This window comes from Croceibacterium xixiisoli (genome assembly GCF_009827305.1).
GTDB lineage: Bacteria > Pseudomonadota > Alphaproteobacteria > Sphingomonadales > Sphingomonadaceae > Croceibacterium_C > Croceibacterium_C xixiisoli.
Genome location: NZ_WTYJ01000001.1, coordinates 1696880 through 1808750 on the forward strand (window position 1 = coordinate 1696880; position 111871 = coordinate 1808750).

Sequence of the window (111871 nt, forward strand, 5' to 3'; positions counted from 1 at the left end):
GCTTCGGGTTCCCTGGTGCGGCGGCTGTCAGTGCTGGGCGCCTCTTCGGCTGCCGCGTCTGCGTCGGCTTGCTCGCTCGCTTCAGCCGCCGCTTTGACGTTGTGGTTAACGGGCCCCAGGCCGCGCCGTTTCTCGCGTTCGGTCTGGTACCAATCCTCTTCGGCCAGCACGTCGGACGGGTCGCGTCCGCGCTCCAGGATCGTTTCGACGGTCGAGGTGCGCCCGGCTGCCGTATCGAGATTGTTGGCGTTCGCTTCCTTGAGCGGATCCACGCTGCCCCGGCCTGGGCCAATCCATTCGGCCATGCAGATCGCCGTCTTGTTGCGGTAGAAGTTGGCCGGCCCGCCGGGCACCTTCACGTCGCCGAGCGCGACCTCCATCTCCAGCCAGGCCGCGTAGATCGGCGTCAGGAACGCCTGTGTGAAATAGTGCCGGTCCTCGAGGAACGAGCGCCACAGCTCATTGAGCAGCGCGCGCGCCGATGAATAATTGATGCCCGCCCAGTCCTGCGAGATCTGCGGGTAGGACACGCCGAGCGAGCCTGCGACCTTCTGCAGAACGAACCGGGCGAAATCGGGGTAATTTGCATTGGGCCGCGTTGCCGGCGGCGTTTCGACGTCCTCACCCGGAAGCAGATGGGTGATCTGCGCGCCCTGGATTGCGACAGGGTTTTTCTCGCGCAATCCGAGATAGGCCGAAATCCACGGATCGGGATCACCGGCAATATCGTCGTTGGCCGGCGCCAGCGCCGCTTCGATATCTTCGGTGGTGCCAGGCGACTTGATGAAGATCGACAGCAGCGCGGATTTCAGCGCAGCTTCGACCTCGGCCCGGTCCACCCGGTCGAGCATCTTGGCCGGCACCATGACTTCGGCCAGCCGGCTGACCCCGCGATTCTGCTCGATGCGGCGCGGGTTGAAGATGTGGACCAGCTTCGCCCGACCCGTCTTCCCATAGGCCGGGATGAAATCGAACTCGTCACGGTCGGCCGTCGCGACATCGTCGGACGGATGGAAGCGCCGTACCCATGCGCCCGTGGCCGCGCCGTCGCGGTCGAAGGCGATCCCGTTCCGCAGGTCGGGGCCTTCGATTTTGCCGGGCGGTGTGCCGACCCGTTCGGGCTCGATCAGCAGCACGTTGGTCGTGTTGCGCAGCCCGCGCTTCGCATCGCGGATCTCGGCGATTGCCTCGCCGTCGCGCGCATAGGTCAGATAGGCGAGGCGAGCCATCGCCCCGAACGACAGGCGCTTGCGCGCGTCGCAGCGGCGTTCGATGTCATTGGCCCAGACCTTGAACCGTGCCTGCACATCGCCTGTCCAGCGCATGCGCCATTCGTAATCGCGACCGAGCAGTTCATAGATCGGCTGCGAGGACAGGCGGATATTGACGCCAACCACCGCTTCGACACGTCGATCGAGCCCGGCATTGATCCAGCCGTTGTTTTCATCGAGGCCGCGCGCACGGCCGGTGATCGCCTTCCATTCGCGCTCGAAGGCCGACCCGGCATGGCCAAGGCCTGGGTTCCAGCCGGAGAACTCGGACAGGTCCCGCCGGCCAGCGTCGCGCCTTCCAGTTTCGAAGCCCAGCAGCGCCGCTTGGCCGCGCGGGATCGTGCCATCCGCGCGGACGCGGATGCGAGGTTTCGCCATGGCTGCCATGTCAGTTCGACCAGCGCAGAGAGATCGCGCGGCGACGCGGGCGGCCGGCTTCCGCCTGGCTTGCCGCTTCATACTCGCGCTCGAGATCAGCGATCGCCGCGTTGATGTCGGCCAACGACAGCCCGGCGAGCTTCATCCGCGCGCCATCTTCCCAGATGTCTTCGACGCGCTCGCCCTTGACCAGCGCGCTGCGCGCAGCGCGATAGTCCACCAGGTCGGCGCCTATCTCCGTTGTGCTTCGCTGCGTCACCTGATCCCACTTCCTCGGCTGCCAAGCGCTGCCATGCGCTCCATGATTGAACGTGTTTCCTTCGGCCGAGCTGGCTGCTCAGCCGGGGCCGCTTGATCACCTCCCTCCGGTTGCTGGTGCAGATTGATCGGACGGGCCCAGGCGGGCGGCCGATCGGGGTTGTTCCAAAGGTCGCGACGGTCCGGCTTCAACATGATCCGCACCGCTTCCTCGTAACCGAACAGGTCGAGGCTTTCGTTCGGGCCCTGCCGTTCGAACTTCCCGTCGATCAGCGGCTCGTTGAAATATTCGTCGTAATATTCAGCATCGATGTCGGCGGCGAAATTGCATTGGCCTGGGCCGTCATCCGTGATGGCCAGCCGCTCGAGCGCCAGTTCCTTCAGCTTGTGCGCGCCGAGGGTCCATTCCTGCACGATCGGCGCGACCAGCTTGCCGTTTTCGTCCTCGCTGATCTGGCGGGGCCGAACGGGCACCTCGTCAGCCTTCGGGCTGGGCGAGCCCTGGATCAGCCGGACGCGCGCCCATGGCTGCGCCGGCTTGCCCCAATAGAGCTTGCGGCGCAGGCACCGACGGGCGAACTCCCGCCCTTTCCATGTGACATTGCCGTCGCTGACGTCGATCGCCACCGCGGCAACCGGCATCTCCCGGTCCGGATCTCCCTCCATCGGGAACTTCCGCAGAATCACTTCCTCGATCAGGATATCCCAATCGTCGATCCGATCGCGCGTGCGCAGGTTGCGCAGCCGGCCGTCGGGCCACCGGCGCTGCCGGATAGTCAGCCGGTCCAGCCACCAGGACCGCGATTCCAGATCCCAGGCGCGGAAGCTGATGTCGAACTTGCCCGCGCCGACATCGACAGCCGCCGTGATGAACTTTGCCGCAAGCGGGAAGACGCCACGGGGCAGGGCTGGCGCCTCTGCCGTCTGGCTGGCGCGCTGTTGCAGCTTGGCGCTGTCGACGCCTTCGATGCCGGCCTTGCCTTCGAAAATCTCGCCCAACTGCTTGGACATCAATTCCCGCAGCGCTTTGGTTTTGACCTTGCTGCCGCCGGAGCGCTCGTAATCGATCAGCGCCTTTTCCAGCCCGGCGGCCAGCTTGGCGGCGGGAGATGTCTTGATCATCAGCCCGTGCACCCAGAAGCCGCGCTCGGTATGTGGATCCGGCTCGCCTTCGATGCCGCGCACCGGGTCCAGAGTTTGGCCGCGATGCATCCACCAGTCGTTTAGACCGGCTTCATCCACCATGGCGAACCGCGCTTTGTCGTCGTGAATAGTGCCGCAGTGCGGGCATGACATGCCTGCGCTGCGGCTCGCCAAATCGACACGGGCGTCATCGCTCAGCCGTTCGTTCTTGGCGTAATCCAGTTTGAATTCCGGCACGCCAGGCCAGAATTTCGTTGCGTAAGCTGCCGCGAACATCCGGCATTCCGGAGCCGCGCAGCGCATGACGTAGATCCCGCGCGACGTGGTCACCCAGGCAGCCGCAGTGCCCGCTTTCCATCCCTTGTCAGGGTGGGACAGGATGATCCCTTTGCGCCGCCGCCCGATGTTCTTCTGCCGGCCTTCCAGCTGGGTTTTCGCCGATTCCGAAAACTTCGACCAACCGTCCGGCTCGTCCATCACGCCGAACACGAATTCGCGGTTGCGGAATGTGGAATCATTCGCCGGCAGGAACTCGATCAGCTGCCCCGACACGCGCTTGCGTTTGTCGTTGTTGTCCGATCGGCCGGTGCCGATTTTGGCCCGCAGGCGAGGGTGATCATCGAACAGCGGCTTGATGACGCCTTCGCAGTATTCGCCAACGGCCTTGTCCGATCCCAGGATCCAGCCGACCCGCCCCATGGGGCCGACGTCGATCATCTTGCCGAGGTAGTTCTCGGCTACGGTCGTGCCCCCCGAACGGGACGGCTTGACCATCACCACCAGCTCGACGCCTGGTTCGTCCAGCGCGTCAGACGGGCCGATATTGTACGGCGTCCGCATCCGATCGTAGGAGACTAGGGCGCCGCTGTCGGGCAGCCGGAACTTGCGATGCTGCTCTGCCCATTCGATCGTGCTGATCTGCTCCGGTGGCCGGAACAGCGCCAGCCCGTCGCCGAGCATCCTCAGCGGGTCGGCGAAGAACTGGCCCGAGCCCAAGGCGAACACCTCGCGGCTCAGCGCGCTTCGGTTAAGCAGACCCTCCACGCAAATCGCTCAGGCACTTCTCGCCAGCCTGCCCCATGTGCAGGATGAGCGAGTTGACGGCATTTTCGAAGCTCTCCGATATCTCCGGCGGCCATTGGCCGGTGGGGTCCTGTTCGCGGGCTGCCTGCAACCCCGCGCGCTGCATCGATGCGACCATCTTCGCGATGGCATCCTCGGCTACGGTGCGGTCGATCAGCTGCCCCTGGCGTTCTCGCTCTTCACGCAACCGGGTCTGCAGCCGAATGATCTTGTCGATTTCTTCGAGGCTCAGGTCCTCGTCGATGTCGTCGATGACAGAGCTGCCGATCGCCTGCCTGACGGCCCGGCGGCGCTGGATGCCCCGCTGCTGTTCGGCCGTGAAATGCTTGATCAGAAACTGGATCGAGGCGACCGGCTTGAACTGCCATTCGATGCCATTGCCGCCGCGGACGAAATGCTTGTCGGCCTCGAAGCCGGGAATGTCATTGCACCAGGTGCGCAGCGCTACCCATGACAGGCCGAGCAGTTCGGCCATCGGGTCGGCGGTAAGGACCGTGCCGCGCGGTAGTGTCTTGGCCTTGGCAAGCGATGCTTCCAAGGTCCGAACGCGCGCAGCAGGATTGGTCGCTTTGCGCGCCATTCAACTACCTGAAATCTGGAGAAATATCGCTCGGGCCAACTCTGGACCCACCACGACACGGTTGGAGAACTCGCAGAAAACTCTCCCCATGTCAACGCGCGTCGAGCTTGACGTCATAGTCGATGTCGTTGGTTTCGCAGAATACGGCAATCTTATCAGCTAGTTGCCGGAATATTCCTATCGCTCTGGCGTTGCGGCAGCGTGCGAAACGGGTGGCCAGACCGATCGCGACGTCTTCCAGCACGATGATCTCGAAGAATTTGATGTATTCGGCAGGCAGTTGGGCCTTCGCTTCCCGATACATCCGGCGCGCATTTGCCTCCCAGCTGGTGATCGGAATGTGACCCGCGAACCCGACTGATCGGCGATCGCTGCCGCCTGAGTTGTCTGAAAGCTGGGTCGATGAAAACCGGCCGACCAGACCGGCGATGTCGTGGCATTCACGGTACCAGATGCAAGCGCGCGCTTGGTCATCGCCCAACCGCCCAGCCCGCCACATGCGGATCACGATCGGCGTCACCACGCGGCGCACGGACCGAACCACGCGGACGGTGCCGTCCGGTTGCTTCGGGGTGAACGGCACCGTGTCTCCCTTCGCCATCCATTCGGGCGTCGGCTCGATCACCGTGTCGGCGAGGTTAGCGAACGATCCGGATGCGACCTGCTGCTCCGCTTCGCGACGCGCCACCTCCCGCGCCCGGTCGGCCTTGTCGCGCGCCAGCATATCGAAAACGCGCCTGCGCTCCCGATTGCGTTCGATCCTCAGCCTGTCTGCCCCGTCCGTCATCGATTACTTTCCACGTTTCACTTTGAGCGCCTTCTTGGCCAGGCCATCGAGCAGGGCCTGATCCGACCAGCCGGGCAGCCAGGATTTGTTGATCAGCACGACCTCGCCGCCGCTGGCCTCGTAGGCGGCGCGGGTCGCTTCCAGAGCCTTCGCGGGATCCGGGTCACGCATGGCGCCGGCGAATTTCGTCAGGGATGTGCGGCGCGTCACAGCATGCGCTCCGCTTCGAGCGTGCGACGGACCATGCGGGAGGATTCCGTTTCGCGGCGCTGGCGCATCCGGCGGGTGTTTTCGAGCGACCAGCTGTCGCGGACGATCATCATCAGCGCGCCGCTCGGCGTCACGACCCACGCCAGTCCGCGCTCCGATGCGGCAGGGCTGAGCGCTGCGTTGTACGCATCGCAGAGGTCGTGAACGTAATCGCGCGCCGTGCGGTGGATTGTGATCGTCCGACCGGTTCGGGTATCGACGACAACGCGGGTTTCGCCGGGCGCCATCGAGCGATGACCGAAGGTCGCGCCAGCCGAGACGCGTTCAGTGAGCGGGTTGGTCATATTGCCCCTCGATCAGCTTGAGAAAGCTCGATGGTTGCAGGAAAAAATCGAAGTTCGCGCCGCGCCAGGTGCCGTTGCCCTCGCGCAGAAATTTGCTGTTCCGGATGGCGTCGAGCGCTCGCACGAAGTCGTCGATGCCGTACTCGCGCATCCGGGCTTTCAGCTGCTTGCGGCGCTGGTCGCTGAGCTTCTCGACACGGGGCAGGCCGCAGTCGGCCGCGAGCTTGTTCCACGCCTCGACGACGTGCTCAGGTCGGAATTCAGGCTCGGCAGGGACGGGTGGGGCAGCATCCCCAAACAGGTTCTGGTCTTCCCCCGTCGGCGACCCGTCGTCGACAAAAGAACCTTCAGGTTCTTCTATATTACTAGAATCTCCCTGTCCCTCTCCCTGTCCCTCTCCCTGTCCCTCTCCCTGTCCCTTGGAGCCCATGTCACGCGGGACATTTTCGGGTGTCACGCGTGACAATTCCGTGACTGTCTCAGTGACACGCTCAGGACGACCAAGGGCCTCCCACTCGTCAAATGACGGAGAATTAACCTGTTTATCGGTGTTGCGCTGGTTGTGCTTGCGCACCGCCGCGCAGAACTTGGCGTGCCTTTGCCGCAGTTTGCCATTCCACGCGTCGAGAGCGGTTTCGACGACAACCGGATGATAAAAGCGATCGTCGCTGCACAAAACGAAGCCGCGCAGTGCGCCTTCCTTGTGTTTTGCCCATGTTCGCTTGTCCCGGCCAAGCCCGACCAGACGCATCAGAACCGTGTCGTTGTTCGGCAAACTGCCAGCCGGAATCTGGTGCCAGGATGCCGCCCAAAGCAGGACCGCGTACCAGCACGTCTCAGGCTCTTCCTCGGCCGCCAGATCGCTGTCACGCAGGCGTGCGACATGCAGCGGCATGAACGGGAAGTCCTGCAGGTCGACCTCTTCGGCAATCATGGGTGGGGGTCGGTTGGTGCCCACTGGCGTCAGCCTTCCTTCAGCACGCGTGACAGCCAGCACCCGGTCGGGCGTGCGATTGCCGCCTGGGCGCGTTGTGAAGGGGCCAGAGAGCGCTTGGCGGGCATAAGTGCCCTGGCGGGGGGATTGCTGGTCACTCGGCGCGCTGGCGGCGCGGCCTTGCCCCAGCTGGCTGCCAAGCGCTCCATGGCGGACGGCGCTGCGGACAGATCGATGCGGAATTGGGTCATTGATAGCCCTCGTAATCAGACGAGCGTTCGAGCTGTTTTCGGCAGGGGGCGATCCACCGCAGGCGAGTGGACCATTCGGCGCGCGGCCCGGTCAGCCAGATCAGCCAAGCATAGGCCGTTGCCGTCGAACCCTTGGGAGAGAGCCGGCCTTTGTGCATCACCACCCTTTCCGTGAACTGGAGCACGTAGGCTGGCGGGTTTTCCGAATAGAGCCGCTGGTGCCGGCCGACACCTTCCAGGAAGGCGGCGCGAACGATCATCGCCACGCCTTGCTTGCTTGTCGCAATGGCTCGTTCGATGAACTGCTCGGCCAGCTTGAACGGCGGGTTCGTGATCGTCCAATCGACAGCGTCTGGTGCTGGACCGAACAGGTAATCCTGCTGATCAAAGCCAGCGCCGTAATCGAACACGTCACTGGCTATGACACGCTGGAAATACTCGCTGAGCGGCTGCACCATGTGCCCGCGGTTGGCCGCCGGCTCTCTGCAGGTTCGCTGATCCAGCGGATCGCTTGGAGGACCGTTCTGCAAAAATTCGCACAGCGCGCGGGTTGCCCAAGGCGGGGTCGGGAAATCATCCAGACTATCATGCGGTTCTACACGGCGCTGCCGAACAGCGGTGGAAAGGTTGCCGGTCATGCAGCGATCTCCGTCGGGAACATGTCGCCCTGAGGCCGCGCAGCAGCTGCGGCAGCATTGAGCCAGAGCACTTCGGTGCGCGGGCGGGCGCCGTCGGCGAGAGCGGCGCGCTCGATACGCGTCCAACCTGCCAAGGCGGTGTCGTACATATCGCTGGGGTAACCACAGAGGATCACCATGCCTTCCAGCGTTTGAAGAAACTGCAACAGTTCGCGATGTTGATCGTCCGAAAGCTCGTGGCGATAGACGCCGCCGCTATCGGCCCGACGACAGGCGCGAGAGCGGGTTTCATGCAGGTACGGTGGATCGACGAAGTGGAGCGTCGCAGTGGAATCGTGCTGGGCCATGACAGCGACGGCCGGGCGGTTCTCGATGATCACGCCGGCCAGCCGGGCAATCGCGACCTCAAGCCCATCGGGCAGGTTCTTCCAATCGCCGGCAGGGGGGCCGCCAGAGCGATTGCTGTTGGCTCGAAACCCGGTGCGGTATTGGCCGCTGGCCCCGTCGCTCCCGTGACCCATGAAGCTGCGCACCATCAGTCGGCGGGCGCGCTCGACTGGATCGGCGCACATTTCGTAAGCGTCGTTGAATTCGTCTCGGGCAAAGGGCGTCAGGCGCAGAGCCCGCACCAACTTCTTAGCGTCCGCCGGATTTCGGAGCACCCGGAACAGGTTCACCAGTTCAGCGTCGAGATCGTTCCAGACCTCTGCCTTGGCGCGGTCCTTTCGAAACCCAACGGACCATGCGCCGCCGAACGGCTCGACATATACCCGATGCGGACCGAATTGGCTGATGATCCAGGGCGCCAGCAGCCATTTGCCGCCATGCCAGCGCAGGATCGGGCGATGAGGTGCGGGAGACAGCACGCCAGTCATGCCGCCTCCCCAGCGCACCAGAGCCCGCATTCGGCGTCATCCGGATCGGCGTCGAATGCCCCCATAAACATGTCGGGTTGGCGCCGAATGGCATCGCGAATTTCGGAATAGCTGCGGCCGAGGATCCAATGCCGCGCATCAGGTTCGGCTGTCGCTGCAACGCGCTCTTCCTGCTCAATCCACCAGTCAAGCGTGCCTGGAGCGTACCTTTCGACCTCGTAAAGTCTTACCGACTTCTGGAAACACCCATCGCAATTTCCCTCAAAATTGAGGAGCCCGAGGTCAAAGCCCTGCGCGTCCCAAAACGCGCGAACGTCACGCTTGGTAACCTTTGCATTATAGAGAGGAGTTGCGCTGTTCCACGCATCCTTCTTCGACTTTGTGCGCCGACGCGCTTCAGCAACTCTACCTTCTTCGTCATAACGTAGGCCGACCACGGACAAGTATCTTCCGGGGCCAAAGACCGACAGAGCAAACTTGCGACAGACGGCTTGCTTGAGGCTCATGGAGCACCATGGCCTAGCCACGTTCGGGAGGTATCCGCGAGTGCTTATCAACGCCGCGAAAGGTTCGCCTTTCCGGTGCGCACTATTGAACCCAACTTCCTCAAAGCCAATTTCTCCTCGGCGCCATTCAAGCCACCGCACCAGCACGCCCCAGCGAACAGAGCATTCGTGCACGAACCGCAGCGTTTCCTCGCGCTCCTTTCCAGTGTTGGCAAAGCAGACATGCACGTCATCCGGCAGCTGGCCGCCGTGCGCGTCGATGATCTGCTTGAGCATGTAGGCCGACGTGCGGCCGCCCGAGAACGAGATCAGCGCGGGCCCCTCGATCCGATAAGGGTTGGTCATGCCGCACCCCCAAGCATCGGGCGCAGCACTTCTTGGGCGCGCCATGGCGGTGTGATCTGCTCGTGGAAGCCGAGCGAGTAATCCAGGATGCCCAGCGCGTCGGCTTCGTCATCCTTGCGCGGAGAGAAGCCTAACTGCCGGCAGCGTTCGATCGTCAGCCGCTTCAGTTCATCACGTGCCGAGCCTTTGCCTTCGGCCTTGCGCTTGGCTCGGGCCTTGGCGTTCGCGTCCTTGACCAGATCGGTGCCGATGAAGTCCTTGCGCCACGTGGAAACATTGATCGCGGTAGCCTGGCATCGCATCGCGTTGGCGAAGCTTTCCACATGGGCGGCCAGACCGGATGCGAGCGAAAGCGCGCGGATGTTGGTCGCGCCGCTCAGGTTGGCAGGCAGGATCGCCTGCTCGAAATAGATCGAGGCGAACGGCATGACCTTCCACAGATCGGTCATCTGCTGATGCAGCTTGCAGAACACCTGCCCATCAGACGTGAACTCGCTGCCCAGCCGCCAGCTTCCGTAGCGCGCGGCTTCCCAGCCGGGTTTCCATACGGCCCAGCCGGTGTTCGATTTCGACAAATCGAGAGCGAGGATCGCCATTTCGTTTCACCCGTGAGAGCGGGCGGCACCACGCGGGCGCCGCCCTGCGTGATCAGTGTTCGGTGGTGCTGGGGCTGGGCGCGGACTTGACCGACGACACGCCCGGCTTGCGGCCGCGTTTCGGCGCCTCGCTCGCGGCGTCCGCTTCTGCCTGGGCAGCTTCGGTGCTGGGTCGGGTCTGTTGAGCGGCTAGCTCGCTCTCGTCCGCCTCGTCGAAGTCGTCGCCATCATCATCATCATCGGCATCTTCGCCGGCGAGATCTGTTTCCGTGCCATCGCTGGGCTGGGGCGGCGGATTGGTGGTGACCAGCGACATGCGCGCCCGCGCGCCGGAAGGAAGGGGCGACTGCCCGGCAGATCCATCAGCCAGCGAAACCAGATCGGTCGGCACGACCAGCTCCAGTTCCTTCATCCCTTCGGACAGGGCGATCAGCCAGTGGTCGCGCTTCGCGTCTTCCATGTCGTCGAGGGTGACGAGGAAATCGAGCACCTTGCGCGGGAAGTGCGCCTCGTCCTTGATCCGCTTGTGCGGGTCGGACAGGTCGCCCTTGATGGTCGCCATGTGCGCAAGCTTCGGCGCGACTTCTTCGCGGTAGATCCGGACGGCGAGCTTGGCGTCGGGGCGGGTGTATTCGCCACTGATGCCGGAGCCTTCTCCGTCTTCCTTTCGTGCTGCATTGGCCATGATAGGCTCCTTTCGGTGATGGGGTCGCGGAGGGGGATTAAGCTGGTGGGGAGTTGGGAGAGGGGACTCCCCTGTCAGGACCAGCCCCGGGAAACCTCGTGGCTCCATCCCCCCTTTTTCGCCGCCGCGCCGGCGCCTGATTTCGTGGATCGTCACTCGATCAGAGGGACGAGGAAGATGAGGGCTAGCGCGACTGCCATGGCGATCATCGCGATGGTCAGCCGGGCCGACGGTTCGTTATCAGTCGACGGCAGCAGGCCGATGCGGGCGAGATGCGAGCGGATCACAGCGCGTCCCCCAGCTTGGCCAGTTCGGTGATGGTCCGCTGCGCCTTCTGCCGGGTCGCTTCCTGGTCGCGGTGGCAATATTCGCCGTCCGCCAACCTGCTCGCCACGTCGCTGGCGAAATCAGCGGCGGCAGCTGCAGCGCTCAGGACATTGGCGTCAGCAGGCGCGTCACGGCTGATCAACTTCAAGCCGCAGGGGCGGATCAGTTCGTCGGCGAGGTGGCGGGGCAGTTCGCCCAGCAGCATCACGAGCGTGTGACCCGGCATGGTGGTGCCGTTGGCCCAGCGCGTCAGGTCGCGAGCTTCCTCGTCGATCTTCGCGGCCAGGCTGGCCTTCGTGCCATGCCCCTCGTGCTCATACCGGCGCAGCACGTTGCTGAGCCGATCGGCAAAATTCTGCTGCACTGCGTCAGTGGACGACATGATCTGGTTGCCTCTCCGGGGTATTGATTGCGGCATGAAAGGAGATCGAAACACAGGCTGCCCGGGTAGGGCCGGGCGTTACCGGGGTTACGCGGGCGATCACGCGGATCGCGGGACGGCGAACGGCTGTTGTCATGCTGCCGCCTGGGCAGCCTGGATCGCTGCGGGATCGAGATCGAAGAAGTCGTTGGCGGTGACGGCACCGCCGGTTTCCTCAACGATCTTGGGCATAATATCGCGGCCAGGGATGCGGTCGCCGTTGGCATACCGACGCACGGCCTCCGCTGTGCAGTCGATGCGCTTCGCGAAATCGGCGTTCCTCAGCCCTTGGTCGGACAGCCAATCCTTGAGGTTCATTCGGTGATCTCCTTGCAACACCATTATGGTGTCACAAGTGGTGTTCAGTCAACACCATTTCGGAGTATGGCGGTGTTACACCAGATTGGTGCAGTTTGGGCCGTGACCAGCGTGAACAATATTGAGCGCCTGCGACTTGATCGCGGATGGAGCCGCCCTCAGCTCGGGAAGAGGATGGGTACGTCCGGGCAGCAGATCGAGCGGCTCGAAAAAGGTCAGCGGACGCTCAAGCAAGAATGGATCGACAAGGCTGCAACGGCGCTTGGAGTGACGCCGTCAGACATCATAACCCCTCTTCCCGCTGGCTATGCATTGTCCGGGCAGACTGAAGTTTTGCCTGCTGATGATCCGAATGAAATTGTCCAGATCCAACGGCTCGACCTGTCGCTTTCGATGGGGCCTGGGACTGTCATCGACGATTACGTCGAAGCCGAACCTGTTTCGTTCGATCTCGCCTTTATCCGCCGCATAACTCGCTCACCGGCACACCGCCTAAAGCTGGTGACGGGCATCGGCGACAGTATGTACCCCACGCTGAATTGGGGCGATGCGATCTTGATCGACACCACGGATCGGGCCTTGGCCAAGCAGGATGGCATTTACTGGATCGACCTGTTTGGCGCGGCGGGATTGAAGCGTTTGCGGACCATCGCAGCCGGACGGGTGCTCGTTATTTCCGACAATCCGACGGTCGGCGACCAAGAGGTTGCCGCTGAAGACCTGCGCATTGAGGGACGCGCAATCTGGGTAGCACGCGGGCTGTAAGGACAGACTGCAGGCGCAGCTGCGATGCTTCCCTCGCTGTCCCTCATGGTTGTTGGTGCTGACTATCCGAACAAGAAGGGGCCGGGCCGGCGGTTCGAAATCGCCATGTGCCTGCCTGGCGAGCCGGTGTATTTGAAGCCAGAGCCGAAGAACCCCGCCGATCCATCCGCCGTCGCGGTTTACAGCTTTCGCGGAATCCAGATCGGATACCTGTCTGCCGAACGATGCGGTCGCATCGGTGCATTGATTCGGCAAGGCGTCGAGATCATCGCCATTTTTCAGGACCAAGCACCTTATGGTGCAATCATTCGCGCAGCATTCGAAGGCGCGAAGCCGGTGCTGCCGCCCCCGCCTACACCCCAACCGCATGTGAGCACGCATCGGCCGAAAACTGCTGTGCGCAACCCTCGGAAGCTTGCGGACGAAGCTGTGGATCCTGATCCCGATTTTTGGCCGGACGAGACATACCCAGACGAGTAACACCAATACGGTGTTGACAGCAACACCATAACGGTGTTGTATCGCCTCCATCACCCGATGGAGGCGAACATGCCAATCAACGTTCCCATGCACTGGCACCAGCTGCCGCAGGCGAAGGCGATTATCGCCCGCGTGCAGGACGGCGAGCTGCGCAAAACCACGCGGATCCGGCCCACCTGTGATCTCGAAGTATTCGTCGGCCTGACCGACCGCGCCGACCGCCATCTGAAGCGGCTCGAAGCTCTGCGGCGCACGGCGATCAACGCTGCCGTTGGCCACACCATGCAGGCCGCGCTGGACAAGAACGACCGCGCGATGGCCGTGGCGCACGCCGAAACAGATTGGGAAACGCCGACCGTCTTCGACGTGCTGACCGGCGTGTTCGCTCTGCGCCGCGCTGTCAGCGTGCGGAGGGCGGCATGATCTACGCAGTCGCTCAGCAAATTGCAGCCCGTTCAGACGATGAGCGCGTTTGGCCCGTCTTGACCATTGGTAAGCGGTACGAAGTGTTAATCGAGGACTGCAACTGCTTCGACATCATCGATGACGAGGGGCAGCAAATCCCTTGCTACTGGGTCGGATGCGCGTTCGCCCGATGGGTGAGGGAAGACGATCGCCGGGAGACGCCCGACCTGCGCGACCAATTCTCGATGGCCGCTTTGACCGGTTTGATGGCCGCCGAAGCGCCTGACGTGATCTACGAAAGCGAAGGGGTAGCGCGGCGGGCTTACCGCATCGCCGACGCCATGCTGGTCGCCCGAGCGGAAGGCGGTGCAGCATGACGCTCGCCGACCTCCGCTTCGTCCTGCTGCACCCGGTGTTCGTGCGCGAAGCAGCCCACTGCTTCGGCGTGGCCATCACCTTCGCGTCGTTGGCCGTTCTGGCCTGGGCGGTGGCGCCATGAGCCGCGCGCAGTTCTCATACGCCAGCGGCCGAGCGATCGACCGCGCCTTCACGGGCATCGACGTCAGCGAACCGACCGAGGGCTATTACCGCCATCGTCTCGTGTTCGGCGGCGTCCGGGGCGGGGTGCATATCTGGTACGGCCCGCCGCACGATCCGGACACCGGCGACGAAATGGACCGGTCCTGGCGATGGCAGGCCGAATTCGATGGCGATTACATCGAGCTCGACCGGGTCTGGCCTGATTGCGCCGGCGAACCGATCAGCGAGGCCGATTACCGCGCCTACTGCAACCGCAAGGCTTGGGCCCGGCAGAACGCGCCGAACAGCGCCTTCGCAAACCGTCGCCAGCGCCGCGACCCACTCTCCATCGACTGCCCGCTCCCCTTTTAATCGAAGGATTTTCCATGCCCGTAACAAAGCCAGTACCGGCCCGACCTGTGTTCGACGACGTCGCTCCGTGGCCGGGTGAGAACCCGCAGAGCGCCGCCCCGATCGGCCATAACAAACCTCCGCTGGAGGAGATCATTCCTGCCGAGTTCCGCGCCCTGCTGACGCGCGACAAGGCTGACTTTCTCGAGGTGTTGGAGCGCAACGTCGCCGCTGCGGATCGCGCGACGGCCACCGATGATGAAACCCTGGGCAAGTGCGCGGATCTCGTCGGCAACTTCCGCAAGATCATCAACCACATCAACGCCATCCATAAGGAGGCGAAAGAGCCGCATCTTCTGGCCGGCAGGCTGGTTGATGCCGAGAAGAATTCGCTGCTGGAATCGGTGAATGCGGCCAAGGCCAAGGTCGAGCAGATCGGCAATGCTTTCGTGGCGAAGCGCGAGGCAGAACGGAAAGCCGAACGCGACCGCATCGCGGCGGAGGAGCGCGCGGCCGCCGACCGGGCAGCTGAAGCGGAACGTCAGCGCGAAGAGGCAGAAGCCCGCGCGCGCGAAGCTGAGCAGAACGCCGCGAACAAGCGCGAGCTGAACAAGGCCCGCCGCCACGCTGACAAGGCCGCCGAACTGGCACAGCAGGAGCAGGAACGCGCCGCGCTGCTGGCCGTGGCCGCTCCGAATAATCAGCCGGTGCGCTCGGACACTGGATCGACCGTGTCCGGCAAGCAGGAATGGAAGAGCGAGGTCACGGATTACGCGGCCGCGTTCGATGCCGTGTCCGACAATCCGAAGGTCCGCGAGGCGATCGACAAAGCGGTCGCCGGCCTGGTGCGCGCCGGCAAGCGCGAGCTGCCTGGGTGCCGGATCTGGCCTGTCGCCAAAGCCAACTTCCGCTGACCCCCACCGCAAAGGAAATCAGATGAGCAACCAATCCACCGCTCTGGCCGAACGCAGGGCCATGCCGCCGATCGTAAAACTCAGCACGCAGTTGGAGCAGCGCGGCGAAGAATTCGCCAAGGCGCTGCCGTCCCACATCTCGGCCGAGAAGCTGCAGCGCACGGTGATCACCGCAGCGCAGAACAATCCCGAGTTGCTGACGGCCGATCGGCAATCGCTGATCACATCGTGCATGAAGGCGGCGCAGGATGGGCTGCTTCCCGACGGGCGCGAGGCGGCGCTGGTGATCTTCATCAACAGCAAGAAGAACGATCAGAACCAGTGGGAGAAGATCAAGACCGTCGCTTACATGCCGATGGTTTATGGCCTGCGGAAGAAGATCGTCCAGTCCGGCGAGATCGTCAGCCTGCAGACCGGTCTCGTCTATCGGGCCGAGATGGACGCGAACCTCTTCCTCTATGAAATCGGCATGGACCCGCCGATCCGGCACCGGCCCAAGCTGGATATGACCGCAGAGGAAAGCACCGACGACAACATCGTCGCGGCCTATTCGATTGCGCGCATGAAAGATGGTTCGTGGTCGGTTGAGGTGATGCGCCGCGTCGAAATCGACAAGGTCCGGCAGGCCAGCCAGACCGGCGCCACCCGCGACCGTTTCGGCAAGGAACGGCAGGCCAAGGGCCCGTGGGTTGATTGGTTCGGCGAGATGGCGCGCAAGACAGTGATGCGGCGCCATTCCAAGACGCTGCCGATGTCCGGCGACCTGTTCACCGATGTCGAAGGCCGTGAGCATGAGGCGGCGGTGAGCACGATGGCCGCGCTGGCGGTGGAGCCGGAAGCGCCGAAGTCCCTGCCTGCGAAGGAAGACCTGGGCGATTACCTGGACGACAGCATTCCAGCCTTCGACGGCAGCGACGATCAGCAGATCGATCCCGATACGGGAGAGGTTCAGACCGACAGCCGGGGCATGACCGACGTCGACGAGGAAACCGCGCGGCAGCTGGATGCTGGCGGTCCGGCTGCCGACAGCGAGGGCGAAGAGCAGGGCGAGGCCGCTCCGGACATGAGCCCGGCAGAGGCGTTCCTCGACAAGACGCGCTCCGGCATCGCAGCGGCGAAGAACGCCCGATACCTCAAAGCGGTCGAAGAGGACTGGCTGAAGAACGCAGCCGCCTATGACGATGAAATCGTCGCCGGCATCGACGCAGAGCTGACTGCGCGCCGAAAGACGCTGGCCGAAGGCGGGAAGGGCTGAACATGGACCGCCCCGGCGAAATGAAATCGTGGCGGGTGCCCAACCTGCGCGATGTGAACCCGGCGATCCGGCGCGGGCGGCTTCTTGCCGCTCGTGCCTATCGGCCCGGCACCGTGCCCCGGCACGCCATTCTTGGCGGCTATTGGGATCGCGGGTCTATCGTGCGCCAGCACATGGGCGGGGTGGTCTGATGTGTGGCACGACAACCCCGGCCGGCTGCCGGATATTGCCGTCGGCAAGCGAGTGCAGGTTGTGCTTCGCAACGGCCTCCGCCCTGCTGAGAGCTGGGCAGCGGACGGGCGGGCCGGCTGCCGCTGGCACCTCGACGGCTCGCCGTTCGACATCCTCCAATTTCAAATCGTCTGAGGTGGCACATGGCTGATCGGCCTATCATTTTCAGCGCGCCGATGGTGCGCGCTCTGCTCGACGGGCGGAAGACGCAGACGAGGCGGTTGATCAATCCGCAGCCGCCGGGGTGCGTCACCAGTGCTGGTGTGATCGCGCGAACGGGTCAGGGACAGACTGACGAATGGAGTTGGCTGTCAGGCGATCCGGCGGACATGGATAGCTGGGGGTTCGAAGGCGAGTTCAAGGCTCGCTATCGCCCCGGCGACCGGCTGTACGTTCGTGAGGCGTGGGCGCCGCTGTCGGCCTGCACGCACAATGATCCAGGCAGTCAGGCCGCAGCAGACAACGGCTTCTATAAGGCGGACGATAGCACCGTTGAAGGTGAGATCGATCGCTGGCGCCCGTCGATCCACATGCCACGCTCGGCTTCGCGCATGACGCTGCAGGTCTCCGAAGTGCGTGTGCAGCGGTTGCAGGACATCAGCGAGGAAGACGCGCTCGCCGAAGGGATCGGCCAATACGGCAGGTTCTTCGGCCTGCCCGATGCGGATTGGGATGCTGCTGAACTGACCGCGCAGGCGGCATTCCAACGTGTGTGGAGCAGCTTGCACACCGCCCCCGGCACGACCTGGGACGATAACCCGTGGATCGTCGTGGTCACGTTCGAGGTGATCAAGGGTAACATCGATGCGCTTCCCGCGCGTGAGGCGGAGGCAGCATGATGGACGGTTTGATCGTAGATAATTTCGCAGGCGGCGGCGGGGCATCGACCGGTATCGAAGCCGCGCTCGGTCGCGCCGTCGACATCGCCATCAATCACGATGAAGAAGCGATCCGGATGCACGAGGTCAACCACCCCGGCACCGTGCATATCCGCAACAACATCTGGCAGATCGATCCGCGCGAAGTGACCGGCGGGCGCAAGGTTTCGCTCGCCTGGTTCAGCCCCGACTGCAAGCATTTCAGCAAGGCGAAGGGCGGGAAGCCGCGCGAGAAGTCGATCCGCGATCTCGCCTGGGTCGTAGTTCTGTGGGCGCAGCGCGTGAAACCCGATCTGATCCTGCTGGAAAACGTCGAGGAGTTCCGAACCTGGGGCCCGCTGTGTGAACAAGGCTATCCGATCAAGGAACGCGCTGGCGAGACGTTTAAGAAGTGGTCGGACGAGCTGCGCAAGGCAGGATACAACATCCAGTGGAAGGAATTGCGGGCCTGCGACTATGGGGCGCCGACGATCCGGAAGCGGTTCTTCATGATCGCCCGGCGGGACGGTCTGCCTATCGTCTGGCCGGCACCCACCCACGGCAAACCGGATTCGCCCGATGTGCTGTCAGGCAAGCTGAAGCCGTGGCGGACGGCTGCCGAGATCATCGACTGGTCGATCCCGTGCCCTTCCATCTTCGAGCGGAAGAAGCCGCTGGCAGAGAAGACGCTGCGCCGCATCGCGCACGGCATCATGAAGTTCGTGGTGAATAATCCGGCGCCATTCATCGTGCCGCTGACCCACCATCAGGACGGCGCGCGCGGCGCGTCGACCGATCAGCCCATGGCGACCGTGACCGGCGCGAACCGGGGCGAGCATGCGATCGTGACGCCTTTCTTCGCTCGCACTGCGCATGGCGACGTGGATAGGAACGGCAAACGTCGCGGACAGGGCAGCCATGGACCGGAAGAACCGTATCCGACCGTGACGCAGAGCGGCGACAGCGCGCTCATCGTCCCTCACATCACCAAGTTCCGATCGGGCGCGGTCGGTCACGACATAGCGGAGCCGCTCCACACCGTGACGGCGAACAGCTTCGTGAAGCGACCGGGCGGCAGCGCGCCGCTGGGCGTCGTGGCGGCGGTACTGGAGCGTCAGTTCGGAAAAAGCGCAGGCGCAGACCCGCAAGAGCCAATGCCCACGATCACCGCTGGCGGCGGGGGCAAAACGGCAGCTGTGGCAGCCTTCCTGTCGCCCTTCTACGGTGAGAAGGCTGATGGCCGAGTGCGCAGCGCCAACGCTGCCGATCAACCGATCCGCACGCAGTCGACCGAAAACCGTTTCGGGGTCATTTGCGCGCATATTGAACAGGCGAACGGCGGGCCGAAGGACGTCAGCATGCGGGGCCGACGCGCTGACGATCCGCTATCGACCGTCACGGCGAGCGGAACTCATCAGCGCGTGGTTACGTCAAACCTGATCAAGCTGCGCGGCACCTGCCAGCATGGCCACCCCACCGATGAACCGCTGCATACCGTCAGCGCGGGCGGAACACACATGGCCGAGGTCAGAGCCTTCCTGATCAAATATTACGGCAACGAGCAGGACGGGCATGGACTTGATAGCCCGATCGGCACTGTAACCGTGCAAGATCGCTTCGGGCTGGTGACCGTGACGATCGCGGGCGAGGAATACGTCATCGTCGATATCGGCATGCGCATGCTTAGCCCGCGCGAGCTCTTCAACGCTCAGGGCTTCCCGCCCGATTACATCATCGACCGGGATGCCGAAGGGCGACCAATCACGAAGACCGCACAGGTTGCCAAATGCGGCAACAGCGTTTGCCCGCCGCTGTCGGAGGCGCTGGTGCGTGCGAACGTGCCCGGTGCCCGCGCAGCTAATCGGAGGGCGGCGTGATGAACCTAATGCATCGTGGTGAAGACAGACTGCGTCATGCGCCACATCTCCTTTTGCAGCATCATACCTCGCTCAGCATAATGAACAGACCGGTTAATCTCTCCGCTGTTCATAGAAGACAACCAGCGACGTTCTGTTTCCAGAAACAGATTATGAAGTCGCTTATCCCGAACGCAGAATTCATGATCGATGTATTGCATGTCTTGGATCCTTTCGAGAATCACATCTATCAAAACAGGCAGGTGCCGAGAAGACTATTGACCCACGCGTCAATAGGGGGTGCCAAATGAAGCCGGCAGACAAAGCCCGACGCACCATGCTGGCCATCGAGATCCCGCGCGATGAACTTGCGCTGCGGATCGCAGAGCAATGCTTCGCGATGACGGCACCCACCGGCACCGATCCTGCCAAGGCGTTGGACGACATGGATCGCATGGGCGGGCCCTTGCCGATGGGCGACAGCTTCCGCCGGGCCGCCGATGCCGCAGTCCAGTATTTTCACGAGCGCATCAACGCAGCGAGGCAACCATCATGATCCAGGTTAACGAAACCGCGGCCGCCTTCATGCGCGCCAACGAAGTCAGCCCCGTAAAAATGAAGCTGCGCCGCATCGGCGGCGACCGCTTTGTCCTGGCCGACGGCAGCACGCATAAGCTGACCTTTGAGGAACAGCGCATGCTGCCTACGGGATACCCGAAGTGGGTGGGCAAGCCTGCGGCTGATCAACTGGCCACCTCGCCGGACGATTGGCGCCAGCCGTACCGGTCGAGAGACGCCAGCGGCAACGACGCCGCCGCCGGCCGCGTCGCGTGGAACTGGATCGAGGATCTGGGCAAGCGGCTGCATGAGCAGGGCAGGGACGCCATGATCGAAACCGGGCGAGCATCCGCCGACGGGTTCACCATCCAGCTGTGGGAAGGAACGTCGCTGCTCGCGCTGGCGACCGTGTTCCGCGATCCAATGAACTTCTCGGTGCTGGTGCGCTGGGCGGCTGATGGGGTGGTGGGGGACGCCGCTGTCCATGAAATCGCAGTGGAGGAAATGCGCGCCGCGTGTATCGCTGCTGTCGAGGGCAAGCAGACATATGAGGCGTCTGATTTCCCCGTCTGCGACAGCATCATCCGCGCCATCAAGGCGATCCCGGCTGCCGGCCAGAAGGGAGGTGCAGAATGACTGCGCAGGACACCAATGAATTCATCGAGCGATACAAGCGCTGGCTGCAGAACACCGGATTTGATGGAGGTCCCGACAGCCCGCCGATGGTCGCGCTCGGATTGATCGAACGACAGGCCGCCGAGAACGACCGGTTGATGCATGTGATCGACCGCGACCGCTACATTGTCGCTGCGGTGATGACGGGCATTCAGGCAGCGATAAACGGGCGATATTGGCTGTCGGGAGGGCGCGGGCCCTATGAATATGACGATGACCGCTATCAGCAAGAATTTGGCGCGGCACTCAACGAGATAGAAGGGGCCATGCAGCCGCTTGGCGTCGTAGCCTTCGACAAGGCTGATTGCGCCACAGGCCCGGCCAAGGTCGAAGCCGCAAAACAGGCCGCGATCGCCTACCTCAAGCGGCCACAGAAGCGTCGCGAAATCATCGCCGCTGATCTGGGCATCCCCTGCCGCTGCACAGAGCCGCCGCTCGCCCGCCCGCTTCCTATCGTCCAGGCAGAGCCAGCTTGGACCTGCTTCCATTGCGGCGACACATTCACCGACCCCACGGCGGCGCGCCTACATTTCGGGCGCGATGAGCGATCAGAAGCTGCTTGCACGATCAAGGCAGGGGCGGAGCGCAGCTTGCTCAGGGCGCTGCGTAATGCCGAGCAACAGGCCGACGACGCCGTCCAGGCGATGCACGATGAAAGCACTGATGCGGCGCGAGCTTACCATCAGCAACGCTGTCGGCACGCTGATGCTCTGATTGCGGCGGAGGAATTGGGCTACGAGCGTGGCCTGGCAGATGGCAGCACAGCGTCGGAGGTGCTTTGCTCCGCTCTACGGCCATTTGCGGACGTTGCCGACCTGCTCAATCCGAACTGCGGCGATGCGTCGCCGATCGCGTTGTTGCCCTCATGCCCGGTTACGGCGGGCGATATCCGGCGCGCCGCTGCCGCGATGGCCGATCAAGGCAGCCATGATTGAACAGTCCCAGATCCTCGCCGCTATCGGAACCGAAGTCGTCCCGCTGTGGCGTTTCCAGAACCGACTGGACGATCTGCGCGCGATGTGGCGGCGCGGCCTGATCGAATGGGGCAAGCACCCCTCGACCGGGCTCGAAATGGTGCGCCTGACGCCCAAGGGGCGGCGATCCATCGGGCTGCCGCCGCCGGGCTTCCGCTTTGCGACCATGACGATTCCTGAGGTGGCCAACGATGACTGAACCGGTCGAGCACAAATGCGGCAACTGCGGGCTGTTCGAGCCGAACGTCAGCGATCTTCAGGGGCAGGTGTGTTGCGCAGATATTGCGCTGGATCTGCCAGATAGCTGGAACAATCGCACCGTGATGAACGCCTATCAAACGCGGGACTGCCCGATCTGGCGGCCTGTAGAGGCTCCATCCGATTTTCGGGCTGCGTTTCGTGCAGTGATGGAAGCGTCCGCTATGGAAACCCTGGCGCACCGGTTCCCTGCCAATACCTGCCCCAACAGCCGCCATGCCGCGCGCATTGCTGCAACTATGCTGGAAGAGCCCCTGCGCGGCCTGCTGACGTCTGCTGGGCAAGATCCGGAGCATATGGCGGAATCGATCGATGGTACTTTCCAATCGCTGTGGCAGGCGCGCGAAGATGCCAGGAGGGCAGGCCAATGACCCGCTTCGCCAAGGATACCAGCGTGTCGGTCGGCTCGAGCAAGGCGGAGATCGAGCGGATCGTCGAACGCTACGGTGCCGACCAGTTCATGTCGGGCTGGGGCGCAAACCAAGCCGTTATCGCCTTCGCCATGAACGGCCGGCAGATCCGCTTCGTGCTGGCGATGCCCGATCGTGCCGAGAAGCGCTTCACCCATCACAGCCGTGGCGCTCGTGCGCCCGATGCCGCGCTGAAGGAATGGGAACAGGCCTGCCGGCAGCGCTGGCGCGCGCTCGCGCTGGTGATCAAGGCCAAGCTCGAAGCCGTCGAGAGCGGCATCAGCGTTTTCGAAGATGAGTTCCTCGCCAACATTGTTTTGCCTGGCGGTCGAACGGTCGGCGACGAGATCCGGCCGTCGATCGAGCAAGCCTATCTCACCCGGGAAATGACCAATCTTCTGCCCGATTATTCGAAAGGAACGGAGCCGTGACGCCATGCGAATCGCTGGTCAAACTGGACCGCAAACTATCCCGCGCGCTCTTCAATGACGGCGGGATCAAGCTGACTGCCGAGGACCTCAATCTTCTGGCATCATTGGGGTGCGTGGCGAAAGTCGCGCAGGCAAAAGCAAAAGCGTTGGAGGAACAGGCGAAGTGTCGACAGTTAAGGGTGGTGTCTACCAGCGCGGGCCATTCTGGCTCGACCTCGTCCGGGGCGCCGACGGGAAGCCTGCAAGCGATCGATGGTACATCTGGTGGTACGACACCGGGACAGGACATCAGCGGCGGCGAAGCACGCGCACGGGAGATATTCGCTCGGCGTGCGACGAGCTAGATAAGCACTATCTCGCCAATCATCGACCCACGGACGAAGATCAGAGCGGCTACGGCGTCGCCCAAGCGATGACGGATTACTATCTCGAGCATGGCCAATCACTCCCGAGCGCCGAACCGATCCGTGCGCGTTTGCGGTTGTTCTCGCGCTTCATGGACATTGAGCAGGAGGCGAAGCGGATGCCGACGCCTTTGATGTTCGAACACATCGACGACAGCATGCTGAACCGTTTCCGCAAATGGGGCGAGGACGATCCCATTGTCGCGCGCAAGAAGGATGCGCACGGCAACTGGGTCGACGGGCAGAAGCGGAAGCGCGCCGCCTCCACCGTGGAGGAAAGCGTCATCCAGCTGAAGGCGGCGCTCAACTACGCCTTCAACAACCGCCGGGTTCGCTACGTGCCGCCGATCAAGCACAAGACCCGCGACCAGGTGTCTTCCGTCAGCACCTATCGTCTGTCGATCGATGCATTGGCCGAACTGCTCGATTACAGTTTCCGCGGGGCGGGGAGCTACAGCGCGCATGGCGAGCGGCTTCTCCCGTTCCGGCGGTACATCATTGCCGCCGTCTGCACGCTCGCCCGGCCAGACGCGATCTACGACATGAGCGTGCTGCCAAGTCGCGAACAATGGATGCGAGACGAGCGGCGCTTCGCGCTGAACCCAGCTGGGCGCATGCAAACGAAGAAGGTGCGGCCAGTGATGCCCGTGGTGGACCTGCTGCATTCCTGGCTTGCTGAAACGGACGATCGCATGATCTGCTCGGAGCGGGTTGTTCATGATCAGAACCAGCAGGTGGATATCATCGAGCAGGTCCGCGTCGCATCGGTGCGCAAGGCGTGGGACGGGGCACGGGAACAGCTCGGCATCCCCGCCGGCTTCGGGCCCAAGCTCATTCGGCATTCGATGGCCACCATCCTGGCGAATCGTCGGGTCGACTTGATCCAGCTGGAAATGGCGCTGGGGCATCGCGTGCTCAGCAAGACATCCAGCCGGTATGCGATCTTCGATCCCGATTACCTGGATACGATCAAAGGGGGGATCGAGGACGTGATTTCCGACCTCACCGCCAAGGCTGGGCCGGCAATTCACCCAAAACTCACCCAAAACGATTTGAACGTCTCGGTGCTGCGGGCATAAGAAAACCCCGATAAGCGCTTGGCTTACCGGGGTTTTTCTGTCCCGCGAATGGTGGGCGTAGCAAGGATTGAACTTGCGACCCCTACGATGTCAACATAGTGCTCTACCACTGAGCTATACGCCCACGTTTTCGCGGCAGGCGCGCCCACTAGCGCTGCCTGCATTGCATGGCAAGTACCTTAATCGGCCTTACATCGAAATTGTTGCCGCATCCTCAAACAGGCGCTCCACTTCCAGCACCAGCTCGCGCAGGTGGAACGGCTTGGACAGCACCTTGGCGCGCGGCGCTTCGCGGCTGGCGCGCAGGGTCACGGCGGCAAATCCGGTGATGAACATCACCCGCGTGGCCGGGCTGCATTCGGCGCAACGCTGGGCCAGCTCGATTCCATCCATTTCCGGCATCACGATATCGGACAGCAGCAGGTCGAAATGCTCGCTTTCCAGGAACGGCAGCGCCGCCGTGCCGCGATCCACGGCGACCACGTCATAGCCGGCATTGCCCAGCGACCGCTCCAGATAGGTGCGCATTGCATCGTCATCTTCGGCCAGCAGGATGCGGATCATGGGTGCCCTCGGTATCTTCGGTATGACCTTTACATAGGTGGATCGTGGCCAGGAAGCACATGCTATCTCGCAGGTGACCAGCTTTGACACAGGCTGCATTCGGCGGCAGCTTGCCGGCATGGCGGTTGTGGAAAATCCCTTCGACGAATCGAGCCGGAAAGTCCCGGGGGGCAGCATTCCCGGGCTTCCCGCCCATCCGGCCTTCACCCTGACCGATCCCGATCCGCTGCTGTTGCCGGTGGTGGTGGCCGTGCCCCATGCGGGCCGATCCTATCCCGCCGATCTTTCCGCGCAGATGCGCTATCCCGCCGCGGCCAGCCTGCGGCTCGAAGATCGGATGGTCGATAGCGTGGGGGAAGCCGTGGCGCGGGCGACCGGGTCTGTTCTGCTGGTGGCCCATGCGCCCCGGGCGATGATCGATCTCAACCGTGCGCCGGATGATATCGACTGGGAAATGATCACCGGCGGCAATCCCGCCGGTGCGCAGCGGCACGCGGCCGGGCGCCGGGCGCGCAATGGGCTGGGGCTGATCCCCCGGCGTCTGCCCGCCATGGGCGAAATCTGGCGTCGCCCGATGGCCCCGGCTGATCTGACCACCCGCATCGAACAGGTCCACAAACCCTATCACGGGGCCCTGTCCACCACGCTGGAACGGCTGCGCGACCTGTGGGGCGCTGCGCTGTTGATCGATCTCCATTCCATGCCCCCGCTCGGTGCGCAGCAGGGCGGGGACCGTGGCGCCGATGTCGTCGTGGGTGACCGGTTCGGGGCGGCCTGCGGCGGCTCCCTGGCGGCCGCGACCTGCGACTATCTGACCGCCTCGGGCTTGGCGGTGGCGCACAATCGTCCCTATGCGGGCGGCTATGTGCTCGATCGCCACGCGGCGCCGGCGCGCGGCATTCATGCGTTGCAGCTGGAACTGTGCCGCACCATCTATCTCGACGCCGATCTGCGCGAAACCGGGCCGGGGCTGGGCGGGGTGATCACGACGCTGACTGGGCTGGTCCGCTTCCTCGCGGCTGAACTCGCCGGCGATCAGCGCCTGCCGCAGGCCGCCGAATAGCGGTCAGCCAATAAAAAACCACCTCGTGCATGCGCACGAGGTGGCCAAGGTTCAGGGAGGAAGTACGCCTCAGCGTACTTATCCAACCAGGCCATGAGGGACGCCTGATCGAACAGAACCAATCTAAGCATCATCGCGGAATGTTCAAGGGGCTGTGTTGCGCCAAGGCCATATATTGGCGAAAAAACGCCAATCCGTGCGGCTGTCGCCATATTTTTCGCTTGGCCAGGGGTTGAGCGGTGCTCTGAATCAGACGGGCCGCCCTGCCGCATGAACGGCAGGACGGCCCGATAATGTCAGCCAAGCTGATCGTGGCTCAGTTGGGTGCGCCCTGCGCCGCCGCAGCGGCCGGGCCCTTGCCCTGGGCGGTCTGCTTGGCAAAGATGATCCGCATCAGATCCAGCGACAGCAGATGCGAGAAGATCAGCGCCAGCATGCCGCTTTCATTCCACTTGCGCAGCTGGTCGCCGCGCACTTCGCGCAGCTTTTCCTGATTGATCATCTGGAAACCGCGATAGATGAACGGCTGGGTGTTGCCATCGTTCTGCTGGATCGACACTTCGCCATCCATCAGCAGGCCGGCCTTGCTCAGCTCTTCCACGAAGCTCTGCGTGCGCAGGCCGGCTTCCTCGAAACGCTCGCAGAACTGCAGCAGTTCCCGCGTGTGTTCGCTCGCCTCGGTCCCTTCGAACAGCGGCTTGCCGTCCTCGAACTCGCCGACCAGATCGCTCGACGGGTCGAAGCACAGCGACAGATTCTCGTTTTCCGGGCTCAGCTTGGCGAGCAGGAAGGGGTAGCGGCGGATATAGGCGGGCACGTAGAAATCCTCGAGCGCCTTGCCGTCCGCGTCGAAGAACACGTTCACGCCTTCGTTCAGACCCAGCAGCGCCAGCGGCACCGGATTGTCGCCCATCGAAAACACGATCGGGAAATAGCGCTGCGCCTGCGTGAATTCGTCCACCGTCAGCGGCACGGCATGCTGCTGGCCCACCCAGGCTGCGCGATCGACATTGCGGGCCTTCCAGTCGCTGTGGTCGCGGCTGTTGAGCGGCATCAGATCCTTGTAGAACAGCGGCAAATTGTTGGCATTCGGCGCACTGGCCATGGTCACTCTCCGGATGGTATCTGTCTGGTTGAAACAAGAATCTTGAAGGGGCGGGCGGTCGCATGCGCCCGTTCACGCGCGGCTTTATAACCCGCGCCGATTATCCGCAAGGCGGCACCAGCTTGCCCGGATTGAGCAGGCCAAGCGGATCGAGCGCCGCCTTTACCGCGCGCATCATGTCCAGCTGCACCGGATGGCCCAGCCGCCCCAGCTCATCGCGCTTCAGCTGGCCGATGCCATGCTCGGCGCTGATCGATCCGCCCCATTGGGTGACAAGATCGTGCACGAAGCTGCTGATTTCCTTACCTTGCGATGCCTCCCACGGCGCCCGATCAGCGCCCTTGGGGGCCAGCACGTGGAAATGCACATTGCCATCGCCCAAATGGCCGAAGGCTATTGCAGTCGTGCCTTCATACCGCGCCTCGACCGCCGCCACCGCCTCGGTCACGAAATCCGCCATCGCCGCCACCGGCACCGAAATATCGTGCTGCATCGCCGGGCCCAGCGCCCGTTCCGCCGGGGAAATCTCGTCGCGGATGGTCCAGAACGCCTCGGCCTGCGCCTCATTGGCGGCAATCGTCGCGTCCTCCAGCAATCCGGCCTCGAACGCGCTCGTCAGCAATTCCTCCGCGCGCCCGGGCAGGGCCGCCGCCCCGGCATTGTCCGCCGCCAGCTCGATCAGCGCATGCCAGCGATGCCGCCCGTTCAGCGGCGCCCGCGCCGCCGGCAGCAGCGCCAGCACCGCGTCCAGGCTGTGCTCCGGCAAAACCTCGAAACCTTCCAAAATATCTTCGGCAAGATTTTGAACATGCAGCAGAAGCTTGCGGGCGTCGCGGATCGAATCGATCCCGGCCCACAACACCACCCGATCCGCCAGCGCCGGCTGCAGCCGCAGCGTCGCCGCGGTCACGATGCCCAGCGTCCCTTCCGATCCGATCATCAGCTGCTTCAGGTCAAACCCGCGATTGTCCTTCTTCAGCGGGGTCAGCGCGTCGAACACGCGGCCATCGGCCAGCACCGCCTCCAGCCCCAGCACCTGCGCCCGCATCGATCCATGGCGCAGCACCTGCGTGCCCCCGGCATTGGTCGCGATCAGCCCGCCGACCGTTGCCGAACCCTTGCCGCCCAGGGTCAGGGGGAAGCGCAAACCCTGCGCCGCCGCCGCATCATGCAGCGTCTGCAGCACCACGCCCGCCTCGCACACCGCCTCGCGCGGGGCCACATCGACCGACCGGATCGCGTTCATCCGCCGCAGCGACAGCAGCAGCGCCGTCCCGCTGCCATCGGGCGTCGCCCCGCCGGACATGCCGCTGTTGCCGCCCTGTGGCACCACCGGCACGCGATGGTGGCTGCACAATTGCATCAGCCCGGCCAGCTCGTTTGTATCCGCCGGCGATGCCATCGCGATCGCCGCGCCATGGAAGCGCCCGCGCCAGTCGGTCAGCCAGGGGGTGATCAGATCGGCATCGCGGGTCAGTCCACGCGGCCCGAGCAGGCTCTGCGCCGCCACCAGAAATTCGTCATTCACGCTCATGCCCCGTCTTTGCCAGCGCCGCCACAGGCTTGCAAAGGGCAATGGCAAGCGGGCGGGGGCAATCGGGCGGGGCCAGTCGGGCGGGGGCAGGCGCATTGCGGTGACGCTTTATGTCGGCCAAGTTAAGCCGCCATTCAATCACCGGGCTTAGGAACGGCGCAAGGGCCGCATCTCGCGGCAGGAGCAGGCCAGACCGCGTCAGATGTTCAGACTCGCCGCCATCCTTGTTTCCGGTGCCCTGGTGCTGCCCGCAGCCGCCGGGCCGGATGTGGCGCACGGCGCAGATGGCCGGGATATGCAAGTGCCGGAAACCGCCTTCATCGCCACTGCGCCCGAACCGCTGACGATTCTCGATGACGCGCGCCGCCTGCCCGAATTCAACCAGGTCCGCATCGAACAGCGCGTCATCATCCGCATTTCGCCCAGCAGCACCGAAACGCGCGAACGCATGATGGCCGATGTTCCCCGCCGCCCGATGCGCGAAAGCGTGCAGGAGGCGGACATGGGCCGCTGCGTCCGCATCGATTCCATCGCTGCCGCCCATCCCACGCAGGACAATCGCCTGCTGCTGTTCATGCATGATCGGCGGGTGCTCACCGCCGCGCTCGATCGGGCCTGCAGCGCGCGGGATTTCTATTCCGGCTTCTACGTCGAACGCAATCAGGATGGGCAGCTGTGCAGCGGCCGCGACCGGCTGCAATCCCGCTCTGGCGCCAGCTGCGAGGTGGAGGCGTTTCACCGCCTGATCGCCGTTCGCGACTGATCCCCTCCAATCGCGCTGATTTCTTGACTTTTACGCCTTTTGCGGCCTAGGGCGCAGCCTATGTGGCATGGCCGATGGGGCCATCCATCTCGTCGCGGTGTTTCCGCGCCCGATCCGGACCATGTTTAGCCTATGAAATTTGCCGATCTCGGCCTGTCAGACGAATTGCTGCAAGCGGTCGAGGCCGCTGGCTACACGGAACCGACTCCGATTCAGGCGCAGGCGATTCCGCAGATCCACATGATGAAGGATCTGATCGCCATCGCCCAGACGGGCACGGGCAAGACGGCCAGCTTCGTGCTGCCGATGATCGATGTGCTGGCCCATGGCCGCCGCCGCGCGCTGATGCCGCGCTCGCTGATCCTGGAACCCACGCGCGAACTCGCGGTCCAGGTGGCCGAGAATTTCGAGAAATACGGCGTCAATCACGATCTCAAGATGGCGCTGCTGATCGGCGGCGTGCAGATGGGGGATCAGGTCAAGGCGCTGAACGACGGTGTCGACGTGCTGATCGCCACCCCGGGCCGGCTGATGGATCTGTTCGAACGCGGCAAGGTCATGCTGTCCGGCTGCGATCTGCTGGTCATCGACGAAGCCGATCGCATGCTCGACATGGGCTTCATCCCCGATATCGAAACCATCTGTTCCAAGCTTCCGCCCAACCGGCAGACGCTGCTGTTTTCGGCCACCATGCCGCCGCCGATCAAGAAGCTGGCAGACCGCTTCCTGACCAATCCCAAATATATTGAGGTCGCCCGCCCGGCCAGCAACAACACCAACATCGCCCAGCACAAGGTGATGGTGCCCACCCGCAAGAAGCGGGAAGTGCTGCGCCATCTGCTGCGCACCGACGATGTGCAGACCGCGATCATCTTCGCCAACCGCAAGACGACGGTGCGCGAACTGAACAAGAGCCTGCAGAAACACGGCTTCGCCAGCGGAGAAATCCACGGCGATATGGACCAGACCGGCCGCCTGGCCGAACTCGCCCGGTTCAAGGGCGGGCAGATCAACATCCTGGTCGCCAGCGACGTCGCCGCGCGCGGGCTGGATGTGAAGGGCGTCAGCCACGTCTTCAACTTCGATACGCCGTGGCACCCGGATGATTACGTCCACCGCATCGGCCGCACCGGCCGCGCCGGGGCCAAGGGCCGCGCCTTCACCTTCGTCGCCCCCGAAGATGCCGAAGCGATCGCCAATGTCGAAAAGCTGACCGGCGGCCCCGTGCCGGTGTTCGCCCTGTCTGCCGATGACGTGGTGGAAGAATTCGCCCCCACCGCCCGCGAACCGCGTCGCGAAAGCCGCAAGCGGGACGAGGAAAAGCCGGCCAAGGAGAAGTCGGCGCGCAAATCCCGCGAAGACAAGCCCGATCGCCGCAGCGAAAAGGCGGACGACCGCAGCCAGCCGCGCGAAACCGCCACCGACCCCAAACGCTCCGAAGGCCGCTCCGAACCGCGTCAGGATCAGCGCCGCCATGAACAGCGGGAAGAGCCAAGCGAACCCGGTGTCTGGAACGGCCCGGTGCCCGGCTTCCTCAGCGTATCCGCGCTCTGAGATTGCGCCGCTGCCCCGGGCAGCGCGCTTGCTCCCGGCTGATCAGGCGCAGGGTTCCTCATCCTGCGCCGCCACCCGGCCGCATTCAGTGCCAAGACTCCATTTGACGATATAACATAACATGAACTATGCCGCCCCGGTCATCCAGGGGGGCACCGTATTCATGTCGACCATCCGCCGCGCAGCCATTCTGCTCGCCACCGCAGCCATCAGTGCCGCCATTCCCGCCATCGCCCACGCGCAGCAGGCGGAAGGGGAGGCTCCCCGGCCAGCCCGCCCGCGCGGCGAAATTCCAGACCGTGAGATCATCGTCACCGCCCGCTCGCTGGCGAGTGACAACACCAACTCACCGCTGCCGGTCCAGATCCTCGCGGGGGACGAGCTCGCGCATCGCCGGCAGGGCGGGCTGGGCGAAACCCTGGCCGGTCTCCCCGGCGTCCATCTCGACAGTTTCGGCGGCGGCGCCTCCCGCCCGGTCATCCGCGGGCAGACGGTGCCGCGGATCGAGATCCTGAGCGACGGCGCCAATCTGTTTGACGTGTCCTCGGTCTCGCCCGATCACGCCATCACCACCGATCCGCTGCTGCTTGACGCGATCGAGCTCCAGCGCGGCCCGGCGGCCGTCCGCTATGGCGGCAATGCCATGAACGGCGCGGTCAATCTGATCGACAGCAAGGTGCCCAAGGCCATTCCCGCCGGCGGTGTCTCCGGCGCGACCGAGCTGCGCTACGGCACCGGCGATCAGGAAAGAACCCTCGTCGGCCGCGTCACCGCCGGTGTCGGCCAATTCGCCGTCCATGCGGAGGGGGCCCACCGCACCGCCGGCAATTACAATGTCCCCAAAAGCTTCGGCACCGACGAATTGCGCGATTCCTTCGCGGACAACACCACCTACTCGCTCGGCGCCTCATGGATCCCGGACAAGGGCTACATCGGCGCCGCCTACACCCATATGGCCAGCGAATACGGCCTGCCCGGGCACTCGCACCAGAACGGCGTGTGCCACACCCATGGGCTGGATCTGCATTGTGAGGCGCATGACCAATTCGATGATCCCTTCGGCTCATCGGATGATCACACCGCCTTCATCCGCCTGCGCAGCGAACGCGCCGATCTGCGCGCCGATTATGACGATCTGCTCCAGGGCCTCAGCCATATCCGCCTGCGCGGCTCCTACACCGATTACCGGCATGACGAGATTGACGGCCCCGCGCTGTTCAGCCGCTACACCAACCAGGTGTGGGATGGCCGGCTGGAACTCACCCATCGGCCGCTGTTCGGCTTCACCGGCACGCTCGGCGTCCAATACACCCATGGCACCTTCAGCGGGATCAATGTCAGCGACGCGCATGTTCCGGTGGCGCCCAACCAGTTCGGTTACGTCCGCAGCACCCCGGATTACATCACCAGGAATATCGGTATATTCCTGAGCGAACGCCGCTCCTTCGGCAATCTCGATCTTGAAGTGGCCGCGCGGAAAGACTGGCGCCGGATCGACATACCCCTGCCACAGTGGCTCGAACCCTTCACCGATGACACGCGCGCAATTCTCGTCGTGCTGGACAATATGTATGGCGGACCCGGCGCCTACCAGCGGCAGATGGCGACGATCTTCAACCGCAACAATCCACCCTCCCGGCACAACCCGTTCTCCGCCTCCTTCGGCGCCATCTGGCGGATCGACGACACCTATTCCCTGGCGCTGTCGCTCGCCCGGACGGAGCGGCCGGCTGGCGTCCGCGAGCTCTACGCCTATGGCAACAATCTGGCGACCAACAGCTACGAGATCGGCCTCGCCAACACCCGGCGCCTTTCCTCCAGCCTGCCGCTCGGCCGCACCGATGTGATGGAAACCACCCAGTCGCTCGATCTCACGCTGCGCAAGACCGGCGGCCCGCTCGAATTCGAAATCGGCCTGTTCTACCAGGACATCGACGATTACATCTTCGCCCGGCTGATAGAGGCAGAGCTTGAATCCGGCCTGCAGCACAATCTGCTCGTCTACACCGCCGCCGACGCCCGCTTCGCCGGGGTCGATGGCCAGATCAGCTATAGCCTCACCCCCCAATCCCGCCTCACCCTGTTCGGCGACTATGTCGACACCAGGCTGAAGGATCAGAACGACAACCTCCCGCGCATCCCCCCGGGCCGGCTGGGCGCCCGCTACGAACACACCGCCGGCCCGCTGTCGGGCGATGTGGAATACACCCGCACCTTCGCGCAAAACACCATCGCCTCCTACGAAACCTGCACCCCCGGCTACAATCTGCTCAACGCGACACTCAGCTATCGAGTGAACATGGGCAACACCGGCCCGGCCGAAATCTACCTGCGCGCCACAAACCTGCTGAACGAACTGGCCTTCGTCCACACCTCTTTCGTCAAGAACCAATCCCCGATGCGCGGGCGCAGCGTGGCGGTTGGGATGCGGTATTCCTGGTAGGGTTTTGGAGGTCGGTAGGGGCGGGCTGTTTCCGCCGCCTCTGAGACATCGCAAACTGCTGGGCGTTCTGCTCCCGTGTCTGGTGCATGGCGCGCCAAGTCTTTGCCAATCACCGAAGATCGAACGCAGGAGGCGTTCGTTGAGCATTGCGCCCCCGGAACTCCAACCCTGCTCAAATATCCTCATAACCCTTGTTAATTTGCGATTTATTTATGCAACCGATCCGGCTGGCGTGGGTTCGGCGGGGGTAAGTTCGAATATTCGGACTTCCCGCTAAAAGCCCAACGCCCGCAGGAGAATTGCGATGGTCGCACCTCATGACGACGCGCCGATCACGACATCAAAACGAACTGAAAAGACCGCCCAGGCGGCAGAAAATATTGCCGATCCCAAAGGCAGCAGCCTGGTGGGGCGATCCGTCACCATCAATCGCCCGCGCCATGAACTTTATGTGCAATGGCGTGATTTCAGCCAGTTTCCCAACTTCATGGAAAATGTCGAGCGCGTCGAAATGATTGACGATGTGACGAGCCATTGGGCGGTGAAGGGGCCGGGTGGCAGCACCATCGAGTGGGATGCGATCATTACGCAAGATCAGCCCGACAGTCTGATCGCCTGGAGCTCCGCCGATGGCGCCGATGTGGCCAACAGCGGCCGTGTCGAATTCCATGATGCGGGTGAACGCGGCACGATCGTCACCGCAACGATCCTCTATGATCCGCCGGCTGGCATCCTCGGCAGACTGGTTGCCAAGCTGTTCCAGCGCGAACCCGCGATACAGACCCGCCGGGATCTGCGGCGGTTCAAGCAACTGATGGAAACGGGCGAGGTCGCGACCTCGGCCCGCACCACCAAGGAACTGGAAGAGGAGACAGCCTGATGCGCGCGCTCACCTGGCACGGCAAGCATGACGTCCGCGTCGACACCGTCGACGATCCCGAAATCCTCAACCCGCGCGATGCGATCATCAAGGTCACCTCCACCGCGATCTGCGGGTCGGATCTGCATCTGTATGACGGCTACATTCCCACCATGCAGGCCGGTGACATCCTGGGCCATGAATTCATGGGCGAAGTGGTTGAGACAGGACCGGGATCGACCCTGAAGAAGGGACAGCGGGTGGTCGTTCCTTTCACCATCGCCTGCGGCAGCTGCTACCATTGCGGGAAGAACCAATATTCCGCATGCGACAACAGCAATCCGGCCGACAATCAGGATATTGCTGATACCCTCTATGGGCAGCCGATGGCCGGGCTGTTCGGATACAGTCACATGACCGGGGGCTATTCCGGTGGTCAGGCCGAATATGTCCGGGTCCCGTTCAGCGATGTCGGCCCGATCGTCATTCCTGACGGCATTGAGGACGACAAGGTCCTGTTTCTGTCGGATATTCTCCCCACCGGCTGGCAGGCGGCCGAAAACGCAGAGATCGAACCTGGCGACACCGTGGCGGTCTGGGGCTGCGGGCCGGTAGGGTTGTTCTGCGTGCAATCGGCGTTCCTGATGGGCGCGGCACGCGTGATCGCGATCGACCACTTCCCCCGGCGGCTCGAAATGGCGGCCAAATTCGGCGCAGAGACGATCAATTACGAAGAAAGCCAGACTTACGAAGCCTTGATGGAGATGACTGGCGGCATCGGGCCGGACGCCTGCATCGATGCCGTCGGTCTGGAGGCGCATGGGCTGTTCGTCGACAATGTCTGGGATCAGATCAAGGCATCCACCTTCCTCGGCACCGATCGCGCCCATTCCATCCGTCAGGCCATCCTCGCCTGCCGCAAGGGCGGACGGGTATCGATGCCTGCGGTATATGGCGGATTTGTCGACAAATTCCCGCTCGGCGCCTTCATGCAGAAGGGGCTGACGCTCAAGACGGGCCAGACCCACGTGCAGCGTTATTTGCCTGGATTGCTGACGGCCATCCTGGAAGAAAAGATCGATACGACCTTCCTGATCAGCCATCGCCTGGGGCTGGAACAAGCCCCCGACGGATACAGGATGTTCCATGATCACCAGAATGACGTGACCAAGGTGGTCCTGAAACCGGGCTTCGACCGGGTGGCAGCATGAGGAGGTCCGCTCATGACCAGTAAATTCGCCATCATCACCGGGGCATCGACCGGCATCGGCGCCGAATTGGCCAGGATTGCCGCCAACGAGGGCTATGATCTGTTGCTCGTGGCCGACACACCCTTTGCCGACAATGCGACATCGCTGCCCAATGTATCACGCCTGGAAGCCGATCTCGCCACGATCGAAGGGGTGGATCTGCTGCTGGCAGCCGCCAACGGTCGCCCGGTCGATCTGCTCTGCGCCAATGCCGGTCACGGCCTTGGCGGGCCATTTCTGGAACAGCAAACCCAGGATTGGCTGCATGTGATCGACACCAATGTCACCGGCACTGTCTATCTGCTGCAAAAAATCCTTCAGGCCATGGCCGCCAGGGGGGAAGGGAAGGTGCTGGTCACCGGCTCCATCGCCGGCTGGGTGCCCGGCAGTTTTTCCGCCGTTTACAACGGGACAAAGGCCTTCATCGACAATTTCACGGCAGCGTTGCGCAATGAGCTGAAAGACCATCCAGGCATCACGATCACGACGCTGGAGCCGGGCCCGGTGGAAACCGAATTCTTCCACAGGGCCGGCATGGATGACACCAAGGTCGGCCAGGCAGAAAACAAGTCGGATCCCGCCGATGTTGCGCAGGATGGTTGGGATGCGCTGATGGCCGGCAAGGCCAGCATCATCTCCGGCTGGAAGAACAAGCTGCAGGTGGCTGCTGCCGGTGTGCTCCCCCAATCCGTGCCTGCCCAGCAGCACCGGCAGATGGCCCAGCCGGGCAGCGGAGACGACAAGCCATGATCGGCGACCCGGACCATCACCGACGGCCCCTGATCGCCGTCAACGATGTCCAGCATCTCGAAGATGGCGTGTTGGACAAGATTGCCCATCCGACCTTCCCCTGCGTCGGCGCCAAATCGGCGCTCGCCCGTGGAACCTTGAAGATCATGGCATGCCATTCGCTCGTGAGTGGGTGGGACGATGTGCGCATCCATCGCACGCTGCTGGATTGGGCCGCCGATTATCGGACGGATCCGAAGGGCTTGCGCAGCCTGGCCGTGGTCTTCGAAGGCCCGCTGACGCTGGATGAGGCGGACTTCGAAAAGGCGATGTGGGAACGCATTCAGTCTTTTTCCGACAAGGACCATTGGCTGGGCCAGCCCTTTGATCACCGGGTGAGCCCCGATCCCGAAGATCCCCATTTCTCCCTCAGCTTCGGCGGGGAGGCATTCTTTGTGGTCGGCCTGCACCCCAACGCATCCCGCCCAGCCAGACGCTTCCCGTCACCGACGCTGGTGTTCAATCTGCACGATCAGTTCGAACACTTGCGGGAAGAGGGGAAATACGAACGCATGCGGGAAAAAATCCTCGAACGCGATCGGGAGATCGCCGGGGACATCAACCCCATGCTGGCGCGTCACGGAGAGCTGAGCGAAGCCCGGCAATACAGCGGCCGGCAGGTTGCAGCCGATTGGCACTGCCCGTTCAGGGATCCCCGACGGAAAAGCACTCACGGAAGCGATTGAAGCCCGCCTTTGCCTTGGGCGGTGGCTCGCTGTGCCGGACAGGATTCCACCGTAGGAAGTCGGGCTTGGCCTGCGGCTGTTACCGGGAGGCCGAGGCGCGATAGCCGGAAGATTTGAGTATTGCGTCCCCGGAATTCCCGCGAAGATCAGATTCATCGTTCATGTCCCAGCAAAGACATAGCATGAGTGCCATGAATTACGCGATATCAGAGGCTAATGCTGTTTTCTGAGGAGCAAATACAGGGCTTCCGCCTTCCGCAAGCGCTGCCTTCACATCATCGACCGATCCAAATAGGAACTCGTCTAGCGCGATCGTACGGCCATGTTCAGTCTTTTGGATCCTCCCTATGTAAGCAAATCCACCGTCGGCACTTAACGCGGGCACGATCTCAGCTTCGACCACTCGTTTCAGCGCGGCCTGCTCATCAAAATCATTGACTAGGTTGAGCAATTCTCGCCCTGCATTGGTCAATCGTAGAACTCTAATTTTCAGCCTTTCTGTGCCTGCGGATGGAGGCAGTCGCCCAGCAGCCGCATAACTTGTGCCCCACATGATAAAGCGACCGTTGGGCTCAATTGTAATAGTTCTGACGACCTCGTCGGCGCTGTCGTGGAGAAGGCCAACCTCAATTAACCTTGAAAGCTGGAAAAACAATTCGCCTTCATTCCAAATTAGGCTGGGATCTTGGTAAAGAAAAGATTCTTCAAATGCGAGCTTACTTAACTTTTGGAACCATTCAGCGGAGATTGGGTCTATTTCGGCAATTATGCGCAGTGTTCGCACGGAATAGCGCCCAGGACGGCTAACTTCCCCCGCCAAAACGCGACCCCATAGCTGCTGCATCCGTTCTGAGGATGCGTCTTCCGCTAGACGTTCAAATAGGTTGAGCCAGTCATCTGCGATGATTTCCTCTTTTGGTTGAGGCTGCACATTATCTCTATCGGTGTCTCGAGACATCTCTTCGACGAACACTGAGGCAACAGCTTCACGATTGACTTGCTTTCTGTAGGCACCGCGCAACAAGCTTTCCATGGCTCGGTTTATTATTTCGGGTTCTCCGGAAGCTGTCTTCGCCACAGTCCCAGCAATGGCGTCATCAACCAGCATCAAAGCTGCCGTCTTCGATTCAATTTTCGCACGCTGCTGGTTCAACCATGCCACTGGCACATCAACGGCCGCTCCTATCAAACGGTCCAAAGCCTTGATGGAAGCTGGCACCAACGCAGCCGGAATTCCTGCCAAAGTGGCTGCTGCGACAGGGGAATTTGTTTCGGGTACGATATCGCTCATCGATTTTATCCGGTCTCTTTAAACACCAAGCCATTTCTGGTACTTGTGCATCACCTTCGGACCAAAGCAGACCTGTGCTGCCTGGATTTCACATCTATCGGTTTGCTCTCTCGATCATGACGACGATCTCTCTGATGCGTTTCTTCAAATCCAGCGGATCGAGCGTGACCCTGCCGCTCTCCACAACATGTCGTGCGACCTTCACCTTGTCGACATTAGTTTCAGCGCTCTTGGTGGCAATCTTGCTTGCAGCCTTTTTATCTGCCCTTCGCTTATAATGAAGCGCGTGATCGTATGGCCCGCCGCTCAAGGGTGCCTCGTAAGTATTACTATGAACCATTTTGACAGCATCTTGGAGAACGGAAAAATCGATGTAATTCTCGACCTCTCGTCCTTTGGTGACCCAAGCAATCCCACCATGTTTTGCGAAATCATTCACAAGGCGCCTTTTGGTGGCATTTATCCCGGTTCTCATATTCTGTTTATCACTATCGATCATTACTCCAAGATTGCGGTTTAGGGCACGTAGCTCGACAAATTCCGTTACTTCATCATCATCTCCAGAAAGGTGGCTCAGCAATCTGCCGCCATAAAACATAATCGAGTAATGGATACCCTCTATGAGATCGGGATTGGCGAGACTGATCCAGTGTTGCAGGTAGATGCGATCTGATGGCCCTTCGACCCAGATCACTGCGTTAGCCTGAATTATATCTGATGCGCGATGTCCAAGATCTGCACAGATTGCATACCGCTCTTGGTTTAATTTTGCGGCGCTCACACGAGTTAGTCCATTTTCTTGTGCGACATGGAAGATCGCTGCGCCTTCCGTGTCGATGAAAGCAGCCGAGTGCGTAGCAATAAAATACTGGTTTTCAGTATTTTCTTTCAAATATCGAATCAGCTTGCGTTGTAGAAGAGGATGGAGATGAATCTCGGGCTCTTCGATGCAAATGATCTCGTGATTGGTTAAGGTACAGAAGGAAGCGATCATCACAACTTCCTGGATGCCGGTGCCGAGAGATCGCAAAGGCAGTACACGGCCGTCCATATGCACTAGGACGTGAGCTTTCGAATTTGGTATTTCAATCTTTGCATCCAGACGGTCCGTGACGGACTTCAGGAAGTTGTTGATGCTATCGAAAACTTGCCGATCTTTGAGATGATCTAAGTCCGGGTTCTGGATCGACGCTAGGCGATCTATAAGGCCTGCACCGCTGAAGTCAGCAAACTCAGTACCAGTCGGACCAATTTCTCTGATAGCGGGGATCAGCTTGGTTTCTGGTAACTCACCGATTGGCATACACGCCGTTATTTTTTTTATTAAGTCGGGGATATACCGCTTTTTGACATCTTCCTGATAGACTTGGCTGGGGCGATGGTTCTGGTTACCCTCTGTCTGCATGAAAGCACATAGACGCATCCAGTCATTGTGTGGGAACAGCGCATATATAGCATCAACGTCAAAGCGCATTTTGACGTAGCGATCTTCGTAAGGGACCGACCCATCGATCCACAAAAATCCATATTCTTCTAAGTATCTAAACAGTTGTTCAACTACTATCTTTTTCCCGCTTTGCTCGATGTAAGGATGCCGGCTGTAAAATTTTTCTTGGACGCGCTTTGCGGTGAAGCCGATGCTCATGCCGATTTTCGCCCCAGATATGCCACCATGCGCTTCAAGCACATCTACGGCCCCGCCATTTTTTGCGTACTTGCTACGCTTATCGATGGGTAAGTAGGTGCTGATAAAGTTGAGAACGATGGACTTGCCGGAATTGTTTGCGCCGATGAAAAAATTGAAATCCTTGAAGTCAAACATGTGTTGCTCTTCACGAATTCCACGATAGTTCTCTAAAGCTAGTGCTTCTAAAAAAACTGGCATCGCGCGCTCGTCCTCATTGAATATTGGGCTAACGCCCTTGTTGGCTGTCTGCTTATGAAATCGGTAATAAGCCGGGAAAGATTGCCTCACCCGGCTCTTTTTTCTGCAGACGATGATCGGCTAATTAATTTCACATTTGTGCTTGTTTTGCTGCACGTCACGGTGCCCCCGACGCTTTAAACAAGCACTTCAAACTAACCCGTTCAATGGGTACTTGCGTCGGTATTTCGCTTTCTGCGCGCCAGCTTCTTGAGGCGACCGAGCAGCTGCCGGCCGGTCGCGTCGCTCGGATCCAGCACATCCACCGGCTCAGCGTCAGCCGCGGCGCCGGGGATCGTGGCGCGAACCATTTTATAGGCCGCGCGGTTGAACGCCCGGGCGTGATAGGCAAACCATCCCGCGCTGCCGACTGCATAGGCTACCGAAGCGGCGGCAATAGCCGGATGGGCTTTCACAACTTTTGGGCCCAGGGTGACCAATGCAAGGGTAGACGCGGCCAGATGACCCTGCTCGGCCTTCGCTGATTCCGAACTTGAGCTCGCGGCGCCCGGCATATTGAAGCCGACCGCAGCCTTGGCGATATTCAGGGCATTAGCAATGCCGTGGTGCAGATCATCAGCGATGACCGGCTGCAATTGCATCTTCTGGCTATCGGTCAAACCATACACCGCAGCGATCTCGGTCACGACATCCGCCAATCGCTCCTGCCCAAGTGTCAGCGCCTTGAAGGCTGTTGAACCGCTACGCTTGGCGATCAGCCAGGAAGCCTGCCGGTGAATTGCATCCAGTTCCTCAAGCGTCACTTATGTTTCCCCCTTGGTACATCCCCAGCTTTATTCGCAGCGGTTATGGTTGTGGACTGCCGCTTGAGCCTCACTTGCCAGCGCTCGACCGATTTGAAGCAGAGCGTCCCTGTTCTTCGGCGAGAGAGCCCTCAACACATCGACCCAATCAGTCTCCAGCTTCCGAGTATCCGATCTCTGCCGGAGTTCTGGGACACAATACTCAACCCATCTCGCCATCCCACTTTAGTTTGAGTTCCTCTATTAGATATCGTGTCCACCAATTTTCTGGAAGCGGCAAAAGGAGTGCGCGAACAATGGGTCAGGAAGTTCGCTTGCGAGATCAACAATGCGCACATGGCGGCTTTGCTCACATCGGCCAATCTGTCGTGTTTGGGCAGTTGCGTTGGTATCGATCCACCTTTTGTCCCCAGTGCAAACCTACCGAGGAAGACGGCGACGGCCTTCCGCCTGAGGAATTCCGCCGATTGTTGTTGAACGACGGCGGATATTGGGAAGTTCGTGCCCAAGCAGGAAGCCGGCCAGCGGTGGTGATCAGGATCGTAAAGAGCGTCCTCGGCCTATCGAATGCGGAGGCCTTTGCGCAGATGCGCCAATTCCCGACCGTTTTCCAAGGAACGCAAACAGAGGCGGAATGGGTGCAAGGCCATCTGGCTGCTGCATCGATTTCCGCGTCTGTGTTGGAAATGGGCGCCTGAGCAACACGCTGCAAAGCTGCAGCGGCGCTTCAACCTTTATCGAAATGCCGTCGGTGCAGCGCTGCAACAAACACCCAAACCCTAATCCGCCGGCTTCACAAAACTATCAATCACCCGCTTGCTGCCGCTGGTCTCGAAATCGATATCCAGCTTGTTGCCTTCCTGCGCGCTCACCGTGCCATAGCCGAATTTTTCGTGGAACACGCGCGATCCGATCGCCAGATCGTTGCGCGGCTTGGCGGCGAAGCTGGCGGCGCTGCGGCCGGGTTCCTTGATGCGGGCGGGCTTGGGGTCATATCCGCTGGTCAGCGCGCGTTGCCAGCCCGGGCCCCGGGCCTGGCTGCGGTCGGGGCGGGATGTGCTGACATGGGCGAAGGGGTCGTCCTGCTCGCTCCAATTGGCGCGCCACAGCGATGCCCCGCCGCTCAGCGTCGATTCGATGGCCACATGCCCGTCGGGCAATTCGCCGACGAAGCGGGATGGGATGGAACTGGTCCACTGGCCATAGATGCGCCGGTTGGCGGCATGCAGGATGGTGCAGCGCCGCCGGGCGCGGGTGATCGCGACATAGGCCAGCCGCCGCTCTTCCTCCAGGCTCGCCAGCCCGCCTTCGTCCAGCGCGCGCTGACTGGGGAACACGCCTTCTTCCCATCCGGGCAGGAACACATGATCGAATTCCAGCCCCTTGGCCGCATGCATCGTCATGATGGTCACTTTCTGCGCGTCATCGGCCGCATCATTGTCCATCACCAGGCTGACATGTTCCAGGAAATCGCCCAGCGTCTGGTAATCTTCCATCGCCCGCGCCAGCTCGATCAGATTGTCCGCCCGCGATGCGCTTTCCGCCGTGCGGTCCGCCTTCAGCATCGCGTCATAGCCGCTTTCTTCCAGCACCACGCGCAGCAGATCGGCCGGCGTCTTGCTCTCCGCCATCTCGCGCCAGCGCAGGAAACTTGCCATCAGTTGCCCGATAGTCGTGCGGCTGCGCGCGGGCAGTTCCTGGCTGTCGGCCAGATCCAGCGCTGCGGCGGCCAGCGGCATGTTCTGGCGCCGGGCATGCAGATGCATCATCTCCAGCGCCTTGGCCCCCAGGCCGCGCTTGGGCTGGTTGTGGATCCGCTCGAACGCCAGATCGTCGCTCGGCTGCGCGATCAGCCGCAGATAGGCCAGCGCGTCGCGGATTTCGGCCCGCTCGTAAAAGCGAAAACCGCCGACAATCTTGTAGTTGAGGCCGATTTGTATGAACCGGTCTTCGATCTCGCGGGTCTGATATTGCGCCCGCACCAAAATCGCCACCTGATCCAGCGGGGCGCCTTCGCGTTCCAGCCGCTCGATCTCGTCGCCCACGCGGCGCGCTTCCTCGGGCGCGTCCCACACCCCGATCACGCGCACCTTCTCGCCATCATTGCGCTCGGTCCACAGCGTCTTGCCCAACCGTTCGCTGTTGGCCGCGATCAGCCCGCTGGCGGCGGCCAGAATATCCGGGGTGGATCGGTAATTCTGTTCCAGCCGGATGATCGCCGCACCCGGAAAATCCTTTTCAAAGCGCAGGATATTGGCCACTTCTGCGCCGCGCCAGGAATAGATAGACTGATCGTCGTCACCCACCACGCAGATGTTCTTGCGCGCCTGCGCCAGCAGCCGCAGCCACAGATATTGCACGGCATTGGTGTCCTGATATTCGTCCACCATCACATATTTGAAACGCTGCTGATATTGCTCCAGCACGTCGCGCTCGCGCCGCAGAATGTTCAGCATATGCAGCAACAGATCGCCGAAATCACAGGCGTTCAGCGCCTTCATCCGTGCCTGATAGGCGGCATACATCGCCTGGCCCCGGCCATTGGCATAGGCCTCGTTTTCCCCGGCATCCAGATCATCGGGGTTCAGCCCGCGGTTCTTCCACCGGTCGATCAGCCCCGCCAGCTGCCGCGCGGGCCAGCGCTTTTCATCCAGCCCCTCGGCCTGGATCAGCTGCTTGAGCAGGCGCAGCTGATCATCGGTATCGATGATGGTGAAATTGCTTTCCAGCCCCACCAGCTCGGCATGGCGGCGCAGCATCCTGGCGCAGATCGAATGGAACGTGCCCAGCCACGGCATGCCTTCCACCGCATCGCCGATCAGCTGGCCCACGCGGTGGCGCATTTCCTTCGCCGCGCGATTGGTGAAGGTCACGCACAGGATCTCGCTGGGCCAGGCGCGGCGCGAACGGATCAGATGCGCCAGCCGCGCCGTCAGCGCGGCGGTCTTGCCCGTGCCCGCGCCGGCCAGCATCAGCACCGGCCCTTCGGTGGTCATCACCGCCTGGCGCTGCGGGTCGTTCAGGCCGTTCAGCCAGGCGGGGGCATCGTCCAGCGGGCTGGTGGCGGCAGAAAATTCATGGTCGGTCACCGCGAACAACTAGGGAACATGGTCCCCCGGCGCAAGGTTGAATGGTTCCGCCCTGCGCCATGCCGCCCCGCTGCGGGGATGCACGGGGTAGGGGGGTGGCGGAGCAAGTGAAGGAACAGGCCGGCGGCTCCCCGCTGCACACCCTGCTTGACATGGTCACACTTCGGTCGCAGCGGGCGGATCAGGGGAGGGACCACCATGGATATCACACCGCTGCGCGCGAATAGCCGGGTATTGGTGGCCGCACTGGTCGGCACATCGGTCGAATTTTACGATTTCTACGTCTATGCCACGGCGGCGGCGCTGGTGTTCGGGCCGCTGTTTTTCCCGGCCGAAAGCGATGCGGCGCAATTGCTCTTCAGCCTGATGAGCTTTGGCCTGGCCTTCCTCGCCCGGCCGTTCGGCGCCATCATCTTCGGCCATTATGGGGATCGGCTGGGGCGCAAATCCACGCTGGTGTTCTCCCTGTTGCTGATGGGCATTTCCACCCTGCTGATTGCCTTCCTGCCCACCTATCAGATGGTCGGCTGGGTCGCCCCGCTGCTGCTGTGCATCCTGCGTTTCGGTCAGGGTTTCGGGCTGGGCGGCGAATGGGGCGGGGCGGTGCTGCTCGCGGTGGAAAACGCGCCCAAGGGGTGGGAAGCCCGCTTCGGCGCCGCGCCGCAACTCGGCGCGCCGATCGGCTTCCTCGCCGCCAATGGCCTGTTCCTGCTGCTGGGGCTGTGGCTGGATGATGCCGCGTTTGACAGCTGGGGCTGGCGCGTGCCCTTCCTGCTCAGCGCCATCCTGGTCGGGCTGGGGCTCTGGGTGCGCCTCAACATCAGCGAAACGCGCGATTTTGCCGAGGCGAAGGACACGGAGGCGCCGGTCGCCATGCCCTTCACCCGCGTCGTCAGCCAGCATTGGGGTGCGCTGATCGCGGCCAGTGCCGGCGTGGTCGCCTGTTTCGCGATCTTCTATCTCTCCACCGCCTTTGCCCTGGGGCACATGACCACGGTGCGCGGCATCGATCGCGAACCGATGCTGGCGCTGCAGCTGGCGGCCAATCTGTTCCTGGCGCTGGGTATCGTGCTCTCGGCCATCTGGTCCGATCGGGTCAGTTCCCGCTTCGTCCTGGGCGCCGGCGCCGCGGCGACCGTGGTGCTGGGCCTGCTGTTCGGCCCGGCGCTGGCCGGCGGATCGCTGCTGGTCGTGTTCCTGACACTGGCCTTCGCCCTGCTGGTGATGGGGCTGGTCTATGGTCCGCTCGGCGCCTGGATGCCCACGCTGTTCCCGGTGCAGCTGCGCTACACCGGCACATCGATCGCGTTTAACGGCGGCGGCATCGTCGGCGGCGCGGTGGCCCCCGTCGCCGCCCAGATGCTCACCAACATGGGCGGCATTTCCCTGGTCGGCCTGTTCCTCAGCGCCGCCGGTCTGGTCACCTTGCTGGGGATTATGCTGGGTCGTCCGATTCCGGTGCCGTCTCAGTCTCGGTGGTAATGTCGTCCTCACCCTGCTCCGACTGTTCCGGCAACCGCAGCAGGGTGATCCGGGCGGAACCCACCTGCCGTTCGGCATCCACGATGAACCCGCGCGCCTCGGCCGGTTCACTCCGCGCGGTTTCCAGTGCGATCCACGTCGCCGGGCTGATCCAGCCCAGCCGCGTCAATCGCTCCAGCGCCACCGCCCCCGCGCCCGTGCCATAGGGCGGGTCGAGCAGCAATATATCCACCGGCGCCCGCGCCGGGCCCATCCGCAGCACGGAGCCGGATTGCACATCGGTGCGGCGCTGCGCCCCAAGTGTGGAGATATTGTGGAGAAGGATTTTCACCGCTGCGGCATCCTGCTCAACGAACAGGCAATGCTCCGCCCCGCGGGACAGCGCTTCCATCCCCAGCGCGCCCGATCCGGCAAACAGATCGGCCACGCGCAGCCCTTCGAAACTGCCCACCCGGCTGGTCAGCATCCCGAACAGCGTTTCCCGCGTGCGATCGGCGGTGGGGCGGGTTCCCTCCCCAGCGGGCGCGCGCAACTGGCGGCGGCGCCATTCCCCGGCGATGATACGCATCAGGCTTCCTTGTCGTTCGTGTCATTCTTGGCCGTCGTGTCACCGGCGCGGCTGCGCGGCGGGCGCAGGCTGTTGCGGAACCGGGCGACATCTTCGGGATGCACCTCCACTGCGGCCCCGCGCGGCAGATCTTCCAGCATGAACGGCCCATAATAGGTCCGCATCAGGCGGGAAACGGCCAGCCCCAGATGCTCCAGCACCCGGCGCACTTCGCGGTTCTTGCCTTCGGTCAGCGTCAGCTCGATCCACTGGTTGCGCCCGGTCCGCCGTTCCAGATTGGCGTCGATCCGGCCGTAATGCACGCCTTCGATGGTGATCCCGTGGATCAGCTCTTCCAGCTGCGCCTGGCTGATATCGCCGAAGGTCCGCGCGCGATAGGTGCGCGGCACCCCGGTGGCGGGCAGCTCCAGCAAACGCTTCAGCTCCCCGTCATTGGTCATCAGCAACAGCCCTTCGGTGTTGAGATCCAGCCGCCCGATCGGCATCAGCCGCGGCGCCCCCTGCGGCAGCGCATTGCGCAGCGCGGTATAGATCGTCGGCCGCCCGGCCGGATCGCGTTCCGCCGTCAGCAGGCCCGATGGCTTGTGGAACCGGAACAGCCGGGTCCGCTCGGGCGCGGCCACCGGCTGGCCATCCACGGTCACCCCGCGCAGGCTGGTCAGGATCGTCGCTGGCGTTTCCAGCACCACCCCATCCAGCGCGATCCGCCGGTCTTCGATCATGCGTTCGATTTCGCGGCGGCTGGCCACACCGGCCCGGGCCAGAAGCTTGGCAATCCGCTCTTGCTTGCCATCGATATGCGGCGCGGGCGGGGCGGGCGGCGGCGGCGCGGCTTCGGCGGGCTTCCCGCGCCCCGATGCGGCGGCTGCTCGCGCTGGGGCGGGGGCAGGGCGCGCTCCGGCGCGGGCGGGGCGTGCATTTTCGCTCTTGCCCGCATAGGGTTTGGACTGTGCAGGAACGGGCTTGTCCCTGCGCTCGGTCGGGGTTTTCTCCCACGGCGCACGGCTCGAACCGGCATTCTCCCCGCTCTTGCTCGCCGCCTTGGCGCGCGCCTTGTCTCCCCACAACGGCTTCCCGCCGCGTGGTTTGTCCGTTGATTTCGCTGAATTTCTTTCATCACCGAAGCCCGACTTGCGGTTCGACGGCTTTTTCGGCCCGGGGCGGCGGGGCGGGTTTTTGTCTGACATTGTGGCGCCATAGCCGCCCGCGCGGCTTACGCCAAACGGGAAGCAGCTTTAGGGATGCGGCTGCCGCGCCGAATTGTGGTCCCGATCACTATCGAATTCCCGCCATCCGGTCTGTTCCCGGATCAACAAAGTCCGGCAAATAACGCATTTCGTTCGAAAATTCAGCCCATCGTGCCATACGCGCTGGCGGTTGACCTTGTGTTTCCACAGGCGGCAAACTGGCGTCAGGATCATGACAGCGATTACCTCCGGGCCAGAACCGCCCTATGGCCGCGCCTGTAACACGATATGTAACGGAAATTATGACAATTCATTTCTCGCGATCGCCCGTTTCTCATCGCTGGCTGTGGCCCCTGCTCGCGACAGCCGCGATCGGGCTGTTGCCGCTGCAGGCCCAGGCTGCTCAGCCGCCGGTCGAATCGCGCGTCAAGCCATTGATTGCAATCGATGATCTGCAGTTCCGCGATCTGAACGGCAATGGTCAGCTCGATCCTTATGAGGATTGGCGTCTGCCCGTCGAAAGCCGCGTCGACGATCTGGTCCAGCGGATGAATCTGGCGGAAAAGGCCGGGCTGATGCTGATCGACACCGCCAATGCCGCCTGCAACGGCGCGGTGTCGGGCGAGGCGATCGATTATCTCTACCGCCAGAACATGCGGTTTTTCGTGTTCCGCAACGCCGTGGCCGGCACACCCAATTGCATAGAGGGCGATGGCTTCCGCCGGTCCTCTACCCTGACGCCCACCCAGGCGGCCCGGTTCACCAATGCGGCCCAGACAATCGCCGAAAGCTCGCGCCTCGGCATCCCGGTGCTGTTTAAATCCAATCCGCGCAATCACTTGGACGGCGCCACCCGTGTCGGCATCAGTGAGGCGGCGGGCTCCTTCAGCGCCTTCCCACGCGAACCTGGCCTTGCTGCAGCGGTCCTCGGCAGCGATGGCGATACCCGCCTGATCCATGATTTCGGGCAAGCCGTTGCCCGCGAATGGCACGCGATCGGCGTTCGCGGCATGTATGGCTATCAGGCCGATCTGGGTACCGAACCGCGCTGGAACCGCTACCCACAGCTGTTCAGCGAAGACGCCGGCCTGACCGCCGATATCATCACTGCGCTGGTCCAATCGATCCAGGGCGGGGCAGGTTATTCCCCGTCCGGTATCGAACTGACAATCAAGCATTTTCCTGGTGGCGGCCCGCAGGAACAGGGGCTCGATCCGCATTATTCCTTCGGCAAGAATCAGGTCTATCCGGCCGGCAAGTTCGGCTTCCACATCGAACCGTTCAAGGCGGCTATCGATGCCGGGGCGGGCGCCATCATGCCCTATTACGGCGTCCCGATTGACGTGACGTATCAGGGGGTTCGTTATGAACAGGTCGGCATGGCCTTCTCCAGCCAGATCGTCACCGATCTGCTGCGCGGCCAGTTGGGCTTTCGCGGTTATGTGAATTCCGACACCTCGATCATTGCAGACCGCGCCTGGGGCCTGGAAGCAAAAACCATCGCGGAACGTCTGGCGACCGCGATCAACAGCGGAAACGATATCCTCTCCGGTTTCAATCGCGCGCAGGACATCACCGACCTGGTCGCGTCAGGCGCGGTGACGGAAAGCCGGATCGGTGAATCCGCGCGCCGCCTGCTGAAGCCCTTGTTTCTTATGGGGCTTTTCGAAAAACCCTATGTCGATGAAAGCGCGGCAGACGCGGTTCTGGCCGATCCCGCGCACGAGCAACTCGCCGCCGATATTCAGCGCCGCTCGATCGTCCTGCTGCAGAACGAGGGCGCGCTGCTGCCGCTCAGCCCCACCCGTCGCGTGCTCTCCGTCAATGGCCCGGCCACCGCCTTGCGCGATCTGGGCTATCAGGTGGTCGAAGGCGGCCCCGACGCAGCGGCAGACGCAGATGTCGCGGTCATCCGCGTGCAGGTCGATACCTCCGGCACCAATGCCTATAAATCCGACGATCCGGCCATGGGCATGGACCCGACCCATCTGAACCCGCGCACCGGCAAGCCCTGGGGCGCAGAGGATCGCTGCGTAACCACCGGGCAGGGCCCCTGCACGGACGACACGCTGATGTTCGGCGGGGCGTTCCCGTGGGAAAGCGACAACATCTCCTTCACCACCATGGCGGCCTCGCAATCCTGGAAAATCACGCCCTCTCTCAATGAGATAAAATCCGTGATGAACCGCGTCGGGGCGGACAAGGTCGTGCTCGCGATCGAATTTCGCCAGCCCTATGTGCTCGATACGGAAAGCGGCCTGCCACAGGCGGGCGCGCTGCTGGCCACCTTCGGCGTCAGCGATGCGGCACTGGCCGATGTCCTCACCGGCAAGGTCGATGCTGTCGGCAAGATGCCCTTCGCTCTGGCGCGAACCATGGATGCCGTGATCGCCAACGATCCCGATGCCCCGGGTTATGCGGCCCAGGACACGCTGTTCCCCTACAATTGGGGCCTGTCGCTCGATCCAACCGCCAATCGCTAAAGTCTTTTGCAACGCGACCCGATCGCATTACGGTCGCGGCCAATCATTGAAGGACGGGAATGGGCATGACCGAGGTTGCAGCCAAGAAGCCAGGCTGGCGCGTGCTGCTGCGCGCTTTGGGGCAGCGCAAGACAGGCTTCATGCTGCTGTTCGGCTTTGCCGCCGGCCTGCCCTACGCGCTGCTGCTCGGCACGCTTTACGCCTGGCTTTCCGAAGCGCAGGTCGATCTGGAAACCATGGGCGTCTTCTCGCTCATTGGCCTGGCCTATGCGTTCAAATTCCTCTGGTCGCCGCTGCTCGACCGGGTCGATCTGCCGCTGTTGCGCCGCCTCGGCAAACGCAAGCAGTGGATCGTGACCGCGCAATTGCTGCTCGGCGCGATCCTGGTGCTGCTTTCGCTGCTCAATCCGGTCGACGCACTCGGCTGGTTTTCGCTGCTCGCGGGCATCGGCGCCTTTGCCAGCGCCACGCAGGATGTGGTGATCGACGCCTGGCGCGTGGATGTGGCGGACGAAAAGGCCACGATCGACATCCTCTCCACCGTTTATCAAATGGGCTATCGCGCGGCGGCGCTGGTGGGCGGGGCACTGGCCCTGATCCTGGCGGCGCGGATCGGCTGGCCGCAAGTCTATGCGATCATGGGCGCAATCCTGCTGGTGATCGGCTTCCTTGGCCTGTTCGCCCCAGATGCAAAGCGCAGCGCAGAGGCGGATGCGGCCGATCAGGGTGAGGTCAGCGAACTGCGTCTGCCGGGCGCGATTGCGCCGAAGGTGCGGCGCAACTGCCTGATTGCCGTGGGTGTATTGTGGGCCTGGGCGCTGATCGTGGTCGGCGTCTTCATGGTCCGATCGCTGGGCGCAGATCCGGAAACCCGGCCCGATTCGGCGGCCTTCATCGCCACCTTTGGCCCGCTAATCGTGATCGCCACAGTGATCGTGCCCACCGCAATCGCGGCCTGGCTGGTCCGGGTGGAGCGGCAGGGGCGCTATCTGCTGAGCGAAGCGCAGCCAGCCCAGAGCGGGTTCGATCGGGCGATCGACCATGGCTATCGCGCGCTGATCCTGCCGCTGATCGATTTCGTCGGGCGGCTGGGCTGGGCGGTGGTGGTCGTGTTCGCCCTGGTGCTGACCTATCGCATCACGGATTCGATCTGGGGCACATTTGCCTATCCCTTCTATCTGGGGGAGCTGAAATATTCGAATGACGAGGTGGCGATCGCGTCGAAATTCTTCGGTGTCGGTGCGACCATTCTGGGTCTGGCACTCGGCGGAGCGATGCTGACCCTGCTCGGCCGGATGCTGACCTTGACACTGGGCGCGCTGCTCGCGGCGCTGACCAATCTGCTCTATGCGGATCTGGCGCTGGGCGGGTTGCGGATCGGCGCCGCCAGCGATCTGATCGGTTTTACCACGCTGGTCGAAGGGCTCGGCGGAGATCAGCGGCTGGCCAATCTGATGCTGGTCATCGGCGGGGAGAACCTGGCCACCGGCATCGCCGGTGCGGCCTTCGTCGCCTACCTCTCCTCGATCGTCGCGCGGCGGTACAGCGCGGTGCAATATGCGCTGCTGTCATCGCTGACGATGCTGGTCGGCACGCTCGGGCGCGGGGCGCTGGGGCAGATGATCGAACAGCGCGGCTATTACGATGTCTTTGTGCTCACCACGCTGATGGGGTTGGTGGCGGTGGTGCTGTGCGGGGTCGAATGGTTCCGCATCCGCAATCAGGGCCGCAACGCCGGCCTGAACGAAGCAGCTCTGGCCGGGGCGTAAAGCCAATAGCGGCGACGGTCAGGCTTTGGTGCCGACCGTCGCCGTGCTGTTTTCAGCAAATCAATCCGGCACTTCGTTGTTGGCGGCCAGCACCTTGCCCGCCAGATAGAGCGATCCGGCGATCAGCACCGGGGCGCCATCATCGGGCAGGGCGCGCAGGGCGCTGGCGACATCGGGCGCCCATTGGGCGCGGCCAGCATAGGCGTCCGCACCATGGCTGTCGCTGCCGTCGATCGGCACGGCCGTGACGCTGGCGGTCTTGTCCTGCAAAGGGGCCAGAATCGCATCGGGATAGCGATTGGCCAGCATGCCGATGATGACATGCACCTTGTCGACGTTCGCAAAATGGCGCCCCAGGGCCAGGCCTGCATCGGCATTGTGCCCGCCGTCCAGCCAAACGTCGCGGCCCGGCGCATGGGCGGTCAACGGCCCATCTGCCAGCAATTGCATGCGGGCCGGCCAGCGCGCCGCTCGAATGCCTTCGGCCATCGCTTCGGGCGATACGGTCACGCTGTCCTGATGGCGCAGCATGGCGACGGCCAGCGCGGCATTGTCACCCTGATGGCGGCCGGGCAGCGCGGGCAACGGCAAGGCGAGTTCGCCCTGGTGGTCGCGATAGGCGATACCGCTGTCGCTGACATCGGCATGCCAAGCCTGGCCACGCATCTGCAGCGGAGCGCCGGCCAATGCGGCAATGCGGGCGATCTCCGCTTCCACATGAGAGGCGTAGTTCTGCGTCACCAGCGGCGATCCGGCGCGGGCGATCCCGGCCTTTTCAAAGGCGATCCGCACGATCGGTTCAGTCGGCACGCCTTCTTCGGGCACCAGCAGGAACGCCTCGTGATCGATGCCGAGCGTGGCAATGCCGCAGGCTGCCGGGCGATCCATCACATTGGTGGCATCGAACCGGCCGCCCAGGCCAACCTCGATCACGCAGGCATCGGCCGGCACGCGGGCAAAGGCGAGCAGCGTGGCGACGGTCGTCACCTCGAAGAAACTCGGTCCCATGTCCTCACCAATGTCGAGCACTTCGCGCAGCAGATCGGCCAGCATGCTGTCGGAAATCAGCTGCCCGGCCACCCGAATGCGTTCGTTGTAGCGCACCAGATGCGGCTTGGTGGCCGTGTGTACGGTCAGCCCCTGGGCTTCCAGCATGGCCCGCAGATAGGCACAGGTCGATCCCTTGCCGTTGGTACCGGCCACATGGAACACCGGCGGCAGATGCAGTTGCGGATTGCCGACACGGGCCAGCAGATCGCGAATGACATCAAGCCCCAGCCGCCCTTGCGGCAGGGTCAGCGCTGCCAGACGGTCAAGCTGAGCCTGCACCGCCGGATCTTCGGAAGCCGCAAAATCCTTCATTCTCAGGTCTTTCAGGGGCGGGTGTTCAGGCCGCTTTGGCAGGGGAGAGGTAATCGAGCACGCCGGCAAGCGTCTGCCGCAGTTCCTTGCGGTGGACGACCATGTCGACCATGCCATGCTTGTGCAGATATTCGGATCGCTGGAACCCTTCGGGCAGCTGTTCGCGAATGGTTTCCTGGATCACCCGCTGGCCGGCAAAGCCGATCAGCGCATCGGGTTCGGCGATATGGATATCGCCGAGCATGGCATAGCTGGCGGTAACGCCGCCCGTGGTCGGGTCGGTCAGCACCACGATATAGGGCAGGCCGGCTTCGCGCAGGCGACGCGTCATCACTGTCGCCTTGGGCATCTGCATCAGGCTGAGGATGCCTTCCTGCATGCGCGCACCGCCGGCAGCGGTGCAGACGATGAAGCCGCAGCGTTCCTTAAGCGCGCGGGCCGCGCCGTTGCAGAAGGCCTGGCCCACGGCCATGCCCATGGAACCGCCCATGAACATGAAATCCTGCACGCCGACCACGGCGCGGCGGCCCTCAATCGTGCCGAAGCCGGACTGAAAGGCATCGCGATGCGGATTGCTGGCACGCGCCTGCTTCAGCCGATCTGTATAACGCTTCGAATCGCGGAACTTGAGCGGATCTTCCTGCACCACCGGTTCGGACAGCAGCTCGAACCCGGAATCGAGAATCTGCCCCAGCCGTGCGTCGGCGCCGATGCGGCCGTGATAGTCGCACCGCGGACAAACGGAGAGATTCTCCTCATATTCCTTGGCGAACAGCATTTCGTGGCAACGCGGGCATTTGACCCAGAGATTGTCGGGGGTTTCGCGCTTGGCCACGAAGGGCAGCGAATTGCGGACACGGGTAAGCCAGCTCATGCGGCGACCTTTCGGGCATTGTGCACCGCGTCAGCAAGCGCGGTGGTGAGTTCGCGGATCAGGGCAGGGGCATCGGCCCCCTTGGTTCCGGCCAGTTCGACCAGCGCAGAACCGACGACCACCCCATCGGCCACGCGGGCGATGGCGGCCGCCTGTTCCGGCGTGCGCACGCCGAAACCAACCGCCACGGGCAGATCGGTCGCCCCCTTCAGCCGGGCGACGGCGTCCTCGATCGATCCCAGCGCCGCCTGCTGCATGCCGGTGATGCCGGCGACCGACACGTAATAAAGGAACCCGCGCGATCCTTCCAGGATGGTGCCGAGACGGGCGGCATCGCTGGTGGGGGTGGCCAGGCGGATCGGGGCAATCCCGGCATCGCGCAGGGCCGGGCCCAGCGCGGCATCTTCTTCGGGCGGAATATCGACGCAGATCACGCCGTCGATCCCGGCCTGTGCGCATGCATCGGCAAACCATTCGGGCCCACGAACCGTCATGGGATTGGCATAGCCCATCAACACCAGCGGAATATCGGCATGGCGGGCGCGGAAATCGGTGGCGATGCGCAGCACATCGGCCGTGCGCGTGCCGGCGCCCAGCGCCCGCAGATTGGCAGCCTGGATGGCGGGGCCATCGGCCATCGGATCGGTGAAGGGCATGCCCAGTTCGATGACATCGGCGCCACCGGCAACCAGCGCGTCCAGATTGGCGGCTGTGTCCCCGTCACCGGCGGTGATGAAGCAGACCAGGGCAGGGTGGCCCTTGGCGAAGGCAGCAGCAAGACGGCTCACAGATCGAATCCCAGCGCATCGGCAACGGTGAAGATGTCCTTGTCCCCCCGGCCGGAGACATTGACGACGAGGAGCTTGTCCTCATCCATGGAGGCGGTCAGATCGGGCAGCGCGGCCAGCGCGTGGGCGCTTTCCAATGCCGGAATGATGCCTTCCAGGCGGCAGCACAGCTGGAATGCCGTCAGCGCTTCCTGATCGGTGATCGGCACGTAATTGACCCGGCCGCTTTCATGCAACCAGCTGTGTTCCGGTCCGATGCCGGGGTAATCCAGGCCGGCGCTGATCGAATGGGCTTCGGTGATCTGGCCGTCTTCATCCTGTAGCAGATAGGTCTTGTTGCCATGCAGGATGCCCGGCGCTCCGCCACGCAGGCTGGCGGCATGCTGGCCGCTGTCAATGCCATGGCCGGCCGCTTCGATGCCGGTCATGGCGACGTCCGGATCATCCAGGAAGGGGTGGAACAGACCAATGGCATTGGACCCGCCGCCCACGGCGGCCACCAACATATCGGGCAGGCGCCCCTCTGCCTTGAGCATCTGCGCGCGGGTTTCGGTGCCGATCACGCTCTGGAAATCGCGCACCAGTTCCGGATAGGGGTGTGGACCGGCGGCCGTGCCGATGATGTAGAACGTGTCATGCACATTGGCGACCCAGTCGCGCATGGCTTCGTTCATTGCATCCTTGAGCGTTTCCGCGCCGGAGGTGACAGGCTGTACCTCGGCACCGAGCAGGCGCATGCGGAACACATTGGGCTTCTGCCGCTCAACGTCTTTGGCTCCCATGAAGATCACGCAGGGCAGGCCGAACCGGGCGGCGACGGTGGCGGTGGCCACACCATGCTGCCCCGCACCGGTTTCCGCTATGATGCGGGTCTTGCCCATGCGGATCGCCAGCAGGATCTGGCCGATGCAATTGTTGATCTTGTGCGCGCCGGTGTGATTGAGCTCTTCGCGCTTGAAATAGATCTTCGGCCCCTTGCCGGCCGGCGCCAGTTCGCGGAAATGCGCGGTTAGCCGCTCTGCATAATAGAGCGGGCTGGGGCGGCCGACGAAATGTTCCAGCAGATCATCGAATTCGGTGGCAAATGCCGGGTCGGCCTTGGCCGCGCGGTATTCGCGTTCCAGATCGAGGATCAGCGGCATCAGGGTCTCGGCGACATATCGCCCGCCGAACTGGCCGAAATGGCCCTGTTCATCGGGCAGGGTGCGGAGGCTGTTGGGGCGCTGTTGCGATGCGTTCATAATGGCTGTGCGATTGGCAGAGCGCGCGACGCAAGTCCACCATTTCACGCAATTGTGACCGCGCAGCTCTCTTGCCATGCTTTGCTGCACAGCTGCCACACCCGCTTTCTAAATCGCTGATTTGTTGTGTTGCATAGAGGCAACTATGGTGTGCCAATGTGCAACATCCTGCTTGCCTGGCTCTTGTCGGCAAAAATCTGGAACGCTAACTCTCGCTCGTTCCCAGAAGAAGGAACATTTGTTCTCAAGGAGTTACTTATGCGTAAGGTTCTTTTCCCGGTTCTGGCCTCGCTGGCAGCCCTCAGCGCCGCGACCCCTGCACTGGCAAACGAAGCCCGCGTTGAAGCCCGTGGCGGTATCATTTGGGGCTACGATGAATCCGAAGCGACCGCTGGCGTTGCTGCAGGCTATGATTTCGATCTCGGCAATGTCGCTTTTGCCGGCGTCGAAGTGTCGGGCGACAAAATCCTGACCGAAGGCACCAAGGTGAGCTTCGGCGTGAGCGGTCGCGTTGGCGGCAAGATCGGCGAAGACGGCAAGCTCTATGTCGCTGGCGGCTGGCAGAGCGAACCGGTCAGCCACACCACCGACCTGTGGTCGATCGGTGCCGGCTATCAGCACAACATCGGCCAGAAGCTGTACGGCAAGGTCGAATATCGCCACTACTTCGGCGACTACGACATCGATGCCGATTCCGTGATGGTCGGCCTGGGCGCGCGCTTCTGATAGCGGCTACCAGATTGCAGGGAATGGGGCGGTCCGGGAACGGGCCGCCCTTTTTCTTCGCGTCTACGGCCAATCTTTGGCTGTCAGGCCGCGTGAACGGCGCGGCAGAAGGCGCGAATCTTGTCCGGATCCTTTTCCCCCGGCGCGCTTTCCACGCCGGACGATGTGTCGACCAGACGGGTGCCGGTCTGGCGGATCGCATCCGCGACATTGTCGGCCGACAATCCGCCGGCCAGCCCCCAAGGGCCAGCCACGCGTTGAGCGGACAGCAACGACCAATCGAAGCTGAGACCCATCCCGCCGGGCAGTGCGCCCTTGGGTGTCTTGGCATCGAACAGCAGCAGATCCGCCAGCCCGCGATAGTCCGCGGCCTGTTCGACATCGGCAGCGGTTGCGATTGGCAGCGCTTTCCATACCGGCAGGCCGAAACGGGCCTTTACCTCTGCCAGCCGGGCAGGCGTTTCATGGCCATGCAGTTGGATTGCATCGATTGCTGCTGCAGCCAGTGTTTCGGCGATGACGGCATCGCTGGCATCGACGAACAACGCGACCCGCTGGATGCGACCGGCCGCCTGGGCGGAAAGCCGGGCTGCGTCAGCCAGCGGCAAAAAGCGGGGCGATGGCGGGTAGAAATTGAACCCGCAGTAATCCGCCCGCGCTTCGATGCAGGCGGTCAGCGCGGCTTCCGTCTTGATCCCGCAGATCTTGGTTTCAGTCTTCTGCATGTCTGAGCTTCTGGTAGCTGCTGCCGGCAATTAAAGCGTTGCTTCGATCTCTCGCGCGGCCTGCACCGGATCATCGGCCCGGCTGATCGGGCGACCGATCACCAGCACGCTGGCGCCGTCATCGCGCGCCTGGCGCGGGGTGACGACGCGCTTCTGATCGCCGACCGCGCTGCCGGCGGGGCGCAGGCCGGGCACTACGAAATAGCCCTTTTTCCACTGGCGGTGGACATCGCCCACTTCCTGTCCGGAACACACGATCCCGTCCAGTCCGGCCGCTTCTGCCAGTTCGGCCAGCCGCATCACCTGATCATGCGGGGTGCCCTGTACGCCGGTGCGGGCCAGATCGCGCTCGTCCAGGCTGGTCAGCATGGTGACGGCCACGACCTTGGTGTCGATTCCGGCTGCAGCCTTGGCATCTTCCATCATCGCCCGTCCGCCGCTGGCGTGGATCGTGACGATCGCCGGCTTCAGCACATTGATCGCCTGCATCGCGCCGGCAACCGTGTTGGGAATATCGTGCAGTTTCAGGTCCAGGAAAATCGGCAGCCCTACCTGCGCAATCTCGTGCACGCCGTGGTGCCCATGGGCGCAGAAGAATTCGAGACCCAGCTTGAGCCCGCCGACATGATCGCGGACTTTTTCCGCCATGGCCCTCGCCGCATCAAGCTGCGGCATATCAAGCGCGAGGAAGACGGGATTGCTCATGGGCGAAGGGGGCTTTCGGAAATCGGAGTCTCGGGTTCGGAGACAGGTGGGTGCGGTGTGGCAACGGGTTCATCAACCGGTGCCACGGGGGCAACCGGGGCCAGCGCGGCAGCAGCAGTGCGCGCGGCGTTTTCCAGCGATGCGATGCGGCGGTTCAGATGCCAGCGGGTGCCGCGATGCAGCAACCACATCGGGACCAGCCCCAGCAGGAAGGATGCCAGCACCAGAGCCGGGATCTTGGTTTCGAGAACCAGCCCCTGCCAGATGTTGACCTCCACCGGTTTCCAGTTGGCGAACGAAAACAGCAGCAGCGCGACGATCAGCACGATCGCGACGATTGTGCGGATGATTTGCATGGGTGCTTCCTTTCACTATCCCGGCGGGACGGATGCTAGGGCGATTGCAATGACTTGGGAAGAGCGGGCACTGACGCCCGTCCCGGATCGGAAAAGGCGGGCTGTAGAAGCCCGCCTTGTCAATCAGCCAAACACGCGGTCGAAGATATGGTCGACCTGTTTGAAATGGTAATCCAGGTTGAACTTGTCTTCCAGTTCCTCGGCCGACAGCGCCGCCGAGACTTCCGGATCGGCTTTCAGCAGTTCCAGCAACGACAGCGCGCCGTCGCTTTCCCACACCTTCATCGCATTGCGCTGAACCAGGCGATAGGAATCATCGCGGGTCAGGCCGGCCTGGGTCAGGGCCAGCAGCACGCGCTGCGAATGGACCAGCCCGCCCATGCGATCGAGATTCTTCTGCATGCGTTCGGGATAGATCAGCAGCTTGTCCACCACGCCGGTCAGGCGGGCGAGCGCGAAGTCGAGCGTGATCGTGGCATCGGGGCCGATGAAGCGTTCGACCGAGGAATGCGAGATATCGCGTTCATGCCACAGGGCGACATTTTCCATCGCCGGCAGCGCATAGGAACGGATCATGCGTGCCTGGCCGGTGAGGTTTTCGGTCAGGATCGGGTTGCGCTTGTGCGGCATCGCGCTCGAACCCTTCTGCCCGGGGGAGAAATATTCTTCCGCCTCCAGCACTTCGGTCCGCTGCAGATGGCGGATTTCGATCGCCAACCGTTCGATCGAACTGGCGATGACGGCCAGCGTGGCGAAATACATGGCGTGGCGATCACGCGGGATCACTTGGGTGGAAACGGGTTCCGATGCCAGGCCCAGCTTTTCCGCCACATATTCTTCGACCGAAGGATCGATATTGGCAAAGGTGCCGACCGCGCCGGAAATGGCGCAGGTGGCGATTTCCGCACGGGCGGCAACCAGCCGCTGGCGGCAGCGGGCGAATTCGGCATAGGCCTGCGCCAGCTTCACGCCAAAGGTGGTCGGTTCGGCATGGATGCCATGGCTGCGGCCGATGGTGGGGGTGTATTTGTGCTCTTCGGCGCGGCGCTTGAGCGCGGCCAGCAGTTCATCCAGATCGGTCAGCAGCAGATCGCTGGCACGGGCCAACTGCACCGCCAGCGTGGTATCCAGCACGTCGGAACTGGTCATGCCTTGATGCATGAAGCGCGCATCCGGACCAACCTGCTGGGCCACCCAGTCAAGGAAGGCAATCACGTCATGCTTGGTCACCGCCTCGATCGCATCGATCGCCGGCACATCGATCGCCGGATTGGTTGCCCACCAGTCCCACAGCGCCTTCGCGCCGCTTTCGGGCACAACGCCAAGTTCGCCCAGCTTCTGGGTCGCATGCGCTTCGATCTCGAACCAGATGCGATAGCGTTCCTCTGCGCTCCAGATGGCGGTCATGGCAGGGCGGGCATAGCGGGGGACCATCGAGCACTCCGTAGGGAAGGGTAGGCAGGATCGGCCTCTCTGGACCGATCGTCATCGCGGCGGGCTAGGCCGCGCCATCGCAATTGGCAAGACCCGGGGCCATTGCATTCGGCCGGGCGCCATGATCTATCACGCAGTTAAGCCGAATTCATGGCTGCAACAGGGGCTTGGGGATGAGATCGTTTGCCATTTTGATGGCCGGGACAGTTATGACTGCGGCCGTGCCGGCCTGGGCGGGAGAAGAGCCGCTGTATCAGCCGGCGCCAGCCTGGGTCGCCGAAGCAACGCTGCCTGAGGTCAAATCCGGCCCGCCGGTGCTGGTGCTGGATGATCAGCAGCGCATCGATCAGGGGCGGCTGTGGAGCTATACCGATCGCGCGATCCGGATCGACAACCCGCAGATGATGACCGCCTTGGGCACGCTGCAGGCCGGCTGGTTGCCGGACAAGGGCGATCTGATCGTCCATCGCGTGGCCATCCTGCGCGACGGGCAGCAGATCGATCTGCTGGAGGGCGGTTCGCGGTTCGAAGTCCTGCGAAGAGAGCGGCGCCTCGAACAGCGCATGCTCGATGGTGCCTTCACCGCCACCATGTCGATACCCGGGATGCGGGTCGGTGACGTGCTGCGTGTCAGCTATTCGGTCACCAAATCCGATCAGGTTCTCGACGAGGAGGTTCAAACCATGTCGCCTCTGCTGGGCGATCCGTTCCAGGCAAAGTTCGCCCGGGTCCGCTATTCCTGGCCCGGCGATGCGACGGTGCAATGGCGCGCAGGCCAGGGGGCCGAGGTCCGGGAATTCAAACTGGATGACAGCTTCAGCGCGGTGGAGGTGATGCTGCCCTTGCCGAAGGCGCCGGACATGCCGGATGACGCCCCTGTGCGATACAGAATGCCAGCACTGCTGCAGGCTGGCACATTTGCTGATTGGGCCGAAGTCAGCCGGGTGATGGCCCCGCACTATGGCACCGAAGGCGCGATCGCGCCCGGATCGCCCGTCGCGGCCGAAGTGAGGAAGATCGAACAGGCGCACCAGGGCAAGATTGAAAGAGCCGTGGCGGCCTTGCGGCTGGTGCAGGATGAGATCGCCTATCTCATGAACGGGCTGAACGGCGGCAACTACAAGCCGCAGGCCCCCGCCGAAACCTGGGAATTCCGCTATGGCGACTGCAAGGCCAAGAGCCTGCTGCTGCTGGCGATGCTGCGGGAACTGGGAATAGAAGCGGAAGCCGTGCTGGTCGCCAGCCAGACAGGCGATGGCGTGCCGGGTATGCTGCCGATGGCTGGCGTATTCGATCACGTGATTGTGCGGGCGACAATCGATGGCACCGATTACTGGCTGGATGGCACCACATCGGGCGCCAGCATGGCCACCGTGATGGTTGTCCCACCGTTCCACCACGCCCTGCCGCTCCGCATGGATGGGGCCGACCTGATGCCGCTGGCACCGCGTCCGCAGCAGGCGCTGGATGTGGATAGCAGGGTGACGCTGGATCAGCGCGCGGGTCTCGATGTGCCGCAGCTGTTCGAAGGTGAATGGACGGTTGCAGGGGGCGTTGCCGGAATTCTGCGCGGGTTGATCGGGCAGGGGACGGAAGAGCAATTGCGCGATGTTGCCCGCGCTTTCGTGGCCGAGCAGATGGGCGATGTTCAGGTTTTCGATACCGCCATCACCTTTGATCCGGATACCAACACGGCCCGCGTTCAGGCGAAGGGACTGATGACCTCCGCCTGGAAGTGGGAACGGGGTCGGGGCAAGCGCGGCTTCGACCTGCCGACGGCAGGTTTCACGTTCCAGCCGGATCGCACCCGCGCTGCCTGGCGGGACATTCCAGTGGCCATTGATGGCCCCTATTCCGCCCGCGCGGCTGTTACGGCGCTGCTGCCGGATGGATCCGATGCCTATCGGATTGAAGGCAAAAGCGCGATCGACGAAACGATCGCCTCCATACAATTGCATCGCAATGCCACGCTGGATCGGAACACCCTGACCATTGTCGATTCGACACGTTGGCCGGGCGGAGAAATATCGCCGGATGTGGCGCGGACCGAACGCAGCAAGGCAACCCGGTTTGGATCGACGGAACTCAACCTGGTGGCACCGGCAACGGTCCCCCGCAGGTCCGACCTGGCGAACATGACAGACCGCCGGCGCTATGCCCCGATCGAGGCCGCTTACCAGACGTTGATTGAGGCTGATCCGGAAGACACCGATGCCATTCGCAACCGTCTGACCTTCCGTCTGGGCACCTATGACCGCCTGGGCGCGCTGGAAGATATCAACGCCATCATCGAACGCGAACCATCCGCAGAACATTATCTCCAGCGATCCTATATCCATGCGCAGCTGGCCCGGATGGATGAAGCCCTGTCCGATGCAGAGGCAGCTTGGGAACTGGCGCCGAATATCGCCGCAACCGGGCAGAGGGCTGAGCTTTTGCGCTATTTCGATCGTGCGGAGGAATCGATCGGCCTGTTGCAGGAACAGGGCGGAAATGCCGATGAACAGCGCACATTGTCCTTGCAGATCGGCGATCTTGAGGCGCAGTTGGGCCGCAAGGAAGAAGGGCTGGCGCGGATCGATGAAATGTTGACCCAGCGCCCCGGCGATCCGGACCTGATGAATGCCAAATGCTGGTATCAGGCGATCTGGAATTACCGCACGGAAGATATGCTGGAAACCTGCACCCAGGCTGTGGAATCCGCAAACTGGTCACCTGCGGCGCTTGATAGCCGGGCCATGGCCTATCACCGGCTCGGCCGTAACGCCGATGCGCTGAAGGATCTGGAGGCTGCACTGGCGGCCAATCCCGATCTTTCCGCAGCGCTGCTGATGCGGGGCGTGGTCAAGCGCGAACTTGGCGATCAGAGCGGCAGGGACGACATCCGCAAAGCTCTGTTCATGTCGCCTGCGATCGAGCGGGCCTACAAGCTTTACGGAATCAAACTCAACTGATCGTCAGATCAATCCACGGGCGCGGAGGGAAACATGCCCTTCGCGCCCGATGATCACATGGTCGTGCACGGTCACTCCAAACAGCTGGCCCGCCTCCACGATGCGGGCCGTGATCTGGATGTCGGCGCGGCTGGGCTCCGGGTTGCCGCTGGGGTGGTTGTGAACCAGGATCATCGCTGTGGCACCGATGTCCAGCGCGCGGCGAATGACCTCTCGCGGGTGGATTGCCGCTTCGTCCACTGTGCCGTCGCCAACGTGATGATCCAGCATCAGCCGGTTCTGGGAGTTGAGATAGAGCACCCGCACCCGCTCCACCGTCAGATGGGCCATATCGATGGTGAGGTAATCGAGCAGCGCCTGCCAGCTGCCCAGCACTGGCTGCTGCTGCACCTCGCTGCGGGCCATGCGGCGGGCAATCAGCGCGGCGATTTTGAGCGTACCGACACCCACGTCGCCCAAGCCCTTGACCTGTTTCAGCTGGGCCGGGTCGGCATTCAGCACCGCGGCCAGCGATCCGAATCGCTGCAGCAACGCCTTGGCCAGCGGTTTGGTGTTGCCGCGTGCTGATGCGCCGAACAGCAGATATTCCAGCACCTCATAATCGGCCAGCGCCTCGGCCCCGCCTTCCAGCAGACGCTGACGCAGGCGTGCGCGGTGGCCGATGCCCGAATGCGCGCCCGTTTCTCCCTCTGCTTGCTCGGCCAAACCAACCCCTCCGAATTGTTCCTGCATTGCCTTTGGCCCGCCTTCCGCGCAAGTGTGCCTGCAATGGCGGATGAAGCCCAGGATATACCCGCTGCCGGCAAGGCAAGGCTCGGCGTCGGTTGCTGGGCCTTTTTCGTCGTGCTCGCGCTCATGCTGGCGGCCGGGCTCGCCGGCTGGCTGAACCGCGAACGGATTGCGGGCAATTTCATTTCCGATGCGCTGGCCGATGCCGGGCTGCAGGCAAGCTATACGGTGGAGGAAATCGGCCCGGAACGGCAGGTGCTCACCAATATCGTGATCGGTCGGCCTGACCGGCCGGATCTGACGATCGAGCGACTGGAAGTCGGCATTACCCCGCGCTTCGGCATTCCCGATGTGGAAAAAGTGCGGGTGGTGCGGCCCCGGCTGTTCGGCACCTATGTGAAAGGCAAGCTGAGTTTCGGCGCGCTGGACCCGCTGATCTTTACCGATAGCGAGGATCCCTTTGCGCTGCCCGATCTGATCGTCGCTGTCGAAGATGGCCGCGGGCTGATGGAAACTGACCATGGGCCAATCGGCTTCCGGATTCAGGGCGATGGCAATCTGCGCAATGGCTTCACCTCCGAAATCGCCGCCACCGCCCCGCGTCTGGCGCTGGGCAGTTGCTCGGCCATTGGGGTGACGCTCTACGGCGAGCTGTCGATCCGCCATGAAAAGCCGCGCTTTGCCGGCCCGTTGCGCAGCGATCAGGCAGCCTGCGCCTCGGCGGGGATCCAACTAGGCAAGGGCGCAACACAGCTGACGCTGGTGGCCGACAAAGATCTGGCCGGGGTTGAGGGCAGCGCCAATCTGCAGCTGGCCTCCCTGTCCGCAAATGCAGGCGGGGCTCAGACCATCAGTGGCGATGCGCATTTTACCTGGCGGGAAGCAGCCCTGACCGCGCGCTATGATCTGGGCGGGGTGAGTATTCGCACGCCGCATGGCCGGCTGGCTTCCCTGACGGGGGAGGGCACCATCAGGGCCCGCCGTCAGTTCGAACGGATCGAATGGGAAGGCTCGATTGCCGGGGAGGGGCTGCAGACATCGCCTGATTTCGACCGCGCCATGGCGCAGCTGGCCGACGCTGGAGCCGACACGCTGGTCGCCCCGCTGGTGCAGCAATTGCGCACGCAGATCGCGCGGCAGATCGACAATGGACGAATCACCGCCGGGTTCACGGCGCGGCGAACCGGGCCCCGCATGTCCGTCGTGCTGCCAAGCGTGGCCGTGGTCGGCGGGCAGGGCGGCGCGCTGCTGGGCCTGTCGCGCGTGCAACTCTCTCTCAATGACGCGGGCGCGTTGCGCCTGTCCGGCAATCTTGCCACCGGGGGCGAAAATCTTCCACGCATCGTGGGCTATGCCGAACAGGGCGAAGGCGGCGATATCATGATGCGCCTGTCGATGGCGCCCTATTCCGCGGGTGATGCCAGACTGGCGATGCCCGAACTGCTGGTGCGGCAGGGCCCCAATGGCATGGTGGGCTTCTCTGGCCGGGTGGAAGCCAGCGGCCCCTTGCCCGGCGGCTACGCGCGAATGCTCCAGTTGCCGCTGTCCGGCAATTGGTCGAAGGCCGGCGGGCTGGCGCTGTGGCGTGAATGCACGACCGTCCGGTTCGATGGGTTGCAGATCGCCCAGCTCTCGCTCGAACGACGCAGCCTGCAATTGTGCCCGCAAGGTGGCCGCCCGATCCTGGCCTATGGCTCGCGCGGAATGCAACTGGCGGCAGGCGCCCCTTCGCTCGATCTGCGCGGAAGATTGGGCGAAACGCCCATTGCCCTGCGCACGGGTGCGGTCGGCTTCGCCTGGCCCGGCGCCATGACGGCGCGCCAGGTCGACGTGGCGCTGGGCCCTGTCGATGCCCCCACAAGCTTCGTGATAGAGGATTTGCGGGCTCAGCTGGGCAAGGATATCGGCGGGCGTTTTGCGGGTGCTGAGGTTCGCCTGGCCGCCGTTCCGCTCGATCTGCTCGGGGCGGGCGGCAGCTGGCGTTATGCCGACGGGCGGCTGTCACTGACCGAAGGCGTATTTCGCGTGGAAGACCGGGCAGAAACCGATCGGTTCGAGCCTGTCATCGCCCGCGATGCCGTGCTGGAACTGGCCGACAACCGCATTACCGCCCAGGCGCTGCTGCGCGAACCGCGCGGCGATACGCCGCTGGCCCGGCTCGATATCGCGCACAATCTGGCCGACACCACCGGGCATGCCGATATCCGCATGGATGGGCTGACCTTCACGCCCGGGCTGCAACCCCTCCATCTGACACCTCTGGCGCGCGGTGTCGTTGCCAATGTGCGCGGCACGGTGGACGGCCGGGGGCGGATCGACTGGAACCCTGCTGCGATCACCAGTTCGGGCCAGTTCCACACCAACAGCCTGGATCTTGCCGCTGCCTTCGGCGGGGTGAAGGGGATCGAGGGAACCATTCACTTCACCGATCTGCTGGGCATGACCACCGCCCCGGCGCAGGAGGTGAGGATCGCCTCGGTCAATCCGGGCATAGAGGTCAATGACGGCACGCTGCGTTACAGCCTGCGCGGGGGCGAGGTGCTGACGATCGAACATGGCCAATGGCCGTTCATGGGCGGCACGCTCGTCATGAAACCGGTCACCCTACGCTTCGGCGCGGCAGAGGTACGGCGCTATGTGTTCGATATCGAAGGGCTGGAAGCTGCCCGCTTCGTCGAACATATGCAGATGGGCAATATCGGCGCCACCGGCGTGTTCGACGGGACGATCCCGGTGGTGTTCGATGCGGCCGGCAATGGCAGCCTGCAGGGCGGTCTCCTGATCTCGCGCGCGCCGGGTGGCAATGTGTCCTATGTCGGCGAGCTGACCTATAAAGACCTTTCGGCGATGGCCAATTTCGCCTTCGATACGCTCCGCTCTCTCGATTACCGGCAGATGAGCATTGCGATGGATGGATCATTGTCAGGTGAAATCGTCACCCGCGTCCGGTTCGATGGCGTCCGGCAGGGGCAGGGGACGCGGCAGAATTTCATCACCCGACGGATCGCCAATCTGCCGATCCGCTTTGACGTCAACATCCGCGCGCCGTTCTATTCGCTGATGACCTCGATCAAGGCGCTCTACGATCCCGCCGCAATCCGCGACCCGCGCGAAGTCGGCCTGCTTGATTCGAGCGGCAACCGTACTCCCGCGTCGTTGGGCAGGTCGCCAATCGGCTCGGCCGGTCGCACCAATACACCCATTCAGCACTCCGAAAGCGAGAATGAGCAATGACAGATCGGAAATTGGCCGGTCCTGCCGGCACGGCGGGCGATCACCGCAGATCGCGCTGGTGGCGGGCAGGAACGGCGGTGATGCTGATGGCGGGCGCAATCCCGGCGGCCGGGTGCATATCGGTGAATGCCCCTGACAAGCCGATCGTGATCGAGCTCAACATCAACATCACGCAGGAAGTGATCTATCGCCTGGCAGCCGATGCCGGCAACACGATTGAGGAAAACTCCGACATCTTCTGATGTGGGAATTTTCGATGGAGAAGGTTGGTATGAGGCAGGTTTTCCGTCGTTCCGTGATGGCCGCAGGACTGGTCGCGATTGCTGTCGCCGGTCTTTCCACACCGGTCATGGCCCAGCGCGATCCCGCTTATGAAGCCGCACGCCGGTCCGGCCAGATCGGCGAACGCATGGATGGCTATCTCGGCGTGGTCGGCGGCGGCGATGCCGCATTGCGCAAGATTGTGGATGATCTGAATATCAAGCGCCGCGCGGTCTATGCCGAAAAGGCCCAGGCGGCGAGCGCCACACTGGAAGAATATGCCTTCACGGCGGGCTGCCTGGCGATTGCGCGCACTTCGGCGGGGGAAAAATATCAGGCGCCCGATGGCAGCTGGCAGACGCGTACGGCGTCGGCGCCGCAGCGGGATTCGCGCTGCCCCTGATCAATTGAGGGCCCAGTTCATTACCGGTATTATGCCACCGGAATGATATGCTTTGTCGACTGGCCTCTCCGGCCAGTTGACTCGCATATGCCCCCCGTCTAGGGGGCAGGCGCCTTCGGGGGCATAGTCGTTCCACTGTCTGAAACTCCCCTGCAAATGGAGCGTGGCATGAACGACGATGAACCCACACGGGAACCAATTGCTGAGGATGCGCGGATCAATGCGCTCGAGACGCGGCTGAAAGCCGCTCAGGAGCGTGAAGATGAGCGTAACCGGCCGCAAATCAAGGGAGCCGATGCGAGTTATCGCACCGGCAATCGGGTGTTGGCGGATCTCCTCGGTGGTGTTCTGGGTGGCTTGGTAATCGGCTGGGTGATTGATCGCTTCGCCGGGACCGCGCCATGGGGCCTGATCGTGATGCTGTTCATGGGAATAGCAGTAGCCTTCAGAAATGTTTTTCGGATGGCGAACAAGCGCCCTGATTGAGCCCCACTGAGATGGGGCCCGGGGCGTGGACGTTTTTATCCAGCGGGCAAGGGACGGTTAGATCAGTGGCAGCCGAGCAGGCCAAAGTTGAGCCGATGCAGCAGTTTACCATCGAACCCCTGTTTGGTTCGGCGGGTTGGGAACTGGCTGGCTACAATATCGCATTCACCAACAGCGCGCTGTGGATGGCGCTGGCTACTCTTGCACTGGGCGTCTTCGTCGCCGGTGGCATGAAGGGCCAGCTGGTCCCGGGTCGCTGGCAGGTCGCCGTCGAAGGCTTCACCGGCTTCATCGATAACCTGCTGGAAGCCAATGTGGGCAAGGCCGGGCGCAAGTATGTGCCTTATATCTTCTCGCTGTTCATGTTCATCCTGTTCGCCAACATCCTCGGCCTGATGCCGCTGGGCGTGGTCGGGGTGCACCCTTTCACCTTCACCAGCCACTTCACCGTAACCGGTGTTCTGGCGATCATGTCGTTCTCGATCGTTCTGATCGTCGGCTTCCTGCGTCACGGCCTGCACTTCTTCTCGCTGTTCGTTCCGCATGGCACGCCCTGGCCGATGATCCCGATCATCGCCCCGATCGAACTGATCTCCTTCCTCGTGCGTCCCTTCAGCCTCGGCCTGCGTCTGTTCGTGGCCATGATGGCTGGGCACGTTCTGCTGGAAGTGCTGTCGAGCTTCGTCATCAGCGGCATCAACGCTGGCCCGGGCTATGGCGTGTTCATCGCCATTCCCAGCCTGGTCTTGATGGTCGGTATCTGCGCGCTGGAAATTCTGGTCGCTGGTATTCAGGCCTATGTCTTCGCGCTGCTGACGTCGCTGTACATCAACGACGCTGAAAACCTTCACTGATTACAACACAAAATTTTCCCAAAGGAGTTTTTAAAATGGACGCAGAAGCCGCAAAGCTGCTCGGTGCCGGTCTCGCCGCTATTGGTGCCGGTCTGGCCTCGATCGGTGTGGGCAACGTGTTTGCCAAGTTCCTCGAAGGCGCTCTCCGCAATCCGGGTGCCGCTGACAGCCAGCAGGGCCGTCTGTTCATCGGTTTCGCCGGTGCCGAACTTCTCGGCCTGCTGGCGTTCGTTATCGCCGCTCTGCTGATCTTCCAGTAAGCGCATAGCTGTCCCGCCGGGTTCGTCCGGCGGGGCGCTGGCGATTAAACGACCGGGACGTACGAATGCCCCAGATAGAACAACTTGCCGAAACCTATTCCAGCCAGATCTTCTGGCTGCTGATCTTTTTCGGCCTCGTTTTCTTCGTGATCGGTCGCGGCATGGTGCCCAAGGTGATGAACACCGTGGCCCTGCGCGACACCCAGATCGCCGGCGATCTCGCCGCAGCCCAGGCTGCCCGGGATCAGGCGAACGAACAGGAAGAAGCCTGGCGCATTCGCGAGAATGAAAACCGCGCCAGGGCGCAGGGCATTGTTGCCCAGGCCAAGGCCGTGTCTGCAACCGATCATGAGGCGCGGCTTGCGCAGGCGCAGACTGGCGTCGACGCCAGGCTGGCCGAAGCTGAAACGCGGATCGCCGCTTCCCGTTCGGAAGCGCTGGCCGAAGTGGAAGCCGTTGCCGTTGATGCCGCGCAGGATATCGTCAGGCGTATCGCCAATGCCGATGTCACGACCGACAGTGCGCAGGCTGCCGTCAAGAAAGCCCTGAGCCATGTCTAACGCGCCCGAAGCGCCGCAATTCACCACGGATCTGCAGGATCCCTACGTCACCACGACGGAAGACCGCAGCCACGAAGAAGGCGGACATCACGGACCGACTGCATTGGGTCTGCAACCCTTCCAGTGGGTTTCGGTCTCGATGCTGCTGCTGATCCTGATCGCCGTGTTTGTCGGCAAGGTGCACAAGATCATCGGTGGCGGGCTGGACGGCAAGATCGCCACCATCCGCACGCAGCTGGACGAAGCGAAGCAGCTGCGTGCAGAGGCCGAAGCGCTGCGCAATGAATATGCGGCGAAGATCGCGAATGCCGAAAAAGATGCCGAAGCGATGCTCGTCACCGCCCAGCATGAAGCGGATGCGATCGTTGCCAAGGCAGCACGCGACACCGAAGAAGTGATCGCGCGCCGTCAGCGCATGGCAGAAGACAAGATCGCCGCTGCTGAACGCAGCGTGGTCGAAGAACTGCGCAACCGCGCTGCCACGGCAGCGGCCAGCGCAGCGCGTGATCTGATAGCCGAACGGCATGATGCGAATGCAGATCGCAAGCTGGTGGACGATGTGATCGCCGCCATCTGATCGATCACTTCCGATCAATGAAAAGCCCCCGCGTTCCACAAGGATCGCGGGGGCTTTTCTTTTGCGCTCTGCCTGATTGTAGCGATCAGAAGCTGTCCTTCGCTGCGCGCAAGGTGGCGAAGGTGTCGATCGGATTTCCTTTGCCCCAGCGGGCCTGGAGCGCAGGATCATCGGCCCGCAGAAACGGATTGGTCGCCAGTTCCCGGGCAAGCGGGAAGGGGACGGTGGGGCGGTCCTGCTCGCGCAAGGCGGTGATTTCGGTGACATAGGCCTGCAGCTCGGCGTTGTCCGGATCAGCATGCAGCGCGAACCGCGCGTTGGATGCGGTGTATTCATGCGCGCAATAGACGGTTGTCTGCGGTGGCAGCGCCTTCAGTCGTGAAAGGCTGGACCAGAACTGCGGCGGTGTCCCTTCGAACATCCGTCCGCATCCCAGCGCAAACAGCGAATCGCCCACGAATGCCATGCCCGCGTCGGGCAGGTGGAACGCGACATGGCCCATGGTGTGCCCGCCCACATCGATGACATCACCCTGCCATGTGCCGATCGTTACCTGATCGCCATGCGCCACCGTGCAATCGACGGCGTCGATCTTTGGCGCATCGATGGCAGAGGCGGTGATGCGGCAGTTGGTCGCCGCCTTGATCGCAGCGTTCCCGCCGGCGTGATCCTTGTGCCAATGGGTGTTCCAGATCTGGGTGATGGTCCAGCCGCGTGCGGCGGCCTCTTGCAGATAGGCATCGGCATCGGGCGTATCGATGCAGACGGTTTCGCCGCTGGCAGGATCATGCAGCAGGAAACCGTAATTGTCGGACAGGCAGGGAAACTGATGCAGTTGCAGCACGGGATTATTCCAGAGGTAGATTGATCTGCCAGCTGACACCGAAACGGTCGGCAATCCAGGTGAACAGCTGGCTGAAACCATAATTGTCAATCGGCATCATCACCTGTCCGCCATCGCCAAGTAGCTCGGCAAGGCGGCGCAGCTGCGCTTCATCATCGCAATCGATGAAGATCGAACTGGCTGGGGTAAAGGTGAAGTCATGCATGGGCGGACTGTCATATAGCCGCCACTCGCTGCCGCCGATACCGATCCGGGCAGAGGCGATCTGCCCTTCTTGCGGGCCCGAGGGGTAGCGCGCCAGCTCGAGAATTTCGAGTTCGGGGATGGCTGCAGACCACAGTTCCAGCGCGGGACCAGCGTCCCCCTGAAACATCAGAAACGGTGTTGCCTTCATCGGCGGGCTCCTTGCACGCAGTGCAGCCTAGAGGAGAGAGCCGGCCAAAGCAAAAGCCCGCCCGCTCGTGAGAGCGGACGGGCCTTGCAATCCAGACACTGAGGTCTGGAAGTTCGGTATTAGTCCTGACGCTTCAGGGCTTCGCCGAGGATGTCGCCCAGCGATGCACCCGAATCCGACGAACCGTACTGTTCGACAGCCTGCTTCTCTTCGGCGATCTGACGCGCCTTGACGGAAAAGTTCGGCTTCTTCGAACGGTCGAAACCGGTGACCATCGCGTCCAGCTTCTGGCCGGTCTGGAAACGGTCGGGGCGCTGTTCGTCACGGTCACGGCCGAGGTCCGAACGCTTGATGAACCCGGTTGCACCGTCTTCGCCAGCCTGCACTTCCAGGCCGCCATCGCGCACTTCGAGCACGGTCACGGTGACAACGTCGCCGCGCTTCAGGCTGCTGCCCGATGCCACGCCGCCAGCTGCCGGTGCGCCCTTTTCGAGCTGCTTCATGCCCAGGCTGATGCGTTCCTTCTCGATGTCGACATCCAGAACGACCGCATTGACCATTTCACCCTTTCGGTGAAGTGCCAGTGCGTCTTCGCCCGAAATGCCCCATGCGATGTCGGACATGTGAACCATGCCGTCCACGTCGCCCGGCAGGCCGATGAACAGGCCGAATTCGGTCGCGTTCTTGACTTCGCCTTCGACGGTCGAACCGACCGGGTGCGTTTCGGCGAATTCTTCCCACGGATTGCGCTGTGCCTGCTTGAGGCCGAGGCTGATGCGGCGCTTGTCCGAATCGACTTCCAGAACAACCACTTCCACTTCCTGCGAGGTGGAAACGATCTTGCCCGGGTGGACGTTCTTCTTGGTCCAGCTCATTTCGGAAACATGGACCAGGCCTTCGATGCCGGCTTCCAGTTCCACGAAGGCGCCGTATTCGGTGATGTTGGTCACCTGGCCGGAAACCTTCATGCCGATCGGGTACTTGGCGGCAACGCCATCCCACGGATCGCTTTCCAGCTGCTTCATGCCCAGGCTGATGCGCTGCGTGTCGGCATTGATGCGGATGATCTGCACGGTGACGGTGTCGCCGATGTTGATCACTTCGCTCGGGTGGTTGACGCGCTTGTAGCTCATGTCAGTGACATGCAGCAGGCCGTCGATGCCGCCCAGATCCACGAACGCACCGTAATCGGTGATGTTCTTCACAACGCCTTCGATCACCTGGCCTTCGGCCAGCTTGTCGATCAGCTCGCTGCGCTGTTCGGCGCGGGTTTCTTCCAGCACGGCGCGACGCGACACGACGATATTGCCGCGGCGACGGTCCATCTTCAGGATCTGGAAGGGCTGCGGCATGTCCATCAGCGGGCCGACGTCACGCACCGGGCGGATATCGACCTGCGAACCGGGCAGGAAGGCCACGGCGCCGTCGAGATCGACGGTGAAGCCACCCTTCACGCGGCCGAAGATGCGGCCTTCGACGCGCTTGCCTTCGCCGAATTCGCTTTCCAGCTTGTCCCATGCGGCTTCGCGACGGGCGCGGTCGCGGCTCAGCATGGCTTCGCCGTCGGCGTTTTCGACGCGGTCCACGAACACTTCGACTTCGGAGCCGATGGTCAGGCCATGGTCGTCTTCACCACGGGCGAATTCCTTCAGCGCAACGCGGCCTTCGGACTTCAGGCCGACGTCGATGATCGCCATGCCGTTTTCGATGTTGGTGACGGTGCCCTTGACAACGCGGCCTTCGAAGCCGCCCTCGGCGCCGCCGAGCTGTTCATCAAGGAGTTTCGCGAAATCATCGCGAGAGGGATTGGCGTTGGATGCCATCGCTGTTTAATTCCTGTTTCACGTTTTTCCGGCCAGGCGGTTGGATCCGCCGGTCTTGAATGGCCGAACTGCCTGCGCGGCCCCATGCCGACACAAGCATTCTCAGGGGCAATATCCGGGAACACGGCGCTAATGCCCTTTGAGGCGGACAACCGCCGGGGCAGATCCGGTCATACCGGGAAGGGTGCCGTCGACCCGGGAATTACCCCGTCGAACGGCCGGCGCTCTATGCGAAAATACGCTCTGAGGCAAGGGAAAGCGGAGCAGCCTCGCGGTGCGCTCTCCGGGCCTGCTCCAGGCGAGGGAATTCGCGCGTCAGGATGAATGCTGCGGGCTTTCATGGCGCTGCCGAACAGCGGCAATGGCCGCGGCAATCGCCTCTTCCCGGTTGAGCAGGGATGTGTCGATGGTCACCGAATCTCTCGCTGCCACCAGGGGGGCCTGGGCGCGCTGGGTGTCGCGTTCGTCGCGGCGACGCAGATCATCGGCGATGGATTCGCGCGATACGTCTTCCCCCCGGCCGATCATTTCCTTCCACCGGCGTTCCGCCCGTGCCTCCACGCTGGCGATGACGAACAGCTTGGCCGGCGCTTCCGGCACGATCACCGTGCCGATGTCGCGCCCGTCCAGCACGGCGCCGCCGGCTTGCAGGGCGAAATTGCGCTGCCTTTCGAACAGGGCGCGGCGAACATCGGGATGAACCGAAACCCTGCTGGCAAGCCCGCCGCTGGCTTCGCTGCGCAGTTCGGGATCATCCAGCAATCCTTCGGCGAAGGCGCAGGCCGCCAGGGCATCGGCGGCATTGTCAGGGTCGCCGCCGTTCAACATCACCTGCCGGCCCACCGCGCGATAGAGCAGGCCAGTGTCGAGATGGGGCAGGCCGAAATGCGCGGCCAGGGCCTTGGCAATGGTGCCCTTGCCCGATGCGGTCGGGCCATCGACGGCAATGATCATGAATTGTCCCCTGAATGGGCGGCGGCTTTGGCCGCCCGCCTTTGCAATGTCGCGCGCGTCAGCCCGAAAATGGCGATGGCGGCCCAGAATGCTTCCAGCACCAGCGATGCCGGGTTCGTATGCACCAGCAAGGATACCGTCAGCAGCGCGGCGCCAAGCAGATTGGTGCCGTGCTGGATGAACGGATCAGGCTGGGCGCGGAATGTCTGATAGCCATAGGCGCCGATGATGCAGGCCATGCCGGCAAAACCCACCATGGTTGCCCAATCGAGCCACGCGGGCATGATTATTGCGCGCCAACGGCGAGCAGCGCCTCGAATGTCGGGAAGCTGGTCGCGATCGGCCTCGTGTCATCCACCGCCACGCCTGCGCCGCTGGCCAGGCCAGCGATCGCCATGCTCATGGCGATGCGGTGGTCCAGATGGGTGATGACGCCGGTCGATGCGCCGTCGTCAGCGGTGCCGGGCAGGGGCGATCCGCCGGTGCCGTCGATCACCAGCCCGTCTTCGCGTTCTTCCACGCGCGCGCCGGCAAGCCGCAAGGCGTCGGCCATGGCGGTCAGGCGATCCGATTCCTTGACCCGCAACTCATCCAGCCCGCTGGTGATGGTGCGCCCTTGCGCCAGGGCGGCGGCCACGAACAGCACCGGGAATTCATCGATCATGCTCGGGGCAATCGCCGGATCGACCTCTATCCCGTGCAGGGCGGAATGGCGGACACGCAGATCGGCAACCGGCTCTCCGCCCACTTCGCGGCGGTCCAGTTCCTCGATCTGCCCGCCCATCTGCCGCAGCACGTCGAACAATCCGGCGCGGGTCGGGTTCAGGCCGACATTCTCGATGATCAGGTCACTGCCTGGAACGATCAGTGCCGCGACGGCGAAGAAGGCGGCAGAGGATGGGTCGCCCGGTACGGTGATGGTCTGGGGCTGAAGTTCGGCTTCGCCGCGCAGATGGATCACGCGCGCGCCGTCCTCGCCTTCCTCCACCCACAGATCGGCGCCGAAGCCGCGCAGCATGCGTTCGGTGTGGTCGCGCGTGGGAACCGGTTCGATGACCGTGGTGATGCCGGGGGTGTTGAGCCCGGCAAGCAGGATGGCGCTCTTCACCTGGGCGCTGGCGACCGGGAGGCGATAGGTGATGGGCACGGCGGTGCCCGTTCCCCGTTCCATCAGCGGCAATGTGCCACCGGGGCTGGTCGTGAATTGCGCGCCCATCAGGCCCAGGGGCTCGGTTACCCGTCCCATCGGCCGCTTCGACAGGCTGGCATCGCCGATGAAGTTCACGGTGATCGGGTGGCTCGCCACCAGCCCCATCAGCAGGCGGGTGGAGGTGCCGCTGTTGCCCATGTCGACGGCGGTCTGCGGCTGCAGCAGCGCACCGACGCCGACGCCGGAAATCCGCCATTCGCCATTGTCCTGCCGGGTGATCGTTGCCCCCATGGCGCGCAGCGCGGCCGCAGTGGCCAGCACGTCTTCGCCTTCCAGCAATCCGGTCACCCGCGTTTCCCCTACCGCCAGCGCGCCGAACATCAGCGAACGGTGGCTGATGGATTTGTCGCCCGGAACGCGGATGCGGCCGGTCAGCGGCCGACCGGGCAGGAACCGGCGCGGGGTGGGAGCGGTGGCAGGATTGGCAGACACGGCAGGTTCTTTCCGGTATATGAGCAGGGTCTTGCCCCGATTGGGGTTGGCGGCGCGCCGGTCGTCATGGGGCAGGGGGCGCTTTTGACAGCGCCCAAGGGCTGTGGCAAGGCGCCCACCGCGCTTGATTCCGGCTTGCGCCGTATCCATCAAGTTTCGTTACAGGATTTACGCCCGCGCAAACGGCGCGGGCAGACGAGGATATTTACGATGGTCAAGGCTGAATGGGGCTCGAAGCGCAGCTGCCCCAAATGCGGTGAACGCTTCTACGACCTGGGCAAGGAAGATCCGGTAACCTGCATCGAATGCGGGAACGAATGGGTTCCTGAGCCCGTGCTCAAGTCCAAGCAGCCGATCCCCTATGAGGAAGCGGTCAAGGACAAGAAGGTTGAAGATCAGGATTCCGATCTGGCCGATGACGATCTGGAAGATATCGACGATGGCGAGGATTCGCCTGACAATGATGTCGACCTGGGCGGCGACGATGATCTGGGCGTGTCCGGTTCGTCTGACGGTGACGAAGAAGACAGCTAAAAAAATGAAAATGCCTCTTGCGTCGATGCCGTCCTCTCAATAGAGGGCGGCCTCCCGCAAGGGTGGTGCTTCTTCCCAGGAAGCGCCGGATGAAATGACGGGGCCTTAGCTCAGCTGGGAGAGCGCCTGCATGGCATGCAGGAGGTCAGCGGTTCGATCCCGCTAGGCTCCACCATTTTCTTATCATCCGACTGTATTTGGGTTTCTGCCTCAATCCTGTTTGGGATTGGGTGCTTTCGACACCAGATGAAATGACGGGGCCTTAGCTCAGCTGGGAGAGCGCCTGCATGGCATGCAGGAGGTCAGCGGTTCGATCCCGCTAGGCTCCACCATTTTCCAACTTTCATGATGATGACGCGTTGCCTCGGCGCGGCGCGGATGTGTGCGCTGTGATCGCCATGGCCCACTGCCTGCGCAGGCAGAGCTTTACTCCACGGTCGGTTTCTGACAAAGGGCGCGTTCTTGCATGGGCAGGATCCTTCGGGATTCGTTCTGTGTGCTGATGATCGGGGCGATTGTCCCTCTCATTGTTATGCTGCACCGTTGTTGTGATTGGTGCTGCTGTTTTTGCCCCGCTGGCCGACGAGTTTTCGTCCGCCGGCGTTTTTCGCGTATTTCGCGATTGAGGAGTGACGCGAGGCCATGTTCGACACGCTGTCCGATCGCCTTACCGGGGTGTTTGATCGCCTGCGCGGCCGTGGCGCGCTGAACGAACAGGATGTTCGCGAAGCCATGCGCGAAGTGCGTGTGGCTCTGCTTGAAGCCGACGTGGCGCTGCCTGTCGCGCGCAGTTTCATCGACAAGGTAACCGAAAAGGCCGTTGGTCAGCAGGTGCTGAAATCGGTCACCCCGGGTCAGCAGGTCGTCAAGATCGTCAATGACGAACTCGTCGCCATGCTGGGCGGGGATGAGGTTGCGCCACTCGATCTCGATGCCCGCCCACCCGTCGTGGTGATGATGGTCGGCCTGCAGGGTTCGGGCAAGACCACCAGCACTGCCAAGATTGCCCGCCTGCTGAAGGAAAAGCAGGGCAAGAAGCCGTTGATGGCCTCGCTCGACGTCAATCGTCCGGCGGCGCAGGAACAGCTGAAGGTTCTGGGCGAACAGACGGGCGTAGCGACCCTGCCGATCATCGTCGGTCAGCAGCCGGTGGATATTGCCCGGCGCGCAATCGAGGCGGCCAAGCTGCAGGCGGTGGATGTGCTGCTGCTCGATACGGCGGGCCGCCTGCATGTCGATGAAGCATTGATGGCCGAAATGAAGGCTGTCGCATCGGTCACCACCCCGACCGAAGTGCTGCTGGTGGTCGATTCGCTGACCGGCCAGGATGCGGTCAATGTGGCGCAGAGCTTCTCTGACGAAGTGCCGCTGACCGGTGTCGTGCTGACCCGTATGGATGGCGATGCCCGCGGCGGCGCGGCCCTGTCCATGCGCGCCGTCACTGGCAAGCCGATCAAGTTTGCCGGCACCGGGGAAAAGCTCGATGCGATCGAGGCCTTCCATCCGGGTCGCGTGGCCAGCCGCATTCTCGGCATGGGCGACATCGTCGGCCTGGTCGAAAAGGCGGCTGCCGCTGTCGAGAAGGAAGAGGCCGATCGACTTGCCGAGCGCATGCTCAAGGGCAAGTTCGACATGAACGATCTGCGCAGCCAGCTGCGCCAGATGCAGCAGATGGGCGGGCTGGGCATGCTGGCCGGGCTGATGCCGGGCATGAAGAAGGCCAAACAGGCGATGGCCAGCAGCGGCATGGATGACAAGGTGCTCGTGCATCTCGATGCGATCATCGGCTCGATGACGCCGCGCGAACGCGAAAATCCGGATTTGCTGAACGCCAAGCGCAAGAAGCGGGTGGCGGCCGGTTCCGGCACCAGCGTTCAGGAAGTGAACAAGCTGCTCAAGATGCATCAGGAAATGGGGCGCGCCATGAAGCAGATCCGCAAGATGGGCGGATTGAAGGGGCTTGGCGCCCTGTTCGGCAAGGGTGGCCTGGGTGCTGCCATGCCGGGCCTTGGTGGCCCTGGCGGAGCGGGCGGGATGCCCGGCCTGCCGGGCGGCCAATTGCCGCCGGATATGCAGAATTTTCTCAAGAACAAATGATTTCAGTGAATTGACTTGGAAAGGTAAGTTTTAATGGCAACTTCTATTCGTCTTTCGCGCGGTGGCGCCAAGAAGCGTCCGTACTATCGCATCGTTGTGGCTGACAGCCGCAGCCCGCGCGACGGCAAGTATCTGGAACAGATCGGCACCTACAACCCGCTGCTCGCCAAGGATGACGCCAACCGCGTTCGCCTGAACGAAGACCGCGCCCGTTACTGGGTGGGTGTTGGCGCCCAGCCGACCGACCGCGTTGCCCGTTTCCTCGACGCTGCCGGTGTCAAGGAACGCGCTGCCCGCAACAACCCGAAGCAGGCTGAGCCGGGCGAAAAGGCCAAGGAACGCGCTGAAGAACGCGCTGCCAAGCTGGCCGAAGCCGAAGAAGCAGCCAAGGCTGCTGCCGAAGCACCTGCCGCTGAAGAAACCGCTGCAGAATCGACCGAAGAAGCTCCGGCTGCAGAACAGACCGAAGGCTGATTGGCCGATGGCTTGCCTGATCGATGTCAGGCGGGCCAGACAGGGTTGACAGACGGAAGGCGCAACCCCTGTGGTTGCGCCTTCCTTGTTTTTGCGCTGCATAGGCGCCGGATATGAACATGACTGAAAAACAGGTGACGCTCGCCGCCATTGCCGGCGCCCATGGCATAAGCGGGGAAGTGCGTCTGAAGCTCTTTGGCGAAGGGCTGGCAGAACTCAAACGGCACAAGAGCTTCAACGGCGGGGCGCTGACGCTCAAATCGGTGAAGAGCGACAACAAGGGGGGCGCGATTGCCCGCTTTGTCGAAATCACCGATCGCACGGCGGCGGAAAAACTGCGCAGCACGCTGCTGACGATCCCCCGTTCCGCACTGCCCGCCTTGGGTGATGGCGAATATTATCATGCCGATCTGGTCGGTCTGCCTGCCGTGTCGGACACCGGGGAACAACTGGGCACCGTGGTTGCGGTGGAAAATTTCGGGGCCGGCGATATCCTCGAAATCGAACGCGCGGATGGCAAGCGCTTCATGGTGCCGATGCGGGAAGAGGCTGTCCCCTCCTGGAACGAGCAACAGGCGACGATCAGCGCCGATTTTGTTGAGTAAGGCATGGATGTCACGGTCAGGTTCCGCCGCAGCCGATGATCCCGTCTGGCAGGTGCTGCGCGACTATCGGATTGGCCCGCCCGACGCATCACTGACCTTCGATCAGCGCTTGGCACGCGAAAACGGCTGGAACGCCGGTTTCGCGAACCGGGTAATCGCGGAATATTACCGCTTCTGCTTGCTTGCGATACGATCCGGCCATGCCGTGACCCCGTCGGATGCGGTCGATCAGGCCTGGCATCTGCATCTGACCTACAGCCGCGATTATTGGGAACGCTTCTGCCCTGACGTCCTCGGCGCAAAGCTGCATCATGGTCCCACGGCGGGCGGTTCGGATGAACAGACCCGCTATTACGATCAATATGCCGCGACGCTGCGCAGCTATGAACAGGTCTTTGGCGAAAATCCCCCCGAAGACATTTGGCCTGCCGCCGCGCAACGCTTCGGAAAAGATGCGCGTGCCATTCGTGTACACCCGCATGAATTCATCTTCCTTCCCCGAAAACTTGCGATTATCAGTGCCGTACTGGCCCTGCTAGTAATGGTGTTTCTTGGGGGAATCGCCGGTGAATGGATTGAATCCGTTTGAATGGACTGGGCCTGCCTTTCTTGTTCTGTACGTTGTCGCTCTGATCATCGCCTTCGGCGGCAGCGTGCTGCTGTCGCGTTGGCTGCGGCAGGATGGGCATCGCGGCGCCGCGATCAATGATGATGACATGGCCGTGCTGACCGGCGGCCGCGACCGGCTGGCGCAGACCATCACGGCCCGGCTCTATGCCTGTGGCGCAGTCCGCATCGATAGATCGGGCATTCACCTGCCGCTTGACTGGGGGCGGCATGGCAGCGCGGTTCCCAACCGCGCCGCGCTCCATCGCGATGAGCAGGATTTTGCCACCTGGCCCGATCTGCTTCGTGCAACCGTCCCATTTGCCGAACGGGTGGAACGGCGGCTGGCCGATAGCGGCCTTATGATGAACAAGGCCGATGCCCAGGGCTTCGCGCTGCAGGCGGCATTCCCCCTGATGCTGCTGATCATTTGCGCGATCCTGCGCTATGCGGAAGGCGTCCAATGGGATCGGCCCACCGGTTTTTTGGTGATTTTCGTGGTGACGACGATCGTCATCGCGATCGTCAGGGTCACAGGCTACGATCAGCGCACCAGGGCCGGCCGGGATGTTGCCATGGATGCTCAGCAACGCGGTGCGCGGTTGAAGCGGGCGCCCAATCACGACGAACTCAGCACCGCTGTGTCCCTGTTCGGCATGGCCGTGCTGGTCGGCACGCCTTTCAGCATGCTCAATGATTTTCGTTCTGCGGGCAATTCGGGCGATGGCAGCGGCGCCACCAATACCGATGCCGATGGCGATGGCTGCGGCAGTTCGGGCTGCGGGGGGTGCGGCGGCGGATAGCGGCAGGGCTTGGGGCCAGCGCGGAAAGGTGTAGAGGGGGCCTGAATTTCGGAGCCTGACTGCATGACTTTCGCCGCCACCGTGCTGACCCTTTATCCAGACATGTTCCCCGGTCCGCTTGGCCAGTCGCTTGCCGGCCGTGCGCTCCAGCGCGGTGACTGGGCGTTGAATGCGGTGCAACTGCGCGATTTTGCGCAGGACAAGCACCGCACCGTGGATGACACGCCGGCCGGGGGCGGCGCCGGCATGGTGCTCAAGGCAGATGTGCTCGCTGCCGGCATCGACCACGCGCTGGCGCTGCAGCCGGCTTGCCCCGTGCTGGCCATGACCCCGCGCGGGAAGCCGATCACCCAGGCCCGCATCCGGCAATTGGCGGAAGGCCCAGGGGTGACTCTTCTATGCGGTCGGTTCGAAGGTTTCGACGAACGCATTTTCGCTGGCCGCCCGGTCGAACAGGTCAGCCTGACCGACATTATTCTGTCGGGCGGAGAGACGGCGGCCTTGGCGATTCTCGATGCTTGCATTCGCCTGCTTCCCGGCGTAATGGGCGCGGCTTCCAGCGGTACCGAAGAATCCTTCGAAGAAGGGTTGCTCGAATATCCGCACTATACCCGACCTGTCGAATGGGAAGGGCGCACGATCCCTGAAGTGCTGCGATCGGGGGATCATGCGAAGATAGCCGCCTGGCGTAAAAGCCGGTCGGTGGAAGACACACGGTTACGCAGGCCGGACCTTTGGGAACGCTATTGTGGCGTTCGGGACCAGTCTGCCTCTGGCGCGCGGCATGAAGATAGGGATACGGATCGATGAACCTGATCCAGCAGATCGAAGCCGAAAACATCGGCAAACTGACCGAAGGCAAGGACCTTCCGGATTTCCGCCCGGGTGACACGCTGCGCGTCGGCGTGCGCGTTGTTGAAGGCGAACGGACCCGCGTGCAGAACTACGAAGGCGTCTGCATCGCCCGTTCGAACCGCGGCATGGGCAGCAACTTCACTGTCCGCAAGATCAGCTTTGGTGAAGGCGTGGAACGTGTGTTCCCGCTCTATTCGCCGAACATCGACAGCATCACCGTGGTTCGCCGTGGTGTCGTGCGTCGTGCGAAGCTCTATTACCTGCGCGGCCGCACTGGCAAGCGCGCTCGTATCGCCGAACGTCGCGATACGCAGAGCAAGTAATTCACCTGCGCCGGGCGGGGTATTCCTCGCCTGCCAGATCGAATTCGATGAAGGGGGTGGCTCGTTGAGTCGCCCCCTTTTTCGTGTCCCGAACGTTGCTCTCGCGAAAAGAGAGGAACCTGACCATGCGAATGACAATCTGTGCCGGTGTGCTTGCCCTTATGACGACGGCCTGTTCTGCGGAAACGCCCGATCAGCCCCAGTCCGATCCCGCTAGCCCTGCCGCATCTGCCCAACCGGGAGAGCCAGCCACCCCCGCCAGTCCAATCGCGGCCAGAACTTCGCAATTCTCCAAAACCACCGACTGCCGGGTCATCGAATCCACCTCCGAAGAAGGTGGATATTTCAAACACGCCTGCAACGGTCCGGCGGGCCACAGCCTGACCGTGACGGAAAGCGACCTGCGGCAGAATGTGGAGGTCAATTTCCCCGACGGTGCCACCGCCAATCTCAAGCTGTCGTCCGCGACCCAGCGCAGCGGCTTCAACAAGGTGGGGGAAACGGTCGAATGGCGCGGCACGGGAGAAGGCGCTGCCTGGAAGCCTGACGCCCTGGTGCTGCGCTATCTGGTGCAGGATCAGCCCGAAGCGACGACCGACACGCCCTATCTGCTGGTCGTAAGGCTGGACGGCACGAAAAGCTGCATCACCCATGAAGTCGCGCCGGGCGCAAGCCAGAGCGATCAGGCGCGTGCACTGGCCGATGATCCCACGGTCGGGCAATGCCTGTCGTAATTGGCCTGCAGGGGCAGAACTGGACGATCTGCCCCTGATGTTTCACAAGGCCCGCCTGGCTATCGGGTGATGTTGATGAAATTGTTGTCTCTGGCTGCTGCCGTCAGCCTCGTGGCGCTGGCCGCCCATGCACAGCCCTTGTTGGCACAGCAGCAGGACAATCAGGAGCAGATGATGACGGGTACGCAGCAGGGGGATCTGACATTTCAGCAGGTGTTCGGCAGCCCCAGCCTCAACGGCCCGGCCCCGCGTGGGGTGCAGCTTTCCCCCGATGGCCGCTGGCTGACCCTGCTGCGCAATCGGGAGGATGATCGCGAGCGCTATGATCTGTGGGGCTATGACCGGCAGAGCAGCCAATGGCGCATGCTGGTGGACAGCACGGCGATCGGCCCGGTGCGCGACCTGTCCGAAGCGGAAAAGATGCAGCGGGAACGGCTGCGGATCGGCAGCCTGAAGGGCATTGTCACCTATGAATGGGCCGCCGATGGCCAATCCATCCTCGTGCCGATCGACGGCGATCTGTTTCTCGCCGGCCTGGATGGCGGCATCAGCCGGCTGACCAACACCGAAGAGGGCGAGCTCAACCCTGCGCTCAGTCCCTCCGGCAATTACGTCTCCTTCGTGCGCGACCGTCGGCTGTGGGTCGGGACATTGGGCGCGGAGGCGGTGCCGGTCACTCCGCAAGAGGGCGAACTCGTCACCTGGGGGGAGGCGGAGTTTGTCGCCCAGGAAGAAATGGATCGCCACACCGGCTATTGGTGGGCCCCGGGCGACCGGCGCATCGCCATCGCCCGCGTGGACGAAACCCCCGTCGGCATCGTCACCCGCGCCGCCATCGGCGCCGAAGGCACGCGCACCTATCAGCAGCGCTATCCCGCCGCCGGCACGCCCAACGCCGATGTGCAATTGTTCATCAGCGATCCCGATGGGAAGCACCGCGTGCAGGTTGATCTGGGATCGGACCGCGATGTCTATCTCGCCCGCGTCGATTGGGCGCCCGATGGTTCGGCGCTCTATGTCCAGCGGCAGGATCGCGCCCAGACCCGGATCGACATGCTCAAGGTCGATCCTGCCACCGGTCGCAGCAGCGTGCTGTTCACTGAACGCGCGCGGGATGGGCACTGGATCAATCTGTCTAACGATTATCGCTTCCTGAAAGACGGCAGCCTGATCTGGTGGTCCGAACGCGATGGCTTCGGCCATCTCTGGCGCTTCGCCGATGGTGGCTGGACCCAGCTGACCCGGGGCGACTGGATGGTCACGAGCCTGGCGGGCGTGGATCAGGATCAGGGGCGGGTCTATTTCACCGCCACCAGGGATGATGTCCTGGCGCAGCAGATCTACGCCCTGAATCTGGCCGACCCCACGCGGATCGAGCGCCTGAGCGAAACCGACTACGTCAACAGCGCGAAGATGGATCGCAGCGGCAAGGCGCTGGTCGTTACCCGTCATGGCGATCTGCAGCCGCCACAGAGCTATCTGGCAGACGGGCAGGGCCAGCGTATCGAATGGATCATGGAAAACGCGCTCGACGCCGCGCATCCCTATGCCCCCCATCTCGCCAGCCACAGGGCCCCGAGCTTCGGCACCATCGCTGCGGAAGACGGCACGCCGCTGCACTGGATGATGATCACGCCGGAACTGCAGCCGGGCAAGACATATCCGGTGTTTTTCGGCCATTACGGCGGGCCGGGGAACCAGTATGTCACGCGCGGCTGGCAAGGCGCGCAGCTGCAGGCGATCGTTGATCGCGGCTATATCTATTTCGAAATCGACAATCGCGGCAGCGCCAATCGCGGGGTCGAATTCGAACGCGCGATCTATCGCGCGATGGGCGGCGTGGAAGTCGCCGATCAGCGCAGCGGCGCCGAATATCTCAAGACGCTGCCCTATGTCGATGCCGGCAAGATTGCCACCTATGGCTGGTCCTATGGCGGCTATCTGACGTTGAAGATGCTGGAGGCTGATCCCGGTCTCTACGCCGCCGGCATCGTCGGCGCGCCGGTGGCGAAATGGGAACTCTACGATACGCACTACACCGAACGCTTCATGGGCACGCCGCAGGGCGATGCCGCAGCCTATGCCCGCTCGGATGCGATTGCCGATGCGGTCAAGATCACCGATCCGATGCTGCTGATCCATGGCATGGCGGATGACAATGTGGTGTTCGAAAACGCCACCGCCATTGCCGCCACCATGCAGCATGCGGCGGTGCCGTTCGAAATGATGCTCTACCCCGGCCAGACGCACAGCGTGGGCGGCCCGGTGATCAGCGTGCATCTGTGGGAATCGATCTTCCGCTTTCTCGAACGCAATGGCGTGGCGCCGGCGGAATAACGCCCATCGGATTGATCACGGCAAAATCGCTTGCGGTGCCCCGCGCAAGGGGGCAACGCCCGCGTACATCATAGTGGAGCGTAGGAATGGGTTACCGGGTTGCGGTTGTCGGTGCGACGGGAAATGTCGGGCGCGAAATGCTGGCCATTCTGGCGGAACGGGAATTCCCGATGGACGAGGTGGCGGCGGTTGCCAGCTCGCGTTCGACCGGGATGGAGATCGAGATCGGCGACACCGGCCGCATGGTGAAGTGCAAGAATCTCGAACATTTCGATTTTACCGGCTGGGATATCGCCCTGTTCGCCGCCGGATCGGGCCCCACCAAGGAATATGCGCCCAAGGCGGCCGCTGCCGGTTGCGTGGTGATCGACAATTCCTCGCTATACCGCATGGATCCGGATGTGCCGCTGATCGTGCCGGAAGTGAACCCGGAGGCGATCGATGGGTACAAGGCACGCAATATCATCGCCAATCCCAATTGCTCGACCGCGCAGCTGGTCGTCGCGCTCAAACCGCTGCATGATGCCGCGAAGATCAAGCGTGTCGTGGTCAGCACCTATCAATCGGTGTCCGGCGCGGGCAAGGCCGGCATGGATGAACTGTTCGAACAGAGCCGTGGCATCTTCGTCGGTGATCCGGTGGAGGCGCGCAAATTCACCAAGCAGATCGCCTTCAACGTGATCCCCCATATCGATGTCTTCCTGGACGATGGATCGACCAAGGAAGAATGGAAGATGGTGGTCGAAACCAAGAAGATCCTCGATCCCAAGATCAAGCTGAGCGCGACCTGCGTGCGCGTGCCGGTGTTCGTCGGCCATTCGGAAGCGGTGAACATCGAATTCGAAAACGAGATCAGCGCCGAACAGGCGCAAGACATCCTACGCGAAGCGCCCGGCATCATGCTGGTCGATAAGCGGGAAGATGGCGGCTATGTCACCCCGATAGAGGCGGCCGGCGATGGCGCCACCTATGTCAGCCGCGTGCGCGAAGATCCCACCGTCGACAATGGGCTGACGCTGTGGTGCGTGTCGGACAATCTGCGCAAGGGCGCCGCGCTCAATGCCGTGCAGATCGCCGAACTGCTCGGCCGCCGTCACCTGAAGAAAGGCTGATCTGGAGGGATGGGCGGGGCGGCAGGGACGCCCCGCTTATCCCATCAGCGAAAGGATTTGCTGCCCTGCCAGGATCAGGAACAGCGCCGCCGATCCTGTCAGTGTGATATTCGCCAGCCAGCCATTGCGGCAATCCGCCGGCACCCGCGACGAATTCAGCAACAGCAGCAGCGTGATCGCCAGAAAGGGCATGAACAGCGCCCCGAAGGCGCCATAGATCACCGCCAGCATGAACGGCTGCTGCGCAAACAGCAGCAGCATCGGCGGGAAGGTCAGCCACAGCATATAGGCGCGGAACGCCGGGCTGCGCTCGATATCGTCCGGCACCGTCTGGCCCCGCGCCTGATAATACCAGTCGGCAAAGAACAGGCTCATCCCATGCCACACGCCCAGGATCGAGGAAAAGGCCGTGGCGGCAAACCCGACCAGGAACAGCGTGGCGATAACTGGACCAAAGCGCACCTCCAGTACATCTGACAGGTCGATCAACCCCCGGTCACCTGCCTGCAGCGCGATGCCGCTGGCATGCAGCAATTCCGCGCCCACGATCAGCATGGCGATCACGAAAATCCCGGTGACGGTATAGGCGACCGTGTTGTCGAGCCGCATCAGCGGCAACCAACCCGGTCCCTGCCAGCCCTTGACCTGGCACCAATAGCCATAGGCAGCGGTGGTCACGGTTCCGCCGACGCCCCCGATCAGCCCCATGGTATAGAGCAGCGATCCCTCGGGCATGATGAAGGTCAGGCCGGACAGCAGCCCGGGCAGGCTGGGCGCCACCAATATGGCCAGCCCCACCATGATCACGAACATGGTCCCGACCAACAGCTTCATCACGGTTTCGAACAGGGCGTAGCGGTTGAACCAGACGAACATCAGCCCCGCCAGGCCAGACAAGACCGCCCAACCCCAGAGCGGCAATGCCGGAAACATGGCTGCCAGCGGCAGCGCCGTCGCGCTCATGGCGGTGGCGCCATAGATGAAGCCCCAGATCACCACATAAATGCCGAAATACCAGCTGGTCCATCGGCCCAACGATCGCCAGCCGGCCAGAATGGTCGAGCCGGTGGCCAGATGATACCGCGCCGATCCTTCGGACAGGGCGATCTTCACCACGCAGCCCACGATCGCCGCCCACAGCAGCGCATAACCGAAGCGTGACCCGGCGATCAGCGTCGCCACCAGATCGCCCGCGCCAACGCCCGTGGCGGCAACCACCAGCCCCGGCCCGATATGACGCCATTTGCCGCTTGGCGCGGTGCCTGCCTTTTCTCCCATGGCAGCAAGCTGCACGGCTGGGCGCCTGTCGGCAAGCACTGGCTTCATATCGGAAGGTTTCGGGATCGCTCCATGCCGCCGGGCATTGCCCGGTAAAGGACCAATCGAGGAGAGGCAGAATGCAGACCATCCAGGGCGGATGCCAATGCCGCGCGGTGCGCTATCGGGCGGAGGTCGATCCGCAGAAGGCTTATGCCTGTCATTGTTCCATGTGTCGCCATGCCACCGGCGGTGCCTGGGTAGCCTATGTCGGTGTGCGCAAGGATGCCGTCCATTGGCTGGGCGAACAACCGCAGTGGTATGTCTCCTCCCCCATTGCGCACCGTCCTTTCTGCGCCCGTTGCGGCACGCCACTGGGTTTTGCTTTTCGCGAAGGGGATACGATGGATCTGACCCTGGGCAGTTTCGACGACCCGGCGGCGTTTCGCCCAACGGAAAACTATGCCACGGAAAGCATGCTGGATGGCTGGGTAGATCTCACCGGATTGCCGGGCCAGCGCAGCACGGACAATGATGATGTCGTCCGCCGCTGGCATGCGGCCGGGCTGGAGGTTCCCGAATGATCAGCACCCATCGCGTCGAAAGTTTTGATGGAACCAGCCTGGCCGTGCATCGGCTGGGCACTGGCCGGCCGGTGTTGTTGCTCCATGGGCTGTTTTCCAGCGCGGAGGTGAACTGGATCAAATATGGCCATGCGCAAACGCTGGCCAATGCCGGCTTTAGCGCAATCATGCCCGATCTGCGCGTTCACGGCCAAAGCGAAAAGCCGCAGGATCCGGCATCCTACCCCTCCGATGTGCTGGTGCGCGATGTGCGTGCCGTGGTCGATGCGCTCGGTCTCGATGATTTCGATCTGGTCGGCTTCTCGCTCGGCGCGCGCACGGCGGCGCGGGCGGTGCTCGATGGCTTGGTCCCGCGCCGGCTGGTCCTGGCGGGCATGGGGCTGGAAGGGCTGGCCGGCTGGGCCGATCGCGCCGCCTTTTTCATTGATGCGATCGATCGGTTTTCGGAAATAAAGCATGGCGATCCGGCATTTTATGCTGTGCAGTTCATGAAGCAGATGAAGATTGATCGCGTGGCGGCGCGCTTGCTGCTGCATTCGGTGGACGATACCCGCACCGAAGAACTGGCGCAGATCACCATGCCCACGCTGGTTCTGTGTGGTGACAAGGATCGTGACAATGGTTCACCGCAGGCACTGGTGGATGCCCTGCCGGATGCGCGATTGGCCACCATCCCGGGCACCCACATGGGTTGCGTGGTGGAACCGGCCTTGGGGCAGGAGATTGCCCGCTTCCTGACAGACTGATTCTACCGACTTGATTCAACGCCCCTGCAGGTCCAAACCGGTCGCATCAGAAACCATAATGATTTGTCTCAGGGATTTCGCAACATGAAGTCGCTCGCCTCCGTCGCACTCTTTGCGCTCGCCGCTGGTTTGGGAGCACCCGCCATGGCCCAGCAATCCACGCCAACCGCTGCCACGCCTGCATCGGCCGCTGCAGCCTTCCCGATGACTCCGCAGGGGGCAGCCGACTTCATCGCTGCTGCGGAAAAGGACTTCGCCGATTTCAGTGTCGAGGCGGCGCGCGTTTCCTGGATCAATTCGACCTATATCACCGAAGATACCGATGCGGTGATGGCTGTCTACGGCGCACGCGCGACCGAGAAATCGGTCCAATATGCGCTCGACGCGGCCCGCTATGCCCAGGTGCAGGGGCTGGATCCGGAGGTTGAGCGCAAGCTGACCATGCTGCGGACCGGTATCGTGCTGCCGGCGCCGACCACGCCCGGCGCCGCAGCGGAGCTGTCGACCATCTCCACCAATCTGCAATCGGATTACGGCAAGGGGCGCGGCACGCTGAACGGCCAGCCCGTCAATGGGTCGGACATAGAGGCTGAAATGGCAGTGCTGACGCACACGCCGGCCGAATTTGCCGAAATGTGGACCAGCTGGCACGACAATGTCGGCGCGCCGATGAAGGATGACTATGCCCGCATGGTCACCATCGCCAATGAAGGCGCGCGCGAACTCGGCTTTGCCGATGCCGGCGCTATGTGGCGTTCCAATTACGACATGGATGCCGATGAATTCGCCGGCATGACGGAAAAGCTGTGGCAGGAATTGCAGCCGCTTTACCTGTCGCTCCACACCTATGTCCGTTCGCGCCTGAACGAGAAATATGGTGAGAGTGTTCAGCCTGCTGCAGGCCCGATCCGCGCCGATCTGCTGGGCAATATGTGGGCCCAGCAATGGGGCAATATCTATCCGCTGGTCGCGCCGCAGGGCGCCGGCGACATCGGCTATGATCTGACCGCGCTGATCGAAGCCAAGGGTATGAGCGAGATCGACATGGTCCGCGCAGGGGAGGGGTTCTTCTCCTCGCTCGGTTTCGAACCGCTACCGGAAACCTTCTGGCAGCGCAGTCAGTTCGTGAAGCCGGCTGATCGCGAGGTGATCTGCCATGCCAGCGCCTGGGACATCGACAATCTGGATGATCTGCGGATCAAGATGTGCATCAAGAAGAATGCCGATGATTTCGTGACCATTCATCACGAGCTGGGCCATAATTATTATCAGCGCGCCTATAACGGCCAGGATTTCCTGCATCTCAACGGCGCCAATGACGGCTTTCACGAAGCCATTGGCGACATGATCGCGCTCTCGATCACGCCCGAATATCTGGTGCAGATCGGCATGCTCGATCGGGCGGCGGTCCCTGGCCCGGAAAAGGATATCGGGTTGCTGTTGCAACAGGCGCTGGACAAGGTGGCCTTCCTGCCCTTCGGCCTGCTGGTCGACAAATGGCGCTGGGGTGTGTTCGACGGCACGATCACGCCGGACAATTACAACCAGGCCTGGGTCGATCTGAAGCGCGAGTATCAGGGCATCACCCCGCCGGTCGATCGTCCGGCTGATGCTTTCGATCCCGGCGCAAAATACCACATCCCCGGCAATACGCCCTACATGCGCTATTTCCTGGCCGGCATCCTGCAGTTCCAGTTCTACAAGGCCGCCTGCGATCAGGCGGGCTGGACCGGGCCGCTGCACCGCTGCAGCTTCTATGATAACAAGGAAGTTGGCGAACGGCTGAATGCCATGCTGGAAATGGGCGCCAGCAAGCCATGGCCCGATGCGCTCGAAGCCTTCACCGGATCACGTGAAATCAGCGGCGCGGCGCTGGTCGAATACTTCGCCCCGTTAAAGCAATGGCTGGATCAGCAGAACGCAGGTAAGCCAAGCGGCTGGTAACACGTGCGATTCCCTCGTGCGGACCTGCGCATTATTGGGGGCCACGCATGCGTTACTTGGCAGTTCTTGCGGCAGCCGGCCTTGCGCTGGCTGCCGTTCCGACCTTGGCGCAATCCAAATCCAACGCAGTCACTGCCACCGCGAAAGATCCGGCAGGCATTGTGCGCCTGTTGCAGCAGGCAGGCCATACCGCCAGTCTGACCACGGATGATTGGGGCGATCCCAAAATAGAGATGCAGCTGGCGGGACGGAGCGGGGCGATCCTGTTCTATGATTGCGATGAAACCACCCACGACAAATGCCGATCAATCCAGTTTTCTGTCGGCTTCGACCGGGCGAAGCCAATGCCGTTCAGCATGTTGAACGATCTGGTCCGGTCACAGCGTTTCATGGCCATGTATCTGGATGATGAGGGGGATCCCTTCATGCAATGGGATATCATCATGGATGAAGGCATTCCCTCTGCTGTGTTTCTAACGGCCGTGAAGGATTTCGAAGGCCGGGTTGAATATGCCGCAAATGTCATTTTTGCCGAAGAGCGGGGCCAGTAATTGCCGAAGCCCATATCGGCGGGGCAGGGCGCCCTGTCCAATTGGCTTATCAGCGGAACGGAGGTTCGTTGAAGGCGCGCAGCTTGCGGCTGTGCAGCCTGGGCCCTTCGGCGCGCAGCAATTCGCAGGCGCGGATGCCGGTCTGCAGATGTCCGGCAATCGCCTGCTCATAAAAATGATTGGCTTGGCCGGGCAGCTTGATTTCGCCATGCAGCGGCTTGTCGGACACGCAGAGCAGCGTGCCATAGGGCACCCGGAAACGGTAGCCCTGCGCCGCCACAGTGGCACTTTCCATCTCGATCCCCACCGCACGGCTTTGCGACAACCGCCGGGCCATGTGGGTGAAGCGTAGCTCCCAATTGCGATCGTCGGTGGTCACGACCGTGCCGGTGCGCATCCGCTGCTTCAGATCGGTGCCCTGCGCGCCGCTGATTTCCTCCGCCGCCTGCGCCAGCGCCAGCTGCACCTCGGCAATGGCGGGCAGGGGGATTTCGGGCGGCAGCACGCTGTCCAGCACGTGATCATCGCGCAGATAGGCATGGGCGAGCACGAAATCGCCGATCTTCTGGCTCGGCCGCAGGCCGCCGCAATGGCCGATCATCAGCCAGGCTTCGGGGCGCAGCACCGCCAGATGATCGGTGATGGTCTTGGCGTTGGAAGGGCCGACGCCGATATTGACCAGGGTGATCCCCAGATTGGCGCCTGCCATCAAATGATAGGCGGGCATCTGATACCGCCGCCAGGTGGTTTCGGACAGCAGCGCGCGGGCATTGCCGGTCGGTCGATCAATCATCAGCCCGCCGGCGCCGGCCAATGCGGTATAGGTACCTTGGCCGATCTGCTCCCCGGCCCAATCGACGAATTCATCGATATAGCGATGGTAATTGGTCAGCAGCACGAAGCGTTGGAAATGGCCCGGGGCGGTGCCGGTATAATGCGCCAGCCGGGCGAGGGAGAAATCGGTCCGCAACCCATCGAACAGCGACAGGGGGAAACCGGTCGATCCGCCGCCCATGTCGATACTGTCGGCCACCTCGTCGCCGATCAGCGCCAGTTCGGTGGTGGGGAAATGACGCGCCAGCTCCGCCGGCTGCACATTGGCCATGGCGCTGCCCAGCTGACCGTCCAGCACATAGGGGAATGGTATTTCCTGCCGCGATGGGCCGGTGGTGATCTCGACCGTATGATCATTCAGGATCAGATCGAGCTGTTCCTGCAGATAGCTGCCGAACAAATCCGGCCGCGTTATCGTCGTGGTGTAGGTGCCGGGCTCTTCCAACCGGCCAAATGCCCGCTGCCGGTCGCCCCCGCCGCGTTCCCCGTGATAATGAATCTGCAGCCGGGGATAGGCATAGCTCCCATCCTGCCGCCGTTCCGTCGGCGGAACGGTGCCATGTTCGGCAAAGGCGACGATATCGTCGCGCAGCCGCCCCACGGCGGCGGTGTAGATATGCTGCAGCTCGGCGATGATCGTGCGTGAGTCCATTAGCCAAGGCTAGCCCATTGCACCGGCGGCGCAATCATCATCCGGCCAGGGCAGCGCCGGATCGCGGGCACAAAAAAAGGGCGCGATCCTTGCGGAACGCGCCCTCTTGTTCAGCTTGAAGAAGCGCCTCAGGCGGCGTCTTCGTCTTCGCCCAGCAGCTCGGCGGGGATTTCGCCCGGCTCGAGGTTGGGGTCATAAGCTTCGGTGAAGCCTTCGCCTTCGGCGCGGTCTTCGTCGTTCAGCTGTGCAATGACGTCGACGCCCTTGCTCTGCAGTTCGGCTTCGTCATCCGAACGGGCGACATTCGCCTTCACGGTGATACGAACTTCCGGGTGCAGCGCGATGGTCACGTCGAACACGCCCAAGGTCTTGATCGGGCTGCCCAGGATGACCTGGCGCTTGTCGACCTTGTGGCCCTTGGCTTCCAGAGCGACGGCGATGTCACGCACGCTCACCGAACCATACAGCTGGCCGGAGTTGGAAGACGAACGGATCAGCACGATTTCCGTACCGGCGATCACTTCGCCAGCGGTTTCGGCATCGCTGCGGCGGGTTGCGTTTTCAGCTTCCAGACGTTCGCGATTGGCTTCGAAAACCTTGCGGTTCGCATCATTGGCGCGCAGCGCCTTCTTCTGCGGCAGCAGGAAATTGCGTGCGTAACCGTCCTTGACGGTAACGACGTCGCCGATGGCACCGAGCTTTTCGATGCGTTCGAGCAGGATGATATCCATCTGTCCGCGCTCCTTACTTCACGATGTAGGGCAGCAGGCCCAGGTGGCGGGCGCGCTTGATCGCCTTGGCCAGTTCACGCTGCTTCTTGGCAGAAACGGCGGTGATGCGGCTCGGCACGATCTTGCCACGTTCGGACATGAAGCCCTGCAGCAGGCGCACGTCCTTGTAATCGATGATGGGGGCATCCTTGGCCGAAAACGGGCAGGACTTGCGACGACGGAAGAAGGGGCGTGCCATCAGTTGCGCTCCTCACGGTCACGGCGCTTGCGGTCGCGCTCGTTCTTACGCATCATCACAGAGGGACCTTCCTCATGCTCTTCGACGGCGATCGTCAGCCAGCGGATGACGTCTTCGTTGATCCGGTTCTGGCGTTCCAGCTCTGCCACCGCGGCGCCCGGGCCTTCGATGTTGAGCATGACGAAATGCGCCTTGCGGTTACGGTCGATCTTGTATGCGAGGCTCTTGAGGCCCCAGGTCTCGGTCTTGGTGACCTTGCCTTCGTTCGCTTCCACGATTTCCGTGATGGCGGCGGCAAGCGCATCAACCTGAGCCTGGCTCAGATCCTGGCGCGCGAGAAAGACATGCTCATAACGAGCCATGCTTCGCTTCCTTCCACTATGCCGATCGTTGGCGTTCCCACCCGTATGGCAGGGGCCCCTCCGGCTTTCTTCGAAAATCCCGCAGGCCGGTTGCCGCGCGGGAAGCGGGCCACATAGCGCAAACCGTGCCGATTGCAAGGCAACATCGCCGCGCTGCGCATCCGGTTGCAATGGGCCTTTCCCTGCCGGCCGGCGGCACGCTATCGCTGGCGGCGTTAATCAACCGTGGGAGGGAAACTATATGACTGCAGCCTTTGGATGGAAAGCAGGACTGACCGGATGCTTGCTCGCAGCGCTCGGCGCATCAGGCACGGCGGTGGCACAGAGCCAGCCGTCGCCGTCAGCGACCACCGCCCCGACGCTGGAATTCGTGTTGGAAGAGATCGTCACGCTGGGCGAATCCATTGCGCCTGGAACCACCTCGCGCGGTGTGCGCAACATCATCCCCATCACCGGCGGCACCTTTACTGGCCCGGGCCAGGCGGGAGAAGGGATGAAGGGGGAGATCATGCCCGGCGGCTGGGACTGGCAACTGACCCGCGCCGATGGCTGCCGCGAAGTGGTGGCCGACTATTTCCTCAAGACTGACGATGGAGTGGTCATCAATGTCCGCAACACCGGGTCGATCTGTCCGCCCAACGCCGATGGCACCCCTAATCCGGTTCGCACCCATCCGGTGTTCGAAGCACCGCAGGGCAAATATGATTGGCTTAATCGCACGACATTTGTCGGCACGCTGGAAGGCACGACCACCGCTACCGGGCGCGGCGTGCATATCCGCTTCTTCCGGGTGCGTTGAGAATTGGGGCCGCAGTGCGGCCCCAATGACCCTTGCTGGTAAGCGCGCGGCTCAACTCAGGCGGGCGAGCAGATCCTGCGCGAAGCTGGTCAGCGTATCATCGCGGGCGCCCATGATTGCGATCCTGTCACCAGGGCGGGCAATGCTGACGATGTAATCTCCGCAGGCGGCCCGATCGGCAATGTAGCTGGCGCGGCCGCCGCGCTGTTCGATCAGTTGCACGATCCGCTCGCTGCCTTCGCTGCGATCGACCGTGCCGCCGAAATAGACCGGATCGCACAGCAGGGTCACATCGTCCGGCCCCAGCTCCTCAGCAAACACTTGCGCCAGTTCATGGCCCATCTGCCGCAGCGGACCATAACCATGCGGCTGGAAGAAGGCGATCACGCGCCCCTCATGTCCCTTCAGCGTGCGCAGCGTGGCGCGGCATTTTTCCGGATTGTGCCCGAAATCGTCGATTACCGTAATGCCCGCCGGGCTGGTGCCGATGATATCGAAACGCCGGCCAATGCCCTTGAAGCTGGACAGGGCGATGGCCGCGTCATGCACATTGACCCCGCCTGCCACGGCGGCGGCGATGGCGGCCAGCGCGTTGGACAGATTGTGCCGGCCAGGCATGCCCAACCGCAAAGGGTGGGCAACATCCTGTCGCCGGTCGACCACCAGTGCATATTCGCCGGTCGGTTCGGATGCGATGCTGTCCGGCTCGATTCCGATCGTGGCGCGCCGATTGTCGATCCCGAAGGTGATCAGTCCGGGGATACCTTCGCCCAGCGACAGCGCCTCGGTATCGTCGGCATTGACCACGGCCCGACGCCCGGCGAGCAGGAAGTTGCGGAACAGCACCCGCAGCTGTTCCATGCTCATATGGTCCAGGCTGACATTCAGCAGCAGCGATACAGCGGGGCGATAGAGCGCGATCGAACCGTCGCTTTCATCCACTTCGGACACGAAGCTGCGACCATGGCCGATGCGTGCGCTCGCGAAGGGAAATTCAGGCGTGACGAAATTCTTCATCACCGCGCCATTCATGATCGTGGGGTCGCCGCCGATCTGATGCATGATCCAGCCGAGCATGCCCGTGACCGTGGATTTGCCGCTCGTCCCGCCCACGGCCATGCCTTGCGGCGCAGAATTGAACAGGCGTGCCAGCAATTCGGCCCGTGTCATCCGCGTGCAACCCAGTTCTTTGGCGCGGATGATTTCCGGCACCGTATCCTCGATCGCTGCCGAGGCGACCAGCACCTGTTCTGCCGAAGTGATTCCGCTGCCGTCCTGTGGGAACAGGGTGAAGCCCTGCTGCGCCAGCCAGGCGAATTTTTCCGGCGTCCGGCCCTGGTCATGGCTGCGGTCGGAACCGGAAACCTTGGCGCCGCGCGCCTTCAGAATTGTGGCAAGCGGCAACATGCCGGACCCACCGATGCCAGAAAAGAACCAGGGGTGGGCGGTGAGGGCGGCAGCAGGTGTCGTCATGCCGCTGTTCCTAGGTTGCTGCGCGCTCCGACTCAACAATTCCGTTGATGAAAAGCGCGCATTTGGGCCAGTTTGCATCGGCAAAAAGCGGCCTGCTCTCCTTCGCGGTCCGGGTGATTATCTGTATGGAGGGGGGATGACCCGCATCGCCATCTGCGCACCCGCCACCCCGATCAGCCGGGAAATTGCCAGCCAGGCCCTGCGGCTGGTGGACGAATTCCCCGGTCTCTCGCTTGATTTCCATGAACAATGCTTTGCTCAGAATGGGCATTTTGCCGGCCCCGATGCCTTGCGACTGTCGGCCCTGCTGGAATGCGCCAACGATCCCGCTTTCGATGCCGTCTGGCTCGCCAAGGGCGGCTATGGCGCCAATCGCATCGCCCTGCCGGCGATCGAGGCCATGACCGACGCCGCGCGGGACAAGATCTATCTCGGCTATTCCGATGGTGGCTATCTGCTCGGCGCGCTCTATCGCCATGGTATCGGTCGGCCGGTGCATGGCCCGATGGTGGTTGATCTGCGCCGGCAGGGCGGGGTTGATGCGATCCGTCGTGCGCTGGCCTATTTTGCCGGCGATGTTGCTGGGCTCGAACCCTCGCTCGATGACCGGCCGACCGTCGCCTTCAACCTGATGACCCTGGCCATGCTGTGCGGCACCCCGCTGATGCCCGATTTGACCGGACATGTTGTGATGGTGGAGGAGGTGTCGGAACATCTCTATGCCGTCGATCGGCTGATGTTCCACGTCACATCGCAATTGGGTAATATCGCCGGCCTGCGCCTCGGTCGGGTTAGTGCGGTGCCGGAAAATGACCGGCCATTTGGCGCCGATCCGGAACAGATTGCCCGCTATTGGTGCGATCGGGCGGCTATACCCTTTCTCGGCGCAGCAGATATCGGGCATGACAGTGCCAACAGGATCGTGCCCTTCGGCCTTGCCGGATCGCGCGAGCTTCCATAGGCGCGTCGCCCGATAAAGGAGTTTGAGCGATGACCGCATTCGTATTTCCCGGCCAGGGCAGCCAGAAGATCGGCATGGGCGCAGATCTGGCCGAAGCCAGCGCCGCCGCGCGCGAGGTTTTCGAAGAAGTCGATGAGGCGCTGGGCCAGAAGCTGTCGCAGATCATGCGCGAAGGGCCCGAAGCCGATCTGACGCTGACCGAAAATGCCCAGCCAGCGATCATGGCCAATGCCATCGCGGTTCAGCGCGTGCTGGAAAAGGATTTCGGCGTCTCGATCATCGACAAGGGTGATTGCGTCGCCGGCCATTCGCTGGGCGAATATACCGCGCTTTGCGCTGTCGGTGCTTTCTCTCTGGCCGACACCGCCCGCCTGCTGCGCCAGCGCGGCCAGGCCATGCAGGCCGCCGTGCCGGTCGGCGTGGGCGCCATGTGCGCGCTGCTGGGCGCAGACATCGCCAAGGCAACCGCCCTGGCAGAAGCGGCTGCAGAAGGCGAAGTCTGCGAAGTCGCCAATGACAATGATCCGGGCCAGGTCGTCCTGTCCGGCCATCGCGGCGCGATCGAACGCGCCGTGGCATTGGTGAAGGAACACGGCATCAAGCGCGGCGTGCTGCTGCCGGTCTCCGCCCCGTTCCACTGTTCGCTGATGGCGCCGGCCGCCGATGTCATGGCCGACGCGCTGGGCAAGATCCCGCCGCAGACCCTGCGCCTGCCGCTCTACGCCAATGTCACCGCCTCGTTGATCAGCGATCCGGCGGCAGAGCGTGACCTGCTGGTGCAGCAGATCACCGGCCGCGTCCGCTGGCGCGAAAGCGTCATCGCCATGAAGGACGCCGGCATCGAACGCTACGTCGAACTCGGCGGCAAGGTGCTGGGCCCGATGATCGGCCGGACCGTGACCGATGTGGAAGTCATCAGCGCCATCACCATGGCCGACATCGAAGCGCTGGCCAAAACCCTTTGAGTGCGCGCCGTTTCGCGCAAAACTCCGGATCGGGAGAATTTAGAAATGTTTGATCTTTCGGGCATGACCGCGCTGGTAACCGGCGCGTCGGGCGGTATCGGTTCCTCCATTGCGCGCTCGCTCGCGCGGCAGGGGGCGCGGCTCGCTCTGTCGGGCTCCAACTCGGCGAAGCTGCGCGCTTTCCGTGATGAACTGAACGCCGAATTCGGCCATGATCACGTGGAAATCACCTGCAATCTGTCCGATACCACCCAGGTGGAAGAACTGATCCCGGCGACGCTCGATACGCTTGGCAAGATCGATATCCTGGTCAACAATGCCGGCATCACGCGGGACAATCTGGCGATGCGGATGAAGGATGATGAATGGTCGCAGGTGATCGCGATCAATCTGGAATCGACCTTCCGCATCATGCGCGCGGCGGCCAAGCCGATGATGAAGGCCCGCTTCGGCCGGATCATCACCATCACCAGCGTCGTGGGCGCCACCGGCAATCCGGGCCAGGTCAATTATGCAGCGGCCAAGGCCGGGCTGGTCGGCATGACCAAATCCTATGCGCAGGAAGTCGCGAGCCGCGGCATCACCGCCAATTGCGTGGCACCCGGCTTCATCCGCACCGCCATGACGGAGGTCTTGCCCGACGCGCAGAAGGAAGCGCTCAATGCGCGCATCCCGATGGGGCGGATGGGCGAAGGGGATGATATCGGCGCCGCCGTGGCCTTCCTTGCATCACGCGAATCCGCCTATATCACCGGGCAGACGCTGCATGTGAACGGCGGAATGGCAATGATGTCCTGATTCCATCAGGACCGGTCTGGGGGAATTGAGGATGGCGCATGTTGTTCTGTTGGGAGATTCCACCTTCGACAACGGCGCCTATGTTTCCAACGGGCCCGATGTAACGGCGCAGTTGCGGCAATATATCGGGCCTGATGACCGGGTCAGCCTGCTGGCGGTGGACGGCAGCATGGTCGATGACGCCCACAACCAGCTCGACCGCCTGCCGCTGGGCGCCACCCATATCGTCATCTCGGTGGGCGGTAACGACGCGCTCGATCATCTCCCCCGGCTGGAAGATGCCGTTGGCACCATCGCCGATGGCCTGCTGCAGATCGGCGCCCTGGCCGCTGCCTTCGGTTCCCGCCATCGCGCCATGCTGCGACAGGCGCGGAGCAAGGGGCTGCCCGTTGCGGTGGGGACGATCTATGACGGCAATCTCAAGCCGCCCCAGGGGCTTGTCGCCCCGCATGCGGCGGCGCTGTTCAACGATGCGATCACCCGCAACGCCTTCATCACCGGGGCTGATCTCATCGATCTGCGGCTGATCTGCACCGTGCCGGCCGATTACGCCAATCCGATCGAGCCTTCGGTGCAGGGCGGGGGCAAGATCGCCCGCGCCATTGCTGACTGGCTGGAAGAAGAACGGCGTGAAAACGGGCCCAGCCGCGTTTTCGTCTGATGCGCTGATCGGCTCGATACGGCGGCCCTGATACAATTTATCCCCAAAGAATCGGCGCTGTTTGGCTTTCGTTCTTGCCGATGGACCTGCCTGCGCTAAGGATATTGTGACATTTTCCGGCGCTTGCAGGCGATTCCGGCCCATTCCGGGAAGGGCCGGTCCCTGCGAAGGAAGGCGCCCAAAGGGGTTTGTGCTCTGATGAAGGCCACCATTGAACGCGCCAAGCTGCTGCGTTGTCTGTCTCACGTCCAGTCGGTGGTTGAACGCCGCAACACCATTCCGATCCTGTCGAACGTCCTGATTGAGGCCGCCGGTGATGGTCTGGTGCGCGTCATGGCGACCGATCTGGATCTGCAGGTGGTGGAAAGCCTGGACGCGGTATCGGTCGATGGTGCGGGCGCCATCACCGTTTCGGCCCATCTGCTGTTCGACATCGCGCGCAAGCTGCCCGATGGCAGCCAGGTCAGCCTGGAAGCGGCCGACAACCGCATGACGGTCAAGGCCGGCCGCAGCCGCTTCTCGCTGCCGACCCTCCCGCGTGATGATTTCCCGGTCATCGTGGAAGGCGATCTGCCGACCAGCTTCGAATTGCCGGCCAAGGTGCTGGCCGAACTGATCGACCGCACCCGCTTTGCGATCTCGACCGAAGAAACCCGCTATTACCTCAACGGCATTTTCCTGCATGTCGCTGACGAAGACACGCCGGTGCTCAAGGCCGCCGCGACCGATGGCCACCGCCTGGCTCGCTTCACGATCGACCGCCCCGATGGCGCGGCCGGCATGCCCGATGTGATCGTCCCGCGCAAAGCCGTGGCTGAACTGCGCAAGCTCCTGGAAGAAGCCGGGGACAGCAATGTCCTGATCGATCTGTCGGCCAGCAAGGTCCGTTTCACCCTGGGCGGTGAAGGCGGCATGGTGCTGACCAGCAAGCTGATCGACGGTACTTTCCCGGATTACAGCCGCGTCATCCCGACCGGCAACGACAAGCTGCTCAAGCTTGATCCGCGCAGCTTCTTTCAGGGCGTCGATCGCGTGGCGACCATCGCCACGGAAAAGACCCGCGCGGTCAAGATCGGTCTGGAAACGGACAAGGTCGTGCTGTCGGTCACCTCGCCCGACAATGGCACCGCTGCCGAAGAAGTGCCGGCCAGCTATTCTTCCGAACCGCTCGAAATCGGTTTCAACGCCAATTACCTCAAGGATATCCTGGGGCAGATCGACGGTGACACGGTCGAACTGCACCTTGCCGATGCCGGCGCCCCGACGCTGATCCGTCAGGATGACAGCAGCCCGGCGCTTTACGTGCTCATGCCGATGCGGGTCTGATCATGCGCGGGTATCTGGTCGGCGCGGTGTTGTCACTTGCGATCGTTCAGCCTGCCCAGGCCCAGGCCGTCGATTCGAACAGCGATCTGCGCTGCGCCGTCTGGGCGACGATTACCTCCAGCCTGTTGGAAGATCCCTCTGGCCGGGCGACGATGAGCTTCGCCATCGGCTGGTTCGCCGGTCATTATGAAGCGGCCACCGGCAAGTCACTCGAACAGGGAATGACCCCGGCCTACGTCAACAGCATCGGCGACATGCAGGTGTTGCATGCCGAATGCCTGCCGCGCGCCGATGAGCTGTGGGAACGGTTCACCGCTCTGGGCACGTCCTTGCAGGCAGCTGGCGAGTAACATCTTTCGCATCATGATCGGCATATTGGCCAGGCCGGGTTTGCCGGCTGGCCAATATGCCGATTACATCGGGCTCAGTTGCGGGCCTTGATCATGTCCATGACATCCACGAATTTTTCCCGCGGCGCGCCCGTGCGGGCGGCGTGTTCTTCCGCCTCCTCGATCTTTTTCCAGTCGCGGAAAGTCACCACATCAAGCCCGCGCGCCTGCGCCAGCACATCGAAGCCTGCGCGACCCCGACGATCGGCAGCACCGATCACGCCCGCATCGATATCCTCGACCAGGCGATCGATGATGGCATAGCCATCCGGGCGATTGGTGCCGATGGTTCCCGATGGTCCTCTCCGCGCCCAGCCGACGCAATAGATGCCCGGCGCCACCCGCCCGTCGACATTGGCGAAATGTCCTGCCGCCTCGTCGAACGGAACGCCCGCAATGGGCACGCTGCGATAGCCGATACAGCTGATGAGCAGGTCCGCAGGAATTCGGAACACATCGCCGGTGCCAACCGCCAGATCGTCCACTGTCTGCGTGCGTTCCAGTTCGATTGCCTCAATGCCATCTTCGCCGATCAGGGCGGTGGAAATCGCATTGAACACGAATTCCACCTTCACCGGCTTGCTCGCATCGCCATCGCCTGTTTCGGCGAAGGCGCGCAGATGCGCCAGCGACTTGCGGTGGGCTGGGTCCAGCGCATGATCCGTGTCCGCCGGCGGCAGATCGTCGGCATGGACCACGGGCGTGGCGCGCTGCAGATGGCCCAGTTCACCCAGTTCCTTGGGTGTCATCATGATCTGGTGCGGTCCACGCCGGCCGATGATCACAATGCGTTCCAGCTTTGACTGCCGCAGCCGATCCAGTGCATGGCTGACGATATCGCTGCCGGCGAATTCCTCCGGTGCCTTGGCCAATATGCGGGCAACATCCAGCGCCACATTGCCCATGCCGATGATCACGGCGGTCTTCCCTGACAGATCGGGCGCAAGCTCGGCGAACTGCGGGTGACCATTGTACCACCCGACGAAGGCGGCACTGCCGAACACATTGGCCAGTTCATGCCCGGGAATATCCAGCGGGCGATCGGACGGCGCGCCAGTGGCGAGAATCACCGCATCATACAGATCCTGCAGCTCGGGAATCGAGACATCGCTGCCGATCGAGACATTGCCGACGAAGCGGACGTTGTCGGACAAGGCCACATCCTCGTAACGATGCGTTACATCCTTGATGGGCTGGTGATCTGGCGCGACACCGGACCGGATCAGGCCATAGGGGCTGGGCAGACGATCGAAGATATCGATCTGGACATCGCTGCCGAACGCTTTTTGCGCGGCTTCTGCGGTGTAATAGCCTGCAGGCCCTGATCCGATGATTGCCACATGCCGCATGTCTGAACATCCTCTCGCTGTTGGCTTTCGTTTTCAACGCAGTCTACGCCGTCTTCGTTCCCCCGCAAGGGGCACGCGAAACTTGTAAAATCGCAAATACTTAACTGATTTTTCAAAAATCGCCGGGCATGGGGGGCGGATGTCCCCGGTGAACAATTCCACTGAAACCGCACAGGAGGTCACGCCGCGCGCCACAGCGCCGGCTGGTGCCGATCCTGCCGGTCAGTCACCGGTTCCGCCGATCCCGCCTGCGCTCGATCGACGCAAGGATGTGCGGCGCAAATCCAGGCCTTTGCCGCGCACGCCGATCTTCAACCGGGTGGAGGAATCGCGTCGCTGGATCCCGCGCAGCTGGTCCTATGTCGTGCTTTGCATGATTGCCGTGGCCACCTTCCCGATTGCGATCACGGGGGTGGTGCCGCCGCTCGATGTGCTGATGGCACTGATGGTTTCGGTCGCCCTGGCATCATCGATTCGCTGGGTTCATGACCGTATTCTGGGTGGCAGCGAGAAGCTGCGCGCGGCCGGCGTAGCGCTGGTCGTTGTCGTGCCGATGTATCTGTTCGGCATGGGCATTACCCGCTGGGCGATTTCGGGCGGTATACCCTGGGATGCCGCTCTGGCTGCGCTGCTGACGGTGGGTTGTCTCGCTTCGGCCTATCTGCGGCGGCATCCGGGCGTGATCTTTGCCTCTCAACTGGCCTTGTGGCTGTCGGCCGTGCTGACGACGGCATCGGTACCGGCGATGTTTGCCCTGGCCGTCGCTGCGATCCAGGCCATTCTCGTCAGCCGCGAACAGCTGAGCGAACAGCGCATGCTGGAAGAGCAACTGCAGGCGCGTGAACGGATGCAGACGCGCGCGCGCGATATTCTGGCTGATTATGAGGAAACGCGGCAGGGGTGGTTCTGGGAAACCGATCGCCGGTCGCAACTGACCTATATCTCCGCGCCCGCCGCCAAGACGCTCGGCTCCACGCCGGACAAGCTGATCGGCAGTCCGCTGGCCGGCCTGTTCGACCTTGCGCATACCGGGCAGGAGGGGGAACGCACGCTGATGTTCCACCTGTCCGTGCGCTCCGCCTTTCAGGAACTGCCGGTCCGCGCGGCGGTCGATGGGGAAGAGCGCTGGTGGTCGGTCAGCGGCCGCCCGGTCTATGACGATTTCGACAATTTCGTCGGCTTCCGCGGCTCCGGCACCGATCTGACGGAAAAGAAGCGCAGCCAGGAACATGCCTCGCGTCTGGCCCATTATGATTCGCTGACCGGGCTCGCCAATCGTTTCCAGATGTCTCAGACGCTGGAAAAGATCCTGACCGCCCGGCAGGATCATCATCGTGCCTGTTCGGTGATGCTGCTCGATCTCGACCGCTTCAAGCAGGTCAATGATACGATGGGCCATCCAGCGGGTGACGCCTTGCTCAAGCAGGTGGCGCAGCGGCTCAAGCGCTCGGTTGGCAAGATGGGCCAGGTCGGTCGGCTTGGCGGCGATGAGTTCGAGGTCATATTGCCGGGCCGGGTGAAGCGCACCGCTTTGGTCGATCTGGCGCAGGACATCATCCATTCGCTCTCGCAACCCTATTCGATCGATGGCCAGCGGGTCATCATCGGCGCCTCGGTCGGCATCGCCATTTCGCCGGAAGACGGCAGCACCAGCGACGAATTGATCCGGAACGTCGATCTTGCGCTCTATGCGGCCAAGGATGGTGGTCGCGGGCGCTATCACTTCTATGCAGAGGATCTCCACGCCGAAGCGGAGGAGAAGGCGCAGCTGGAACAGGATCTGCGCGATGCGGTCGTGCATCGGCAGTTTGAACTCTATTACCAGCCCTTCGTGTCGATGCAGTCGGAAACGATCTGCGGCTTTGAGGCGTTGTTGCGTTGGTTTCACCCGGAAAAGGGCTGGATTCCGCCGTCCCGCTTCGTGGCCATTGCCGAAGAAAGCGGGCTGATCGACGAAATTGGCGAATGGGCGCTGCGCACGGCCTGCCAGGATCTGGCGCGCTGGCCCGAAGATGTGCGCGTGGCCGTCAACGTATCGGCCAGGCAGTTTGCCAATCCACAACTGCCCAGCGTGGTCTCCAGCGCGATCAGGCGGGCGGGCGTCGATCCCGGGCGGGTGGAACTGGAAATCACCGAAAGCGTGTTTCTGTCCGATGATGAGGGTACCGACGCCATGTTCGCCGCGCTCAAGCGGGTCGGTGTCCGGCTGGCACTCGATGATTTCGGCACCGGATATTCCTCGCTCGGCTATCTGAAGAAGGCGCCGTTCGACAAGATCAAGATCGATCAGAGCTTCGTGCGCGGCGCGACGGAGGCCGACAGCCGCAACGGCGCCATCATCGCTTCCATCACCAGCCTGGCCCACTCGCTGGGCATGGATACCACGGCGGAGGGGGTGGAAACCCTGGATGAACTCGACCTGGTCCGCATGCACGGTTGCAGCCATGTGCAGGGCTTCATCTATGAACGGCCCATCCGCGCGGAAGATGCCACCCAGCGTCTGCTGACCGGGCTGACGGCCGTGGCGCAGGGGCCGCGTTCGACGCGCGCACCGCGCCAGACCATGCTGCGCAAGGTCGTGCTCGATCACCAGGGCACCTTCTACAATGGCACCATCCGCAATATCTCGCTGACCGGGGCCCAGATCGAAGGATTGTGGAACGTGCCGGTGGGCACGATCTTTCAGCTGCATGTCTCGGATGGGGTCGTCGTTACGGCCACTGCGCGTTGGAGCGAGGAAGACCGGCTGGGCGTCGAATTCGCCGCACCGCTCAAACATGATCAAAGCGGCCGCATTTCTGCCGTTCAGGGCAGGGCGCCCCAGCCCGTCGCCGCATCGGGAGGGGCCCGATGAAGGGGCTGCTCAAGGGGCTGGGCGTGCGCAGCGCGGCAACGCCGGCGGCTGACGCGCCGACCGGGTCGGGCAATCCGGTCGATCGGCTCGCCATGCTGGATCTGATGGAAGAGGGCGATCTCGCCTGGTTCTGGGCCACCGACGCGGCCGGCACGCTGGTTTATCTCTCCCCCAATGCGCAGCACAAGCTGCCGGCCGGCGCTTCTGTTGTCGGGCAGCCTTTCCTCGCCATGGTCGATGATCTGCAGGATGCCATCCGCGACCACACGCCAAGGTCGTTGAATTTCCTGTTCAATGCCCACAGCCGCTTTTCCGATCGGCCGGTGGGGATCATGACCGCGCGGGGCAAGGCATTCTGGGCCCTGTCGGGCAGGCCGCTGACCGACGAAGACGGCAATTTTCAGGGCTATCGGGGCAGCGCCCGCGATATCACCGGCAGCTATCAGGAACAGCATGATTCCTCGCGCATGGCGGTGGTCGACGCGCTGACGGGCCTGGCCAACCGCAATCGCATGAACTTGCGCCTGGCGTCGATGCTGGCCAGCTTCCGGGCGGCACGCCGCAGTTGCGCCCTGCTCACGCTCAATCTCGATCGGTTCAAACAGGTGAACGAGGCGAAGGGCATGCTGGGCGGCGATGATCTCTTGCGCCAGGCTGCCCAGCGGCTGCAGCGTATCGTGCCCGACAGCGCCGAAATCGGCCGTCTGGGGGCTGACGAATTCCAGATCCTGCTGCCCGATTGTGACGATCGCGGCACGTTGGGCGATCTGGCGCTGCGCATCATCCAGATGCTGTCGCAGCCTTATACGCTGAATGATGGGCGGGCCGTGGTCGGCGTATCGATGGGCGTTTCCATCGCCCCCTATGACGGGGTGGAGGCGGAAGATCTGGTCAAGAGCGCGTCTCTCGCGCTCGATGCGGTCAAGAGCTCGGGCAGGGGCCAGTATCGCTTTTATTCCAATGATCTGAAGGATGCCGTACAGCAGGAACGCCAGATAGAGGACGATCTGCGCGAAGCGCTGGCCGGCAACCAGCTGGCCATGCATTATCAACCGATCGTCGGGGCGAAAGACAACAAGGTCGTCTGCTTCGAAGCGCTGATGCGCTGGGATCACCCGGTGCGCGGCATGATCAGCCCGGCGAAGTTCATCCCCATCGCCGAAAAAAGCGATCTGATCGGGCCTTTGGGCGAATGGGCCCTGCGCCGTGCCTGTCAGGATGCAGCCAAATGGCCCGGCAGGATTCGCGTCGCCGTCAATGTGTCTGCCGCCCAGTTCACATCCGAAGCCATGCCGGAAATGGTCAGCAGCGCGCTCGCCGACAGCGGTCTCGATCCGCATCTGCTGGAACTCGAGATGACCGAGAGCGTGTTCATGGGCAATCTCTCCGCTGTCGAGGATGTGATTGCGAAATTGCGGCAAATCGGCGTGCGGCTGGCGCTCGATGATTTCGGCACCGGCTATTCTTCGCTCGGCTCGCTGCGGCAGATCACCTTCGACAAGATCAAGATCGATCGCGGCTTCGTGCGCGGTTGCACCGAACCCGGCTCCGTCAACGCCGCCATCATCAGCGCCGTCGTCAGGCTGGCCCAAGCGCTCGACATGGATACCACCGTCGAAGGGGTGGAGGCCATGGACGAACTCGAGGTCGTACGCGATCTGGGCGTCAAGACGGTGCAGGGCTTCATCTATTCGCGCGCGGTTTCGCAGGCCGATGTCCTTTCGAAACTGGCGGTCGGGGATTTTGAATATCACCCGGTGGGGCCGGCGAAATATCGGGCGGAACGGCGCACGCTTTTCCGCAAGGTCGGCGTGGTGCATGAAAACCATCGCTATCAGGCGGTGCTGCGCAACCTGTCCCGCTCGGGCGCCCTCATCGAAGGTCTGCTGGACGTGCCGGTGGGGACCGATCTGGTGCTGGATCTGGGCGATGGCCAGCTGGTCGTGGCGACAGTCCGCCGATCGCATGGCGCCAGCCAGGGGCTTGAATTCGAAACCCATCTGATCAGCGACGGGGCGGATGGTCTGTGCACCCGCCATCGCGCCTCACCCTATCTGATAGCCGCCGCCGGTCTGCCTTTGCAGGCGCTGCCGGCAGGCTATCAGCATCGCCCGGAACAACGGCCCGGCTATGCCACCATCCCGCGTTTCATGCAGGTGGATATGCTTCCGGCATCGATCCGTGCCGCATAACTATGGTCAGATGCTGACAGAGGCAGAAGCTGGCGCTAAGGGCGGCGGATGACCGACCTGGCACGCATCCGCAATTTCAGCATTATCGCCCATATCGACCACGGCAAGTCCACGCTTGCAGACCGGCTGATTCAGTTCACCGGCGGCCTGACCGACCGCGAAATGAGCGATCAGGTGCTCGACAATATGGATATCGAGCGGGAACGCGGGATCACCATCAAGGCACAGACCGTGCGCCTGTCCTACAAGGCGAAGGATGGCCAGACCTACGAACTCAATCTGATGGATACGCCGGGTCACGTCGACTTCGCCTATGAAGTCAGCCGCAGCCTGGCCGCCTGCGAGGGCGCTTTGCTGGTGGTCGATGCCGCGCAGGGCGTCGAAGCGCAAACGCTGGCCAATGTCTACCAGTCGATCGAGCATGATCATGAAATCGTGCCGGTCATCAACAAGATCGATCTGCCCGCCGCCGAGCCGGAAAAGGTACGGGCAGAGATTGAGGACATCATCGGTATCGATGCCTCGGAAGCCGTGCTCGCCAGCGCCAAATCCGGCATTGGCATCGAAGACATTCTCGAAGCGGTGGTGGCCAAGATTCCTCCGCCCAATGGCGACCGTGATGCACCGCTCAAGGCGATGCTGGTCGACAGCTGGTACGACCCTTATCTCGGCGTGGTCATTCTGGTCCGCGTGATCGATGGCGTGATCCGCAAGGGATTGAACGTCAAGTTCATGCAGGGCGGCACCGACCATCTGGTTGACCGCGTTGGCTGCTTCACCCCGAAGCGGACAGACTTGCCTGAAATCGGCCCCGGCGAAATCGGCTTCATCACCGCACAGATCAAGGAAGTCGAACAGGCCCGCGTCGGTGATACGATCACCACGGTCAAGGGCGGCGCGACAGAGGCGCTGGTCGGCTACAAGGAAGTACAGCCGGTCGTGTTCTGCGGCATGTTCCCGGTCGATGCCGCCGATTTTGAAAAGCTGCGCGAAAGCATTGCCAAGCTGCGGCTCAACGACGCCTCCTTCTCGTTCGAAATGGAATCCAGCGCGGCGCTCGGCTTCGGTTTCCGCTGCGGCTTCCTCGGGCTGCTGCACCTGGAAATCATCCAGGAACGGCTCAGCCGCGAATATGATCTCGATCTGATCACCACTGCACCGTCAGTGGTTTACCGCATCCAGCTGGGCAAATCGCGCAATGATGACGCTCGCGAAATCATGCTGCACAATCCGGCCGATTATCCCGATCCCAGCCGCATCGAACTGATTGAGGAACCCTGGATCAAGGCGGTCATCTACACGCCGGACGAATATCTCGGCTCGATCCTGAAACTGTGTCAGGATCGTCGCGGCATCCAGACCGATCTGACCTATGTCGGTGGCCGGGCGCAGGCGACCTATGAACTGCCGCTCAACGAAGTGGTGTTCGATTTCTACGATCGGTTGAAATCGATCAGCCGCGGCTACGCCAGCTTCGATTACGAACAGATCGGCCTGCGCGAAGGCGATCTGGTGAAGATGAACATTCTGGTGAACAATGAACCGGTCGACGCGCTCAGCATGATCGTTCACCGCAGCGTTGCAGAGGCGCGCGGCCGGCACATGTGCGAACGGCTCAAGGATCTGATCCCGCGCCATCTCTTCAAGATCCCGATCCAGGCTGCCATCGGTGGCAAGGTCGTTGCGCGCGAAACCATCGCCGCGCTGCGCAAGGACGTGACCGCGAAGTGCTATGGCGGCGACATCAGCCGCAAGAAGAAGCTGTTGGACAAGCAGAAGAAGGGCAAGGCCCGGATGCGCGAATACGGCAATGTGTCGATCCCGCAGGAAGCTTTCATCGCAGCCCTGCGCATGGGTGACGAATAGAGGCATGACTTCGGTCATGCCGCTATTGACATTCAGTCGCAATTAACGAACGGCCTCGCTTACCAGAGGGAGGCCCCGAATGAACTGTTTCGCTACACGCGCCGCGCTGCTCGCCGGCGTCGTCATGTTTGTCCTGCCGTCAGCGGCTGCAGCGCAGGATGCCGTACAAACCAAAACCGACGATTCCGCGCCCATCGTGGTGGTCGGTGCGCTGACCGACACGGCACTGGACCGCAAGGACATCCAGCTGATCCAGGCGAACGATCTCAGCGATCTGTTCCGCAATGAGCCGTCGGTAACGGTGGGCGGATCGTTGGGCATTGCCCAGAAAATCTACGTCCGCGGGCTCGAGGATTCGATGCTCAACGTCACGATCGACGGCGCCCCGCAGCGCGGCACGCTGTTCCACCATGTCGGCCGGGTCAGCATCGAACCCGAACTGCTCGAAAGCGTCGATGTCCAGGCCGGGGCGGGCGAAGCCACCTCGGGCTTCGGCGCGATCGGCGGCGCCATCCGTTTCCGCACGGTCGATCCAACCGATCTGCTGATCGACGGGCGGCAAATCGGCGCCATCGCGCGGGGCAGCTGGTTCAGCAATGATGGCTACAAGCTGTCGGGCACGGTCTACGGCCGGCTGACCGGCGACATCGGCCTGCTCGGTTCCTTCGTCCATGTCGATCGCAATGATTTTCAGGACGGCAATGGCACCACGCTGCGCGGCACCTCGGCCAAGCAGCAACTCGGCTTCGTCAAGATTGGCGGGGAACTGGGCGACGGGCATCGCCTGACGATCAGCTATGAACAGCGCAATGAAGAAGGAGCGTTTGGCCAGCGACCGAATTGGCCGGTGCTGGAAGGGGCGCGGCTGTTTCCCGTTGAAGGCGTGCGCAAGACGGCGATCGCCAATTACGGCTATGAAGCGGCTCCCGGCACCGGGGTCGAAGCAACCGGCTATTGGACCCGGTCGGAAATGACCCAGGATCGCTATGACCGCTGGGGCCTCTATGGCGCGGATATCGAAAGCTGGGGCTTCGATCTGCGCGGGCGCCTGCGGCTGGCCAATCACGACATCACCGCCGGGGTCGAACACCGGTTGGACCGGGTCGTCAGTCAATATCTGGCCGCGCCGGCTGTGTGGCAGGATTGGGCATGGTCGCCCGATGTCGGGTTGTTCCGTGAAGAAGGTTCGCTGATCGGGCTTTATCTTCAGGATCACTGGCGGGTCATCGATCCGCTGCTGATCAGCTTCGGTCTGCGTTACGATTCCTACGATCTCGATCAGATCACCTATGACAATGGTGCGAAGAGCGATGGCGTCAGCTTCAACGGCGGCGCTACCTTTGAAGTGCTCCCCGGACTCTCGCTCAATGCCGGCTATGCCGAGGCGTTCCGCGGCCAGGAAATCGGCGATGCCTTCACGCTGGAACAGCGCCCCGGCACACCTTCCCTGGCTCCGGGCCTGCAACCCGAACAGGCGGAAAATATCGAAGGCGGGGTGAAATATGATCGGGACGGGATCACCGCCTCGGCCGTTTATTACCGCACGAAGATCCGTGACGTGGTGCTCGATCAGCTGGGCGGTGCCACGCTTTACGAAAATGTCGGCAGCTTCAAGGCCGAAGGGGTCGAACTGCGCGCCGGTTATCGCACCGGGCCGTTCTCGGTCGAAGGTTACTTCAACCATTATGATTCGCGCCTCAATGGCAACCGGATCGAAGGCTATGAACATATCGCCCTGGGCAATTCGGTCGGTGACAATTGGGCGATCAGCGCCTTTTATGATCCATCACCCGCACTCGGCCTGCGCGCCACGCTCACGCGGCAGGAATCCCTCGATGATATCGAGGTGCTCTTCAGGGAAAAGGAACTCGGTTATGTCACCGACACCCAGTTCATCGACAAGCCCGGCTACACCGTGGTCGATCTCTTCGGCCGCTGGCAGCCCTTCGCTTCGGACCTGATCGAACTGCAACTGGCGGTCTACAATCTGTTCGATGTGCAATATCGCGCGCACGCCAGTGTGGGCGATTACTCTGCCATTCCCGATTACGAGATCGTCGCCGGCCTGCCCGAACCGGGCCGTAATGTCCGCATCGGCGTCAGCTTCCGTTATTGATCGGCGGGAAGGGCGGTC

General features: G+C 62.7%; 114 protein-coding genes, 3 tRNA genes and 1 pseudogene (1 of these 118 only partly in view). 68 read left to right on the top strand and 50 right to left on the bottom strand.

Annotated elements, in window-relative coordinates; all coding sequences use genetic code 11:
• The 17 genes from GRI97_RS08155 to GRI97_RS08225 all read right to left on the bottom strand — a co-directional run.
• Window positions 1-1730: the 5' portion of a phage portal protein gene (locus GRI97_RS08155; protein ID WP_161390545.1), read on the bottom strand. 7 nt of this gene lie to the left of the window's left edge; the window shows 1730 of its 1737 coding nt (coding positions 1-1730); it begins with the start codon at window positions 1728-1730; its stop codon lies beyond the left edge, outside the window.
• Complete coding sequence (locus GRI97_RS08160) at window positions 1660-1908, bottom strand: hypothetical protein (protein WP_161390546.1); 249 nt, start codon at window positions 1906-1908, stop codon at window positions 1660-1662. Before GRI97_RS08160 ends, GRI97_RS08155 begins: the two co-directional genes overlap by 71 nt.
• Window positions 1905-4094, bottom strand: coding sequence for a terminase gpA endonuclease subunit (locus GRI97_RS08165; RefSeq protein WP_161390547.1), 2190 nt, complete (start codon window positions 4092-4094; stop codon window positions 1905-1907). Before GRI97_RS08165 ends, GRI97_RS08160 begins: the two co-directional genes overlap by 4 nt.
• The gene (locus tag GRI97_RS08170) at window positions 4078-4608 is read right to left on the bottom strand and encodes a hypothetical protein (RefSeq protein WP_161390548.1); all 531 of its coding nucleotides are present in this window, start codon (window positions 4606-4608) and stop codon (window positions 4078-4080) included. Before GRI97_RS08170 ends, GRI97_RS08165 begins: the two co-directional genes overlap by 17 nt.
• 196 nt (window positions 4609-4804) lie before the next feature.
• Window positions 4805-5500: a hypothetical protein gene (locus tag GRI97_RS08175; RefSeq protein WP_161390549.1), complete on the bottom strand. Its 696-nt coding sequence runs from the start codon at window positions 5498-5500 to the stop codon at window positions 4805-4807.
• Between the two features lie 3 nt (window positions 5501-5503).
• Window positions 5504-5710 (bottom strand): hypothetical protein, encoded by a 207-nt coding sequence (locus GRI97_RS18375; protein ID WP_202392687.1) that lies wholly within the window; start codon window positions 5708-5710, stop codon window positions 5504-5506.
• Window positions 5707-6054 (bottom strand): hypothetical protein, encoded by a 348-nt coding sequence (locus GRI97_RS08180; protein ID WP_161390550.1) that lies wholly within the window; start codon window positions 6052-6054, stop codon window positions 5707-5709. Before GRI97_RS08180 ends, GRI97_RS18375 begins: the two co-directional genes overlap by 4 nt.
• Window positions 6035-6988: a DUF1376 domain-containing protein gene (locus GRI97_RS08185; RefSeq protein WP_161390551.1), complete on the bottom strand. Its 954-nt coding sequence runs from the start codon at window positions 6986-6988 to the stop codon at window positions 6035-6037. Before GRI97_RS08185 ends, GRI97_RS08180 begins: the two co-directional genes overlap by 20 nt.
• A 29-nt stretch (window positions 6989-7017) precedes the next feature.
• On the bottom strand, window positions 7018-7239 hold the full coding sequence (locus tag GRI97_RS08190) for a hypothetical protein (RefSeq protein WP_161390552.1): 222 nt from the start codon (window positions 7237-7239) through the stop codon (window positions 7018-7020).
• A complete protein-coding gene (locus GRI97_RS08195; RefSeq protein WP_161390553.1) occupies window positions 7236-7877 on the bottom strand; it encodes a methyltransferase in 642 nt (213 codons plus the stop codon). The genes GRI97_RS08190 and GRI97_RS08195 overlap by 4 nt, the downstream gene beginning before the upstream one ends.
• Window positions 7874-8752 carry a DNA adenine methylase gene (locus GRI97_RS08200; protein WP_161390554.1) on the bottom strand — a complete coding sequence of 293 codons (879 nt, stop codon included), beginning with the start codon at window positions 8750-8752 and terminating at the stop codon, window positions 7874-7876. Before GRI97_RS08200 ends, GRI97_RS08195 begins: the two co-directional genes overlap by 4 nt.
• Window positions 8749-9603 (bottom strand): adenine nucleotide alpha hydrolase family protein, encoded by an 855-nt coding sequence (locus tag GRI97_RS08205; protein WP_161390555.1) that lies wholly within the window; start codon window positions 9601-9603, stop codon window positions 8749-8751. Before GRI97_RS08205 ends, GRI97_RS08200 begins: the two co-directional genes overlap by 4 nt.
• On the bottom strand, window positions 9600-10199 hold the full coding sequence (locus GRI97_RS08210) for a hypothetical protein (RefSeq protein ID WP_161390556.1): 600 nt from the start codon (window positions 10197-10199) through the stop codon (window positions 9600-9602). The genes GRI97_RS08205 and GRI97_RS08210 overlap by 4 nt, the downstream gene beginning before the upstream one ends.
• A 52-nt stretch (window positions 10200-10251) precedes the next feature.
• Window positions 10252-10884 (bottom strand): hypothetical protein, encoded by a 633-nt coding sequence (locus tag GRI97_RS08215; RefSeq protein WP_161390557.1) that lies wholly within the window; start codon window positions 10882-10884, stop codon window positions 10252-10254.
• A gap of 152 nt (window positions 10885-11036) precedes the next feature.
• Entirely contained in the window at window positions 11037-11171 is a 135-nt protein-coding gene (locus GRI97_RS18795) for a hypothetical protein (RefSeq protein ID WP_268891157.1), read from the bottom strand.
• Entirely contained in the window at window positions 11168-11593 is a 426-nt protein-coding gene (locus tag GRI97_RS08220) for a hypothetical protein (protein WP_161390558.1), read from the bottom strand. Before GRI97_RS08220 ends, GRI97_RS18795 begins: the two co-directional genes overlap by 4 nt.
• 132 nt (window positions 11594-11725) lie before the next feature.
• Window positions 11726-11950 carry a helix-turn-helix domain-containing protein gene (locus GRI97_RS08225; protein WP_161390559.1) on the bottom strand — a complete coding sequence of 75 codons (225 nt, stop codon included), beginning with the start codon at window positions 11948-11950 and terminating at the stop codon, window positions 11726-11728.
• A 102-nt stretch (window positions 11951-12052) separates the two neighbouring features.
• Between GRI97_RS08225 and GRI97_RS08230 the strand changes: the two genes are divergently transcribed.
• The 11 genes from GRI97_RS08230 (at window position 12053) to GRI97_RS08270 (ending at window position 19604) form a co-directional block, all read left to right on the top strand.
• A complete protein-coding gene (locus GRI97_RS08230) occupies window positions 12053-12715 on the top strand; it encodes a LexA family transcriptional regulator (protein ID WP_161390560.1) in 663 nt (220 codons plus the stop codon).
• 24 nt (window positions 12716-12739) lie between these two features.
• Window positions 12740-13195 (top strand): HIRAN domain-containing protein, encoded by a 456-nt coding sequence (locus GRI97_RS08235; RefSeq protein WP_161390561.1) that lies wholly within the window; start codon window positions 12740-12742, stop codon window positions 13193-13195.
• Between the two features lie 69 nt (window positions 13196-13264).
• Window positions 13265-13618 (top strand): hypothetical protein, encoded by a 354-nt coding sequence (locus tag GRI97_RS08240; RefSeq protein ID WP_161390562.1) that lies wholly within the window; start codon window positions 13265-13267, stop codon window positions 13616-13618.
• Complete coding sequence (locus GRI97_RS18380; protein WP_202392603.1) at window positions 13615-13977, top strand: hypothetical protein; 363 nt, start codon at window positions 13615-13617, stop codon at window positions 13975-13977. Before GRI97_RS08240 ends, GRI97_RS18380 begins: the two co-directional genes overlap by 4 nt.
• Complete coding sequence (locus GRI97_RS18800) at window positions 13974-14099, top strand: hypothetical protein (protein ID WP_268891159.1); 126 nt, start codon at window positions 13974-13976, stop codon at window positions 14097-14099. The genes GRI97_RS18380 and GRI97_RS18800 overlap by 4 nt, the downstream gene beginning before the upstream one ends.
• Window positions 14096-14491, top strand: a complete 396-nt coding sequence (locus tag GRI97_RS08250; protein ID WP_161390563.1) for a hypothetical protein — start codon at window positions 14096-14098, stop codon at window positions 14489-14491. Before GRI97_RS18800 ends, GRI97_RS08250 begins: the two co-directional genes overlap by 4 nt.
• A 47-nt stretch (window positions 14492-14538) precedes the next feature.
• Window positions 14539-15384 carry a hypothetical protein gene (locus tag GRI97_RS08255; protein WP_161390564.1) on the top strand — a complete coding sequence of 282 codons (846 nt, stop codon included), beginning with the start codon at window positions 14539-14541 and terminating at the stop codon, window positions 15382-15384.
• Between the two features lie 22 nt (window positions 15385-15406).
• Complete coding sequence (locus tag GRI97_RS08260; protein ID WP_161390565.1) at window positions 15407-16639, top strand: recombinase RecT; 1233 nt, start codon at window positions 15407-15409, stop codon at window positions 16637-16639.
• A 20-nt stretch (window positions 16640-16659) separates the two neighbouring features.
• Entirely contained in the window at window positions 16660-16830 is a 171-nt protein-coding gene (locus GRI97_RS18385; protein WP_202392604.1) for a hypothetical protein, read from the top strand.
• Between the two features lie 216 nt (window positions 16831-17046).
• A complete protein-coding gene (locus tag GRI97_RS08265; protein ID WP_202392605.1) occupies window positions 17047-17709 on the top strand; it encodes a hypothetical protein in 663 nt (220 codons plus the stop codon).
• Window positions 17706-19604, top strand: a complete 1899-nt coding sequence (locus tag GRI97_RS08270) for a DNA cytosine methyltransferase (RefSeq protein ID WP_202392606.1) — start codon at window positions 17706-17708, stop codon at window positions 19602-19604. Before GRI97_RS08265 ends, GRI97_RS08270 begins: the two co-directional genes overlap by 4 nt.
• Before the next feature lie 5 nt (window positions 19605-19609).
• Here the strand turns inward: GRI97_RS08270 and GRI97_RS18570 are convergent, their stop codons facing one another.
• Window positions 19610-19804: a hypothetical protein gene (locus GRI97_RS18570; RefSeq protein WP_235917648.1), complete on the bottom strand. Its 195-nt coding sequence runs from the start codon at window positions 19802-19804 to the stop codon at window positions 19610-19612.
• An 86-nt stretch (window positions 19805-19890) separates the two neighbouring features.
• Here GRI97_RS18570 and GRI97_RS08275 point away from each other — a divergent pair, with 86 nt between their 5' ends.
• The 7 genes from GRI97_RS08275 (at window position 19891) to GRI97_RS18875 (ending at window position 24372) form a co-directional block, all read left to right on the top strand.
• The gene (locus GRI97_RS08275; RefSeq protein WP_161390567.1) at window positions 19891-20139 is read left to right on the top strand and encodes a hypothetical protein; all 249 of its coding nucleotides are present in this window, start codon (window positions 19891-19893) and stop codon (window positions 20137-20139) included.
• Window positions 20136-20777 carry a hypothetical protein gene (locus GRI97_RS08280; protein WP_161390568.1) on the top strand — a complete coding sequence of 214 codons (642 nt, stop codon included), beginning with the start codon at window positions 20136-20138 and terminating at the stop codon, window positions 20775-20777. Before GRI97_RS08275 ends, GRI97_RS08280 begins: the two co-directional genes overlap by 4 nt.
• Entirely contained in the window at window positions 20774-21751 is a 978-nt protein-coding gene (locus GRI97_RS08285; RefSeq protein ID WP_161390569.1) for a hypothetical protein, read from the top strand. Before GRI97_RS08280 ends, GRI97_RS08285 begins: the two co-directional genes overlap by 4 nt.
• The gene (locus tag GRI97_RS08290) at window positions 21744-21989 is read left to right on the top strand and encodes a hypothetical protein (RefSeq protein WP_161390570.1); all 246 of its coding nucleotides are present in this window, start codon (window positions 21744-21746) and stop codon (window positions 21987-21989) included. Before GRI97_RS08285 ends, GRI97_RS08290 begins: the two co-directional genes overlap by 8 nt.
• Window positions 21982-22419, top strand: a complete 438-nt coding sequence (locus GRI97_RS08295; RefSeq protein WP_161390571.1) for a hypothetical protein — start codon at window positions 21982-21984, stop codon at window positions 22417-22419. The genes GRI97_RS08290 and GRI97_RS08295 overlap by 8 nt, the downstream gene beginning before the upstream one ends.
• Window positions 22416-22889 (top strand): hypothetical protein, encoded by a 474-nt coding sequence (locus GRI97_RS08300; protein ID WP_161390572.1) that lies wholly within the window; start codon window positions 22416-22418, stop codon window positions 22887-22889. Before GRI97_RS08295 ends, GRI97_RS08300 begins: the two co-directional genes overlap by 4 nt.
• A gap of 163 nt (window positions 22890-23052) precedes the next feature.
• A complete protein-coding gene (locus GRI97_RS18875; protein ID WP_161390573.1) occupies window positions 23053-24372 on the top strand; it encodes a tyrosine-type recombinase/integrase in 1320 nt (439 codons plus the stop codon).
• A 49-nt stretch (window positions 24373-24421) separates the two neighbouring features.
• Here GRI97_RS18875 and GRI97_RS08310 read toward each other — a convergent pair.
• Window positions 24422-24496, bottom strand: a tRNA-Val gene (locus GRI97_RS08310).
• Window positions 24497-24561: 65 nt separating this feature from the next.
• Window positions 24562-24936: a cell cycle two-component system response regulator CpdR gene (gene cpdR, locus GRI97_RS08315; RefSeq protein WP_161390574.1), complete on the bottom strand. Its 375-nt coding sequence runs from the start codon at window positions 24934-24936 to the stop codon at window positions 24562-24564.
• Window positions 24937-25054: 118 nt separating this feature from the next.
• Here cpdR and GRI97_RS08320 point away from each other — a divergent pair, with 118 nt between their 5' ends.
• Complete coding sequence (locus tag GRI97_RS08320; RefSeq protein ID WP_161390575.1) at window positions 25055-25999, top strand: N-formylglutamate amidohydrolase; 945 nt, start codon at window positions 25055-25057, stop codon at window positions 25997-25999.
• 316 nt (window positions 26000-26315) lie between these two features.
• Here GRI97_RS08320 and GRI97_RS08325 read toward each other — a convergent pair whose 3' ends face one another.
• Both GRI97_RS08325 and GRI97_RS08330 read right to left on the bottom strand, forming a co-directional pair.
• Complete coding sequence (locus GRI97_RS08325; RefSeq protein WP_161390576.1) at window positions 26316-27104, bottom strand: SapC family protein; 789 nt, start codon at window positions 27102-27104, stop codon at window positions 26316-26318.
• A 100-nt stretch (window positions 27105-27204) separates the two neighbouring features.
• Window positions 27205-28638 (bottom strand): FAD-binding oxidoreductase, encoded by a 1434-nt coding sequence (locus GRI97_RS08330; protein ID WP_161390577.1) that lies wholly within the window; start codon window positions 28636-28638, stop codon window positions 27205-27207.
• Window positions 28639-28840: 202 nt separating this feature from the next.
• Between GRI97_RS08330 and GRI97_RS08335 the strand changes: the two genes are divergently transcribed.
• The 7 genes from GRI97_RS08335 to gntA all read left to right on the top strand — a co-directional run bounded on the left by GRI97_RS08335 (window position 28841) and on the right by gntA (window position 36982).
• Window positions 28841-29401 (top strand): hypothetical protein, encoded by a 561-nt coding sequence (locus GRI97_RS08335; RefSeq protein ID WP_161390578.1) that lies wholly within the window; start codon window positions 28841-28843, stop codon window positions 29399-29401.
• 132 nt (window positions 29402-29533) lie between these two features.
• Complete coding sequence (locus tag GRI97_RS08340) at window positions 29534-30955, top strand: DEAD/DEAH box helicase (RefSeq protein ID WP_161390579.1); 1422 nt, start codon at window positions 29534-29536, stop codon at window positions 30953-30955.
• 121 nt (window positions 30956-31076) lie between these two features.
• A complete protein-coding gene (locus tag GRI97_RS08345) occupies window positions 31077-33398 on the top strand; it encodes a TonB-dependent receptor domain-containing protein (RefSeq protein ID WP_235917649.1) in 2322 nt (773 codons plus the stop codon).
• Window positions 33399-33702: 304 nt separating this feature from the next.
• Complete coding sequence (locus tag GRI97_RS08350; protein WP_161390580.1) at window positions 33703-34278, top strand: SRPBCC family protein; 576 nt, start codon at window positions 33703-33705, stop codon at window positions 34276-34278.
• Entirely contained in the window at window positions 34278-35468 is a 1191-nt protein-coding gene (locus GRI97_RS08355; RefSeq protein ID WP_161390581.1) for a zinc-dependent alcohol dehydrogenase, read from the top strand. The genes GRI97_RS08350 and GRI97_RS08355 overlap by 1 nt, the downstream gene beginning before the upstream one ends.
• A gap of 12 nt (window positions 35469-35480) precedes the next feature.
• On the top strand, window positions 35481-36257 hold the full coding sequence (locus GRI97_RS08360; RefSeq protein WP_161390582.1) for an SDR family NAD(P)-dependent oxidoreductase: 777 nt from the start codon (window positions 35481-35483) through the stop codon (window positions 36255-36257).
• Window positions 36254-36982: a guanitoxin biosynthesis heme-dependent pre-guanitoxin N-hydroxylase GntA gene (gene gntA, locus GRI97_RS08365; RefSeq protein WP_161390583.1), complete on the top strand. Its 729-nt coding sequence runs from the start codon at window positions 36254-36256 to the stop codon at window positions 36980-36982. The genes GRI97_RS08360 and gntA overlap by 4 nt, the downstream gene beginning before the upstream one ends.
• 196 nt (window positions 36983-37178) lie before the next feature.
• Here gntA and GRI97_RS08370 read toward each other — a convergent pair whose 3' ends face one another.
• The 3 genes and pseudogenes from GRI97_RS08370 to GRI97_RS08380 form a co-directional block, all read right to left on the bottom strand.
• On the bottom strand, window positions 37179-38273 hold the full coding sequence (locus GRI97_RS08370) for a DUF2806 domain-containing protein (RefSeq protein ID WP_161390584.1): 1095 nt from the start codon (window positions 38271-38273) through the stop codon (window positions 37179-37181).
• 844 nt (window positions 38274-39117) lie between these two features.
• Window positions 39118-40158: pseudogene (locus GRI97_RS18970) on the bottom strand (AAA family ATPase); the annotation flags it as partial.
• Window positions 40159-40361: 203 nt separating this feature from the next.
• Window positions 40362-40961: a hypothetical protein gene (locus tag GRI97_RS08380; protein WP_161390586.1), complete on the bottom strand. Its 600-nt coding sequence runs from the start codon at window positions 40959-40961 to the stop codon at window positions 40362-40364.
• A gap of 296 nt (window positions 40962-41257) precedes the next feature.
• Here GRI97_RS08380 and GRI97_RS08385 point away from each other — a divergent pair, with 296 nt between their 5' ends.
• Window positions 41258-41659 (top strand): hypothetical protein, encoded by a 402-nt coding sequence (locus tag GRI97_RS08385; protein WP_161390587.1) that lies wholly within the window; start codon window positions 41258-41260, stop codon window positions 41657-41659.
• A gap of 81 nt (window positions 41660-41740) precedes the next feature.
• Here the strand turns inward: GRI97_RS08385 and GRI97_RS08390 are convergent, their stop codons facing one another.
• Window positions 41741-44014: an ATP-dependent helicase gene (locus tag GRI97_RS08390; protein WP_235917730.1), complete on the bottom strand. Its 2274-nt coding sequence runs from the start codon at window positions 44012-44014 to the stop codon at window positions 41741-41743.
• 234 nt (window positions 44015-44248) lie between these two features.
• Here GRI97_RS08390 and GRI97_RS08395 point away from each other — a divergent pair, with 234 nt between their 5' ends.
• Entirely contained in the window at window positions 44249-45532 is a 1284-nt protein-coding gene (locus GRI97_RS08395; protein WP_161390588.1) for an MFS transporter, read from the top strand.
• Here the strand turns inward: GRI97_RS08395 and rsmD are convergent.
• On the bottom strand, window positions 45486-46100 hold the full coding sequence (gene rsmD, locus GRI97_RS08400) for a 16S rRNA (guanine(966)-N(2))-methyltransferase RsmD (RefSeq protein ID WP_161390589.1): 615 nt from the start codon (window positions 46098-46100) through the stop codon (window positions 45486-45488). The two genes, GRI97_RS08395 and rsmD, sit on opposite strands and share 47 nt — an antisense overlap.
• On the bottom strand, window positions 46100-47167 hold the full coding sequence (locus GRI97_RS08405; RefSeq protein WP_328598516.1) for a pseudouridine synthase: 1068 nt from the start codon (window positions 47165-47167) through the stop codon (window positions 46100-46102). Before GRI97_RS08405 ends, rsmD begins: the two co-directional genes overlap by 1 nt.
• Before the next feature lie 422 nt (window positions 47168-47589).
• Between GRI97_RS08405 and GRI97_RS08410 the strand changes: the two genes are divergently transcribed.
• Window positions 47590-49770 (top strand): glycoside hydrolase family 3 protein, encoded by a 2181-nt coding sequence (locus tag GRI97_RS08410; RefSeq protein WP_161390591.1) that lies wholly within the window; start codon window positions 47590-47592, stop codon window positions 49768-49770.
• 59 nt (window positions 49771-49829) lie between these two features.
• Window positions 49830-51539 (top strand): AmpG family muropeptide MFS transporter, encoded by a 1710-nt coding sequence (locus tag GRI97_RS08415; RefSeq protein WP_377019126.1) that lies wholly within the window; start codon window positions 49830-49832, stop codon window positions 51537-51539.
• 60 nt (window positions 51540-51599) lie between these two features.
• On the opposite strand, the gene GRI97_RS08420 is transcribed toward GRI97_RS08415, so the two are convergent.
• Genes GRI97_RS08420 through trpB form a run of 4 tightly spaced genes read right to left on the bottom strand, consistent with a single transcriptional unit; the run spans window position 51600 to window position 55804 of the window.
• Window positions 51600-52901 (bottom strand): bifunctional folylpolyglutamate synthase/dihydrofolate synthase, encoded by a 1302-nt coding sequence (locus GRI97_RS08420; RefSeq protein ID WP_161390593.1) that lies wholly within the window; start codon window positions 52899-52901, stop codon window positions 51600-51602.
• A gap of 25 nt (window positions 52902-52926) precedes the next feature.
• Window positions 52927-53775 carry an acetyl-CoA carboxylase, carboxyltransferase subunit beta gene (gene accD / locus GRI97_RS08425; RefSeq protein WP_161390594.1) on the bottom strand — a complete coding sequence of 283 codons (849 nt, stop codon included), beginning with the start codon at window positions 53773-53775 and terminating at the stop codon, window positions 52927-52929.
• Window positions 53772-54563: a tryptophan synthase subunit alpha gene (gene trpA, locus GRI97_RS08430; RefSeq protein WP_161390595.1), complete on the bottom strand. Its 792-nt coding sequence runs from the start codon at window positions 54561-54563 to the stop codon at window positions 53772-53774. The genes accD and trpA overlap by 4 nt, the downstream gene beginning before the upstream one ends.
• Entirely contained in the window at window positions 54560-55804 is a 1245-nt protein-coding gene (gene trpB / locus GRI97_RS08435) for a tryptophan synthase subunit beta (RefSeq protein ID WP_161390887.1), read from the bottom strand. The genes trpA and trpB overlap by 4 nt, the downstream gene beginning before the upstream one ends.
• A gap of 156 nt (window positions 55805-55960) precedes the next feature.
• Here trpB and GRI97_RS08440 point away from each other — a divergent pair, with 156 nt between their 5' ends.
• Window positions 55961-56530, top strand: a complete 570-nt coding sequence (locus tag GRI97_RS08440) for an outer membrane protein (protein ID WP_235917650.1) — start codon at window positions 55961-55963, stop codon at window positions 56528-56530.
• An 83-nt stretch (window positions 56531-56613) separates the two neighbouring features.
• On the opposite strand, the gene GRI97_RS08445 is transcribed toward GRI97_RS08440, so the two are convergent.
• The 4 genes from GRI97_RS08445 to purB all read right to left on the bottom strand — a co-directional run bounded on the left by GRI97_RS08445 (window position 56614) and on the right by purB (window position 59750).
• On the bottom strand, window positions 56614-57255 hold the full coding sequence (locus GRI97_RS08445; RefSeq protein WP_161390597.1) for a phosphoribosylanthranilate isomerase: 642 nt from the start codon (window positions 57253-57255) through the stop codon (window positions 56614-56616).
• Window positions 57256-57285: 30 nt separating this feature from the next.
• Complete coding sequence (gene pyrF, locus GRI97_RS08450) at window positions 57286-57960, bottom strand: orotidine-5'-phosphate decarboxylase (RefSeq protein ID WP_161390598.1); 675 nt, start codon at window positions 57958-57960, stop codon at window positions 57286-57288.
• Entirely contained in the window at window positions 57957-58316 is a 360-nt protein-coding gene (locus GRI97_RS08455) for a hypothetical protein (RefSeq protein ID WP_161390599.1), read from the bottom strand. The genes pyrF and GRI97_RS08455 overlap by 4 nt, the downstream gene beginning before the upstream one ends.
• 123 nt (window positions 58317-58439) lie before the next feature.
• On the bottom strand, window positions 58440-59750 hold the full coding sequence (gene purB, locus GRI97_RS08460) for an adenylosuccinate lyase (RefSeq protein ID WP_161390600.1): 1311 nt from the start codon (window positions 59748-59750) through the stop codon (window positions 58440-58442).
• Between the two features lie 194 nt (window positions 59751-59944).
• Here purB and GRI97_RS08465 point away from each other — a divergent pair, with 194 nt between their 5' ends.
• Window positions 59945-62704 carry a DUF3857 domain-containing protein gene (locus GRI97_RS08465; RefSeq protein ID WP_161390601.1) on the top strand — a complete coding sequence of 920 codons (2760 nt, stop codon included), beginning with the start codon at window positions 59945-59947 and terminating at the stop codon, window positions 62702-62704.
• Between the two features lie 3 nt (window positions 62705-62707).
• On the opposite strand, the gene radC is transcribed toward GRI97_RS08465, so the two are convergent.
• On the bottom strand, window positions 62708-63409 hold the full coding sequence (gene radC / locus GRI97_RS08470) for a RadC family protein (protein ID WP_449252538.1): 702 nt from the start codon (window positions 63407-63409) through the stop codon (window positions 62708-62710).
• A gap of 63 nt (window positions 63410-63472) precedes the next feature.
• On the opposite strand from radC, the gene GRI97_RS08475 reads away from it, so the two are divergent.
• The 8 genes from GRI97_RS08475 to GRI97_RS08510 all read left to right on the top strand — a co-directional run bounded on the left by GRI97_RS08475 (window position 63473) and on the right by GRI97_RS08510 (window position 70068).
• Window positions 63473-66667, top strand: a complete 3195-nt coding sequence (locus GRI97_RS08475; RefSeq protein WP_161390603.1) for an intermembrane phospholipid transport protein YdbH family protein — start codon at window positions 63473-63475, stop codon at window positions 66665-66667.
• Window positions 66664-66909, top strand: a complete 246-nt coding sequence (locus tag GRI97_RS18580; RefSeq protein ID WP_235917651.1) for a YnbE family lipoprotein — start codon at window positions 66664-66666, stop codon at window positions 66907-66909. The genes GRI97_RS08475 and GRI97_RS18580 overlap by 4 nt, the downstream gene beginning before the upstream one ends.
• Before the next feature lie 29 nt (window positions 66910-66938).
• The gene (locus tag GRI97_RS08485) at window positions 66939-67331 is read left to right on the top strand and encodes a YdbL family protein (RefSeq protein ID WP_161390604.1); all 393 of its coding nucleotides are present in this window, start codon (window positions 66939-66941) and stop codon (window positions 67329-67331) included.
• Between the two features lie 168 nt (window positions 67332-67499).
• Window positions 67500-67817: an AtpZ/AtpI family protein gene (locus GRI97_RS08490; protein WP_161390605.1), complete on the top strand. Its 318-nt coding sequence runs from the start codon at window positions 67500-67502 to the stop codon at window positions 67815-67817.
• 11 nt (window positions 67818-67828) lie between these two features.
• A complete protein-coding gene (locus GRI97_RS08495; RefSeq protein WP_161390889.1) occupies window positions 67829-68671 on the top strand; it encodes a F0F1 ATP synthase subunit A in 843 nt (280 codons plus the stop codon).
• A 35-nt stretch (window positions 68672-68706) separates the two neighbouring features.
• Complete coding sequence (locus tag GRI97_RS08500) at window positions 68707-68931, top strand: F0F1 ATP synthase subunit C (RefSeq protein WP_161390606.1); 225 nt, start codon at window positions 68707-68709, stop codon at window positions 68929-68931.
• 65 nt (window positions 68932-68996) lie between these two features.
• On the top strand, window positions 68997-69491 hold the full coding sequence (locus GRI97_RS08505) for a F0F1 ATP synthase subunit B family protein (protein ID WP_161390607.1): 495 nt from the start codon (window positions 68997-68999) through the stop codon (window positions 69489-69491).
• Complete coding sequence (locus tag GRI97_RS08510) at window positions 69484-70068, top strand: F0F1 ATP synthase subunit B family protein (protein ID WP_161390608.1); 585 nt, start codon at window positions 69484-69486, stop codon at window positions 70066-70068. Before GRI97_RS08505 ends, GRI97_RS08510 begins: the two co-directional genes overlap by 8 nt.
• Window positions 70069-70153: 85 nt before the next feature.
• Here the strand turns inward: GRI97_RS08510 and gloB are convergent, their stop codons facing one another.
• The 6 genes from gloB to aroA all read right to left on the bottom strand — a co-directional run bounded on the left by gloB (window position 70154) and on the right by aroA (window position 75875).
• Window positions 70154-70912 (bottom strand): hydroxyacylglutathione hydrolase, encoded by a 759-nt coding sequence (gene gloB, locus GRI97_RS08515; protein WP_328598517.1) that lies wholly within the window; start codon window positions 70910-70912, stop codon window positions 70154-70156.
• A 4-nt stretch (window positions 70913-70916) separates the two neighbouring features.
• A complete protein-coding gene (locus GRI97_RS08520; RefSeq protein ID WP_161390610.1) occupies window positions 70917-71306 on the bottom strand; it encodes a VOC family protein in 390 nt (129 codons plus the stop codon).
• Between the two features lie 119 nt (window positions 71307-71425).
• Window positions 71426-73129: a 30S ribosomal protein S1 gene (gene rpsA, locus GRI97_RS08525; RefSeq protein WP_161390611.1), complete on the bottom strand. Its 1704-nt coding sequence runs from the start codon at window positions 73127-73129 to the stop codon at window positions 71426-71428.
• A 315-nt stretch (window positions 73130-73444) separates the two neighbouring features.
• Window positions 73445-74083: a (d)CMP kinase gene (locus GRI97_RS08530; RefSeq protein ID WP_161390612.1), complete on the bottom strand. Its 639-nt coding sequence runs from the start codon at window positions 74081-74083 to the stop codon at window positions 73445-73447.
• The gene (locus tag GRI97_RS08535) at window positions 74080-74367 is read right to left on the bottom strand and encodes a CBU_0592 family membrane protein (RefSeq protein ID WP_161390613.1); all 288 of its coding nucleotides are present in this window, start codon (window positions 74365-74367) and stop codon (window positions 74080-74082) included. Before GRI97_RS08535 ends, GRI97_RS08530 begins: the two co-directional genes overlap by 4 nt.
• Window positions 74368-74369: 2 nt before the next feature.
• The gene (gene aroA, locus GRI97_RS08540; protein WP_161390614.1) at window positions 74370-75875 is read right to left on the bottom strand and encodes a 3-phosphoshikimate 1-carboxyvinyltransferase; all 1506 of its coding nucleotides are present in this window, start codon (window positions 75873-75875) and stop codon (window positions 74370-74372) included.
• A gap of 60 nt (window positions 75876-75935) precedes the next feature.
• Between aroA and GRI97_RS08545 the strand changes: the two genes are divergently transcribed.
• The 13 genes from GRI97_RS08545 (at window position 75936) to GRI97_RS08605 (ending at window position 86205) form a co-directional block, all read left to right on the top strand.
• Entirely contained in the window at window positions 75936-76259 is a 324-nt protein-coding gene (locus GRI97_RS08545; RefSeq protein ID WP_161390615.1) for an FYDLN acid domain-containing protein, read from the top strand.
• 99 nt (window positions 76260-76358) lie between these two features.
• Window positions 76359-76434 (top strand) — tRNA-Ala (locus GRI97_RS08550).
• An 81-nt stretch (window positions 76435-76515) separates the two neighbouring features.
• Window positions 76516-76591 (top strand) — tRNA-Ala (locus GRI97_RS08555).
• Between the two features lie 310 nt (window positions 76592-76901).
• Complete coding sequence (gene ffh, locus GRI97_RS08560) at window positions 76902-78356, top strand: signal recognition particle protein (protein WP_161390616.1); 1455 nt, start codon at window positions 76902-76904, stop codon at window positions 78354-78356.
• A gap of 33 nt (window positions 78357-78389) precedes the next feature.
• Complete coding sequence (rpsP, locus tag GRI97_RS08565) at window positions 78390-78830, top strand: 30S ribosomal protein S16 (protein WP_161390617.1); 441 nt, start codon at window positions 78390-78392, stop codon at window positions 78828-78830.
• A gap of 113 nt (window positions 78831-78943) precedes the next feature.
• The gene (gene rimM / locus GRI97_RS08570; protein WP_161390618.1) at window positions 78944-79435 is read left to right on the top strand and encodes a ribosome maturation factor RimM; all 492 of its coding nucleotides are present in this window, start codon (window positions 78944-78946) and stop codon (window positions 79433-79435) included.
• Between the two features lie 7 nt (window positions 79436-79442).
• Window positions 79443-80024 (top strand): glycine-rich domain-containing protein, encoded by a 582-nt coding sequence (locus GRI97_RS08575; RefSeq protein WP_161390619.1) that lies wholly within the window; start codon window positions 79443-79445, stop codon window positions 80022-80024.
• Window positions 80002-80844, top strand: a complete 843-nt coding sequence (locus GRI97_RS08580; RefSeq protein ID WP_161390620.1) for a TIGR04222 domain-containing membrane protein — start codon at window positions 80002-80004, stop codon at window positions 80842-80844. The genes GRI97_RS08575 and GRI97_RS08580 overlap by 23 nt, the downstream gene beginning before the upstream one ends.
• A gap of 63 nt (window positions 80845-80907) precedes the next feature.
• Window positions 80908-81654 (top strand): tRNA (guanosine(37)-N1)-methyltransferase TrmD, encoded by a 747-nt coding sequence (gene trmD / locus GRI97_RS08585; protein ID WP_161390621.1) that lies wholly within the window; start codon window positions 80908-80910, stop codon window positions 81652-81654.
• On the top strand, window positions 81651-82022 hold the full coding sequence (gene rplS / locus GRI97_RS08590; protein ID WP_161390622.1) for a 50S ribosomal protein L19: 372 nt from the start codon (window positions 81651-81653) through the stop codon (window positions 82020-82022). Before trmD ends, rplS begins: the two co-directional genes overlap by 4 nt.
• Before the next feature lie 161 nt (window positions 82023-82183).
• Window positions 82184-82756, top strand: coding sequence for a hypothetical protein (locus GRI97_RS08595; RefSeq protein ID WP_161390623.1), 573 nt, complete (start codon window positions 82184-82186; stop codon window positions 82754-82756).
• A 75-nt stretch (window positions 82757-82831) separates the two neighbouring features.
• A complete protein-coding gene (locus GRI97_RS08600) occupies window positions 82832-85093 on the top strand; it encodes a S9 family peptidase (RefSeq protein WP_161390624.1) in 2262 nt (753 codons plus the stop codon).
• A gap of 86 nt (window positions 85094-85179) precedes the next feature.
• A complete protein-coding gene (locus tag GRI97_RS08605; RefSeq protein ID WP_161390625.1) occupies window positions 85180-86205 on the top strand; it encodes an aspartate-semialdehyde dehydrogenase in 1026 nt (341 codons plus the stop codon).
• Window positions 86206-86241: 36 nt separating this feature from the next.
• Here GRI97_RS08605 and GRI97_RS08610 read toward each other — a convergent pair whose 3' ends face one another.
• On the bottom strand, window positions 86242-87483 hold the full coding sequence (locus GRI97_RS08610; protein ID WP_161390626.1) for an Nramp family divalent metal transporter: 1242 nt from the start codon (window positions 87481-87483) through the stop codon (window positions 86242-86244).
• A gap of 119 nt (window positions 87484-87602) precedes the next feature.
• Between GRI97_RS08610 and GRI97_RS08615 the strand changes: the two genes are divergently transcribed.
• From GRI97_RS08615 to GRI97_RS08630, 4 genes are all read left to right on the top strand, one after another.
• The gene (locus tag GRI97_RS08615) at window positions 87603-88046 is read left to right on the top strand and encodes a GFA family protein (protein WP_161390627.1); all 444 of its coding nucleotides are present in this window, start codon (window positions 87603-87605) and stop codon (window positions 88044-88046) included.
• Complete coding sequence (locus tag GRI97_RS08620) at window positions 88043-88792, top strand: alpha/beta fold hydrolase (protein WP_161390628.1); 750 nt, start codon at window positions 88043-88045, stop codon at window positions 88790-88792. Before GRI97_RS08615 ends, GRI97_RS08620 begins: the two co-directional genes overlap by 4 nt.
• Window positions 88793-88876: 84 nt before the next feature.
• Complete coding sequence (locus GRI97_RS08625) at window positions 88877-90736, top strand: M2 family metallopeptidase (protein ID WP_161390629.1); 1860 nt, start codon at window positions 88877-88879, stop codon at window positions 90734-90736.
• 47 nt (window positions 90737-90783) lie between these two features.
• Window positions 90784-91287: a YbjN domain-containing protein gene (locus GRI97_RS08630; protein WP_161390630.1), complete on the top strand. Its 504-nt coding sequence runs from the start codon at window positions 90784-90786 to the stop codon at window positions 91285-91287.
• A gap of 49 nt (window positions 91288-91336) precedes the next feature.
• On the opposite strand, the gene GRI97_RS08635 is transcribed toward GRI97_RS08630, so the two are convergent.
• The 4 genes from GRI97_RS08635 to rpsF form a co-directional block, all read right to left on the bottom strand.
• Window positions 91337-92773 carry an AMP nucleosidase gene (locus GRI97_RS08635; RefSeq protein WP_161390631.1) on the bottom strand — a complete coding sequence of 479 codons (1437 nt, stop codon included), beginning with the start codon at window positions 92771-92773 and terminating at the stop codon, window positions 91337-91339.
• 128 nt (window positions 92774-92901) lie between these two features.
• Window positions 92902-93504 (bottom strand): 50S ribosomal protein L9, encoded by a 603-nt coding sequence (gene rplI / locus GRI97_RS08640; RefSeq protein ID WP_161390632.1) that lies wholly within the window; start codon window positions 93502-93504, stop codon window positions 92902-92904.
• A 13-nt stretch (window positions 93505-93517) separates the two neighbouring features.
• Entirely contained in the window at window positions 93518-93742 is a 225-nt protein-coding gene (gene rpsR / locus GRI97_RS08645) for a 30S ribosomal protein S18 (protein ID WP_161390633.1), read from the bottom strand.
• The gene (gene rpsF, locus GRI97_RS08650; protein ID WP_161390634.1) at window positions 93742-94104 is read right to left on the bottom strand and encodes a 30S ribosomal protein S6; all 363 of its coding nucleotides are present in this window, start codon (window positions 94102-94104) and stop codon (window positions 93742-93744) included. Before rpsF ends, rpsR begins: the two co-directional genes overlap by 1 nt.
• Window positions 94105-94345: 241 nt before the next feature.
• Between rpsF and GRI97_RS08655 the strand changes: the two genes are divergently transcribed.
• Window positions 94346-94903 carry a DUF3237 domain-containing protein gene (locus tag GRI97_RS08655; RefSeq protein WP_161390635.1) on the top strand — a complete coding sequence of 186 codons (558 nt, stop codon included), beginning with the start codon at window positions 94346-94348 and terminating at the stop codon, window positions 94901-94903.
• A gap of 51 nt (window positions 94904-94954) precedes the next feature.
• Here the strand turns inward: GRI97_RS08655 and GRI97_RS08660 are convergent, their stop codons facing one another.
• On the bottom strand, window positions 94955-96376 hold the full coding sequence (locus GRI97_RS08660; protein ID WP_161390636.1) for a glutamate ligase domain-containing protein: 1422 nt from the start codon (window positions 96374-96376) through the stop codon (window positions 94955-94957).
• Between the two features lie 136 nt (window positions 96377-96512).
• Between GRI97_RS08660 and GRI97_RS08665 the strand changes: the two genes are divergently transcribed.
• The 6 genes from GRI97_RS08665 (at window position 96513) to GRI97_RS08690 (ending at window position 101437) form a co-directional block, all read left to right on the top strand.
• Window positions 96513-97337: an LD-carboxypeptidase gene (locus GRI97_RS08665; protein ID WP_161390637.1), complete on the top strand. Its 825-nt coding sequence runs from the start codon at window positions 96513-96515 to the stop codon at window positions 97335-97337.
• 29 nt (window positions 97338-97366) lie between these two features.
• Entirely contained in the window at window positions 97367-98302 is a 936-nt protein-coding gene (gene fabD, locus GRI97_RS08670; protein ID WP_161390638.1) for an ACP S-malonyltransferase, read from the top strand.
• Between the two features lie 45 nt (window positions 98303-98347).
• Window positions 98348-99100, top strand: a complete 753-nt coding sequence (gene fabG / locus GRI97_RS08675) for a 3-oxoacyl-[acyl-carrier-protein] reductase (protein WP_161390639.1) — start codon at window positions 98348-98350, stop codon at window positions 99098-99100.
• Window positions 99101-99131: 31 nt separating this feature from the next.
• The gene (locus GRI97_RS08680) at window positions 99132-99761 is read left to right on the top strand and encodes an SGNH/GDSL hydrolase family protein (RefSeq protein WP_161390640.1); all 630 of its coding nucleotides are present in this window, start codon (window positions 99132-99134) and stop codon (window positions 99759-99761) included.
• Between the two features lie 198 nt (window positions 99762-99959).
• Entirely contained in the window at window positions 99960-101087 is a 1128-nt protein-coding gene (gene dnaN / locus GRI97_RS08685; protein ID WP_161390641.1) for a DNA polymerase III subunit beta, read from the top strand.
• A gap of 2 nt (window positions 101088-101089) precedes the next feature.
• Entirely contained in the window at window positions 101090-101437 is a 348-nt protein-coding gene (locus tag GRI97_RS08690; protein ID WP_161390642.1) for a hypothetical protein, read from the top strand.
• A gap of 74 nt (window positions 101438-101511) precedes the next feature.
• On the opposite strand, the gene GRI97_RS08695 is transcribed toward GRI97_RS08690, so the two are convergent.
• The gene (locus tag GRI97_RS08695; protein WP_161390643.1) at window positions 101512-102825 is read right to left on the bottom strand and encodes an FAD-dependent oxidoreductase; all 1314 of its coding nucleotides are present in this window, start codon (window positions 102823-102825) and stop codon (window positions 101512-101514) included.
• 373 nt (window positions 102826-103198) lie between these two features.
• Between GRI97_RS08695 and GRI97_RS08700 the strand changes: the two genes are divergently transcribed.
• From GRI97_RS08700 to GRI97_RS08715, 4 genes are all read left to right on the top strand, one after another.
• Window positions 103199-105679 (top strand): EAL domain-containing protein, encoded by a 2481-nt coding sequence (locus GRI97_RS08700; protein ID WP_161390890.1) that lies wholly within the window; start codon window positions 103199-103201, stop codon window positions 105677-105679.
• Window positions 105676-107871: a putative bifunctional diguanylate cyclase/phosphodiesterase gene (locus GRI97_RS08705; RefSeq protein ID WP_161390644.1), complete on the top strand. Its 2196-nt coding sequence runs from the start codon at window positions 105676-105678 to the stop codon at window positions 107869-107871. The genes GRI97_RS08700 and GRI97_RS08705 overlap by 4 nt, the downstream gene beginning before the upstream one ends.
• Window positions 107872-107919: 48 nt before the next feature.
• On the top strand, window positions 107920-109737 hold the full coding sequence (gene lepA, locus GRI97_RS08710) for a translation elongation factor 4 (RefSeq protein WP_161390645.1): 1818 nt from the start codon (window positions 107920-107922) through the stop codon (window positions 109735-109737).
• A 79-nt stretch (window positions 109738-109816) separates the two neighbouring features.
• Window positions 109817-111853 (top strand): TonB-dependent receptor plug domain-containing protein, encoded by a 2037-nt coding sequence (locus GRI97_RS08715; protein ID WP_161390646.1) that lies wholly within the window; start codon window positions 109817-109819, stop codon window positions 111851-111853.
• Window positions 111854-111871: the final 18 nt, after the last annotated feature.

Bases quoted from the DNA above. Each gene is read 5' to 3' on its own strand.
- rpsA (WP_161390611.1), bottom strand. From the start codon at position 73,129: ATGGCATCCAACGCCAATCCCTCTCGCGATGATTTCGCGAAACTCCTT.
- GRI97_RS08320 (WP_161390575.1), top strand. From the start codon at position 25,055: ATGGCGGTTGTGGAAAATCCCTTCGACGAATCGAGCCGGAAAGTCCCG.
- GRI97_RS08215 (WP_161390557.1), bottom strand. From the start codon at position 10,884: ATGGCCAATGCAGCACGAAAGGAAGACGGAGAAGGCTCCGGCATCAGT.
- rsmD (WP_161390589.1), bottom strand. From the start codon at position 46,100: ATGCGTATCATCGCCGGGGAATGGCGCCGCCGCCAGTTGCGCGCGCCC.
- GRI97_RS08280 (WP_161390568.1), top strand. From the start codon at position 20,136: ATGATCCAGGTTAACGAAACCGCGGCCGCCTTCATGCGCGCCAACGAA.
- GRI97_RS08630 (WP_161390630.1), top strand. From the start codon at position 90,784: ATGCGTTACTTGGCAGTTCTTGCGGCAGCCGGCCTTGCGCTGGCTGCC.
- GRI97_RS08505 (WP_161390607.1), top strand. From the start codon at position 68,997: ATGCCCCAGATAGAACAACTTGCCGAAACCTATTCCAGCCAGATCTTC.
- purB (WP_161390600.1), bottom strand. From the start codon at position 59,750: ATGGTCCCCCGCTATGCCCGCCCTGCCATGACCGCCATCTGGAGCGCA.
- GRI97_RS08490 (WP_161390605.1), top strand. From the start codon at position 67,500: ATGAACGACGATGAACCCACACGGGAACCAATTGCTGAGGATGCGCGG.
- fabD (WP_161390638.1), top strand. From the start codon at position 97,367: ATGACCGCATTCGTATTTCCCGGCCAGGGCAGCCAGAAGATCGGCATG.
- GRI97_RS08530 (WP_161390612.1), bottom strand. From the start codon at position 74,083: ATGATCATTGCCGTCGATGGCCCGACCGCATCGGGCAAGGGCACCATT.
- GRI97_RS18380 (WP_202392603.1), top strand. From the start codon at position 13,615: ATGATCTACGCAGTCGCTCAGCAAATTGCAGCCCGTTCAGACGATGAG.
- GRI97_RS08705 (WP_161390644.1), top strand. From the start codon at position 105,676: ATGAAGGGGCTGCTCAAGGGGCTGGGCGTGCGCAGCGCGGCAACGCCG.
- GRI97_RS18580 (WP_235917651.1), top strand. From the start codon at position 66,664: ATGACAGATCGGAAATTGGCCGGTCCTGCCGGCACGGCGGGCGATCAC.
- GRI97_RS08335 (WP_161390578.1), top strand. From the start codon at position 28,841: ATGTTCAGACTCGCCGCCATCCTTGTTTCCGGTGCCCTGGTGCTGCCC.
- GRI97_RS08520 (WP_161390610.1), bottom strand. From the start codon at position 71,306: ATGAAGGCAACACCGTTTCTGATGTTTCAGGGGGACGCTGGTCCCGCG.
- rpsR (WP_161390633.1), bottom strand. From the start codon at position 93,742: ATGGCACGCCCCTTCTTCCGTCGTCGCAAGTCCTGCCCGTTTTCGGCC.
- GRI97_RS08440 (WP_235917650.1), top strand. From the start codon at position 55,961: ATGTGCAACATCCTGCTTGCCTGGCTCTTGTCGGCAAAAATCTGGAAC.
- GRI97_RS08455 (WP_161390599.1), bottom strand. From the start codon at position 58,316: ATGCAAATCATCCGCACAATCGTCGCGATCGTGCTGATCGTCGCGCTG.
- GRI97_RS08635 (WP_161390631.1), bottom strand. From the start codon at position 92,773: ATGGACTCACGCACGATCATCGCCGAGCTGCAGCATATCTACACCGCC.
- GRI97_RS08190 (WP_161390552.1), bottom strand. From the start codon at position 7,239: ATGACCCAATTCCGCATCGATCTGTCCGCAGCGCCGTCCGCCATGGAG.
- accD (WP_161390594.1), bottom strand. From the start codon at position 53,775: ATGAGCTGGCTTACCCGTGTCCGCAATTCGCTGCCCTTCGTGGCCAAG.
- GRI97_RS08575 (WP_161390619.1), top strand. From the start codon at position 79,443: ATGTCACGGTCAGGTTCCGCCGCAGCCGATGATCCCGTCTGGCAGGTG.
- GRI97_RS08180 (WP_161390550.1), bottom strand. From the start codon at position 6,054: ATGACCAACCCGCTCACTGAACGCGTCTCGGCTGGCGCGACCTTCGGT.
- GRI97_RS08700 (WP_161390890.1), top strand. From the start codon at position 103,199: ATGATTGCCGTGGCCACCTTCCCGATTGCGATCACGGGGGTGGTGCCG.
- GRI97_RS08545 (WP_161390615.1), top strand. From the start codon at position 75,936: ATGGTCAAGGCTGAATGGGGCTCGAAGCGCAGCTGCCCCAAATGCGGT.
- GRI97_RS08715 (WP_161390646.1), top strand. From the start codon at position 109,817: ATGAACTGTTTCGCTACACGCGCCGCGCTGCTCGCCGGCGTCGTCATG.
- GRI97_RS08270 (WP_202392606.1), top strand. From the start codon at position 17,706: ATGATGGACGGTTTGATCGTAGATAATTTCGCAGGCGGCGGCGGGGCA.
- GRI97_RS08175 (WP_161390549.1), bottom strand. From the start codon at position 5,500: ATGACGGACGGGGCAGACAGGCTGAGGATCGAACGCAATCGGGAGCGC.
- GRI97_RS18570 (WP_235917648.1), bottom strand. From the start codon at position 19,804: ATGCAATACATCGATCATGAATTCTGCGTTCGGGATAAGCGACTTCAT.
- GRI97_RS08595 (WP_161390623.1), top strand. From the start codon at position 82,184: ATGACGACGGCCTGTTCTGCGGAAACGCCCGATCAGCCCCAGTCCGAT.
- GRI97_RS08325 (WP_161390576.1), bottom strand. From the start codon at position 27,104: ATGGCCAGTGCGCCGAATGCCAACAATTTGCCGCTGTTCTACAAGGAT.
- GRI97_RS08465 (WP_161390601.1), top strand. From the start codon at position 59,945: ATGGCCGGGACAGTTATGACTGCGGCCGTGCCGGCCTGGGCGGGAGAA.
- GRI97_RS18385 (WP_202392604.1), top strand. From the start codon at position 16,660: ATGAAATCGTGGCGGGTGCCCAACCTGCGCGATGTGAACCCGGCGATC.
- GRI97_RS08600 (WP_161390624.1), top strand. From the start codon at position 82,832: ATGAAATTGTTGTCTCTGGCTGCTGCCGTCAGCCTCGTGGCGCTGGCC.
- lepA (WP_161390645.1), top strand. From the start codon at position 107,920: ATGACCGACCTGGCACGCATCCGCAATTTCAGCATTATCGCCCATATC.
- GRI97_RS08360 (WP_161390582.1), top strand. From the start codon at position 35,481: ATGACCAGTAAATTCGCCATCATCACCGGGGCATCGACCGGCATCGGC.
- GRI97_RS08235 (WP_161390561.1), top strand. From the start codon at position 12,740: ATGCTTCCCTCGCTGTCCCTCATGGTTGTTGGTGCTGACTATCCGAAC.
- pyrF (WP_161390598.1), bottom strand. From the start codon at position 57,960: ATGAGCAATCCCGTCTTCCTCGCGCTTGATATGCCGCAGCTTGATGCG.
- dnaN (WP_161390641.1), top strand. From the start codon at position 99,960: ATGAAGGCCACCATTGAACGCGCCAAGCTGCTGCGTTGTCTGTCTCAC.
- GRI97_RS08420 (WP_161390593.1), bottom strand. From the start codon at position 52,901: ATGAAGGATTTTGCGGCTTCCGAAGATCCGGCGGTGCAGGCTCAGCTT.
- GRI97_RS08475 (WP_161390603.1), top strand. From the start codon at position 63,473: ATGGCGGATGAAGCCCAGGATATACCCGCTGCCGGCAAGGCAAGGCTC.
- GRI97_RS08240 (WP_161390562.1), top strand. From the start codon at position 13,265: ATGCCAATCAACGTTCCCATGCACTGGCACCAGCTGCCGCAGGCGAAG.
- GRI97_RS08620 (WP_161390628.1), top strand. From the start codon at position 88,043: ATGATCAGCACCCATCGCGTCGAAAGTTTTGATGGAACCAGCCTGGCC.
- GRI97_RS08170 (WP_161390548.1), bottom strand. From the start codon at position 4,608: ATGGCCGAACTGCTCGGCCTGTCATGGGTAGCGCTGCGCACCTGGTGC.
- rpsF (WP_161390634.1), bottom strand. From the start codon at position 94,104: ATGGCTCGTTATGAGCATGTCTTTCTCGCGCGCCAGGATCTGAGCCAG.
- GRI97_RS08330 (WP_161390577.1), bottom strand. From the start codon at position 28,638: ATGAGCGTGAATGACGAATTTCTGGTGGCGGCGCAGAGCCTGCTCGGG.
- GRI97_RS08690 (WP_161390642.1), top strand. From the start codon at position 101,090: ATGCGCGGGTATCTGGTCGGCGCGGTGTTGTCACTTGCGATCGTTCAG.
- GRI97_RS08415 (WP_377019126.1), top strand. From the start codon at position 49,830: ATGGGCATGACCGAGGTTGCAGCCAAGAAGCCAGGCTGGCGCGTGCTG.
- GRI97_RS08220 (WP_161390558.1), bottom strand. From the start codon at position 11,593: ATGTCGTCCACTGACGCAGTGCAGCAGAATTTTGCCGATCGGCTCAGC.
- GRI97_RS08445 (WP_161390597.1), bottom strand. From the start codon at position 57,255: ATGCAGAAGACTGAAACCAAGATCTGCGGGATCAAGACGGAAGCCGCG.
- ffh (WP_161390616.1), top strand. From the start codon at position 76,902: ATGTTCGACACGCTGTCCGATCGCCTTACCGGGGTGTTTGATCGCCTG.
- GRI97_RS08395 (WP_161390588.1), top strand. From the start codon at position 44,249: ATGGATATCACACCGCTGCGCGCGAATAGCCGGGTATTGGTGGCCGCA.
- GRI97_RS08410 (WP_161390591.1), top strand. From the start codon at position 47,590: ATGACAATTCATTTCTCGCGATCGCCCGTTTCTCATCGCTGGCTGTGG.
- GRI97_RS08225 (WP_161390559.1), bottom strand. From the start codon at position 11,950: ATGAACCTCAAGGATTGGCTGTCCGACCAAGGGCTGAGGAACGCCGAT.
- gntA (WP_161390583.1), top strand. From the start codon at position 36,254: ATGATCGGCGACCCGGACCATCACCGACGGCCCCTGATCGCCGTCAAC.
- GRI97_RS08205 (WP_161390555.1), bottom strand. From the start codon at position 9,603: ATGACCAACCCTTATCGGATCGAGGGGCCCGCGCTGATCTCGTTCTCG.
- GRI97_RS08605 (WP_161390625.1), top strand. From the start codon at position 85,180: ATGGGTTACCGGGTTGCGGTTGTCGGTGCGACGGGAAATGTCGGGCGC.
- rplI (WP_161390632.1), bottom strand. From the start codon at position 93,504: ATGGATATCATCCTGCTCGAACGCATCGAAAAGCTCGGTGCCATCGGC.
- GRI97_RS08695 (WP_161390643.1), bottom strand. From the start codon at position 102,825: ATGCGGCATGTGGCAATCATCGGATCAGGGCCTGCAGGCTATTACACC.
- GRI97_RS08385 (WP_161390587.1), top strand. From the start codon at position 41,258: ATGGGTCAGGAAGTTCGCTTGCGAGATCAACAATGCGCACATGGCGGC.
- GRI97_RS08625 (WP_161390629.1), top strand. From the start codon at position 88,877: ATGAAGTCGCTCGCCTCCGTCGCACTCTTTGCGCTCGCCGCTGGTTTG.
- GRI97_RS08265 (WP_202392605.1), top strand. From the start codon at position 17,047: ATGGTGCGCGCTCTGCTCGACGGGCGGAAGACGCAGACGAGGCGGTTG.
- GRI97_RS08660 (WP_161390636.1), bottom strand. From the start codon at position 96,376: ATGACGACACCTGCTGCCGCCCTCACCGCCCACCCCTGGTTCTTTTCT.
- rimM (WP_161390618.1), top strand. From the start codon at position 78,944: ATGAACATGACTGAAAAACAGGTGACGCTCGCCGCCATTGCCGGCGCC.
- GRI97_RS08345 (WP_235917649.1), top strand. From the start codon at position 31,077: ATGAACTATGCCGCCCCGGTCATCCAGGGGGGCACCGTATTCATGTCG.
- GRI97_RS08340 (WP_161390579.1), top strand. From the start codon at position 29,534: ATGAAATTTGCCGATCTCGGCCTGTCAGACGAATTGCTGCAAGCGGTC.
- fabG (WP_161390639.1), top strand. From the start codon at position 98,348: ATGTTTGATCTTTCGGGCATGACCGCGCTGGTAACCGGCGCGTCGGGC.
- GRI97_RS08655 (WP_161390635.1), top strand. From the start codon at position 94,346: ATGACTGCAGCCTTTGGATGGAAAGCAGGACTGACCGGATGCTTGCTC.
- GRI97_RS08285 (WP_161390569.1), top strand. From the start codon at position 20,774: ATGACTGCGCAGGACACCAATGAATTCATCGAGCGATACAAGCGCTGG.
- GRI97_RS08200 (WP_161390554.1), bottom strand. From the start codon at position 8,752: ATGACTGGCGTGCTGTCTCCCGCACCTCATCGCCCGATCCTGCGCTGG.
- GRI97_RS08275 (WP_161390567.1), top strand. From the start codon at position 19,891: ATGAAGCCGGCAGACAAAGCCCGACGCACCATGCTGGCCATCGAGATC.
- GRI97_RS08195 (WP_161390553.1), bottom strand. From the start codon at position 7,877: ATGACCGGCAACCTTTCCACCGCTGTTCGGCAGCGCCGTGTAGAACCG.
- rplS (WP_161390622.1), top strand. From the start codon at position 81,651: ATGAACCTGATCCAGCAGATCGAAGCCGAAAACATCGGCAAACTGACC.
- GRI97_RS08370 (WP_161390584.1), bottom strand. From the start codon at position 38,273: ATGAGCGATATCGTACCCGAAACAAATTCCCCTGTCGCAGCAGCCACT.
- GRI97_RS08610 (WP_161390626.1), bottom strand. From the start codon at position 87,483: ATGGGAGAAAAGGCAGGCACCGCGCCAAGCGGCAAATGGCGTCATATC.
- GRI97_RS08300 (WP_161390572.1), top strand. From the start codon at position 22,416: ATGACCCGCTTCGCCAAGGATACCAGCGTGTCGGTCGGCTCGAGCAAG.
- GRI97_RS08665 (WP_161390637.1), top strand. From the start codon at position 96,513: ATGACCCGCATCGCCATCTGCGCACCCGCCACCCCGATCAGCCGGGAA.
- trpB (WP_161390887.1), bottom strand. From the start codon at position 55,804: ATGAACGCATCGCAACAGCGCCCCAACAGCCTCCGCACCCTGCCCGAT.
- GRI97_RS08495 (WP_161390889.1), top strand. From the start codon at position 67,829: ATGGGGCCCGGGGCGTGGACGTTTTTATCCAGCGGGCAAGGGACGGTT.
- cpdR (WP_161390574.1), bottom strand. From the start codon at position 24,936: ATGATCCGCATCCTGCTGGCCGAAGATGACGATGCAATGCGCACCTAT.
- GRI97_RS08615 (WP_161390627.1), top strand. From the start codon at position 87,603: ATGCAGACCATCCAGGGCGGATGCCAATGCCGCGCGGTGCGCTATCGG.
- GRI97_RS08350 (WP_161390580.1), top strand. From the start codon at position 33,703: ATGGTCGCACCTCATGACGACGCGCCGATCACGACATCAAAACGAACT.
- GRI97_RS08485 (WP_161390604.1), top strand. From the start codon at position 66,939: ATGAGGCAGGTTTTCCGTCGTTCCGTGATGGCCGCAGGACTGGTCGCG.
- GRI97_RS08535 (WP_161390613.1), bottom strand. From the start codon at position 74,367: ATGCCCGCGTGGCTCGATTGGGCAACCATGGTGGGTTTTGCCGGCATG.
- GRI97_RS08510 (WP_161390608.1), top strand. From the start codon at position 69,484: ATGTCTAACGCGCCCGAAGCGCCGCAATTCACCACGGATCTGCAGGAT.
- GRI97_RS08680 (WP_161390640.1), top strand. From the start codon at position 99,132: ATGGCGCATGTTGTTCTGTTGGGAGATTCCACCTTCGACAACGGCGCC.
- rpsP (WP_161390617.1), top strand. From the start codon at position 78,390: ATGGCAACTTCTATTCGTCTTTCGCGCGGTGGCGCCAAGAAGCGTCCG.
- trmD (WP_161390621.1), top strand. From the start codon at position 80,908: ATGACTTTCGCCGCCACCGTGCTGACCCTTTATCCAGACATGTTCCCC.
- GRI97_RS08355 (WP_161390581.1), top strand. From the start codon at position 34,278: ATGCGCGCGCTCACCTGGCACGGCAAGCATGACGTCCGCGTCGACACC.
- GRI97_RS08260 (WP_161390565.1), top strand. From the start codon at position 15,407: ATGAGCAACCAATCCACCGCTCTGGCCGAACGCAGGGCCATGCCGCCG.
- aroA (WP_161390614.1), bottom strand. From the start codon at position 75,875: ATGGATACGGCGCAAGCCGGAATCAAGCGCGGTGGGCGCCTTGCCACA.
- GRI97_RS08185 (WP_161390551.1), bottom strand. From the start codon at position 6,988: ATGATTGCCGAAGAGGTCGACCTGCAGGACTTCCCGTTCATGCCGCTG.
- GRI97_RS08290 (WP_161390570.1), top strand. From the start codon at position 21,744: ATGATTGAACAGTCCCAGATCCTCGCCGCTATCGGAACCGAAGTCGTC.
- GRI97_RS08295 (WP_161390571.1), top strand. From the start codon at position 21,982: ATGACTGAACCGGTCGAGCACAAATGCGGCAACTGCGGGCTGTTCGAG.
- GRI97_RS18800 (WP_268891159.1), top strand. From the start codon at position 13,974: ATGACGCTCGCCGACCTCCGCTTCGTCCTGCTGCACCCGGTGTTCGTG.
- GRI97_RS08210 (WP_161390556.1), bottom strand. From the start codon at position 10,199: ATGGCGATCCTCGCTCTCGATTTGTCGAAATCGAACACCGGCTGGGCC.
- GRI97_RS08500 (WP_161390606.1), top strand. From the start codon at position 68,707: ATGGACGCAGAAGCCGCAAAGCTGCTCGGTGCCGGTCTCGCCGCTATT.
- GRI97_RS08250 (WP_161390563.1), top strand. From the start codon at position 14,096: ATGAGCCGCGCGCAGTTCTCATACGCCAGCGGCCGAGCGATCGACCGC.